The sequence below is a fragment of the Streptomyces sp. B5E4 genome (assembly GCF_039871555.1).
Taxonomy (GTDB): domain Bacteria; phylum Actinomycetota; class Actinomycetes; order Streptomycetales; family Streptomycetaceae; genus Streptomyces.
In genome coordinates this window covers 1-115,343 of the sequence record NZ_JBDPMI010000022.1, presented here as the reverse complement: position 1 = coordinate 115,343, position 115,343 = coordinate 1, and the positions used below count along the sequence as shown (strand labels likewise).

Below are 115,343 nucleotides of genomic sequence, written 5' to 3'. Positions count from 1 at the left end.
AGATAGTCCGGGAGATGCAGTCGGTGCTCTACGACACCGGGTACATGAACGTGCTGGCGTACCCGAACTCCGTGGAGGCCTACCGCACCGACCACATCGAGTCGATCACCGCGATGCCCGCCGGCAACGGCAACATCTGGGGCCAGGACGGCTCCTGGAGCTGGGCCACCGCGGTGCCCGCCGCCCAGGCGTCGGACGACGACGGCTCGGCGATGGGCGTCGTGCTCGGCGGCGGTGCGGCGGTCGTCGTGGTGGTCGCGGCGGGCGTGTTCTTCACGCTGCGCCGCCGGGCCACCGCGGAGGACCGCGAGTAGCCCGTACGCACCCTCGCCCCCGGGGTGTCCGGCGCCGCGCCGGACACCCCGCCCGGCCGACCCCACCGCCCGGGACGCAACTCCCCCGCCCCAGCAGCACTCCCACCCGCGCGCGACGCACGCGCGCCACGCACCCCGGACGGCACCCCAGCAAAGCGAGGGCCATGTCTACGGCAGACGCATCCGTCACCCCCGCCGCCGCGAAAACGGCGCCCGACGCCCGCGGCTCCGCGGGCAGCTCCCGCCGCGCCTATCTCAGCTATGTGGCGGGCAAGCTCGCCGGCGCCGCGGTCTCCCTCTTCGCCATCCTCGTCACCAGCTTCTTCCTCTTCCGGATCATCCCCGGCGACCCGGTCAAGACGATGACGCACGGCCGCAAGGTCGACGCCGAGCAACTCGCCGCGCTGCGCCGGCAGTACGGCCTCGACCTGCCGATGTGGGAGCAGTTCACGCACTACGTCGGTGACGCGCTGACCGGCGACCTCGGCGACTCGTACCAGTTCAACAAGCCGGTCCTCGACCTCATCTGGGAGCGGGTGCCGGCCACCCTGCTGCTCACCGGCACGGCCGTGGTGCTCTACAGCGCGCTCGGGCTCTGGCTGGGCACGCGCGCGGCCTGGCGGCACGGCGGCCTCGGCGACAAGGTCAACACGAGCATCGCCCTCACCCTGTGGTCGGTGCCGCACTTCTGGCTCGGGATGCTGCTCATCATCGTCTTCTCCGTGGGCGTCGGCCCCGTCCCCGGGCTCTTCCCCACCGGCGGCATGGAGTCGGGCGACGAACACGGCCTCGCGTACGTCGTGGACGTGATCCACCACATGTTCCTGCCGGTGCTCACCCTCGTGGCCGCGTGTTACGCGCAGACGCTGCTGGTCATGCGCTCCTCGCTGCTCGACGAGATGGGCAGCGACTATCTGACGGCCGCCCGCGCCAAAGGGCTGCGCGACGACCTCGTACGCCGCCGGCACGCCGTGCCGAACGCGATGCTGCCGACGATCACGCTCGTCTTCGTCAACCTCGGCTTCATCGCGGCCGGCTCCATCCTGGTGGAGACGGTCTTCTCCTGGCCGGGCCTGGGCGGACTGTTCTACCAGGCGCTGAGCATCCCCGACCTGCCGCTGATCCAGGGCCTGTTCATCGTCTACGCGGGCTCGATGATCCTGGCGAGCGTGGTCGCCGACCTGATCTATCCGCTGTTCGATCCCCGGGTGGGCCGATGAGTACGGAAGCACTGGGCAAGGAGCCGGGCTTCGAGCCCAAAGTCCCGCCCGCCGCAGAACCCCCCGCCACCGACCCGCGGGCGCTGGCCCGCGCGCGCCGGCGCCGCTCCGCGGCCCGCTTCTGGCGCGCCTACCGGAAGCAGCGCGCGGGGCTCGTGGGCCTCGTCGCGCTCGTCGTCATCGCCTTCGTGGCGCTGGCCGCACCGCTGCTCGTCGGCTCCGACGCCGACAGCGTCACCGACGCGCCCGGCACCGCGCTGGAAGACCCCAGCACCGAGTTCCCGCTGGGCACCGACCAGTTCGGCCGCTCGGTGCTCGACCTCCTCGTCCACGGGGCACGCATCTCGCTCACCGTCGGGCTGCTGGCCGCCGCGCTGACCGTCGGCATCGGCACCCTCGTCGGCATGCTCGCCGGCCACTACGGCGGCTGGCTGTCCGGCGTGATCATGCGCGTCACCGACTTCTTCCTCGTCATGCCGACGCTGGTGCTGGCGATCGTGCTGGCCACGGTGATGTCCCGGTCGGTCACCACCGTCATCATCGCCATCGGCGTGGCCGCCTGGCCCAAGACCGCGCGGCTGGTGCGGGCGCAGACGCTGGCCATCGAGGCCCGCCCGTACGTCGAACGCGCCCGGGCGCTCGGCGGCGGGCACACGCACATCATGCTGCGGCACGTGCTGCCGAACGTGATGCCGCTGGTCCTCGCCCAGACCACCCTGGTCATCTCCGAGGCCATCCTCACCGAGGCCACGCTCGCGTTCCTCGGCCTCGGCGACCCGCAGGTCATCTCCTGGGGCGGCATGCTCCAGGACGCCCGCGAGGCGGGCGCGATCAGCTCCGGGCACTGGTCGTTCCTGGTGCCGCCGGGCATCGCCATCGCGGTGGTCGCGCTCTGCTTCACGCTGTCGGGACGGGCGCTGGAGTCCGTGCTCAACCCGAAGCTGGGGGTGGCGAAGTGACGCTCCTCGACGTGCGCGACCTGCACGTGACGTACGGTACGGGCGCGGCCGCCGTCCCCGCGGTACGCGGTGTGGACCTCAGCCTGGCCGCCGGGCAGAAGCTCGGCCTGGCGGGCGAGTCGGGCTGCGGCAAGTCGACCCTGGCGCTGGCGCTGCTGCGGCTGCTGCCGCCCTCGGCGCGGCTGAGCGGGGAGATCCTGCTCGACGGCCAGGACGTGCTCACCATGTCGTGGGGGCGGCTGCGCGCGGTGCGCTGGGCGGGCGCGTCGATCGTCTTCCAGGGCGCGATGCACTCGCTCAACGCCGTCCACCGCATCCGCGACCAGATCGCCGAGCCGATCCTGCTGCACCGGCTGGAGACCTCCCCGAGCACGGCCCGGAAACGGGCGGAGGGGCTGCTGGAGCAGGTCGGGCTGCCGGCCGCCCGCGGCGGCGCGTACCCGCACGAGCTGTCCGGCGGCCAGCGGCAGCGGGTGATGATCGCGATGGCGCTGGCGTGCGATCCGCGGCTGATCGTCGCAGACGAGCCGACGACGGCGCTGGACGTGATGATCCAGGCCCAGATCCTGCGGCTCATCGAGCGGCTGGTCGCCGACCAGGGCATCAGCCTGCTGATGATCAGCCACGACCTGGCGGTGCTCTCCGACACCTGCGACCGGCTGGCCGTCATGTATGCGGGCCGGATCGTCGAGGAGGGCCCGGCGCGGACGGTGTTCACGGCGGCCGAGCACCCCTACAGCGGCGCGCTGGCGGCGGCGTTCCCGACCGTCGGCCGTGCCGCCGACCGCCGCGCCCCGCACGGTCTCCCCGGCGATCCGCCGGACCCGGCCCGGCTGCCGCCGGGCTGCGCGTTCCATCCGCGCTGCCCGGTGGCTCTGGAGACCTGCGCGACGGCGGACCCGCGCCTGCGGGAGGCGGGCCCGCAGCGCCGGGCGGCGTGCGTACACGTGGACAGTGTCAAGGAGGCACGGTGAGCGGGGAGTCGGCGGAGAAGGAGAAGGACGCGGGCACGCGGGGCGACGGGCCGGCGGAGCGGGGAGCGGACGGGGAGGTACGAGCCGAGCCAGACGCGGGCGACGGCGAACGACCCGGCCTCGGCGAGGGGGAGCCCGCGATCGCGGGGGGCCGGCCGGCGAACGGGACCGCGGCGGACGGCGGACGCCCCGGGCTGCGCAAGGCCGAACCGGCGGCCGGGCCCGTACGCGGAGAAGACGCCCGCGACGGCACCGCCGCCGGGCCGCTGCTCGTCGCCGACGGGCTGCGGGTCGTCTTCCCCGGGCGGCACGGCGCGCCCGCCGCGCGGGCCGTCGACGGCGTGAACCTGGCCATCGGCGCCGGCGAGATCGTCGCCCTCGTCGGCGAGTCGGGCTGCGGCAAGACCACTCTGGCCCGCGCGCTCCTCGGCCTGGTCCGACCCGCCGCGGGCACGGTCGCCTTCCGCGGCTCCCCGCTCGCGTACGGCAGCCGCGCGCTCAAGGCGTACCGGCGGCGGGTGCAGCTCGTGCTGCAGGATCCCAGCGGGTCGCTCAACCCGCGGCACACCGTCTACGACGCCGTCGCCGAGGGCCTGCGCATCCACGGCCACCGCGGCGACGAACGCGCCGTCGTGGCCTCCGCGCTCGCCCGCGCCGGGCTGCGGCCGCCGGAGCGGTTCTTCCTGCGCTACCCGCACGAGTTGTCCGGTGGGCAGCGGCAGCGCGTCGTCATCGCCGGCGCCCTGGTGCTCGACCCGGAACTGATCGTCGCCGACGAGCCGGTGGCCTCGCTCGACGCCTCGGTGCGCGGCGAGATCCTGGCGCTGCTGCTGCGGCTCCGCGACCAACTGGGGCTCTCCGCGCTGGTCGTCACGCACGACCTGGGGCTGGCGTGGAACATCGCGGACCGGGTGGCGGTGATGTACCTGGGCCGGATCGTGGAGGCGGGCCCGGTGGAGGAGGTGCTGACCGCACCGCGGCACCCGTACACCAAGGCCCTGCTGTCGGTGCTGCCGGAGTCGGGGACGGCGCCGGTGGTGCTCACGGGCGAGCCGCCGGACCCGGCGCGGATCCCGGGCGGCTGCCGGTTCCACGCCCGCTGCCAGCACCTCGCCTCCGGCGAGGCGGCGTCGGCGGGCGTCGCCGACGCCTGCCGCGGCACGGACCTGCCGGTGCTGGACGGGACCCGGCCGGGGGTGGCGTGCCACCTGACCGGGACGACGGCGGCGGCCCCGGCGCCGTAGCACCGCGGGCCGGACGGCGGCGCCGGCCCGGGTGGCCCCGGGCGGGCGCCGTCAGCGTCCCGCGGTCAGCTCGCGGCAGGCGTCGACGTCGCGGCGCATCTGGGTCTTGAGGTCCTCGACCGTGTCGAAGCGCTCCTGGCCGCGGACGAAGGCGAGGAAGTCGACGGCCACGTGCAGCCCGTACAGGTCGAGGTCGTCGCGGTCGAGCGCGTACGCCTCCACCGTCCGCTCCGTGCCGTCGAACTGCGGGTTCGTGCCGACCGAGACGGCCGCCGGCAGCCGCTCGCCCGCGGCCTCCAGCCAGCCCGCGTACACCCCGTCGGCGGGGACCGCGGTGTGCGGCAGGGTCTCCAGGTTGGCGGTCGGGAAGCCCAGTTCGCGGCCGCGCTGCGCGCCCCGTACGACGACGCCCTCGACGCGGTGCGGCCTGCCCAGCACCTCCGCCGCCCCCGCGACGTCGCCCTCGGCGATCAGCCGCCGGGCGAGCGTGGAGGAGAACGGCTCGCCGCCGCCCGCGTTCCCGCTGACCTGGAGGTCGACGACGTCCACCGTGTAGTCGTACGTCTCGCCGAGCGAGGCGAGGAACGCGACGTCGCCGGCGGCCCTGTGGCCGAAGCGGAAGTTCGGGCCCTCCACCACCACGCGCGCGTGCAGCCTGTCGACCAGCACCTTCACCACGAAGTCCGCGGGTGCCAGCTTGGAGAACTCCGCCGTGAACGGCAGGATCAGCAGCGCGTCCACGCCGAGGTCCGCCATCAGCTCCGCCCGCCGGTGGTGCGCGGCCAGCAGCGGGGGGTGGCTGCCGGGGCGCACGACCTCCATGGGGTGCGGGTCGAAGGTCACCACGACGGACTGCACGCCCAGCTCCCGGGCGCGCGTCACCGTCCGGCCGATGATGAGCTGGTGGCCGCGGTGCACGCCGTCGAACGAGCCGATGGTGACGACGCTGCGCCCCCACTCCTCGGGGATGTCCTCCAAGCCACGCCAGCGCTGCACTCTGCCCGCTCCTCGGTCCGCCGTTGTCGTGCCTGCCCCGTACAGGACTGTGGAACACAAGACTGCCATGCTCGCGGTCCGGTGCAGGACCCGGGCGCCGGTCGGGCCGACGGGACGGCCGCTATTCCCGCGGCGGTACGGCCGGTCCGTACCGGCTCCGCCGGCTCCGGGACGCGCGCCCGCGCGCTCAGGACGCGCGTCGCGGGTGCGACGTGCCCACGGCGAGCTGCGCGCTCGGCCCCAGCAGCGCCGCCCAGGCGTCCCGGTCCACGGCCAGCCAGCCGCGCAGGTGCGCCGCGAACGCGGGCAGCTCGGCGGCGAGCGCCACCAGCCGCCGGTCGAAGACCGCCGCTCCCTCCGGCGTACGGGACAGCAGCAGCCCGATGCGCTGGACGAGGTCCCGCGTGCCGCACTCCGCACGCCGGCCGTCGGCGCGGCCGACGGCCGCGAGCAGGGCGTCGAGCACGGCGGGTTCGCGCTCGCGGTCCAGGAGCACGGCGAGCAGTTCGCGGCGCAGGGCGCAGGAGGTGCGGGTCCCGGGGTCCGCGACGACGGGCGCGAGCGCGCGGCGTACCACCGGCGAGTGCGCGGTCAGCAGCTCGACGGCGAGCGGGAAGAGCACGGCGCGGTCGCTCTGCCCGTGCTCCAGGCGGCGGTCCACGAAGTCGGCGGCGGCCGCGGCGCCTTCGGGGTGCCGGTCGACGTACTCGCGGACGAGGTCCGCGGCGCTCCGCGCCGGCGCGGGGGCGAAGGCGCGTACCCGGGCGAGGGTGCGCAGCACGTCGGCGGCGGCGCCGCCGGGGCGGTGGAGGAGGTCGCGGAAGGCGTCGAGCACGGGTTCGTGGTGGGTGGCGAGGGCGGGGGCGAAGTCGGCGGGGGTGAGGTGCGGGTCGTCGGCGGCGAGGAGGGCCAGGGCACGGTCGAGGTGCGCGGCGCGGGTGTCGGGATCGCGGAGGAGCACGGCGAGGGCGGGGCCGTGGAGGGTGTCGTCGTCGGCGTGCGCGAGCAGGGCCTGCGCGGCGTGGCGGAGCAGCGCGCGGTCGGCGGCGCCGCGCGTGTGCCGGGCGGTCTGCTGCGCGTACACCGCGGCGGCCGCCCGCCGCTCCGGGCGGGGGTCGCGCGCCCAGCGGTCCACGGCGCGGCAGAGGGCGGACGGCTCGTCCTCGGCGAGCGCGGCGAGGAGTTCACCGGCGCGCGGGTGGGCGGTGGCGACGAGGGCGTCGGCGAGGTCGTCCACGGCGCCGGCCCGGTGGGTGTGCAGGAGCGCCTGGGCGGCGTCGGCGACGGTGGCGCCCTCCGCGGGCAGCGCGCGTTCGTCGTCGAACCAGGTGACGAGGAGCGGCTGCGCGGCGGTCGGCTCGGCGTGCAGCAGCTCCCCCGCGGCGGTCAGGTACGCGGACGGGCGGCGGGTGTCGGCGGGCACGAGGAGACGCAGCAGGTCGAGGCGGTCGGCGAGCGGAAGGGGCAGCCGGGTGAAGAACGACGGGCCGAAGGGGGCGAGCACGGCGGGGAGCCGGGCGGTGCCGCCGAAGCGGGCGGCGTGACCGGCGAGGCAGGCGGCGAGGCGCCGGAGGACCTGCCGGTACGGGCGGGCGTCGGGTACCCGCAGCAGGGTCTCGCCGAGCAGATGGGCGGCCCACCAGCCGCCGTCGGCCCCGGGGGGCGTCGCGGCCCCGGGCTCCGGGAACGACGAGCGGCGGCTGACCGCGGCGTCGGCGGCGGCCAGCAGATCCGTCAGCCGGTGCCCCAGCTCCGTACGCCCGTGCCGCCGCTCCAGCAGCAGCAGCGCCTCGACGCACGCCCCGATCCGGTGCGGCGGCACGGGCAGCGCGTGCCGCCCGGCGCCGCCGTCCGCGGAGGAGGGCAGGTCACCGGGGCGCCAGCGCTCGGAGGTCCGGTGGACGAGCACGGCGAGGGCGGCGTCGACGTCGAGGTGCGCGCCCTGCAGCCAGTCGGCGAACTCCTCGTGCGCGAACCGGTACCCGGCACCCGCGGGCACCAGCAGTCCCTCGGCGAGCACCGCGGAGGCCCACCCGGTGAGCCCGGCGAGAGGATCGGGCACCCGCCAGGGGAACAGCTCCTCGAACGCCGCCCGCTCCAACTCCCCCTGCCCGGGCCCCAGACACCGCCGCGCCGCCTCGTGCGCCTGCCCGGCCACATACGCGGCCAGCCGCCCCACGGCGGCCCCCCGCGGACCGGCGGGGCCGGCGACGCGAGCGAGCCGAGAGGCGATACGCAGAGAAACGAGCGCAAGGTACGACTCGAAGACCTCCCACCGCCGCACCCCCGCGCCGTCCGGCGCGACTGCGGAGCCGCCCGGCGCCGCGGCAGCGGGAGCCGCACTCGTGACCGGTGCAAGGCCCGCCCCCGCGTCGGACGGCGAACTCGCCGCCGCCCCGGCCCCGCCCGGTACGCAGACACCCTCACCCAGGTCCGGACCCGCACCGGACGGCCCCGCCCGGCCCGGCGACGGCGCCGCGGACACCGGAGCGGCGCCCGCACCCGAGGACGCCACCACGGCCGGCGGCGGAGCCGCTGGCCCGGCCCCGCCCGGCACGGAGGCGCGGTCCGCGGACGCCGCCGTACTCCCGCACGCCTCCCGCGTCCCGTCCCGGTACGCCCCCGTGCCCCCGCCGCCCGGCGGCAGCGCCGCGCGGACCTCCCCCAGCAGGCGCAGCGTCAGCGGGTGGCGGGCGTCCGACGGGTGGAGGGCGGTGGCGGGGATGCCGTGAAGAGTGCGGGCCTGCGCCGCCTCCGCCGGGGTGAAGTCCCCCAGCGGGACGCACGGCGGCAGCGTGTCAGGACGGAACCGCCCCGCGTGCAGCGTCTCCGCGGGAAACAGCGCGCCGGCCCGCTCCCAGTACTCCGGCCGGCACGCCAGCGCGAGCCGTACGCCGTGCTCGCCCAGCCACCGCGCCGTGTGCGCCGTCCAGTCCTCCAGCGCCGCCGCCAGCACCGGCGGCATCTCCTCCGGACCGTCGAGCAGGACGAGCAACGGCCGCCCCGCGACGTGCGCTTGCGCGGCGACCGCCTCCGGGGTAGCCGCCGCCGGGTCGCCCGCGCAGCCGGCGGCACCCGCCGCCGCGGCCACCACCCGCGCGGCGTCGCGCAACGCCCGGGCCAGGGCATCCCGTAGGCCCGCGTCCGCGACCTTCAGATCCGCGCCACGCAGCCACACCGACGGCGCGGCGTCCGCGGCGCGACGGGCCGCGAGCCCGGCGAGTTCGGTGGACCGCCCGCTCCCGGGCCCGCCGACGAGCGCGAGCACGTGCGCGCCACCGTCGAAGAACCGCCCGAACTCCGCCCGCACCCCCCGCCGCTCCACCCACCCCGGCGCACCGGAGCCTCCAAGTCCCCCCGGAGCCACGGCAACCGGAGCGCCCCGGCCCCCCGCGACTCCCAGCTCCACCGCCCCCGCCCGGTTCAGGTCCCGGCCGTACGCCGCCACCTGCGCCCCGCCCCGGTCCAGCGCCGCGCCCAGCGTCCCCACCGCGTCGTCCGCCGCCCCGCGCAGCGGCACCGCGTGGGCCACGCCGCTGCGGTCCGCGTGCAGCGCGGTGCCGACCACACCGACCACCGCCCCGCTCGCGGCGTCCAGCACCGGGGCGCCGCTCGCCTCGCCGCCCGCGTGCAGCGACTCGTGCGGGGCCAGGGCGAGTTGCAGCACCCCCTCGACCAGGTGGTAGCGGTCGGTCGCGGTGTACGTGGCCGTGGCGGCGGCCACCACCCGCCCCGGCACCCGCGCCCCGGGCAGTGCGACCGCCACCTCCGTGGCGTCGTCGGGCACCGCGGCGGCGAGCGCGAAGGCCCGGGCGCCGGCCAGCCCCCGGGCCCGTACGACCGCCAGGTCCGCACCCGGCAGCGAGGTGACGTCCGCGGACTCGATCAGCCAGGTGTGCGCGGCGCCGGGTGCGTGCAGCACCAGCCGGGCGAGCCCGTCCACGGCCTCGTGGCTGGTGAGTACCGTGCCCTCGGCGTCCACGACGAATCCGGTGCCCCGCGGGCGGCCGGCCAGGTCGCGGATGCGTACGACGGTGCCGGGCGCGCGCGGCGGCGGCGATGAATGCGGCAACGACCAGCCTCCCCGGGTGAGCCCCAGGGCATGGCTTGCCACCGGCTGATCACGGGAAACGGCGAATGGCGCGATGCGCCCCCCGGGGGCACCCGTTCGGCGGAATCCCGGCGGCCTCGGGCGGCCGGAGCGGCGGTCACGTACCCCGACGCGACGGCCCCGCGGCCCGGCGGACTACGCGAACACCGCCAGCGCCTTCGCCCGCCCCCCGGCGGGCTCCACCAGCGCCAGGAACCGCCCGTCGGGACCGAACACCGCGTTCGGGCCCTCGGCCAGCCCGTCCGGCACCGCCACCCGCACCCCGTGCGACAGCAGCCGCGCCTGCTCGGCGTCCACGTCCCAGCGCGGGAAGGCCGCAGCCGCGGCGTCGCCGATCGGCAGCACGTCGAGCCGCTCCTCCAGTTGCTCCAGCGTCCGCGCCCCGTCCAGCCCGTACGGGCCGACACGGGTGCGGCGCAGCGCGGTGAGGTGGCCGCCGACGCCCAGTCCGGCGCCGAGGTCGCGGGCCAGGGCGCGGATGTAGGTACCCGAGGAGCACTCGACCGTGACGTCCAGGTCCGTCACCCGGGTGCCGTCCGCGGCCGTCGCCGCCCGCACGTCGTGCAGCACGAACGTGCTGACGGTCACCGGCCGCGCCGGCAACTCGACGGCCTCACCGTCCAGCACCCGCTTGTACGACCGCTTGCCGTCCACCTTGATCGCGCTGACGGCCGACGGCACCTGCATGATGTCGCCGGTCAGCCCGGCGATGCCGGCGTCGACCGCGCCGGGCGGCAGGTCACCGGCGTCGGCGGCGGCGGTGACGTCGCCCTCGGCGTCGTCGGTCACCGTCGTCTGGCCGAGCCGGATCGTGGCCCGGTACTCCTTGTCGGTGAGCGCGAGATGGCCCAGCAGCCGGGTCGCCTTCTCCACGCCGACGACGAGCACGCCCGTCGCCATCGGGTCCAGCGTCCCGGCGTGGCCCACGCGCCGGGTACGGGCCAGCCGGCGCAGCCGGCCGACGACGTCGTGCGAGGTCAGCCCGGCCGGCTTGTCGACGAGGACAAGGCCGTCCGGGCCGGTCGGCTTCCCCCTCATGCCCCCGCCGGGCCCCCGTCCGTATCACCGCGCGCCGCGCCGGAGCCCGGCTCGCCCGGGTCCGCCTCGTCGTCGCCCTCGTCCTCGTCGCGGTCCTTCTTGTACGGGTCCGCCCCCGCCGCGTACTCCGCGCCCGCGGCGGCGCTGCGCACCTGCTCGTCCTGGAGCCGGGCGCGCTCCAGGACGTCGTCGATGTTCTTGGCGTTCTCGGGCAGTGCGTCCGGCATGAACGCGAGCGTGGGCGTGAACTTCACCCCGGCGGCGGCGCCGACCGCCGAGCGCAGCACGCCCTTGGCGCTCTCCAGCCCCTTCGCGGCCTGCTCCCGCTCCTCGTCGTCGCCGTACACCGTGTAGAAGACGGTCGCCTCCCGGAGGTCCCCGGTGACGCGCGTGTCGGTGATGGTCACCCGGGAGCCGAGCCGCGGGTCCTTGATCCCCCGCTGCAGCTTCTCGGCCACGACCTCACGGATGAGGTCCGCCAAGCGCTTCGCCCGTGCGTTGTCGGCCACTGGTCCGTCTCCTTGCCCACTTGTCTACTCGTCGTCTTCGTGGTGGATCCGCCGCCGTACGGACAGCAGCTCCACCTCCGGCCGGGCGGCGAGCATCCGCTCGCACCGGTCCAGCACGTCGGTGAGGTGCCCGGCGTCCCCGGAGACCGTCGCCAGACCGATCACGGTCCGGCGGTGCAGATCCTGGTGCCCTACCTCCGCGGCGGTCACCGCGTACTTGCGGATCAGCTCCGCGACGATCGGGCGGACGACGGAGCGCTTCTCCTTCAGCGACCGTACGTCGCCGAGGAGGAAGTCGCAGGAAAGCGTCCCTACGTACACGTGTGTCCGGATCACCCGCCGGTACGGGATATACGGGATGGAAGGCGGCGCGGGGGCGGCCCTTCGCGAAGGGCCGCCCCCGGCCGGCGGTGCTGCTGATCAGGCGCGCGGCTTCTCGCGCATCTCGTACGTCGCGATGACGTCGTCCACCTTGATGTCGTTGTAGTTTCCGAGGTTGATACCGCCCTCGAAGCCTTCGCGGATCTCGGTGACGTCGTCCTTGAAGCGGCGCAGGCCCTCGATGTTGAGGTTCTCCGCGACCACCTTGCCGTCGCGGATGACCCGGGCCTTCGTGTTGCGCTTGACCTCGCCGGAGCGGATGAGCACACCGGCGATGTTGCCCAGCTTGGAGGAGCGGAAGACCTCGCGGATCTCGGCGGTGCCGAGCTCCACCTCCTCGTACTCCGGCTTGAGCATGCCCTTCAGCGCGGCCTCGATCTCCTCGATGACCTGGTAGATCACCGAGTAGTACCGGACGTCGACGCCCTCGCGCTCGGCCATCTGCGTCGCCCGGCCCTCGGCGCGGACGTTGAAGCCGATCACGATCGCGTCCGAGCCCGTGGCCAGGTCGATGTCGGTCTCGGTGACCGCACCGACGCCGCGGTGCAGCACGCGCAGGTCGACCTCTTCACCGACGTCCAGCTGCATGAGCGAGGACTCCAGCGCCTCGACGGAACCCGCCGCGTCGCCCTTGATGATGAGGTTGAGCTGCTGCACCTCGCCGGCCTTGAGCACCTTGTCCAGGTCCTCCAGCGACACCCGGCGGGTGCGCTTGGCGAAGGCGGCGTTGCGCTCGCGCGCGGCGCGCTTCTCGGCGATCTGGCGGGCCGTACGGTCCTCCTCGACCACCAGGAAGTTGTCCCCGGCGCCGGGGACGCTGGTCAGACCGAGCACCTGGGCGGGGGTCGACGGACCGACCTCGTCCAGGGGGTTGCCCAGGTCGTCGAGCATGGCGCGCACGCGGCCGTAGGCGTCGCCGACGACCATCGTGTCGCCGACCCGCAGCGTGCCGCGCTGGACCAGCACGGTCGCCAGCGCGCCGCGGCCGCGGTCGAGGTGGGCCTCGATCGCGATGCCCTCGGCGTCCTGCTTCGGGTTCGCGCGCAGGTCCAGGCTGGCGTCCGCGGTGAGGACGACGGCCTCCAGCAGGTCCTCGATGTGCAGGCCCTGCTTGGCGGAGATGTCGACGAACATCGTCTCGCCGCCGTACTCCTCTGCCACCAGCCCGTACTCGGTGAGCTGACCGCGCACCTTCGACGGGTCCGCGCCCTCGACGTCGATCTTGTTGACCGCGACGACGATCGGCACGTCGGCCGCCTTGGCGTGGTTCAGCGCCTCGACCGTCTGCGGCATCACGCCGTCGTTGGCCGCGACCACGAGGATCGCGATGTCGGTCGCCTTCGCACCGCGGGCACGCATGGCGGTGAACGCCTCGTGACCCGGGGTGTCGATGAAGGTGATCCGGCGCTCGTCGCCGTTGACGTCGGTCGCCACCTGGTACGCGCCGATGTGCTGGGTGATGCCGCCGGCCTCGCCCTCCAGGACGTTGGTCTTGCGGATCGCGTCCAGCAGGCGCGTCTTGCCGTGGTCGACGTGACCCATGACGGTGACCACCGGGGGCCGCGCCACGAGCGCTTCCTCGCCGCCCTCGTCCTCGCCGAACTCGATGTCGAACGAGTCGAGCAGCTCGCGGTCCTCCTCCTCCGGGCTGACGACCTGGACGGTGTAGTTCATCTCCTCGCCCAGGAGGTGCAGCGTCTCGTCGGAGACGGACTGCGTCGCGGTGACCATCTCGCCCAGGTTGAACATCACCTGGACCAGGGACGCCGGGTTGGCGTTGATCTTCTCCGCGAAGTCGGTGAGCGACGCGCCACGGGAGAGACGGACCGTCTCGCCCTTGCCGCGCGGAAGCATCACGCCGCCGATCGACGGCGCCTGCATCTGCTCGTACTCCTGGCGGCGCTGCCGCTTCGACTTGCGACCGCGGCGCGCGGGCCCGCCCGGACGCCCGAAGGCGCCCTGCGTGCCGCCGCGGCCACCGGGACCGCCGGGACGGCCGGCGAAGCCGGGACGGCCACCGCCGCCACCGCCGCCGGGACGGCCGCCGAAGCCGCCGCCACCGCCGCCACCGCCGCCGGGACGACCGCCGAAGCCGCCGCCACCGCCGGGACGGCCGCCGCCACCGCCGCCGCCACCGGGACGACCGCCGGGACCGCCGCCGCCACCCGGACGGCCACCGCCGCCGGGACGACCGCCGGCCGGAGCGCCGGGGCGCCCGCTGGGAGCGGGACGCTGCGGCATCATGCCGGGGTTCGGGCGCGGGCCGCCGGGACGCGGGCCGCCGCCCTGGCCGCCCTGCGGCCGGGGCATACCGCCCGGGCTGGGCCGGGAGCCGCCCGGCGCCTGCGGGCGCGGGCCACCGCCCTGCGCGCCGCCCTGGCCGCCGCCGGGGCGGGGGGCCTGCGGGCGCGGGGCCTGCGGGCGGGCCATGCCGGTGGAGCCGCTGGACGTGAACGGGTTGTTGCCCGGGCGCGGGCCCGCGGGCCTGCCGCCGGGACGCGGTCCGGGCGCACCGGAGCGCCCGCCGCCGGGACGGCCGCCGCCACCGGGCTGGCCACCGCCCTGACCGCCGCCGCCGCCGCGCGCGGGGGCGGGCGGGCGCGGACCCGGCTTCACACCGGGCTTGGGGGCACCGCCGCGCTCCGCGGCGGGCGGTGCGGTGAACTCCGGCGCCTCGGGCGCCGGGGCCGGAGCCTTCTGCGCCGGCGGGGTCGGGCCCGGAGCCGGACGGGGCGCCGGGCTGGGCGCGGGCCTGCCGGCGTCGGCGCCGGGGCGCGGCGCGGGCTTGTGCTCCGCGGCCTGCTCGGGCCGGACGGGGGCGGGCTTCGCCGCGGGTGCGCCGGGGACGCCGGGCTTGGCGGCGGCCTTCTTCGGCGCTGCGGGCTTGCCGGCGGGCTTGGCCGCAGCCGAGCCGTTGCCGGACTGGAATGCGTCAGTCAGTTTGCGTACGACCGGCGCCTCGATGGTCGAGGACGCCGAACGGACGAATTCGCCAAGTTCTTGGAGCTTGGCCATGACGACCTTGCTCTCGACTCCGAACTCCTTGGCGAGTTCGTATACCCGGACCTTAGCCACTTCGCTCCTTCTGGTCCGGGGGTGTCCGCCGGACCGTCGCTACTTCTGCATGGGCGTACTCATCGCGTACTCATCGAGTGCTCATCGCAATCTCGACCCACTTCCGACTCGCGAGGTACCTGGCCGTGCGGGGTTCCGCGCGGCGCTCGTGTTCTTCGTGCTCATGTCTGCCTCCACGGCCTGCTGCTCCACGAAACGGTCCACGTCAGCGGTGCCGAGCGGACCCCGGGCCCGCAGGGCCCGGACGAACGCCCGGCGGCGGACCGCCAGGTCGAGGCATGCCTTGACGGGGTGCAGATAAGCGCCCCGGCCGGGCAGCGTACCGCGGGGATCAGGGACGCACGCGCCCTCGACCTCCACCACACGCAGCAGATCGCCTTTGGTCGCACGCACCCGGCACCCCACGCAGGTGCGCTCGGGGCAGGCCCGGGCGCGCGTCCGGCCAGACACGCTCAAGTCTACCTCCACGGCCGACGGGCACCGCCTCGGGGTACCGATCGAACGACTGTTTTCGCCCAGGGCGACACACAGCCCACGGCGGGCCCGACGATACGTGACCTACGCCCGGCCGTGCGACCCGGTTTTCCCGGGCCGGCCGCCGGCCCGGGGGCGGGCGGTGGGCCGTCCGGCCCGGACCGCGGACGCCCCGGCGGGCGGCCCGGCGGACCGCCCGACCGGCCGGGGCGTCAGTCCGCCGGCTGCTCGGTGTCCGGGCGGATGTCGATGCGCCAGCCCGTGAGCCTGGCCGCCAGGCGGGCGTTCTGGCCCTCCTTGCCGATGGCCAGCGAGAGCTGGTAGTCCGGCACCGTCACCCGCGCCGAGCGGGCCGCCAGGTCCACGACGTCGACCTTGGTCACCCGCGCCGGCGACAGGGCGTTGGCGACCAGGTCGGCCGGCTCGTCGGACCAGTCGACGATGTCGATCTTCTCGCCGCCCAGCTCCGCCATCACGTTGCGTACCCGGCCGCCCATCGGCCCGATGCAGGCGCCCTTCGCGTTCAGCCCGGAGCGCGTGGACCGTACCGCGATCTTCGTGCGGTGCCCGGCCTCGCGGGCGATGGCCGCGATCTCCACCGAGCCGTCGGCGATCTCCGGCACCTCCAGCGCGAAGAGCTTCTTCACCAGGTTCGGATGTGTGCGCGACAGGGTCACGGACGGGCCCCGCACGCCCTTGGTCACCCGCACCACATACGAACGCAGCCGGGTGCCGTGCTTGTACTCCTCGCCCGGCACCTGCTCCTGCACCGGCAGGATGGCCTCCAGCCGGCCGATGTCGACCAGCACGTTGTTCGGGTCCTTGCCCTGCTGTACGACGCCCGTGACGATGTCGCCCTCGCGGCCCGCGTACTCACCGAAGGTGATCTCCTCCTCGGCGTCCCGCAGCCGCTGCAGGATGACCTGCTTCGCGGTGGTGGCGGCGATCCGGCCGAAACCCGACGGGGTGTCGTCGAACTCGCGGGCCTCCCCGCCCTCCGGCACGTCGTCCGGATCCTCCTTGGCCCACACCGTGACGTGCCCGGTCTCCCGGTTCAGCTCCACGCGGGCCTGCTGGCGGCTGCCCTCGGTGCGGTGGTACGCGATGAGGAGGGCCGACTCGATGGCCTCGACCAGCAGGTCGAAGGAGATCTCCTTCTCCCGCACCAAGCCGCGCAGCGCGCTCATGTCGATGTCCACTGCTACGAACCCTCCTCGTCCTTCGTCACCTTGCGGTTGAACTCGATCTCGACGCGGGCCGCGGCGATCTCGCCGAACTCCAGCCGCCGGGCGCCGGGCTTACGACCCTTCACCCCCGGCACCTCCAGGTCCAGTCCCGCGTCGTCCACCGCGGTGATCCGTCCCACGACCTCGCCACCCTCCCGTAGCTGCACCTTGACCAAACGGTCCGCGGCACGACGGTAGTGGCGCGGCAGGGTCAGCGGGCGGTCCGTACCCGGAGACGTGACTTCCAGGACGTACGGGCGGTCGCCCATGGCGTCGGAGGCGTCCAGCTCCTCGGCGATGCGCCGGCTCACCTCCGCGCAGGTGTCCAGGCCCACGCCGCCGTCGGCGTCGACCACGACCCGCAGGACACGCCGCCTGCCCGCCGGGGTGAGCGCGATCTCCTCCAGATCGAGGTCGCGTTCCTTGACGAGCGGCTCCAGCAGATCCCGCAGCCTCTCGTTCTGGGTGGTGCTCATCCGGGTGACTCCTCGGCCGCGTGTGCTGTTGTGTGACGTCACGTGTCCGGTCAAAGCGTATCCGCTCCACGACCTGTGCGTTGCCCACCGGTACGCTCGGCTCGTGCGGATCAAGGGACTCCCGGCGAGAAGGACCGTGCTGGCCGGTGCCGCCCTGCTGGCGGCGACAGGCACCACCGCAGGCTGTTCCGGAGACGACGGCGACGACGGGGACGCCGACCCCGCGCGTACCGAACGGCTCCGGCGCCGCGCCGCGGAGGAATCGCGCGTGCTGCTGCGGCGCTACGACGCGACCACGACGGCGCACCCCGGCCTGGCCGACGCGCTCGGCCCGCTGCGCGCGGAGGTGGCGCAGCACGTGGCCGCGCTGGCCCGCGGCCTGCCCGCGGACACCCGCGCCGCGTCCCCGGGACCGGGGGCGGAAGGACCGGGCGACCGCGCGGACGCCGCTCCCCCGCCGCCCTCGAAGAAGCGCGGCGGCGAGCCGGTGGCGGAGGAACCGGCGCGGGCGGTCGCCGAGTTGGCCGCCGCCGAGAAGCGCACCGCCGACGCCCACACCGCCGCCCTGGCCACGGCCCCGGGCGAGTTCGCGGGCCTGCTGGCCTCGGTCGCCGCGGCGGGCGCGGCCCACGTCTATCTCCTCGGGGCGATGGCGTGAGTGCGACGGGGCACGGCCCCCGGCGCCGCGGCGTGAGCCGCACGCGGCGCGGCGGCCGGCCGGCGGGCCGCCCCCGACCCGTACCCCAGGAGGCATCGTGAGCGAACCGTCCGACGAGGCCCGCGCCGCGGCCCAGCGCGCGCTGGCCGCCGAGCACGCCGCCGTCTACGGCTACGGCGTCGTCGGCGCCCACGCCGGCGGCCTGGCCGGCCAGGCGCGCGCCGGCTACGACGCGCACCGCGCCCGCCGCGACGCCCTCAGCCGCGTCGTCAGCGACCTCGGCGACCGGCCGCAGCCCGCCGCCGCCGCGTACGCGCTGCCGTTCGCGGTGCCGGACGAGGCCGCCGCGGTACGGCTGGCGACCGAGCTGGAGGACCGGATCGCGGGCAGTTACGCCGACCTCGTCCGCGCCGCTGAGGGCGATCTGCGCCGCGACGCGGCGGCCGCACTGCGCGAGGCGGCGGTCCGGGCGGCACGCTGGCGCGGCGGCAGCGTAGCCTTCCCTGGGCTGGCCGAACGCACGCCCGACACCGCACCCGCGGGCCGGCAGGAAGGCGCCGGCCGCACGGACTGACCGGGCCGCCCCGGCCCGACCCCGCTGGAGGACACCGCCCGCATGGCAACCGCACCGCAGTACCGGCCCGAGCCGCCGGAGCGCCTGGTGCGCCACGTCTCCGCCCACGGCGACCCGGGCCGCACCTGGCTCGCGGGGCTGTCCGGGCTGGTGGACGGCCTGCTGCGGCGCTGGGGGCTGACCGCGGAGCGGGTGCACGCGCCGGGCGGCCGGACCAGCATCCTCGTCCTCGTACGGCAGGAGGACGGCACTCCGGCGGCGCTCAAGGTCGCGTACGAGCCGGAGCGCATCGCGGCCGAGCAGTACGCGCTGGAGCACTGGAACGGCGTCGGCGCCGTCCGGCTGCTGCGCGCCGACGCGGCTTCGGGGGCACTGCTGCTGGAACGGCTGCAGGCGGACGTCAGCCTCCGCTCGCTGGCGGAGGCGAGGGCGCAGCTGGAGTCGGCGGCGACACTGCAGCGGCTGTGGACCGCGCCGCCGGCGGGCCATCGGCTGCCGACCGTGGCCGAGCACACCGGGCGGCTCGCGGAGCGGCTGCGCGAGCTGCGGGCCGAGCCGTACGCGGAGCTGGTCGACGCGGCGCTGGAGCGGCGCGAGGAGCTGCTCGGCGACCGGGCGGCGGCGGGGCCCGACGTGCTGCTGCACGGCGACTACCACCAGGGCCACGTGCTGGCCGCCCAGCGGATGCCGTGGCTCGCGGTGGGGCCCCGGCCGCTGGTGGGCGAGCGGGCCTACGACCTGGCCTGGCCGGCGCGGGACCGCGTCGACACCCTCGTGGCCGCGCCGGGCGCGGCGGCGGCGACCCGGCGGCGGCTGACGAAGCTGGCGGACTCCCTGGACGTCGACCGCGACCGGCTGCGGGACTGGACGCTGTTCCGCTGCGTGGCGACGGGCGTGACGGCCCTGGCGCGAGGCGACCTCAACGGCGGCGAACTCCACCTGGAGTACGCGGGCTGGCTCTGACCGCTCCGGAACCGCCTGCGGCCCGCCGACCGCCGTCCGCGGACGGCCTGTTGGGGACTCCGGGCGGCGGGGACGACGCCCTAGGATGCCCGCATGGATCTGGCTCCGCCCTCGCGCATACGGTCCCATCGGGCCCTGGTCGCCGGGGCCGTCGTGGTCGCGGCCGGAGTGCTGGCCGGGAGCATCGCGTACGTGAGGGGCGGCGACGACGACGCCGCCGACGCGCAGGAGGAGGTGCGGGCGTACGTGGCCGCCTGGGCGCGCGGCGCTCACGAGGAGGCCGCGAGCCACACCGACCGGCCCCGGGCCGCCGCCGACCTGCTGGACTCCGTACACCGCGGGCTGAACCCGAAGGACATGCTCGTCTCCCTCGACGACGCCGAGAAGGGCGCGGGCGGCACGTACACCGTGCCGTTCTCCGTCCGGCTGCGGCTGCCCGGCTTCGGCACCTGGGAGTACGAGACCCGCGCGGTGGCCCTGCCACCGGGAGCCGGCGGGGAGGACGGGAACGGCGGGACCGGCAAGGCCGGCGACGGCGACGACGGCGCGGACGAGGGCTGGCGGGTGCGCTGGGAGCCCCGCCTCGTGCACCCGGCGCTGCGGCGCCACCAGACCCTCGTCACGACCACCCGGCGCGCCGAGCGCGCCCCGATACTCGCCGCCGACGGCTCCGAACTGGCCGGCGACGCCACGGTGTGGGCCGTCTCCATCTGGCCCGCGAAGCTGTCCGACCCCGACCGGGCGTACGCCGCCCTCGCCGACCCCGCGCTCGGCGCGGACCTCGACGTCCCGCGGCTGAAGAAGCGCGTGGCCGCCGCGGAACCCGACGAGTCCGTGCCGGTGGTGACGTTGCGGGACGAGGTCTACCGGCAGCACCGCGAACGGCTGCTGGCCGTTCCCGGACTGCAGTTCGTCGACTCCAGGCAGCCCGTCGCGCACCTGGCCCGCTCGCTGGTCGGCGCCGTCTCACCGGACACCGGCAAGGGCTCCTCGGCGCTGCAGGCGCGCTACGACAAGCGGCTGTACGCGCCGCCGGGCGCCGAGGTCGTGATCGCCGACCGGGCCACGGGCGCCCCGGTGCGCACCCTGGCCCGCAAGAAGCCGGGCACGGGCGAGCCGGTGCGCACGACGATCGACCCCGGTGTGCAGCGGGCCGCCGAGGAGGCGGTCGGCGGGCTCGGCAAGAGCGCCTCGATCGTCGCGATCGACCCCGGTACGGGCCGGGTGCTGGCCGTCGCCGACAGCCCCGACTCGGGCGAGAGCCACGCGCTGACCGGCCGCTTCCCGCCCGGCTCCACGTTCAAGACGGTCACCGCCGCCGCGCTCCTCGACGGCGGCCTGGCCGCCGGGGACCGGGTGGGCTGCCCGGCGGCCGCGCATGTGGCCGGGCAACGCTTCGAGAACCAGGACGAGTTCGGCCTCCCGCCCGGCACCACCTTCGCGGAGGCGTTCGCGCGGTCCTGCAACACCGCCTTCGTCGGCCTGCGCGACGAACTGGACGAGCGGACCCTGACGCGTACGGCCCGCGCCTTCGGCATCGGCGGCACCTGGCAGGTCGGCGCGGCCACCTTCGACGGCAGCGTGCCGACGGCCGGGAGCGACAACGACAAGGCGGCGGCGATGATCGGGCAGGGCCGGGTGGAGGCGAGCCCGCTGGTGATGGCGTCGGTGGCGGCGACGGTGAAGGACGGCCGGTTCCGGCAGCCGGTGCTGGTGCCGGACGCGGTGGACGAGCCGTACCGGGCGCCGGAGACGCTCGACGCACGCACCTACGACCAGGTACGCGCGCTGATGCGCGGTGTCGTCACCGACGGCTCGGGCTCGGCGCTCGACGGGCTCCCGGGCCGGCCGCACGCCAAGACGGGCACCGCCGAGTTCGGCACAAAGAGCCCGCCGCGCACCCACGCCTGGATGATCGGCTATCTGGAGGGCGCCGACCTCGCGTTCAGCGTGCTCGTCGAGGACGGCGGCTCCGGCGGCAAGGACGCGGGCCCGGTGGCGGCCGACTTCCTCCGCGCCGCCACCGTGGACTAGCGGGCCTGCGGGGCCGCCGCGCTCACGCCGTCGTCGTCAGCCGCGCCAGCGCCTCGTCCACGGGCAATTCCTCGCGCTCGCCGGTGCGGCGGTCCTTCAGCTCCACCACGCCGTCGCCCGCGCGCCGCCCCGCGACCAGGATCTGCGGCACCCCGATCAGCTCGGCGTCGGTGAACTTCACGCCGGGCGACACCGAGGCCCGGTCGTCCACCAGCACCCGCACGCCCGCCGCGCCCAGCTTCTCCGCCAGCTCCAGCGCCAGCTCCGTCTGCTTGGCCTTGCCCGCCGCGACGATGTGCACGTCCGCCGGGGCCACTTCCCGGGGCCAGCAGAGCCCCAGCTCGTCGTGCGTCTGCTCGGCGAGCGCGGCGACGGCCCGGGAGACCCCGATCCCGTACGAACCCATGGTCACCCGGACCGGCTTGCCGTTCTGGCCGAGGACGTCCAGCTCGAAGGCGTCGGCGTACTTGCGGCCGAGCTGGAAGATGTGGCCGATCTCGATGGCCCGGTCCAGCTCGATGCCGGAGCCGCAGCGCGGGCAGGGGTCGCCGGGCTCGACGACGACCACGTCGAGGTACCGGTCGACCTCGAAGTCACGGCCGCACACCACGTTGCGCGCGTGCGAGTCGGGCTTGTTGGAGCCGGTCACCCACGAGGTGCCCGGGGCGACACGGGGGTCCGCCAGGTAGCGGAACGCCTTGCCGGCCATGCCCTGCGGGCCGACGTACCCCCGGACCAGGTCGGGGCGGTCGGCGAAGTCCTCGGCGGTGACGACCTCGACCTCGGCCGGGGCCAGGTGCTCGGCGAGCTTGCCGAGGTCCACCTCGCGGTCGCCGGGCACGCCGACCGCGGTGATCTCGCCGTCGACCTTCACCAGCAGGTTCTTCAGCGTCGCGGAGGCGGGGACGCCCAGGTGCGCGGCGAGGGTCTCGATCGTCGGGGTGTCCGGGGTGTCCAGTTCCTCGACCGGCGGGTGCCCGTCGAGGGGGGCGGGCGCGACCGTCGTCGTCAGCGCCTCGGTGTTCGCGGCGAAGCCGCAGGAGGGGCACTGCACATACGTGTCCTCGCCCGCCGCGGCAGGGGCGAGGAACTCCTCGCTGGCCGAGCCGCCCATGGCGCCGGAGACGGCGGAGACGATCCGGTAGTCGAAGCCGAGCCGCTCGAAGATCCGCTGGTACGCCTCGCGGTGCAGCCCGTACGCGGCGGCGAGGCCGTCGTCCGAGGTGTCGAAGGAATACGAGTCCTTCATGTGGAACTCGCGGCCGCGCAGCACGCCGGAGCGCGGCCGGGCCTCGTCCCGGTACTTGATCTGGATCTGGTAGAGGATCACGGGCATGTCCTTGTAGGACGAGCACTGATCCTTGACGACCTGGGCGAACAGCTCCTCGTGCGTGGGACCCAGCACGTAGTCGACGCCCTTGCGGTCCTTGAGGGAGAAGAGCAGGTCGCCGTACTCCTCGGCGCGGCCCGTCGTCTCGTACAGCTCGCGGGGCAGGAGTGCCGGCAGCAGCACTTCCTGGCCGCCGATCGCGTCCATCTCCTCGCGGACGACCCTCGCCACGTTCTCCAGGACGCGCTTGCCGAGCGGCAGCCACGTCCACACCCCGGCGGACGAGCGGCGGACATAGCCCGCGCGGACGAGCAGCTTGTGGCTCGCGGTCTCGGCGTCGGCGGGGTCGTCGCGCAGCGTCTTGAGCATCATCCGGGACATGCGCTGAACGTGGCTGTGCTGGCTCATGCCCCGGACTCTAGCGCCGGACGCGGGCCCGCCGGAAATTCGTCCGCCGAAGCTGTGGACAACTCGCCGGTTGGGGACAACTCAGCGCAGCAGCGGCAGCTCGGCACCCATCACCACGTACGGGCTGGGGGCGCCGGGGAAGACCACGCGGCGGGCGAGGTCGCGGTAGCCGAGCTGCCGGTACAGGTGGCGCGCGGGGCTCTCCACGTCGATCGCCGAGAGCAGGCTCTTGGGCTCCGCGGCGGTGTCGGTGATCCGCGTGATCAGCTCGCGGCCGATGCCGCGCTGCTGGAAGGCGGGGTGGACGTGGAGTTCGGTGATGACGAAGGCGTCGTCGAGCCAGCGGTCCTCGCCGACGGCGCGCAGATACGGCTGGACGACGGTGGACCACCAGTACACGCGGTTGTTCGGCATGCCGTAGACGAACCCGGCGAGCCGCCCGGTGGCGGTGGTGGCGCCCAGCGCGCGGGCGCCCGCGTTGGTCAGGTGCCGCAGCACGACATGGCGGCGGACGGCGATCTCGTCGTCGGTGAGCCCGAAGGCGACGGCCTGAACGGCAAGCGCATCGTCCACGCGGGCGGCGAGGTCGAGAGGGCCGACGACGACGTCATCCATGGCTGCGCACCCTACCGTGCGCTCGCGGGCCGCCGGCCGACCCCCGTGCCCACACCCCCGCCGCCGCGCCGGAACGCCGCGGACACGACGCCCGTACGAGCCGCGCAGGACCCCCGGCGCCCGCGGACCCGGCTCTCAGAACAGCACGCTCATGAACGCCCCGACCTCGCGGAAGCCCACCCGGCGATACGCCGCGCGGGCCACCGTGTTGAAGTCGTTCACGTACAGGCTGACCACCGGCGCCACCTCGCGCAGGGCGTACCGCAGGACCGCCGCGAGGCCCGTCTCCGACAGCCCGCGCCCGCGGTGCTCGGGCGCCACCCACACGCCCTGGATCTGGCACGCGTGCGCCGTCGCCGCGCCGATCTCCGCCTTGAAGACGACCTCGCCGTCCTCCACGCGCGCGAAGGACCGGCCGCCGCCCACCAGTTCCGCGACCCGCGCCTGGTACAGCAGCCCGCCGTCGCCGGCGAGCGGCGAGATGCCGACCTCCTCGGTGAACATGGCCACGCACGCCGGCATGATCAGGTCCATCTCGTCCTTGCGGATGCGGCGGACCAGCGGATCGGGCTCGACCTCCGCGGGCATCGAGGTGGTGACCATCAGCGGCTGCCGCGCGCGCACCTCGCGCGCCGGCCCCCAGGCGGGCTCCAGCAGGGACCACAGCTCCGCGGTGGGCTCGGCCGGGCCGACGATCGAGGAGCAGCGCCGCCCGGCGCGCCGGGCGCGCTCGGCGAAGCCGCGTACGGCCTCGGGGGTGGCGCAGACGGGCACGAGGTTGGCGCCGGCGTAGCAGAGGGACTCCAGCCGCCCGCCCGCGTACCAGCCCCACAACTCACCGCCGAGCCGCCAGGGGTCGAGCCCCGCGACGGCGACCCGGGAGGCGACGAAGGCGTTGGCGACCGGTTCGCGGTCGAGCACGGCGCGGGCGGCTTCGAGCTCCGCGGGCTCCAGCAGCCGTGTGGTGGTGGTCGTCAACACAGCGGCACTGTACCTGTGCGCGCGTCCGCCCGCTTCCTGCGGGTACGCGCCGTGCCCGGCGGTCAGCCGACGGTGACCTCGGGCTCACCGGCGGCGGCGCCGTCGGCCTCCATCCGGTCGGCGATCTTCATCGCCTCCTCGATCAGCGTCTCGACGATCTTCGACTCGGGGACGGTCTTGATGACCTCTCCCTTGACGAAGATCTGGCCCTTGCCGTTGCCGGAGGCGACGCCGAGGTCGGCCTCGCGGGCCTCGCCCGGGCCGTTGACGACGCAGCCCATGACGGCGACGCGCAGCGGCACCTCCATGCCGTCCAGACCGGCGGTGACCTCGTCGGCGAGCTTGTAGACGTCGACCTGGGCGCGGCCGCAGGACGGGCAGGAGACGATCTCCAGCCGGCGCTCGCGCAGCCCGAGGGACTCCAGGATCTGGATGCCGACCTTGACCTCCTCCACCGGCGGGGCGGAGAGGGAGACGCGGATGGTGTCGCCGATGCCCTCGCCGAGCAGCGAACCGAAGGCGACGGCGGACTTGATGGTGCCCTGGAAGGCGGGTCCGGCCTCGGTGACGCCGAGGTGCAGCGGGTAGTCGCACTGGGCGGCGAGCTGCCGGTAGGCGTTGACCATGACGACCGGGTCGTTGTGCTTCACCGAGATCTTGATGTCCCTGAAGCCGTGCTCCTCGAAGAGCGAGCACTCCCACAGCGCGGACTCGACCAGCGCCTCCGGGGTGGCCCTGCCGTACTTGGCGAGCAGCCGCCGGTCGAGCGAGCCGGCGTTCACCCCGATACGGATGGGGGTGCCGGCGGCGGAGGCGGCCCGGGCGATCTGCTTGACCTGGTCGTCGAACTTCTTGATGTTGCCGGGGTTCACCCGGACCGCGGCGCAGCCGGCGTCGATCGCGGCGTAGACGTACTTCGGCTGGAAGTGGATGTCCGCGATCACGGGGATCTGCGACTTCCTGGCGATCACGGGCAGCGCGTCGGCGTCGTCCTGCGTGGGGCAGGCCACCCGGACGATCTGGCAGCCGGAGGCGGTCAGCTCGGCGATCTGCTGGAGGGTGGCACCGATGTCGGAGGTGCGGGTGGTGGTCATCGACTGGACGGAGACCGGTGCCTCGCCGCCGACGGCGACGGACCCGACCTGCAGCGTACGACTCGCCCTGCGCTCGGCCATCTTCAGCGGAACGGACGGCATTCCCAGCGAAACGGCAGTCATCTGGCGGCAACCCCTGTTGTACGGATCATGGCCCCCGCCGGATGAGGGCCCGGCTACCGAGATTACGGCACCCGTGCGCCCCGCCGCGGCCGGTGCCGGGGTGGTCACCGGAAGTGTCGATAAACCGGCACCGTACGTTTGCCGCGTGGTGGCGCGGGTCGCGACCTGCGCGCGCCGCCCGGGTCAGCCCGTGAGCTTCACCGGGTTCACCACGTCCGCGACGAGCACCAGCAGCGTGAAGCAGATGAAGACCCCGGCGACCACGTACGCCACCGGCATCAGCTTCGCGACGTCGAAGGGACCCGGGTCGGGTCGCCGGAAGACCCGCGCGAACGCGCGCCGCACCGACTCCCACAGCGCCCCCGCGATGTGCCCTCCGTCCAGCGGCAGCAGGGGCAGCATGTTGAACAGGAACAGCGACAGGTTGAAGCCCGCCACCAGCAGCAGCATCGACGCCACCCGCTGCTCCGGCGGGATGTCGAGGTTCAGCACCTCGCCGCCGACCCGGGCCGCACCGACGACGCCGACCGGCGAGTCCTCCTGGCGCTCCTCGCCCTGGAACGCCGCACTCCACAGGTCGGGGACCTTCGACGGCAGCGCGATGAGCGCGTCGAAGCCGTTGACCACCATGTCGCCCATGCGGTCCACGGACTGGCCGAAGTCCTGCTTGACCACGCCGGTGGCGGGCGTGAAGCCGAGGAAGCCCGCCTTCACGTACTCGCCGTCGACGTAGCCGCCGTCGCCGTCGCTCTTGCTGACCGTGTTCTCCGTGAGCGTGGGGTGCAGGTCGACGCGCTTGCCGTCGCGCTCGACGGTCACGGTGGCCGGGCCGATGGTCTCGCGGATGCTGTTCTGCAGGGTCTCCCAGTCGTCGACCGGGCGGCCGTTGAACGCCACGATCTGGTCGCCGCGCTCCAGCCCCGCCTTCTTCGCGGGCGCGGCGGGGTCGGCGTCGCTGCACTTGCGGTCCGGGTTCTCGGCGACCGACTCGGCCTTGATCACGCAGTCCGACACCGAGCCGACCGTCGTGGTCTGGGTGGCGATGCCGAACGTCATCATCACGCCGACGAACACCACGACGGCCAGCACCAGGTTCATGAACGGCCCGGCGAACATCACGATGACCCGCTTCCACGGGGCCCGCGTGTAGAACAGCCGGCTCTCGTCGCCGGGCTTCAGCTCCTCGTACGCCGCCTGCCGGGCGTCCTCGATCATCCCGCGGAACGGCGAGGTGGAGCGCTGCTGCACCCGCCCGTCATCGCCGGGCGGGAACATCCCGATCATGCGGATGTAGCCGCCGAGGGGGATCCACTTGATGCCGTACTCGGTCTCCCCCTTCTTGCGGGACCACATCGTGGGGCCGAAGCCGACCATGTACTGCGGGACGCGGATGCCGAACAACTTGGCCGTGCTGAGGTGGCCGAGCTCGTGCCAGGCGATGGAGACGAGGAGCCCGAAGGCGAAGACGACGATGCCGAGAATCGTCATGAGGGTCGTCATGGGCGCACCTTCGTCGTCAGTTGTCGATCGTCACTTGTCGTGCTGGTCGGCCGGCAGCCCGGCCAGCTCCCTGGCCCGGGCGCGCGCCCAGGTCTCGGCTTCGAGGACGTCCGCGACCGTCAGCCGGGTTCCCGGATCGTCCGTGCCGTGTTCCGCGACGACCTGGCTGACCGTGTCCATGATGCCAAGGAACGGGAGCTTGCCGGTGAGGAAGGCGTCGACACACTCCTCGTTCGCCGCGTTGAAGACCGCCGGGGCGGTACCGCCGAGGGCGCCGACGTGGCACGCGAGCGGCACGGACGGGAACGCCTTCTCGTCGAGCGGGAAGAACTCCCAGGTACCGGCGGCCGACCAGTCGAAGGCGGGCGCGGCGTCCGGCACCCGGTCCGGCCAGCCCAGCGCCAGCGCGATCGGCATCCGCATGTCGGGCGGGCTGGCCTGGGCCAGGGTGGAGCCGTCGGTGAACTCGACCATGGAGTGCACGTAGGACTGCGGGTGGACGACGACCTCGATGCGGTCGAAGGGCACGTCGTAGAGCAGGTGCGCCTCGATGACCTCCAGGCCCTTGTTGACCAGGGTGGAGGAGTTGATGGTGACGACCGGGCCCATGTCCCAGGTGGGGTGGGCGAGCGCCTGCTCGGGGGTGACGTCCGACAGCTCCTCGCGCGTCCGGCCGCGGAACGGGCCGCCGGAGGCGGTGACGAGCAGCTTGCGCACCTCGCCGCGGGTGCCGCCGAGCAGGGCCTGGTAGAGGGCCGAGTGCTCGGAGTCCACCGGCACGATCTGGCCGTGCCTGGCCACGTCCTTGACCAGTGGTCCGCCGACGATCAGCGACTCCTTGTTGGCCAGCGCCAGCATCCGGCCGGCCTTGAGGGCGGCGAGGGTGGGCGCGAGGCCGATGGAGCCGGTGATGCCGTTGAGCACGGTGTGGCACTCGTCGGCGGCGACCTCGGTGGCGGCGTCCGGACCCGCCAGTACCTCGGGCAGCGGCTCCCCTGCCCCGTACCGCGCGGAAAGCGCCTCGCGCAGCTCGCCGGCCTTGTCGGCACGGGCGACCGCGACGCGGCGTACCCGCAGCTTGTGCGCCTGCTCGGCCAGAAGCTCCACCCGGCCGCCCGCCGCGGACAGGGCGGTGGCCCGGAACCGGTCGGGGTTGCGCAGCACGATGTCGATGGCCTGAGTGCCGATGGAGCCTGTCGAGCCGAGGATGACGATCTCGCGGGGGCCGTCGTCGGCGGTCGCGGGACGCAGGTGCGGATCGGCGAGCGGAGCAGCAGAGGTCTCGGTCATCGCCCCATTGTGACCGCTCAGACTTGGCGCCGAGCAGATGCCCTCTCGATGCCGTCTCCTGTCGGCTTGCCGGTCGATTCGCCGTCGGTTGCCGGAATGCCGGCGGGGACGACCGCGGGCCGCGGGCGGCGGGGGCGGCTGCTGATCACCGCGTACGCGGCGAGCACGGCGCAGGCGGGGACGATGACGGTCTCCGGCACGTGCACCAGGGACAGCCCGGTGGCGAGGAGGATGATCGCCAGCACCCAGCGCAGCACCGCACCGGGGGCGCGGGTGGAGAGCACGGCGCCGACGAGTACGCCGGGGATGGCGCCGAGGAGCAGCACGGCGGCCAGTCCCAGGCTCGCGTCGCCGACGATGAAGTGGCCGACCGCGGCGGCGGCGACGATCGGGATGGCCTGGACGAGGTCGGTGCCGACGAGGTGGTTGGCCTTGAGCCGGGGGTGCACGAGCATCAGCATCACGATGATCAGCGAGCCCGAGCCGACGGACGTCATGCCGACGACGAGGCCGCCGACGAGCCCGATGACCAGCGTGGCCACGGGGCGTACGGGCACGTGCGCGTCCTCGGTCTCCCCGCCGTCCTGCGCGGCGCGCCGCCGGTCCAGCCACATCCGGGCGAGCATGCCGGTGACGGCGAGCAGCAGCGCCGCGCCGATGACGATCTTCACCCGGCTCTGCAGGTCCTCGCCCTCGCCGAGGAACTGCAGCAGAAAGGCGCCGCAGAACGCGGCCGGCACCCCGGTGGGCAGCAGCCAGCGCACCACGTCCCAGCGGACGGTGCCCGCCTTCTGGTGCACGGCGGCGCCGAAGGGCTTCATGAACACCGAGGTCGCCAGGTCGCTGCCGATGGCCTGGGTGGGGTTGACACCGAAGACCGTCACCATGATGGGGGTCATGAGGGCGCCGCCGCCCATGCCCGTCAGGCCGACCATGCAGCCCACGAGGGCTCCGGCCACGACCATCGACCACGAAAAGTCCATAGACATCGATACTAGGGATTTCCTATCGGGATGCTAGGGATAGCCTTCTGCCATTTTGGCCCGCCCCACGTGAGCTCCGCCACTCGGCGGCCCCGCCTTGACAGGCAACCATTTGGTTGCCAATCTGACCCACCGAGGTGGTGACCATGGACGACGTCTTCCGGGCGCTCGCCGACGGCAGCCGCAGAGAGCTGCTGGGCCGCCTCAACGAGCGGAACGGCCAGACCCTGCGGGAGTTGTGCACGGGACTGGAGATGAGCAGGCAGGCGGTGAGCAAGCACCTGGCGGTGCTGGAGTCCGCCGGCCTGGTCGCCGCCGTGCGCCACGGCCGGGAGAAGCTGCACTACCTCAACCCCGTGCCGATCCACGAGCTGGCCGACCGCTGGATCGGCCGGTACGAGCGCGGGCGCCTCACGGCCCTGTCCGCGCTCAAGCAAGCGCTGGAAGGAAATCCCTTGAAGAAGCCCGCGTTCGTCTACACGATCTACATCGAGACCACGGCCGAGAAGCTCTACGAGGCGCTGACGACGCCCGAGTTCCTCAAGCAGTACCACGGCGGCTGGGCGCCCCGTTCCGACTGGCGGGCCGGCTCCACCGTCTACTGGCCGCTGGAGGAGAACGGCGAGCCCCAGGACCTGGGCCAGCGCGTGCTGGTCGCCGAGCCGGGCAAGCGGCTGGTGTACACCTGGCACACGCTGCAGCCGATGCACCAGGAGATGCTGGGCATGCCGGACGCGGAGTTCGCGGAGGCGAGCAAGGAGCGCTCGCAGGTCGCCTTCGACATCGAGCCGGCCGAGATCCCGAAGTTGGGCGTGAAGCTGACCATCACCCACGGTCACTTCGACAGCGCGGAGAGCAAGATGCTGCAGAGCGTCAGCGGCGGCTGGGTCATGCTCGCCTCGCAGCTCAAGTCGATCCTGGAGCGGCAGCCGGCCTGACGGCCGCGCGGACGCTAGCGGATCGGCCGGTGCAGGTTCGGCTTCTTCGCCGGGCCCGGCTCGGCCTCGGCGATCCACGGACCGTCACCGGACGCGTCGACGATGCCCTCCTCCAGCCAGGTGTACGCATCGTCCAGTACCTGCCGTACCACCCTGCGGTCGAGGTCGTCGGTGTTCGTCCACAGCCGTCCGAACAGCTCCTCGACCCGGATACGGGCCTGCCGGCAGAAGGCGTCGGCCAGCTCGTACGCCTCCTTGCCGTGCCCGCCCCGGCCGGGAGCGGCGCGCAGCATCTCGGCCCGTACGCACGCGGCGCTCATCGCGAACAGCTCCGCGCCGATGTCCACCACCCGGCCGAGGAAGCCCTGCTTGGTCTCCATCCGCCCCTGCCAGCGGGACATCCCGTAGAACGTGGAGCGCGCCAGCCGGCGGGCGCTGCGCTCGACGAAGCGCAGGTGGGTGGAGAGATCGCGGTGCCCGGGCGGGTGGAACTCGCCGTACGTGCGCGGCACCTGCCCCTTGCCCGCGACCAGCTTCGGCAGCCAGCGGGCGTAGAAGCCGCCGGCCCGGGCGCCCGCGCGCGCCTTCTCGGAGAGGTTCTTCTGCGGGTCGATGAGGTCGCCGGCGACCTTGAGGTGGGCGTCGACCGCCTCGCGGGCGATGAGCAGGTGCATGATCTCGGTCGAGCCCTCGAAGATCCGGTTGATCCGCAGGTCCCGGACGATCTGCTCGGCCGGGATCGCCTTCTCGCCGCGGGCGGCGAGCGACTCGGCGGTCTCGTAGCCGCGGCCGCCGCGGATCTGGATCAGCTCGTCGGCCATGAGGCTGGCCATCTCCGAGCCGTAGAGCTTGGCGAGGGCGGCCTCGATGCGGATGTCGTTGCGGTCCTCGTCGGCCATCTGCGACGACAGGTCGAGCACCGCCTCCAGCGCGAAGGTCGTCGCCGCGATGAAGGAGATCTTCGCGCCGACGGCCTCGTGCTTGGCGACCGGCCGGCCCCACTGCTCGCGGGCGCCGCCCCAGCCGCGGGCGATCTTCAGGCACCACTTGCCGGCGCCCACGCACAGCGCGGGCAGCGAGAGCCGCCCGGTGTTGAGCGTGGTCAGCGCGATCTTCAGGCCCGCGCCCTCGGGGCCGATGCGGTTGGCGGCGGGGACGCGCACCTGGTGGAAGCGGGTGACGCCGTTCTCGATGCCGCGCAGGCCCATGAACTGGTTGCGGTTCTCCACCGTGACGCCCTCGGAGGCGGCCTCGACGACGAACGCCGTGATGCCGCCCCGGTGCCCCTCCGACTTCGGCACCCGCGCCATGACCACGAGCAGATCGGCGACGACGCCGTTGGTGGTCCAGAGCTTGACGCCGTCGAGCAGGTAGTCGGCGTCGGGTCCTTCGCCGTCGGGGACGGCGGTGGTCGCCAGCCGGGCCGGGTCCGAGCCGACGTCGGGCTCGGTGAGCAGGAAGGCGGAGATGTCGGTACGGGCGCACCGGGGCAGGAACTCCTCCTTCTGCTCCTCGGTGCCGAAGATCTTCAGCGGCTGCGGCACGCCGATCGACTGGTGCGCCGAGAGCAGCGCGCCGACGGCGGGGCTCGCGGTGCCGACGAGGGCGAGGGACTTGTTGTAGTAGACCTGCGTGAGGCCGAGACCGCCGTACTTCCGGTCGATCTTCATACCGAGGGCGCCGATCTCCTTCAGCCCGCGGACGGTCTCGTCGGGAATCTGCGCGTCGCGCTCGATCACGGCCCCGTCGATCTGCGTCTCGCAGAAATCGCGCAGCCGGGCGAGGAACTCCTCGCCGCGCGCCACGTCCGCGGAGGCCGGCTCGGGGTGGGGGTGGATGAGGTCGAGGCGGAAGCGGCCGAGGAACAGCTCCTTGGCGAAGCTGGGTTTGCGCCAGTCCTGCTCGCGTGCGGCCTCGGCGACCTCCCTGGCTTCCTTCTCGGTGACGGACGGCCGTGTGGATGGTGCGGTCATGAGGGGACTCACCTCGCCGCTGCGTAGGGGTTACCAGCCGGTGCTACTTGTGCGTATGTACCCGATTCGGCCGGGCGACACCACCCCGCGCGCGCCAATCGGGTGCCCCGCCCCCCGCCGCGCGCCCCCACGCCCCCGCGTCCCCCGGGCTCTCCGCGCACTCTTTCCGGGCTCTCCGCGCACTCTTCCCAGGCTCGTCCCGCACGCCCGCCCAAGGGTAGGCCGCCCGACCGACAAGATCACCCGGGCGGCGGCCGGGCCCGGCTCCCGAGCCCCGCGTCCAGCGCCGCGGCGGCCCCGGCCCCGTACCCTCGGTCCCCGCGGCCCGTGCGCTACCGGCGGGCCGCGGGCCCGCAGCCCCGGCGCCGCACCCCCGCGCCGCCCCACCCTTCCGTCGCGTAGCGCCGCACCCGCCGAGTGCTACGCGCCGGACAACGCACCCTGCCCCGCCGAGCGCCTACGGTGGGCAGCAGAGGTACTTGCACTCTCCGGAGGGACTCTGCCGTGACTTCCACACAAGCGTTCTGGCTCGCCGGCCGGCAGGCGACCGGCGAGGACACCCTAGACGTCACCTCGCCCTGGGACGGCCGCACGGTCGGCACGGTGAGCATCCCCACCGACGCCCAGATCGAGGAGGCCGTCGCCGCCGCGCATGCGGTGAAGGACGAGCTGGCCGCCACCCCCGCGCACGTGCGCGCCGCGGCGCTCGACCACGTGACCAAGCAGATCGCCGCCCGGGCCGAGGAGATCGCCGGGCTGATCTCCGCCGAGAACGGCAAGCCGCTGAAGTGGGCCCGCGGCGAGGTCGGCCGCGCCGTGTCCACGTTCCGCTTCGCCACCGAGGAAGCCCGCAGGTGGGGCAGCGGCGACGGCCAGCGGCTCGACACCGACCCGGGCGGGGCCGGGCGGCTGGCCTTCACCCGCCGCTTCCCGTACGGCCCGGTCCTCGGCATCGCGCCGTTCAACTTCCCGCTGAACCTGTGCGCCCACAAGGTCGCCCCGGCCCTGGCCGTCGGCGCCCCGATCATCCTCAAGCCCGCCCCCGCGACCCCGCTGTCCGGTCTGCTGCTCGGCGAGCTGCTGGCGGAGACCGACCTGCCGGCCGGGAGCTGGAGCGTGCTGCCGGTGCCGAACGACCGGATGCCCGCCCTCACCCAGGACGAGCGGCTGCCGATCATCTCCTTCACCGGCTCGGACAAGGTCGGCTACGACATCCTCAACTCCGTCCCCGGCAAGCGCGTCACCCTGGAGCTGGGCGGCAACGGCGCCGCCGTCGTCCTGGGCGACTACTCCTCGGAGGCCGACCTCGACCACGCCGCGCAGCGGATCGGCACGTTCGCCAACTACCAGGCGGGCCAGTCGTGCATCTCCGTACAGCGCGTGATCGCCGACGCCTCGGTCTACGACCGCCTGGTGCCCAAGGTCGTCGCGGCCGTCGAGTCGCAGGTGACCGGCGACCCGGCGGACGAGTCCACCGACGTCGGCCCGATGGTCAGCGAGGCCGCGGCCCAGCGGCTGGAGTCGTGGGTCGACGAGGCCGTGGGCGCCGGTGCCCGGCTGCTGACGGGCGGCAAGCGGGACGGTGCGTCGTACACGCCGACGGTGCTCACAGACGTGCCGGGCGGTGTGCGGATCTCCCACGAGGAGGCGTTCGGGCCGGTCGTGACGGTGCAGCGGGCGGACGACGAGGACGCCGCGTTCGCGGCGGTCAACAACTCGAAGTACGGCCTGCAGGCGGGCGTGTTCACGCACGACGTGCAGAGCGCCTTCCGGGCGCAGCGGAAGCTGGAGGTCGGCGGCGTGATCGTCGGCGACGTCCCGTCGTACCGTGCGGACCAGATGCCGTACGGGGGCGTGAAGCGCTCCGGCGTGGGGCGCGAGGGCGTGCGGTACGCGATGGAGGACTACACGTACGAGAAGGTCATGGTCTTCACGGGGCTCGACGCGCTCTGACGACGGCCGGCCGGCGCCAGGACCCCCGGGACGACCCCGGGGGTCCTGGCATGTCCGCCGGAGACGAACGGAACGGCCGTGAATGGTCCGTGACAGGCCCCTGACAATCACGGGGCAGCCCTCTAAGGTGCTCGGCGACCCGCCGATTCCCAGGCACCCAGGGGGATTCACCACATGAGACGCATACGCGCCTGGCGGCCCGCGGGCGTGGCCGCCGTCCTGCTCTCGCTCACCGCGACGCTCGTCTCCGGCGCCACCGCCGCCGAGCCGGAGCCCGCGCCCGCGCCGCCCGCCGCCGCCCGGACGGCGGCCGCGGAACCGGCCGCCGCAGTCGCGAAGCCCGTCGTCAACGGACCCGTCTTCAACGACCCGCTCGGCTCCGCCGCCCAGCGCGGCGCCGTCTTCACCCAGCTCATCGCGCTCATAGACGCCACCCCCGCCGGCCAGACCATCCGGGCCTCGGTGTTCGAGCTGGAGGACTCGGCCGTCGCCGACGCGCTCATAGCCGCCCAGCGCCGCGGCGTCGCCGTCAAACTGATCGTCGACGACAACACCCGCGACAAGGGCAGCGCCGCCTGGACCTCGCTGCGCACCGCACTGGGCACGGACGACACGAAGACGTCGTGGATCGTCGTCTGCGACGACCGGTTCGAGGACCCCGGCAAGGACAACGTGCAGCGCGGCTGCCTCCCGACCCCGCCGCCGGGGCCCGCGTACAACCACAACAAGTTCTTCGTCTTCACCAGGGTCGGCCCCTTCGACGACGGGACCGGCTACGACAAGGTCGTCTTCCAGTCGTCCTCCAACCTCAACGACTGGTACCGGAACGAGTCGTACAACGACGCCGTGACCTTCGTCGACGCCACCGTCCACGACGGCTACGCGAAGTTCCACGAGGACCAACGCCGCCTGCGCCACTCGGCGACCGGCGACAACACGTACTACTGGTCCACGCCCACCGGCTCCCCCTACCGCGCGTTCTTCTTCCCGCGCGGCGACGCGAACTACGGCAACCCCGCCACCGACACCATCGTCAACACCCTCGACGAGGTGGCGTGCGCGTACACCGGCACGGACGGCAAGCGGCACCAGACCGACATCCGCGTCGCCATGTTCCAGTTCCTCGGCTCCCGCAAGCAGGTGGCCCAGAAGCTGGCGCAGAAGCGCGCGCAGGGCTGCTGGGTCGACGTCGTCTACAGCGAGGGCGACGCGACGGTCGAGGGCATCCTCGACGCCGCGGGCATCCAGCGCCAGTACTGCAACTTCCCCAACGGCCCGGGCATCGACGTGCGCACCCACACGAAGTTCTGGCTGCTGGACGGCGACTACAACGGCAGCATCACGCCGCGCGTGTACACCGGCAGCCACAACTGGACCGGATCCGGGCTTCGTTCCGCGGACGAGGCGATGGTACGGATCACGAGCGCGGACTACCACGCGAAGTACCTGTCGTACTTCTACAAGATCCGCGACACCTGCAAGGCCCGCACGCCGTGACTCCCCCGCCGCTCCGCCGGCCGGCAGCCGGCGGGGCGGCGGCTCCGGCTACGCCTTGAGGGCCAGCCACAGCTCCATCCGCGTGTCCGGGTCGTCCAGGGAGCGCCCGAGGATCTCCTCGACCCGCCGCATCCGGTAGCGCAGCGTGTGCCGGTGCACCCCGAGGTCGGCCGCCGCCGCGTCCCACTGCCCGTGCCGCGACAGCCACGCCCGCAGCGAGGCGACGAGGTCGCCGCGGCCCCGCTCGTCGTGCTCGCGCAGCGCCCGCAGCGTGCCGTCCGCGAACGCCTGCACCGCGTCGTCCGCCAGCAGGTCCACCACCGAGCCCGCCGTGACGTCCTCGTGCTCCACCAGCACCCGCCCGCGCCGCCGCGCCACCGACAGCGCCTGCTCGGCCTGCTTGTACGCCACCGTCACCACCGCCGGACCCGCCGGCGCCGACACCCCCGCGACCAGCGGCAGCGTCCCCTGCCCCGCGCCGGACCCGCGGGCCTGCCCCACCGCGCCCGGGTGCGCGGCCTCGACGCGCGCCGCGTGCTGCGCCGCCGCCTCCGCGACCGCACCGCCGTCCGTGGCCAGGACCACCAGCCGCCCGGCGTCGGGCACCGCGAGGAACGCCTCGCCCGACCCGGCCGCCGCGGCGTCCAGCGTGTCGGCCAGCTCCCCCAGCGCCTCCGGCAGCGGCTCGGGCTCGCCCTCCCCCACCGGCGCCACCGGGGCGGCGGCCTCGGCGACCAGGAGGCGTACGGGCGCGTCCAGCAGCCCTCCGTACAGCGGCCCGGCGACGGCCCGCGCGTGGTCGGGCTGGCCGGCGAGCAGCAGCCGCAGCACGGCGGTGCCCAGGCGCTGCTCGGCGGCGGAGAAGGCGCTGGAGCGCTCGGTGACGAGGGTGAGGAGGGAGACGGCGGCGTGCACGGCGTAGCGCTCGGCGGGGGCGAGCCTGCCGCCGGTCCCGACGGCGAGGACGCCGCAGCAGCGGCGGCCGGAGCCGAGTGACTGCAGCTCGACCCGGTCCTCGGCCGGGTCGGCGGCGGCCCGCGGGGAGCGGCCGGGAGCGCCGTCGCCCGAATCCTCCGGCGCCGCGCCGCCCGCCTCGTCCGCCCCGCCCGCCGATGCTCCTTCCGCCACGGTCCCGCCGGTGGCCGCGTCCTCCGCCCCGGCCGGCTCCTCCGCGGCCGCCGCCTCCTCGGCCCGTACGCCCGCCACCACCGCGCTCGCCGGCGCCGGCCGCCGGCGCAGCCGCGCCACGTCGCCCTTCAGCGCCTCGGCCCGCGCCGCCGCCCCCGCCGGGGACACCGCGAGCACCTCCCCCGCCGTGTCGTACAGCGCCGCCCACCCGTGTACGTGCGCCGCCAGCCGGCCGACGACCGTCGCCGGTCCCTCCGCGCCCAGCGCCGCCCGGGTCAGGTCCCGCTGCGCCTCGAAACCGCGGGTCAGCGACCGGTACTGGTCGGCGGCGATGGCCGCCGAGACCACCTTGGAGATGGCGATGAACGGTGTCGTCCGCGGCACCTCCAGCAGCGCGACCCGCGCCTCGCGGGCCGCCGCGAGCATCGCCTCCGGCACCGTCTCGACGTTCACGCCGACGCCGAAGCCCACCCCGACCACGCCCGCGTCCGCGAGCCGGCGCATGTAGCGGCGCATGGCGTCGGCGTCCTCGACGTCGAGCTTGAGCGCGGTGGTCAGGATCAGCTCGCCGCCTTCGAGGTACGGCACGGGGTCTATCAACTCGCTGGTCTGCGCCCAGCGCACGGCCACGTCGAGCTCGTCCGCGCCGGTGAGGACGGAGAGCTTGAGGGCGGGATGGCGGACGAGCGAGGCGAGCGTGGGCATGGCACCTTCTGGCTGCTGCGGCGGCCGGGGCCGCCGTGCTGTTCGTGACTGTCTGCGCAACCGCCCCGGCAGGACCGGTCGTCGTACGCGACCGGCCCTGACCGTCCCCGTCCGGCCCCGGCGGGCTGGCTGCCCCTCCGGGGTCCGGCGATCCGCACCGTCCTCCGACCGTCGCGGAGGTCTCCGACCGCTTTCAGACTGTCGCTCTGTCTTACGCCGCTCCGTATGAACGGCTCCGGCCATTGTGCCTCAGTGGTGCAAGTCGACGAGCACCGGAGGCGTCCGCTCGCCGTCCACGGTCGTCACGGAGAGCACCGCGTGCCCGGGGGGCAGCGTGTTCGCCAGCTCCGAGGCCGACCAGCGCTCCCGCTCCACGGTGCGCACCGTCACCGAGCGGCTCATGGCTTTCGTACCCGTGAAGACCTGCCGTACCCACCTCAGCAGCTTCCGGATCAGCCCGCCGGAGACATCCGGGACATGGGTGACGTCCTCCGCCTCCACCCACTCCGCACCCCACGCCTCCGCGAAGTGCCGGCCGTCCCAGGTGCTGACGCCGGTCAGCGCCATCCGGCAGCCGACCGCGGCCAGCAGCGGCCCGCGCACCGGCTCCGCGACGTCGTCGAGACCGCGCAGCCCGAGCACCACGCCGGCGTGCGCGGCGCGCAGCCGGCCGATGGCCCGTACGGACTCGGGGCTGGCGGTGCGGGCGGCGTCGTCGAGGACGAGGGCGGCGAAGAGGGAGCGGTCGGAGCGGGCCGGGGCGGCGGCGGTGAACTGGGCGAGCAGCAGCCGGGCCAGCACGCGGGACGCCTCGGCGTGCGTACGCTCCGGCAGCACGATCCGTACCCGCATCGGGTGCTCCAGCGCCCGCATGGAGAACTGGCGGCCGCGGCCGCGGGTGTCGAAGAACCGGGCGAAGACGGGGCGGTCCAGCACGGCGAGCCGGCCGGCGAGGAGGGCGCCGACGTCGCCGGGGCGGGAGAGCTGGCGCTCGCGGGCGTCCAGCTCGCGGAGGGCGGCGGCGGCGCGGTCGGCGGCGAAGGGGGCGGCGCCGTCTTCGGAGGTGCCCTCGGCCACGGCGGTGCAGTCGCGCCGCAGGGCGGCGAGGGCGGCGCGGTCGCCGTCGAGGAGGCCGCGCAGCTCGGCGACGCCGGGGAAGGCGCCGTACGCCGACTGGTAGGCGCCGATGAGCTGGCCGAGGGCGGTGACGGCCGGCCGTGCGTGCGCCCAGTCGGTCTCGTCGCCGCCGAGGAGGGCCTCGGCGAGCAGGGCGGCGGCCTCGTCGGGGTCGGCGGTGCCGCCGTAGAGGTCGAGGTCGTGGGGGGAGGAGGGATCGGCGATGCGGATGACGACGTCGTAGGCGTCGTCGTCGCCGAGCGGGGCGCCGGCCGCCCCGACGACGACGACGGCGGCCTGCCCGGCGAGCGCCTGCAGGCAGAGCAGCTCGGCGACGGGTCCGGTGACGCGGTCGCTGACCACGTTGCCGGCGGGGCCGACGGCGAGTAATCCGGTGCCGAGAAGCGCGGCTTCGAGGGCGATGGCGCCGCCGCGGTAGGCGTAGGGGTTGCGTTTGTCGTCGGGGGCGGCGCCGATGCGGACCTGGCCGGTGACGAGGTCGTGCCGGTAGCCGCGCCGGCCGAGGTCGCGGAGCCCCGAGGGGTGCGGGCAGGCGGCGGGCCCGTCGCGCCGTACGGAGTCGGCGAACGCCCGGAGCCGCTCGGGCCTCGCCCGTACGGACTCCCAGGCCCGCGCTATCCGCGCCAGATCGACGTCGTTCATCCCCCCACCCCGCGCGGCCCCCCCGAGCACCTCGGCCTCCCCCACCAACCCGGCAGCCCGCAACTCGGGCCACGCCACAGGATCTTCGGCTTCGGGGTCCTCCTGGTTCCGGTCCGGCTGCGGGGCGCTGAGCACGGGCTCCAGGAAGCGGGTCCACACCTCGCGCCACCGCCCCATGCGGCCGAAGACGTACACGAGCAGCAGGATGAACAGGCCGTAGTAGAGGTACCCGGCGGCGACCATCACGCCTGTGTCCCGCCAGGCGTCCAGGGTGATCCAGTCGAGTGGCCACAGCCATATGGTGATGACGCCGTTCCAGCAGAGCGACCACACGATCAACCCGCTGAGCAGCGCGAGCGCGGCGCCGCCGAGCAGTTGGCGGTCGGAGAGCCGGTCCGCCTCGTCGGACGGCCTCGGGACGTGGCCGAACCGCCAGATCCCGGGCCCTGCCGCCGGTCGCGGCGTGCGCATCCAGCGGACGAACGGGGGCTCCCACGCCTCGGCCCCGCCCTCCCCCGCTCCGGCCTCCGCACCCGGCGTCTCTCCCCGGGACTGCGGCGGCACCGCGGGGCCGATGGGCGGCTGCGTGGGCCACACGGGACGGCGGGGCCGATCCCCGTGCTCCGGTCCCGACTTCCGCGGCCCGCGTCGGCCGTCCTCGCCCATGTTCCGCTCTTTCCTTTCCGGGGCCCGGCCCTCGTTCCGGGGCCGGCCCTGACCTTGCGGCTCTGCGCCCCGCCCGCCGCCGACCGGCGACTCGGCGCCATCGCGCCCAACTTAGCGCGTGCCGCCCACCGACCCGGTGCCCGTCCGCGGCACGCGCCAACCGCTCCCGTGCGCTCACGTGCATCCCCGGAGTCACATATCCGCGCTCCGCATCGTCCTGAAGACATGAGAAACACCACCTCCGGGGGACCACGCCCATCGACCGCCCAGGCACATGCGCAAGGGAGGCGGTGAGCGTGGCGCACGACGACGCTCTCGCCCGGGACTTCGAGAACGAGCGGCCCCGGCTGCTACGGGTCGCCTACTCCACCACCGGCTCCCTCGCCGAGGCCGAGGACTGTGTGCAGGAGGCCTGGCTGCGGCTGCGCCGCGTGCCCGATCCCGGTGCGATACGCGACCTGCGCGGCTGGCTCACCACCGTCGTCGGCCGGCTCGCGCTCGACGCGCTCGGCAGCGCCCGCTCCCGGCGCGAGCGGTACGTGGGCACCTGGCTGCCCGAGCCGCTGGTGGAGCCGGCGGGGGTGGTCCCGGCCGACCCGGCGGAGCAGGTGACGCTCGACGAGTCGGTGAGCATGGCCCTGCTCGTCGTGCTGGACGAGCTGTCGCCCGCGCAGCGCACCGCCTTCCTCCTCCACGACGTCTTCGGCCTGCCCTTCGACCAGGTCGCCGAGGTGGTCGGCCGCACCCCGGCCGCCGTGCGCCAACTGGCCTCCCGCGCCCGGCGGCACGTCGAGCGGAACCGCCCGCACGAGCCCGCGCCCCGCGCGGAGCAGTGGCGGCTGGTGCACGCGTTCGCCGCCGCCTGCCGGGAGGGCGACCTGGAGGGGCTGGTGCGGCTGCTCGATCCGGAGGTGACGTGGCGCGGGGACGGCGGCGGGCTGGTCACGTCGCTGCCGGGGGTGGTGCGGGGTGCGGAGCAGGTGGCGTACGGGCTCGTCGCGTTCGGCCGCGCGCCGCTGCCGCCCGGCATGATGCGGGTGGTCACCGTCAACGGGGCCGCGGGGCTGGTGTGGTACGGGCCGGAGGGGGAGGTGTCGGTGGTGGCGTTCACGGTGGACGGGGGGCGGATCACGGCGATCGACGTGCAGCGCAATCCGGAGAAGCTGACGTCGGTCCGGTTCCCTGAGCCGTAGCCCGTACGCGGCGCGGTCCGCGAGGCGGTCCGCGGGGCAGGGCGTGGGCACGTACGCGGTGCGCGGGCGCCCTGGCCCGTGCGCGGGGCGCCCCCGGCCCGTACGCCGTACGCCCGCCCCCTCCCCTCCGCGCACCCCCGCGTTTCCGCAGCTCACCCGCCCCCTGTCCATCGTGGACAAAGCGACACGGCAGACCGCTCCCCCGCGTAGCATGCCCGCACCCGGCACCCGGCCCTAGCCTGCGGGGGAGAGCATCGTCGTCCGGACCCGGAGGAGATCCCCCATGACCAGCGCTTCCGCCACCGCAGGCGCCGCGCTCCCCCAGGAGCGGCGGCTTGTCACCCCGATCCCGGGGCCGAAGTCCCAGGAGCTGATGGCGCGCAAGAACGGCGCCGTGGCACAGGGCGTGGGCACCGTGATGCCCGTCTTCGCCGCCCGCGCCGCCGGCGGCGTCGTCGAGGACGTCGACGGCAACCGGCTCATCGACTTCGGCGCCGGCATCGCCGTCACGTCCGTCGGCAACAGCGCCGAGGCCGTCGTCCGCCGCGCGTCCGCGCAGCTCGCCGACTTCACGCACACCTGCATGATGGTCACCCCGTACGAGGGCTACGTGGAGGTCTGCGAGCAGCTCGCCGAGCTGACCCCCGGGGACCACGCCAAGAAGTCGGCGCTCTTCAACTCCGGCGCCGAGGCCGTGGAGAACGCCGTCAAGATCGCCCGTTCGTACACCGGCCGCCAGGCCGTCGTCGTCTTCGACCACGGCTACCACGGGCGGACGAACCTCACCATGGCGCTCACCGCCAAGGACATGCCGTACAAGCACGGCTTCGGCCCCTTCGCGCCGGAGATCTACCGCGTGCCCGTCGCCTACCCCTACCGCTGGCTGACCGGCCCCGAGAACTGCGCCGAGGAGGCCGCGGCGCAGGCCATGGACCTGATCAGCAAGCAGGTCGGCGCGGAGAACGTGGCGGCGATCGTCATCGAGCCGATCCTGGGCGAGGGCGGCTTCATCGTGCCGGCGCCCGGCTTCCTGCCGCGGATCGCGCAGTTCGCGAAGGACAACGGCATCGTCTTCGTCGCGGACGAGATCCAGTCCGGCTTCTGCCGTACGGGTCAGTGGTTCGCCTCCGAGGCGGAGGGTGTCGTCCCCGACCTCATCACCACGGCCAAGGGCATCGCCGGCGGGCTGCCGCTGGCCGCGGTCACCGGCCGCGCGGAGATCATGGACGCCCCGCACGTCGGCGGCCTCGGCGGCACGTACGGCGGCAACCCGGTGGCGTGCGCCGCCGCGCTCGGCGCCATCGAGACGATGCGCGAGCTGGACCTGAACGCACGGGCCCGGCGCATCGAGGAGATCATGAAGGGCCGGCTGACGGCGCTCAAGGAGAAGCACGACGCCATCGGCGAGGTGCGCGGCCGGGGTGCGATGCTGGCCATCGAGCTGGTCAAGCCGGGGACGAAGGACCCGGACCCGCAGCTCACGGCGGCGCTGGCCAAGGCGTGCCATGCGGAGGGGCTGCTGGTGCTGACCACCGGGACGTACGGGAACGTGATGCGCTTCCTGCCGCCGCTGGTGATCGGCGAGGACCTGCTGGCCGAAGGGCTGGACATTCTGGAAGGGGCGCTCTCGCGGAACGCGTGAGGCAGGCGGTACGGGCACGGCGCACCCCGCGCCGCTCGGCGGCGCGGGGTGCGGAACGGGCACGGCAGCCGGCACCGGGCCGCGAGCAGGGGCAGGAGCCGGCACCCGCGCCGCGGCGGTGGACCGCCGCGGCGTGGGCCGTTCTCGGCTGCGCCGTGCTGTACGGGCTGCTGGCCTGGCAGGTCGCGGTGGACGGGCCGGTGCGCGAGCTGGACGAGCGCACCGGCCCCGCGCTGTCGCGGCACGCCCCGCCGGGCGCGGAGCTGCTGGCCGACCTGGGCGGGGTGTGGGTGGCGCTGCCGGTGCTGGCGGCGGCGATGCTGTACGCGGTGTGGCGTACGCCGGTGCGCGCCCAGGCGGCGCCCGGGGGCGGGGAACGTACCGCGCACGCCCCCGCGGGCCGCGGCCCCCTCGGCACCCTTCGCCTCCTCGGTCTCCTGCACCCCCTCCTGCGCCGCGTCCCGGCCGCCGTGCGGGTCCCGCTGTTCGCCGGCGCCGCCGCCTTCACCGTGCTGCCCGCCGTCGTCCTGCCGCTGAAGTCCGCGCAGGCCCGGCCCGGTCCCAAGGGCCCGCTCGCCGACGACTACGCCGGTTTCTTCCCCTCCGGCCACTCCACCACCGCCGCCGTCGCGTACGGCGCCGTCGTGCTGCTCCTGCTGCCGCTGCTGCGCTCCCCCGCCGCCCGGCGGCTGCTGGTCGCCGCGGCGGGGACGGTGGTGCTCGGCGTGGGGGCGGGGCTGGTGTGGCGGGAGTACCACTGGCCGCTGGACGTGCTGGCGGGGTGGTCTCTGGCCGGGGTGCTGCTCGCCGGCTGCCGCTACGGAGCCGCCCGGCTCACGGCGTACGCCACGGCTCGCGTCATTCCCCACGGACCGGACCGTCTCCGCCGGCCGCGCCGCCCGTAGCATCCGGCGCGTCCGGCGCGTCCGGCGCGTCCGGCGCGTCCGCGAGGTGCGCGGCCGCCTCGTGCATCGCCAGCTCCAGCAGCACCGGATCCGTGAGCCGCCCGCTGCCGTCCGGCGGCACCAGCCACCGCACCGCACCGGTGGACCGCCCCGGGTAGGGCACCACGATCCACGTCCCTCGCCCCGCGCTGCGCACCCCCGTGCCGACCCACCGCGCGGCAGTCCCCGGCGGCACGAAGAACCCCAGCCGCGCGTCCGTCAGGTCCGCGAGCACCGGGCCCGGCCGGCCGGTGATCCGGGCGATCACGTCGAGCGTGGCCCGCCCCAGCTCACCCGGCAGGATCAGCACGTCCCACACGCGGCCGGCGGGCAGCAGCGACACCCCCAGCGGATTGCGCTCCCACTCCCACCGGCAGGTCTCGGGTTCTGAGGCCGCCGACACCAGCCACTCGACCGCGGATTCCGACCCCGCACCAGTCATCACGCTTCATTCCTCGTCTCCCCTCGCACCGGTCCTGCCAGACCGGTTGTCAGTGGGGAGAGGGGGCAGGGCCTCAGCTCTTATGCGGCTTGACGAAAATGGCCACGGTGGGGTGGATCAGCACGCTCAGCAGGGGCGTACGCCGGAGCGCACGGCGCGCGTGGCGGGTCTCAGGCGGGCCGCTCGCCGGTGCGGCCGTCGAGGTCCTTCCACCAGTACGCGTACTCGTAGGGCCCGCCCGGCGAGACCTCGAACTCGACCTCGCCCGTCCCGTCGTCGAGCACGAAGCGGTACATGGCGACCGCGACGCGGTCGTCGCCCAGGGTCAGCGGCAGCCCGTGGCCGCTCTCCTGCTCCAGGTTCCCGCCGTCGGAGCCGATGGGGTACGCGCTGACCTCGCTGTTCGCCAGGGTCGCCAGCTCGCCGGTGCGGTTCTCGACCCGGACCCACACGTCAAGGTGGCCGGCCCGGGCCCGTTCCGCGTGGAGGGTCACCTCCAGGCCGTCGTCGTACGAGATGGTCTCGCCGGCCTCGACCGCGCTGTCCGTCTCGGGCGAGACGGGGGCGAAGAAGTCGACCGCGAGGACGACGAGCAGGATGCTCATGCCGATACCGACGACCGCCGCGACACTGCCGAGCCAGATGCCCGACAGTCCGGACCCCCTGTTGCGCGCCTCGCCGCGCCGCACCCGGCGGAGGGTGACGATGCCGAAGCCGACGGCGAGGCCGCCGAGGATGACGGCGAGGGGGCTGAGGAGGAGCGTGGAGGAGAGCACGGCGCCGATGACCCCGAGGATCACCGCCGCGATCCCCGAGCCGTTGCGCGGCCCGGCGGGCGGCACCCAGGCGTAGGGGCCGGGGAGGTAGGGCTTCGGGCCGTACGGGCCGGGGTCGGCCCCCGGCTGCGGCCGCTGCCAGCCGGGCGCGAGGGGGACGGGCGGGCCGCCGTCGGGCGAGGGCGGAAGGGCGGTGCCGGGGGTGGCCGTGGGGTCCGTCCCCCCGCCCGCCGCGTGCTCCGCGGGGCCGGAAACCGGACCGTCCGCCACCCCCGCGCGCTCGTCCGCACCCGTACCGTCACCGGCGGGCACCTCGCCGCCCGCCTCCGCCCCGGCGGAATCCCCGGCGGGATCCCCCGTCTCCCGGCCCTCCTCCACGCGAAGCGCACCTTGCTCCGCCGCGTCGTCCCGCCGGTCGGTGTCCATGGGCTCAACTGTACGAGCCGCCCGTATCCCGTCGGACCGGCTCACCCCGCGCCGCCAGGCCACGGCAGCGTCCCCGACCGGTCCGCCATGACCTGCACGCTCGGCCCCTCCCGGCGGTCCGCGGGCTTCTCCTCCTCGTCGTCCCCGGAGAAGATCACGCCCGTCAGCGTCAGCACGATGACCACCGCCGCGACCGCGAACGCCACCGCGCCCGTCGCGATGCCGACGACCGCGTTGCGCCCGGCGGGGACCCCGTCGCGCCGGGCGCGGCTGCGCGCGGCCAGGCCGAGCACCAGCGCCGCGGGGCCGAGCAGCACCGAGAGGACGATGCCGTAGACCGTGGGCAGGAGCGTGACGCCGACGATGCCGCAGACCATCGCCTTCGTGCCCAGACCGGCCGGTCCCTGCCGCGCCCCGGCCGCGGCCGGCGCCGGTGGACTGCTCGCCGCCATGTCCGCTCCCTCCGCTGCCCGCGCGCCCCGCGCGCACGCGCGTTCGCACATGCTACGGAGCCGGGGCGGCGGCGTCAGTCCGTTGGCCTACGATGATGCGATGGCCGATCTCGACTCCTTCATCGCCGGTCTGCCCAAGGCCGAGCTCCATGTCCACCACGTGGGCTCCGCGTCGCCCCGCATCGTCGCCGAACTCGCCGCGCGGCACCCGGACTCCGCGGTGCCCGCGGACGCGGCCGCGCTCGCCGAGTTCTTCTCCTTCCGCGACTTCGCCCACTTCATCGAGATCTACCTGTCCGTCGTGGACCTCGTCCGCGACCCCGAAGACGTGCACCTGCTGACGTACGAGATCGCCCGCGACATGGCCCGGCAGCAGATCCGGTACGCGGAGCTGACCGTCACGCCGTACAGCTCCACGAGCCGCGGCATCCCGGACCGCGCCTTCCTCGACGCCCTGGAGGACGCCCGGCGCAGGGCCGAGGCCGAGCTGGGCGTCGTGCTGCGCTGGTGCTTCGACATCCCCGGCGAGGCGGGGCTCGCGGCGGCCGAGGAGACCGCGCGGATCGCGGTCGACATCGGCTGCGAAGGGCTCGTGGCCTTCGGCCTCGGCGGTCCCGAGATCGGCGTGCCGCGCGGGCAGTTCAAGCCGTATTTCGACCGGGCCATAGCGGCCGGGCTGCGCAGCGTCCCGCACGCGGGCGAGACGACCGGGCCGCAGACGGTCTGGGACGCGGTCACCGAGCTGCGCGCCGAGCGCATCGGGCACGGCACGAGCGCGGCGCAGGACCCGAAGCTGCTGGCGCACCTCGCGGAGGCGGGGATCGCGCTGGAGGTCTGCCCGACGTCCAACATCGCGACGAAGGCGGTCCCTTCGCTGGACGAGCACCCGCTGCGGCAGATCGTCGACGCGGGCGTCCTGGTGGCGCTGGGCAGCGACGACCCGCCGATGTTCGGTACGGACCTGAACACGGAGTACGGGGTCGCCGCCCGCCTCCTCGGCCTGGACGAGGCGGGGATAGCGGCGCTGGCGAAGAACTCGGTCACCGCGTCGTTCATGGAGCCGGCCGCGAAGGCGGCGCTGACGGCGGAGATCGACGCGTACCTCGCCGCCCGGCCCGCCACCCAGCCCGCCACGTGACGAGGGCCGCGCCCGCCGTGCTGGCCGTCGCCCACCGCGGCGATCCGTACGTCGTCCGCGAGAACACCCTCGGCTCGCTGCGCTCGGCGGTGGCCGCGGGCGCGGACGCGGTGGAGTTCGACGTCCGGCTGACCTGGGACGGCGTGCCGGTGCTGCTGCACGACCGCACGCTGCAGCGGCTGTGGGGGCAGGAGGTGAACCTGGCGTCGCTGACGTACGCCGAGGTCCAGGAGCGCTCCGAGGGCGGCATCCCGACGCTGCGCGAGGCGCTGAAGGTCATGGCGGACAGCCCGGGCGTCCGCTCGTTCATCGACCTGCCGGACCCGGCGGCGGCCGAACACGTCGTCGCCGAGGTGCTGGAGTGCGAGGCGGCGGCCCGTACGTACTACTGCGGCGGCACCGCGGCCCTGCTCACCATCCGCGCCGCGGACCCCGACGCCGAGATAGCGCTGACGTGCTCCTCGCCCGTCCCGTACCGTGCGGGCCTGCTGCGGCGCCTGCGCCCGCAGTGGCTCAACTACCGCTTCGGCCTCCTCGACGAGGCGACTGTCCGGGAGGACCACGAGGCGGGCTACAAGGTGTCGTGCTGGACGGTCGACTGGCCCCGCAACTGGCGCCGGCTGACGGCCATGGGCGTCGACGCCATCACCAGCAACCGCATCGCGGGCCTGCGCCGCCACCTCGGCTCCTGAGAAGCACCTCGACGGCGGGTGCCGCGTGGCAGGGGCTCGACTCCCCCGCCACGCGGCTCTCTTCCGCTCCCGTGCGCCGGCTGTCCAGGGCGGCGTACGGGCCTCAGCGGCCGGCTTCCGCCGGTACCGGGGTCTCGTCCCGCGCGGGCGGGATCTCGGGTGCGGCTTCCGGCTCCGGCTGCGGGGTGCCCGAGGCGGGGACGCGGCGGAGCAGCGTTGCCGACAGGACCCCCGCCGCGACCGCCAGGCCCGCCGCGACCGCCGCCGCCACGTTGAGGCCGCTGGCGAACGCCTCCTTCGCCGGCGTCAGTACCGCCTCGCCCAGCGCCGCCGGCAGGTTCTCCGCCGCGCTCAGCGCGCCCGGCAGGGTGTCGCGGGCGGCGGCGTCCGCGCCCTCGGGGACGTCGGCGGGAACCGCGTCCGCCATGTCGCCGCGGTAGACGGCGGTGCCGACGCTGCCCAGCAGGGCGATGCCCAGGGCCACGCCGAGGTCGCTGGCCGTGCTGTTGACCGCGGACGCGGCACCCGCCTTCTCCGGCGGGGCGGAGCCGATGACGAGGTTGGTGGCCAGGGCCATCACCGGCGCGATGCCCGGGTAGAGCAGGTAGAAGCCGGTGATCAGCAGCGGCAGCCCGCCCACGCTGTCGACCTGGGTGAGCACCACGTACCCCGCCGCGGACAGCAGGCTGCCCGCCGCCACGACGTACCCCGGGCGCACCCTGCGGGCGATCACCGGCGACAGCATCGAGACGATCACCAGCAGCACCGCCGCCGGGAGGATCCACAGCCCCGCCTCCAGCGGCGTCAGCTCCTCGACGAGCTGCAGGTACTGCGTGAAGAGCAGGTAGACGCCGCCGAGCGCGACCGCGCTGAGGAGGAAGACGGCCAGCGAGCCGCTGAAGGTACGGTCGCGGAACAGCCGCATGTCGAGCAGGGGGTCGGTCAGCCGGAGCTGCCGCCGTACGAACACGGTGGAGAGCACGACGCCGAGTACGAGGGCGACGATCGCGGTGGCGTTCACGCCGTGCGCCGCCATCTCCTTCACCCCGTAGACGATCGGCAGGATGGTGACCACCGACAGCGCCACGCTCGGCAGGTCGAGCCGCCCCGGCTGCGGTGCCCGGTACTCGGGCACCAGGAACGGCGCCGCGAGCAGCACCAGACCCATCACCGGCGCGCCCGCCAGCAGGGCGGCGCCCCACCAGAAGTTCTCCAGCAGCAGCCCGCCGACCAGCGGGCCGACGGCCACTCCGACGGACACGGACGCCGCCCACAGACCGATGGCGGTGGCGCGCTGCTTGGCCTCCTGGAACATGTTGCTGATCAGCGACAGCGTCGACGGCATCACCGCCGCCGCGCCCAGGCCCATCACGGCGCGCGCCGCGATGAGCATCTCCGCACTGGGCGCGAACGCGGCCAGCGCGGACGCCACGCCGAACGCCACGGCGCCGAAGAGGAGGATGCGGCGGCGGCCGATGCGGTCGCCGAGGGTGCCCATGGCGACGAGCAGGCCGGCCATCATGAAGCCGTAGATGTCGTTGATCCACAGCAGTTGGCCGCTGCTGGGTTCGAGGTCGGCGGCGATGTCGGGGGTGGCGAGGAACAGCACGGTCATCGTGACGAACAGCAGGATCGTCGGCGCGAGCAGCACCGCGAGGCCGAGCCACTGCCTGGGGCCGGCGCGCAGCACGGGGGCCTCCGGGGCGATTGCGGACATGATTCTTCTCGTTTCGGGGTTCGGGGACGGCGGGGATCAGAAGGGGTACGGGGTGTGGGCGCGAGCGGTACGCAAGGCGCGGGCCCACCAGATGAGTTCGTCGAGCGCGTGGTCGGGACAGTCGGTCTCGTGGACGGTCAGCGCGTGCGCCTCGGCGAGGTCGGCCCGCAGGGTGCGCAGAGCGCGTGCGGTCTCCTCTCCGGCGCGTACGTGCAGCGCCACCGGCCGCGCCTTGAACGCCTCGGCGCACCACACCAGCGCGCGCTGCAGCGGCCCGGCGGAGTGCTGCCCTGCGGGGTACGGTCCGGCGGGGTGCGGCCCGGCGGGGGCCGGGGCCACGACGACGAACCCGTCGGCCGCGTCCAGCCACGGCCGCAGTTCCCGTACGGCGGGCGGCTCCGGCGCGTGACCGGGCAGCACGCCGGGGCACGGCTCGGGCAGGCAGGCCGCCGCGAGGTCGATGAGGTCGACCTCCAGCCGGGCCCGCCGGCCCGCGAGACCGGCGAGCCGCCGGGCCTCGGCACCGGCCGCCCGGCCGGGCCCGAGACCGCCGAGGACGGTCAGCCGCAGCGTGACGTCCGTACTCATCCGGGGCCTCCTCCCACTCGCGGCGACGACGTGGACCACGGTGCGGCAGGGCGCTCCAGGTCTCCTTCGGATCCGCTTCAGATCCGCTGCGGATACGGTCCTGACCTGCGGCGACAAGGGCTGTCAGTGGGCTGGGTTACGGTGAACGCATGCGCTTCGGGGTGCTCGGTCCGCTGGCGGTGTGGACGGCCGGCGGCCAGGCGGTCCGCGTACCGGAGGTGAAGGTCCGCAGCCTCCTGGCCGACCTGCTGATCCACGCCGGCCGCGCCGTGCCCGCCGACCGGCTCGTGGACGACCTGTGGGGCGACACCCCGCCGGCGAACCCCGTCGGAGCGCTGCAGACCCGCGTCTCCCAGCTGCGCCGCGCACTGGAGGACGCCGAGCCCGGCGCCCGGGCGCTCGTCGTCTCCCGCCCGCCCGGCTACCTGCTGGACGTCGGCCCCGAGGCCACCGACACCGGCCGCTTCGCGGCCCTGACCGCCGCCGCCCGCCGCGCCGAAGGCCCCCGGGCACGCGCGGCGCTGCTCGCGGACGCGCTCGCGCTGTGGCGGGGCGAGGTGCTGGCGGACTTCGCCGACGAGGAGTTCGCGCGCGCCGAGATCGCCCGGCTCGACGAGCTGCGGCTGACGGCCCTCGAAGAGCAGGCCGAGGCCCGGCTCGAACTCGGCGAGCACGCGCTCCTCGCCGACGAGCTGGGCGACCTCGTCGCCCGCCACCCGCTGCGCGAACGGCTGCGCGCCGCCCAGTTGCGCGCGCTGTACCGCGCGGGGCGGCAGAGCGAGGCGCTGGCGAGCTACGGCCGGCTGCGCACGCAACTCGCGGAGGACCTGGGCCTGGATCCGGGCCCGGAGCTGGTCGCGCTGCACCAGTCGATCCTGGAGCAGGACGCGGCGCTCGGCCCGCCGGAGCGGGAAGAGACGGCGGTACGGGGGAACCTGCCGGCGCCGCACGGTGAGCTGATCGGCCGGGAGGAGTCGGTGGCGGCGGTCCGGGGGCTGCTGGCCACGGGCCGGCTGGTGACGCTGACGGGGCCGGGCGGGGTGGGCAAGACCCGGCTGGCACTGGAGACGGCCCGGGGGCTGCCGGGGGCGTTCCCCGACGGGGTGTGGCTGGTGGAGCTGTCGACGCTGGCGCCGCCCCGGCCCGCGGCGGCGCCGGAGGACGTCGCCCCCGACGCCGAGGAGGCGGCGGAGGTGGTGGCCGCGGCCCTGGGCGTACGGGACGAGACCGCCGGCGGCGGGCTGCTGACCGGCGCGGGCGGCGCGGCGCCGGCGGAGCGGCTGGCCGAGGCGCTGCGGACGAAGCGGACGCTGCTGGTCCTCGACAACTGCGAGCACGTCGTGGACGCGGTCGCCGCGCTCTGCGCCCGGCTCCTGGCCGCGGCACCGGGTGTGCACGTACTGGCGACGGGCCAGGAGCCGCTGGGCGTCGGCGGCGAACACCTGTGGCCGGTGGCCCCGTTGGACGTCCCGCCGCCGGTGGCGAGCGCGACCCCGGGGGAGGCGAACGCAGCTCCCACCGCGGCCATCGCGAGCGGCACCACACACCCGGCGCCCGTCCTCGCCCCGGGCCGGACCCCCGCGCCCGACCTCGCCGCCCTGCGCGCCTCCGGGGCCGTGCGGCTCTTCGTCGAGCGGGCGGCCGCGGTCGCCCCCGGCTTCGCCGTCGACGCGGGCAACGCCGCGGCCGTCGCGGCCGTCTGCCGCCGGCTCGACGGCATCCCCCTGGCCCTGGAGCTGGCCGCCACCCGCGTACGGGCCCTCGGGGTGCACGAGTTGGCAGCCCGGCTGGACGACCGGTTCCGGCTGCTGTCCGCCGGCCCCCGCGACGCGCCCGCCCGGCAGCGCACCCTGCGCGCGATGCTCGACTGGAGCTGGGAGCTGCTGACCGCCCCCGAGCAGGCGGTTCTCCGCCGCCTCTCCCTCCACGCGGACGGCTGCACGCTGCGCGCCGCCGAGGCGGTCTGCGCGGGCGACGGCATCGCCGAGGACGACGTGCTCGACCTCCTCGCCCGTCTCGTCGACCGCTCCCTGGTCATGACCACCCCGGGCGACGGCGTCGCCCCCGCGCGCTATCACCTGCTGGAGTCCGTCGCCGCCTACGGCCACGAACAGCTCTGCGAGGCCGGCGAGTTCCTTGCGGTACGCCGCCGCCACACCGCGTACTACGCCTCCCTCGCCGCCGAGGCCGAGCCCCAGTTGCGCGGCCCCGCCCAGCGCCAGTGGCTGCTGCGCCTCGACGCCGAGGCCGCCAACATGCGCGCGGCGCTGGAGGACGCGGTACGTACCGGCGCCGCGGTCACGGCGCTCGGCCTGGCCTGCGACCTGGCGTGGTACTGGGTGCTACGCGGCCGCCTCGGCGAGGGCCGCCGCTTCCTCACCACGGCCCTGACGACGCCGCCGGCGGCCGGCCCCGAGGCAGAGTCCGCGGCCCGCACCGCCGCCCTCACCTGGCGCGCCGCCATGACCCTCCGCCTTGGCGAGACCCTCACCCCCGACGCGCTGCCCGCCGTCCGCCCGCCGCAGCCCGGCACCCTCCCCGAACTGGCCGCCGGCGCCCGCGCGGACGCCTTCCTCGCCCTCACCCGGCTCGGCCTCGGCCCGCTGCCCGGCGGCGATGACCCGCTGACCCGCGCCGAGGAGGTCTTCCGCGCGCTCGGCGACCAGTGGGGCACCGCCGCGGTGTCCAGCACCATCGCCCGGCAGGCGGTGCTCCGCGGCGACCTGCCGGCGCTCGCGGAGTACGGGGAGCGCAGCATGGTGCTCTTCGCCGGACTCGGCGACCGCTGGGGCCAGTTGCACGCGACGTACGCGCTCGGTACGTACGCGGAGATCACCGGCGACTACGCGCAGGCCGCCCGGCTGCACCGCGAGGGCCTGCGGATGGCCGAGGACCTGGGACTGTGGTCGGAGGTGTCGGACAAGCTGTCGATGCTGGGCCGCGTCGCACTGCTCACGGGGGACCTCGTGCAGGCCGACGACCTCCACGGCCGGGCCGCGCGGCTGGCCGCCGAGCAGGGGTACGTGGTGGGCGAGGAGTTCGCGGGCATCGGCCTGGCGATGGGCGCCCGCCGGCAGGGCCGGCTGGCGGAGGCGGAGGCGCATCTGCGGCGCTGGCTGGACTGGGACCGGAAGATCGAGTCGGACGTGGGCACGGCCCTGATCCTCGCCGAGCTGGGCTTCGTCGCGGAGCTGGCCGGCGATCCGGAGCAGGCCCGCGCCCACCACCGCGAGAGCCTGGCCTCCGCCCGCCCCACCGGCGACCCCCGCGCCCTCGCCCTGGCCCTGGAGGGCCTGGCCGGCGCGGAGTCCCTGGCCGGCAACGCCGCCGGGGCCGCCCGCCTCCTCGGCAAGGCCGGAGCCCTCCGCATCTCCGCGGGCGCCCCCCTCCCCGAAGCCGAACGCACCGACACCGACCGCATCACCGCCCGCCTGCGCACGGAGCTGAGTCCGGCGGACCTGGCGACGGAGCTGACGAAGGGCGAGACGGCGGCCTGGGAAGACCTGCCGACCGGCGGGGCGTGAGCCGCGGCCGGGCTGCCGCGCGGCCGGGTCACGGGCCTGTGGCGCCCCGGGTCAGCCGCCGTCGCGGAGGGACCAGGGGGAGCCGTAGGCCGTCAGGAGGCCGAGAAAGGGTTTCGGCGGGAGGGCTTCCGGGCCGAGGACGCCCGTGGCCGTCCACTGGCCGGTGGCCAGGAGTTCCAGGGCTACCACCGGGTTGATGCCGGTCTGCCAGACGACCGCCTGGACGCCGTCGAGGGCCATCGTCTCCTCGTTGTCCGCCACGTGGTAGAGGTACGCCTCCCGCGGCCCGCCGTCCTTCGTGCCGCGGACCCACGTCCCCGCGCACGTCCTGCCGCGCATCCGGTCGCCGAGTGCCGCCGGGTCCGGGAGGCACGCGGCGACCACGTCCCGCGGCGAGACCTTCGCGTCGCCGACCGCGACCGGCGCGGTGCGGTCCAGGCCCAGCTTGTGCAGGGTCTTGAGGACGTCGATGAACTCCTCCCCCAGCCCGTACTTGAAGGTGACCCGCTTCGCGTCGATCCAGCGCGGCACGAGCAGCACCTCCTCGTGCTCGACGTTGACGCACTCCACCGGCCCGATGCCCGCGGGGAAGTCGAAGACCTCCGGTTCGCTGAAGGGCTCGGTGGTGTGCCAGCCGCGGTCGGCGTCCCAGATCACCGGAGGGTTGAGGCACTCCTCGATCGTCGTCCAGATGGAGAACGACGGCGCGAAGTCGTAGCCGTCCACGGTGAGGTTCGCGCCGTCGCGAACGCCGATCTCCTCGACGGTGTCGAAGAGTTCGTCGGCGGCGTAGCGGGCGAAGACGTCGGAGAGGCCGGGTTCGACGCCCATGCCGACGAGGGCGAGCCGGCCGGAGGTGGCCCAGCGGTCGGCGGCGGCGAACTGCTGGTCGCCGAGTTTCACACCGCACTCCTCGTACGGGCGGACGGGGTGCGGGCGGGACAGGGACATCGCCATGTCGACATAGGTGGCGGCGGTGTCGTACGCGGCCTCGAAGAGCGGCATGACGAAGCGGGGATCGGTGGCGTTCAGAAGCACGTCGCAGCGGTGGGTACGCAGCAGGGCGGCCACCGCCCTGCGGTCGCCGGCGTCCACCCGGGCCGCGGTGAACCGGGCGCCGGACGGCCCCGGGTGGGCGGCCCGTACGTGGGCGACCGCGGCTTCCGCGCGGCCGGCGTCGTAGTCCGCGACGACCATCGCCTCGAAGAAGTCGCGGCGCGCCGCGATCCGGGTGATCGCCGTGCCGACGCCGCCCGCGCCCACCAGCAAGATGCGCATCCGCCCACTCCCTGCTTCCGTCAACTGTCGAAGCCCATGCCCATGCGGTCCAGCGCCCTGAGCCACAGGTTCCGCCGCCCGCCGCCGGCGTCCGCCCGCGCCAGCGACCACCGGGTCAGCCCGATGCCCGCCCACGCCAGCGGCTCCGGCGGGAACGGCAGCGGCTTGCCGCGCACCATCCGCAGCTCCGTACGCTCCGTGTGCTCGCCCGCGAGCAGGTCGAGCATCACCTCGGCGCCGAAGCGGCTGGCGCCGACGCCGAGGCCGGTGTAGCCGGCGGCGTACGCGACGCGGCCGCCGTGCGCCGTGCCGAAGAAGGCGGCGAAGCGGGAGCAGGTGTCGATGGCGCCGCCCCAGCGGTGGGTGAAGCGGACGTCGGCGAGCTGCGGGAAGCAGCGGTGGAAGTGGCGGGCGAGCTTCAGATGGGTCTCGGGGCGCTGGTCGTACTCGGCGCGCACCGCGCCGCCGAAGTGGTGGACGGCGTCGTAGCCGCCCCACAGGATGCGGTGGTCGGCGGTGATGCGGAAGTAGTGGAACTGGTTGGCGCTGTCGGCGAGCCCCTGGCGGTGGTGCCAGCGCACGGCGTCGCGCTGTGCGGCGGTCAGCGGCTCGGTCATGAGCGCGTAGTCGTAGACGGGGGTGAGGTAGGGGCGGACCCGGCGGACCAGGTTCGGGAAGGCGTTGGTACCGAGCGCGACGTGCGGCGCGCGCACCCGCCCGTACGGGGTGCGCACCTCCATCGCGCCGCCGCCGCGCCCCCGCGCGCCCGGGGCGCCCGTGGGGCGGAGCGCCCCGCCCCCGCCGCCTCCTCCGCCGGCGGGGGCGAGGGCGAGACCCGGGGTGTGTTCGTAGATCCGTACGCCCGCCTCCAGGCACGCCCGCCTGAGGCCCCAGGCCAGCCGCGCCGGGTGGACCATGGCGACGCCGTCGCGGTCCCAGAGCCCGCCGAGGAAGGTCGGCGAGTCGACCTCCGCGCGTACCGCGTCCCGGTCCATCAGCAGCAGCCCCGCGCCGAGACCGCGGCGCGTCGCCTCCTCGGCGAACTCGCTCAGCTCGTCGAGCTGGTACGGCTCGGTGGCCACCGTGATCTCGCCGGTGCGCCGGAAGTCGCAGTCGATGCCGTACCGGTCGACCGCCGCGCCGATCGCGTCCAGGTTCTCCGCGCCCAGCCGCTCCAGCGTGCCGATCTCCCCGGGCCAGCGCTCCAGCCCGTTGCCGAGGCCGTGGGTGAGCGACGCGGCGCAGAAGCCGCCGTTGCGGCCGGAGGCGGCCCAGCCGCACTCGGCGGCCTCGATGAGGACGACGTCGCGGCCGGGGCCGCGCTCCTTGGCGAGCAGCGCCGTCCACAGACCGCTGTAGCCGCCGCCGACGACGAGCAGGTCGGCCTCCTCGGCGCCGGTGAGCGCGGGCAGCGCCGCGGGCCGGTCGGGGTCGTCGAGCCAGTACGGCCGCGGGGCGGCCGACGCCAGGGCGCGTGCGGGGTCCGTCACGCCCGTGACCTCCGCCGCGCCCCGACGACCTGCCCGGCCACCACCAGCGCCAGCGCGGCCACGAACATCGCCGTGCCGATGACGTTGACCTGCACCGGGATGCCGCGCTGCGACGCGCCCCAGACGTACATCGGGAACGTGACCGTGGAGGGTCCCGCGTTGAACTGCGTGATGATGAAGTCGTCCAGCGAGATCGCGAAGCTCAGCATCGCCCCGGCGGCGATCCCCGGCGCCGCCAGCGGCAGCGTGACGCGGAGGAACGTCTGCAGCGGCCCCGCGTACAGGTCCCGGGCCGCCTCCTCCAGCTTCGGGTCCATGCTCGCCACCCGCGCCTTGACCGCGACGACGACGAAGCTGAGGCAGAACATGATGTGCGCGATGAGGATGGTCGTCACGCCGAACTCGACGCGCATGTTGAGGAACAGGGTGCCCAGCGAGGCGGCCATGACCACCTCGGGCATCGCCATCGGCAGGAAGATCAGCGAGTTGCCCGCGGCCCGGCCGCGGAAGCGGTGCCGGGCGAGCGCGAAGGCCGCGAGGGTGCCGATGACGGTGGCGGCGACGGTCGCGGCGAGCGCGATCCGCAGGCTGAGGCCGACGGAGTCGCACATGCCGGCGACGCCGCAGGGATCGGTCCAGGCGTCGGTGGAGAACGACTGCCAGGTGTAGTTGTAGCGGCCCGCGGGGTCGTTGAAGGAGAAGACCAGCACGACGACGTTGGGCAGCAGCAGGTAGACCAGCGCGAGCGTGCCGGCGATGACGACGAGGTGGCGGCGGATCCAGCGCATCACACCAGCTCCTCGGTGCCGGCCCGGCGGATGTACACGGTGACCGTGATCAGGATGGCGGCCATCAGCAGGAACGACATCGCCGCGGCGGTGGGGTAGTCGAGCACGTTGAGGAACTGCTTCTGGATGGCGTTGCCGACCATCTGCTCCTTCGGCGAGCCGAGGAGCTGGGCGTTGATGTAGTCGCCGGAGGCGGGGATGAAGGTCAGCAGCGTGCCGGCGACGACGCCGGGCATCGACAGCGGGAAGGTGACCCGGCGGAAGACGGTCGGCGGGCGGGCGTAGAGGTCCTGCGCGGCCTCGTGCAGTCCCGGATCGATGCGCTCCAGCGAGGCGTAGAGCGGCAGGATCATGAACGGCAGGAAGTTGTACGTCAGTCCGCACACGACCGCGAGCGGGGTGGCGAGCAGCCGGTCGTCGGTGGTCAGGCCGAGGGTCGCGGTGACGTCGAGGACGTGCAGGGCGTCCAGGGCGCCGACGAGCGGGCCGTTGTCGGACAGGATCGTCTTCCACGCCAGCGTGCGGATGAGGAAGCTGGTGAAGAACGGGGCGATGACGAGGACGAGGAGAACCCCCCGCCAGCGCCCGGCGCGGAAGGCGATCATGTACGCGAGCGGGTAGCCGATGGCGAGACACAGGACGGTGGCCACGGCGGCGTAGCCGAAGGAGCGGGCGAAGTGCTCGGCGTACTGATCGAGCGCCTCGGTGTAGTTGGCCCACCGCCAGGTGACCTCGAAGCCCTCCTCGAAGGAGCCGGACTGCACGGAGGTCGAGGCCTGGTAGACCAGCGGGGCGGCGAAGAAGACCAGCAGCCACAGCGCGGCCGGCAGCAGCAGCCAGTATGGGGTGAGCCGGCGGCGCAGGGGCGGCGGTTCGGGCGCGTCGGGCTTCGCCTCCGGCGGGGCGGCGAGCGCGGTCACAGGGCCTCCTCGCCCGTACCCGCGTCAATATCCTGGTCGCCGTCCAGACCGAAGGTGTGCGCCGGGTTCCAGTGCAGGACCACCTCCGCGCCCCGTACGAGCCCGGGGTCGCGGTCGACGTTCTGCACGAACACCGACAGCTCGGGGCAGACGGGGCTGTCGACGACGTACTGCGTGGCGGCGCCCGTGAAGGAGGCGTCGACGACGGTGCCGGGTATCCGGTTGCGGCCGTCGGCGACGGCGCCGTTGACGGCGGCGTCGCGGTGGCTGAGGGAGATCTTCTCCGGCCGCATCCCGGCGAGTACCCGGGCTCCCACGGCGGTGGACCGGGCACGGCAGCGGGCCGCGGGCAGGACCAGCTTGACGTCACCGGCGGCGGACAGCAGCAGGTCCGCGCCGGCGGTGCCGGTTATCTCGGCGGCGATCAGGTTGGACTGGCCGAGGAAGTTGGCGACGAAGGAGCTGGCGGGATCCTCGTACAGCTCGACGGGCGCGCCGAGCTGCTCCACCCGGCCGGCGTTCATCACGGCGATGGTGTCGGCCATGGTCATGGCCTCCTCCTGGTCGTGCGTGACGTGCACGAACGTGATGCCGACCTCCGTCTGGATGCGCTTAAGCTCCAACTGCATCTGCCGGCGCAGCTTCAGGTCGAGGGCGCCCAGCGGCTCGTCGAGCAGCAGCACCTCGGGCCGGTTGACGACCGCGCGGGCCAGCGCCACCCGCTGCTGCTGGCCGCCGGAGAGCTGGTGCGGCTTGCGGCGCGCGAGAGGGCCCAGCTCGACCAGCTCCAGGGTCTGCTGGACGTCCTTGGCCACCGACCGGATGCCGCGGCGGCGCAGCCCGAAGGCGACGTTGTCGCGGACGTCGAGGTGGGGGAAGAGGGCGTAGCTCTGGAAGACGGTGTTGACCTTGCGCCGGTGCGGCGGCAGGGCGGTCACGTCCTCGTCGCCGAGGCGCACGGAGCCGGTGGTGGGCTGCTCCAGGCCGGCGATCATCCGCAGGGTGGTGGTCTTGCCGCAGCCCGAGGCGCCCAGGAGCGCGAAGAACGAGCCCCGGGGGACGGTGAGGTCCAGGGGGTGTACGGCGGTGACGTCGCCGAACTTCTTGCTGATCCCGGTGAGCGTGACGCCCGCCCGCTGCTCCGCCACCGCGCTCACGCCCCGATCACCTTGGACCACTTGTCCTGATACGCGGTCTCCTTGTCGTCGTTCATCGACATGAAGACCTGGCCTTTGTCGATCATCTGCCGGTCGGGGAAGATCAGCGGGTAGTCGGCGAGCGAGGCGTCGATCTTCTTCATCTCGGCGCGGGCGCCGACGACGGGGCAGATGTAGTTGACCCAGGCCGCCAGCTCGGCGGCGACGTCGGGCCGGTAGTAGTAGTCGATCAGCTTCTCGGCGTTGGTCTTGTGCCGGGCCCGGGCGGGGACGAGCAGGTCGTCGGTGGCGTAGAGATAGCCCTTGCCGGGGATCACGAACTCGATGTCGTCGGTGTCGAGCTGGAGCTGGACGATGTCGCCGGCCCAGGCCAGGCACGCGGCGATGTCGCCCTTGACCAGCTCCTCGGTGTAGTCGTTGCCGGTGAAGCGGCGGAGCTGGTCGTCGTCCACGGCCTTCTGGACCCGGGCGAGGGCGGCGTCGAAGTCGTCGTCGGTGAACTTCGTCGGCGACTTGCCCATGTCGATGAGCGTCATGCCGATGGTGTCCTGCATCTCGGTGAGCAGCGACACCTTGCCCTTGAGCGAGTCGTCCTCCAGCAACTGCGCGACGGAGGAGACCTCGCGGCCCCCGGTGGCCTTCTTGTTGTACGCCACGACCGTGGCCAGCCCCGCCCACGGCATCGTGAACTGCCGCCCGGGGTCGTGCGCGGCGTTGCGGAAGCGCGGTTCGAGGTTGACGTTGGCGTGCGGCAGGTTGCGCGGGTCCAGGCGCTGCGCCCAGCCGTGCCGGATGAGCCGGCCGGCCATGAAGTCCGACAGGCACACCAGGTCGCGGCCGGTGTCCTGGCCGGCGGCGAGCTGCGGCTTGATACGGCCGAAGAACTCGACGTTGTCGTTGACGTCCTCGGTGTACGTCACGCGGATGCCGCTGCGCTCCTGGAAGCGCTCCAGGGTGGGGCGGACGTTCTCGTTCTCGTCGTCGACGTCGATGTACAGCGGCCAGTTGGAGAAGGCGAGTTCCTTCTCCTGCTTCGAGTAGTCCCTGGCCGCGGCGGCTTCGCCGTCCGGGCCGCCGCTGTCGGCGGCCGGGATGCCGCACGCGCCGAGCGCCGGCAGCGCGGCGGCCCCGGCCAGCGCGCCGCCCGCGGCGAGCAGCCGGCGCCGGGACATCGCGGCCCGGCCGCTGGTCAGGCTGCGCTCCCAGGCCCTCGCTACGGGTTCGGGGAGTGAGGCGAACGGATCCATGGGGGTCGGCCTTCCTCGGGGACGGGCCAGTGGGCTGCGGGCGCGTGGTGCGGGTGCGGTGCCGGGCCGCACGAGCGGTGGGCGGCGGGCGTACGCGGGCGCCGGGCGGCTCAGGGGGTGAACACGGTGCGGTGCCACTCCTTGCGCGCGGTCCCGGTGATGTCCTGCATCACGTGCTTGATCTGGGTGTACTCCTCGAAGGAGTACGCGGACATGTCCTTGCCGAACCCGGAGGCCTTGTAACCCCCGTGCGGCATCTCGCTGACGATCGGGATGTGGTCGTTGAGCCACACGCAGCCGGCCCGGATCTCCCGGGCGGCACGCGCGGTGCGGTAGACGTCGCGGCTCCACGCGGAGGCGGCGAGGCCGTAGGGGGTGTCGTTGGCGAGTGCGATGCCCTCGTCGTCGGCGTCGAAGGGCAGCACGGTGAGCACGGGCCCGAAGACCTCGCTCTGCACGATCTCGCTGTCCTGCGCGGCACCGGTGACAAGGGTGGGTGCGTAGTACGCGCCCTTCAGGTCCGGTGCCCGGCCGCCGGTGACGACGCGGGCGCCGGCGGCGCGGGCCCGGTCGACGAAGGCGGCGACGCGGTCGCGCTGGGCGTACGAGACGAGGGGGCCGAGGTCGGTCGCGGGGTCGAAGGGGTCGCCGAGCCGGACCCGGGCCATGAGCGCGGCGACGCCGTCGACGAAGGCGTCGTACAGCGGGCGCTGGACGTAGGCGCGGGTGGCGGCGGTGCAGTCCTGGCCGGTGTTGATGAGGGCGCCGGCGACGGCGCCGTGCACGGCGGCCTCTCGGTCGGCGTCGTCGAAGACGACGAAGGGGGCCTTGCCGCCCAGCTCCAGATGCAGCCGCTTGACGCCGGCGCCCGCCGCGGCGGCGAGGGCCGCGACGCGGCGGCCGACGGCGGTGGAGCCGGTGAACGAGGTCATCGCCACGTCGGGGTGCGCGACGAGGTGTTCGCCGGCGTCGGCCCCGGCGCCGCAGACGACGTTGACCACCCCGGCCGGGATCCCCGCATCGACGGTGGCCTGGGCGAACATCAGCGAGGTCAGCGGCGTCAGCTCGCTGGGCTTCAGCACGATGGCGTTCCCGGCGGCGACGGCCGGCAGCACCTTCCAGGCGGCCATCTGCAGCGGGTAGTTCCACGGCGCGACGGAGCCGACGACGCCGACGGGCTCGCGGCGGATCGCCGAGGTGTGGTCGGCGCTGTACTCCGCGGCGGCCCTGCCCTCCGGCAGCCGGGCGGCGCCCGCGAAGAACGCGGCGTTGTCGACGGTGCCGGGGACGTCGAACTCCGTGCTGAGCCGGATCGGCTTGCCGCACTGCAGCGACTCGGCGTACGCGAACTCCTCCGCCCGCTCCGCGAGCAGCCCCGCGAGCCGGTGCAGCGCGTCGGAGCGCTCTCCGGGGGTCGCGGCGCCCCAGCCGGGCTGAGCCGCGACGGCCGCGGCGACGGCGGCGTCGACGTCGGCCGGGCCGGCGAGTTCGTACCGCAGGACCTCATCGCCGGTGGCCGGGTCCGTGACGCTCTGCGCGCGTCCGGACGTGCCGGCGACCAGGCGGCCGGCGACGAACTGCGCGCCGGGGGCGAAGCGTGCCGCCGCTTCGAGGCGAGGGGCCATCGAACCACTCCGGATGTCGTTTCGGCCGGGGTTGATGGCTGATCATGACAGGAGGTGCTATATCCGGCAAGGGATTCCGTCGTCTTCATTTGGAGAAGCGACGGAATCAGTCTTCCCAGGTGTCCTCGGTCACCATCGTCCAGTCCAGACAGCGGCGCTGGAAGTCCGCCTCCTCCCCGAGCCGCACCAGTTGATCCATCCCGTACGCGCGCACCGGCCGCGCCATCCGCACCGGCCGCTCCGCCGCCCCGGCCTGCGCCCGGGCGCCGCCGCCCCGGTGCCGTACGGCGAGGACGCCCTGGCGCAGCAGTGCGCGGAAGACGGCGGGCAGCGCGTCAGGCGGCAGCCGCTCGTCGGCGCAGACCTCGGCGGCGTCCGGGAGGCGAAACGTTCCTGGAAAAACGCTGCAGCGGGCCCACAGCAACTGCTCGGCGGGCGTGAGCAGGCGGTGCGTCCAGCGCAGCGAGGCCCGCAGCGAGCGCTGTCTGGCCGGCCACCGGGGGCCCTCGACGGCCAGGTCGAGGCAGCCGGCGGGGCGGGAGATGCGCTCCAGCAGCCGGTCGGGGCAGTGCCGGGCGAGCTGGGAGGCGGCGATCCTGGCCGCCAGCGGCAGGCCCTCCAGCAGGGCGCAGGTGGCGCGCAGTGCCTCGCGGTCGGCGTCGTCGTCGAGCATCGCGTGCGGCGCCAGACTCTCCAGCAGCGCTACGGAATCGGCGGGCGCCAGCGGCTCCAGCCGCAGGGTCGCCCCGCGCGGCCAGGTGTGCCGCCGCGCAACGCCGCCGACGGCCCCTGCTCCGGCTCCGGCCCCGGTGGCCGCGGCACCCGCGGCTCCGGCTCCGGTCGCGCACGCCGCCCCCGCGGCGCCGCCCAGCGGCACCCGGCTCGTGGCCACCACCCGCAGCCCCGTCCGCTGTCGCAGCAGCACCTCCAGACCGTCCACCACCGCCCCGGCGACGTGCTCGCAGGTGTCCACGAGCAGCACCGCCGCCCGCCGCCCGCTGTCCGGCAGCCGCCGCGCCGCCTCCGCCAGCCTTCGGTGCACGGCCGCCGCCTCGCGCACCGGCGCCATGTCGACGCGCAGCACCTCGGGTGCGGAACGCCCGCGGCCGAGGCGGCCGATCGCCTCGGCCGCGAGCGCGCTCTTGCCGACCCCGCCGGGTCCGGTCACCGTCACCAGCCGCGTATCACGTAAGAGTTCCCCGAGGCGTGCGGTGTCCGCCCGGCGCCCGATCAGCGTCATGTGGCCGTGCCCATCGTCGTCCAGGCTGGTCTTCAGCGTCTGTGCGGAGATCAGCCTGCCCCGCGAAACGGCCGCGGACATCGGTAGCCCGCGCGGATCGGTATACGTATCCGCGCGGGCCGGGGCCGCGGTCTACCTAGGTAGGTGTGCGGGAGGCGCGCTCAGAGCGCGGTCATCACGTGCTTGATCCGGGTGTAGTCGTCGAAGCCGTACGACGAGAGGTCCTTGCCGTAGCCGGACTTCTTGAACCCGCCGTGCGGCATCTCGGCGACCAGCGGAATGTGGGTGTTGATCCACACGCAGCCGAAGTCCAGCGCCTTCGACAGCCGCATCGCGCGGCCGTGGTCCTTGGTCCACACCGAGGAGGCCAGCGCGTACTGCACGCCGTTGGCGAAGGCGAGGGCCTGGTCCTCGTCGGTGAAGGACTGCACGGTGATGACGGGGCCGAAGACCTCGTTCTGGATGATCTCGTCGTCCTGCCGGAGCCCGGAGACGACGGTCGCGGCGTAGTAGTAGCCCTTGTCGCCGATCCGCCGGCCGCCGGCCTCGACGCGCGCGTGCGCCGGGAGCCGGTCGACGAAGCCGGCGACGCGCTCCAGTTGCGCGGCGTTGTTCAGCGGCCCGTAGAGCGCGTCCGCCTCGCCGGGGCCGGTCTTGGTCTCCGCGGCGGCCTTCGCGAGGGCCGAGACGAACTCGTCGTGGACGGACTCGTGGACGAGCACCCGGGTGGCGGCGGTGCAGTCCTGGCCGGCGTTGAAGTAGCCCGCCACGGCGATGTCCTCGACGGCCTTGGCGAGGTCGGCGTCGTCGAAGACGATGACCGGCGCCTTGCCGCCCAGCTCCAGGTGCACCCGCTTGAGGTCCTTGGCCGCGCTGCCGGCGACCTCCATGCCGGCCCGGACCGAGCCGGTGATGGAGGCCATGGCGGGAGTGGAGTGCTCGACCATCAGCCGGCCGGTGTCCCGGTCGCCGCAGACGACGTTGAAGACGCCCCTGGGCAGGACGCCGCCCATGATCTCGGCGAGCAGCACGGTGGCGGCGGGGGTGGTGTCGGAGGGCTTGAGGACCACCGTGTTGCCCGCGGCCAGCGCGGGGGCGAACTTCCAGATCGCCATCATCACGGGGTAGTTCCAGGGCGTGACCTGGGCGCAGACGCCGATCGGCTCACGCCGTACGTACGAGGTGAGCCCGTCCATGTACTCGCCGGCGGACCTGCCCTCCAGCATGCGGGCCGCGCCGGCGAAGAACCGGATCTGGTCCAGCATCGCCGGCAGCTCCTCCTCGCGGGTGAGCTCCAGGGGCTTGCCGGTGTCCTTGCACTCGGTCTCCAGCAGCTCGTCCGCCCGCGCCTCCAGGGCGTCGGCGATCTTCAGCAGCGCCAGCTGCCTGGCCCCGGGGGTGGCGTCGCGCCAGCCGGGGAACGCGGCAGCCGCGGCCTGCATGGCCGCGTCGACGTCGGCGGCGCCGGACAGGGGCGCGGTCGCGTAGACCTCCTCGGTGGCCGGGTCGACGACGTCCATGGTCCGGCCATCGGCGGCGTCCCGGAATTCTCCGTTGATGTAGTTGCGCAGACGGCGCGGTTCGCTGGTCACTGCGACCCTCCAGTAGTCGGTCCGCTGATGCGCCCCACCCTAACGGCGGGAGATTTGCCCGTCACGGGGCGCCTGAACAGGAAGACTTTCGTCGCCGCCCGCGGCCTCGCCGGCGCGGCCACATTCCCGTCCTCGTACGAGATTGACAGCTCAAGCATCACGGAACAAGCGAATCCATCGCTTGTACGCCATTCATCCACGGATTCAGTTTCCGAGCCCCTTGCGGCGGGCTCCGGCGCTCGGGCAGAGTGACAGCGTGGCCACACATGACAAGAAGCAGGCGGGCTCGGCACTGGACGAGGTCTCGCTGAAGATCGTCGAGCAGTTGCAGCAGGACGGCCGCCGCTCGTACGCCGCGATAGGAAAGGCCGTCGGCCTGTCCGAGGCGGCCGTGCGCCAGCGGGTGCAGAAGCTGCTGGAGCAGGGCGTCATGCAGATCGTCGCCGTCACCGACCCGCTGACGGTCGGCTTCATGAGACAGGCGATGATCGGCGTCACCGTCGACGGCGACGTCGAGCCGGTCGCGGACGCGCTGGCCGGCCTCGACGAGGTCGACTACGTGGTGGTGACCGCCGGCTCCTTCGACCTGCTCGCCGAAGTCGTCTGCCACGACGACGCCCACCTGCTGGAGCTCATCAACAAGCGGATCCGGGCGCTGCCCGGCGTCCGCGCCACCGAGAGCTTCGTGTACCTGAAGCTGCGCAAGCAGACCTACTCGTGGGGAACCTGATAACCGTGAGCAAGGACAGCACCGCCGCATCCGGCGCCACCCCCTCGGCCACCTCCAAGGCCGCGTACGACCACCTGTGGATGCACTTCACCAGGATGTCGTCGTACGAGAACGCCCCCGTGCCCACCATCGTCCGCGGCGACGGCGCCTACATCTACGACGAGACGGGCAAGCGCTACCTCGACGGCCTCGCCGGCCTGTTCGTGGTGCAGGCGGGACACGGCCGCACCGAGCTGGCCGAGGCCGCCGCCAAGCAGGCCGCGGAGCTGGCGTACTTCCCGATCTGGTCCTACGCCCACCCCAAGGCCGTCGAACTCGCCGAGCGGCTCGCGACCGCCGCCCCCGGCGACCTGAACAAGGTGTTCTTCTCCACCGGCGGCGGCGAGGCGGTCGAGACCGCCTGGAAGCTGGCCAAGCAGTACTTCAAGCTCACCGGCCGGCCCGGCAAGTACAAGGTGATCTCCCGCGCCGTCGCCTACCACGGCACCCCGCAGGGCGCCCTGTCCATCACCGGCCTGCCGGGGCTCAAGGCCCCTTTCGAGCCGCTGGTCCCCGGCGCGCACAAGGTCGCGAACACCAACATCTACCGCGCGCCCGTGCACGGGGACGACCCGGAGGCGTTCGGCCGCTGGGCCGCCGACCAGATCGAGCAGCAGATCCTCTTCGAGGGCCCCGAGACGGTCGCCGCGGTCTTCCTGGAGCCGGTGCAGAACGCCGGCGGCTGCTTCCCGCCGCCGCCCGGGTACTTCGCGCGGGTGCGGGAGATCTGCGACACGTACGACGTGCTGCTCGTCTCCGACGAGGTCATCTGCGCCTTCGGCCGGCTGGGCCACATGTTCGGCTGCGAGAAGTTCGGCTACGTGCCGGACCTCATCACCTGCGCCAAGGGCCTGACCTCCGGCTACTCGCCGCTCGCCGCCTGCCTGGTCTCCGACCGCGTCGCCGAGCCCTTCTACGCCGGCGGCAACACCTTCCCGCACGGCTACACCTTCGGCGGCCACCCCGTCTCCTGCGCGGTCGCGCTCGCCAACCTCGACATCTTCGAGCGCGAGGACCTCAACGGCCACGTACGCGCCAACGAGGAGGCCTTCCACGCCACCCTGCGCCGGCTGCTCGACCTGCCGATCGTCGGCGACGTGCGCGGCAGCGGCTTCTTCTACGGCATCGAGCTGGTGAAGGACAAGGCCACCAAGGAGACCTTCACCGCCGAGGAGACCGAGCGGGTGCTCTACGGCTTCCTCTCCAAGGCGCTCTTCGAGAACGGTCTGTACTGCCGCGCCGACGACCGCGGCGACCCGGTGGTGCAGCTCGCCCCGCCGCTCGTCGCCGACCAGGCGGTCTTCGACGAGGCGGAGCAGATCCTGCGGGGGGTCCTCACCGACGCCTGGGCGCAGCTCTGACACTGCCCGTCCCGGTGCCCGCGCCGGGCGGTCCGTCCGTACGAGCGGACCCCCCGGCGCGCCGCCCGCCGCCTCACCTGCGGTTCCGCCGCCCCTTCCTAGGGTGCGAGTGACCGGAGCCCCGCCGTCCTCGTTCCACCACCGTGGGGACGCAAGGGGACCCAGGGAAAGAGGTGTGCGATGACCGCGACGACCACTCGGACCGCCCCACCCGACAACGACGTGCTGTGGGCCCGCTCCTTGCACTACGCCCACGGCGGCACCCCGGCGCTCGCCGGGGTCTCCCTGGGCGTCGCACCGGGCGAGATCCTCGCCGTCACCGGGCCGCGCGGCAGCGGCAAGACGACCCTGCTGAAGTGCCTGTCCGGGCAACTGCTGCCCCAGCAGGGCGAGGTGTGGTTCAACAGCGGCCCCGTACACACCCTGTCCACCGGCGCGCGCGAGCGGCTGCGCCGGGACCGCTTCGGCTGGATCGGCACCCGCCCCGAGCTGGTCCCGGAGCTGACCTGCTGGGAGAACGCGGCGCTGCCGCTGCTGCTGGCCGGCGAGACGCACCGCGCGGCCCGGCGCACGGCGATGGAGTGGCTGGAGCGCCTCGACGCGGGCGACATCGCGCGCTGCCGGCCCGCACTGCTGCCGCAGGAGCAGCGCCAGCGCATCGCCATCGCCCGCGCGCTGGTCGCCGGGCCCGACGTGGTCTTCGCCGACGAGCCCACCGCGCCGCTGCGGCGGGCGGAGGGGGCGCAGGCGCTGCGCACGCTCGTCGCGGCGGCGCGCTCGCACGGGATGAGCGTCGTGCTCACCGGGCCCGAGGGCGACGCCGCTGTCACGGGGTCGGCGGACCGGACGTTCCCTTTGGTCGACGGGCGCCGGGCGAGCGGATCGCGTACGGCTGCGGCGGAGGTCGCGGGATACCGGGACGGGGGTACGGACGCGAGGGCGGCGGGTCCCGCGGGGGGTCCGGCGGGGGCGACGGAGAACTCGGAGGACTCGTGCTCAGTCTCCGCCTAGCCCGCGGCTCCCACCCGCTGGTCCTGCTGCGCCGGCTGCTCGTGGCGTGCGCCTCGGCCGGCGTCGGCTTCCTGCTGCTGACCGCCCTGGGCACCGCCTCACCCGAGCAACTGCTGTGGTGCGCGGCGCCGCTGGCGGCCACCGTCCAGTTCGCGGTGGCCGTGGCCCGCACCGACCCCCACGCCAAGCCGTCGCAGGCGTTGTCCTCGGCGGGCTTCGGCCCGGCCGCGGCGCCGGCGGTCGCCGCGGTGACGACGGCGGTGTCGTGCCTGCTGGGCAGCGCACTGGCGCTGCTGTTCTTCCTGCACCTGCGCGGCGAGCTGTCGGGCTTGCCGTTCGACGGCGCCGCCGCCGCGCTCCTCGGCGCCGGCGGCCCCCTGCCCGTCGTCGGATCGCTCACGCTGCTCGCCTGCGTGCCGGCGCTGGCCGCGGCGGCGAGCGCGCTGAGTCTGCGGCCGCGGCGTACGGCGGCCCAGGGCTCCGCCGCGGCGGCGGCCCGGCTGCGGGCCCGGCGCGAGGCGGCGGACGCGACCGGCATGGCGTGGACCGCGCCGCGGCACGGCGGCGACGACCCGCCGGTCCCCGCGGACCTGCCGTGGGGCACCGCCCTGGCGACGACGGGCCTGGCCCTCGGCGCGTACGCGGGCAGCTTCGCGAGCGCCGGCGACGACGCGGCGCTGAAGCTGCCGCTGCCCGGCGGCTCCGGCGACGCGGCGCCCGCGGTCGTCGCGAGCTGGGCGCTGATCGCGGCCGGCCTGATCCTCGCGGGCCCCGGCATCGTGCACCTGTGCGGCCGGCTGCTGTGCGCGCTGCGCCCGGGTGCGCTGCGGCTGCTCGCCGGGCGGGTGCTCCAGCAGGAGGCCCGCCGGGTGGGCCGCCCGCTGGGCGCGCTGTGCGCGGTGGCGACGGGCGGGGTGCTGTGCACGCTGGTGTGGCCGGACGGCGACGACGCCCGGTCGCTGGGCCCGTTGACGGTGCTGGGCGCGGCTCTGGTGGTGGGCTGCGCGCTGGCGACGGTGTGCATGGCGGCACTGGAGTCCACACGCGCACGCGCCCACACCACGACGGCCCTCCTGCGCCTGGGCGCCTCTCCCCGGCTCCTGCGCCGCGCGGCCCTGCTCCGCACGACGATCGTCCTGACGGTCTTCGCCCCCCTGGCCGTGGCTCTGGGCGAACTGGCGTCGCTGCCGCTGCGCTGAAGCCTGCCCCGTCACTCGTGGCGTGTGCGTGTGGGGCTGAACGCGGAGGTGGTCACCGACCGCAGCAGGCAGAGCAGGCCCGGCAGTTCAAGGCTTGAGGAGTTGCTGGAAATCGGTGACGTGCGTCCCATGACGCACGTTCGATCCCTCCAGGACAGCCGCCTTCAGGATCTCCAGGTCTACCTCCTCCCTGCGACGGGGGGAGGCTACCCCGGGCGTGTGCTCGTAGTTCCACGCGATGACGTCGAGGAACACCGGGGCCTTCAGTTTCCAGCCGCTGGACAGCAGCGCCTGCGAAAGGGCGGGATAGGGGGTGTGCTGCGGATTGCCGAGCCAGTCGCGCAGATCGGACTCCGCGACACTGAAGTCCACGCCGATGCCTCCCAGCACATGAAGGGTCTCCGCAGGAGACATCTCGGCCGGCGCCGGTGTGGCCGGCGGCAACGGACGTCCGTCCGGCGGCGTGTGCGGGTTGTAGCCGTTGGTGCGGAAGATACAGAAGATCCGCGGCTCACCCGCCCGATAGGGGCCGAGGCGCTGGACGTGGACCTCGCCCGTTGTATCGGTGATGTCGAACTTGAGGTGCAGGTCGTCTTCGCGCGGGTAGTTGTTGTCGTAGACCCACAGCTTGACCTCCTGACCACTCTGCTCGTAGGCGTAGGCGAGCACCTGGTGGTTCTCGCCGATGTCGAGCGAGTCCGTCTGGATCAGCCCGATCGGGGAGAGCCTTCCCGCATCGATGTCGTCCCGGATACGGGGCCACTCGTCCCGGTAGGTCACCCAGGAGCGCCCACGGGCCAGACCCGCGACTTGAATAACGCCCTCATCGCCGTTGGGATAGTGCGGCGATGAGTAGCCCAGCCACCGGTGCCCGGAGCCGGTGATATCGAAGCTGTCGAGCAGCCGGTCTCTGATGAACTGGAAAAGAGGGTCGGCTTCGGAATCGGGCGACGTGGTCGTGGCAGGCGGCAGCTTGCCGGCGGCGAAGTAGTCCATGGCACCGAACGTCATGCCGCCGCACATTCCGGCGCGGGCCTCCGTGATCGGGAGCCAGTTGTCATCGACACGGGCGATTTCCAGCAGCTCGGCGGCGTCCCCGCCGAGCTGGTCGAGCAGTCGATTCCAGAGGAAGCCCACGGTCATCGCGGGGAGACCGGCATTCCAGCGGTTGGAGAACTGGAAGCCGTTGACCGACGGGGTGAAGTGGGGAACCCGACGGCGCGCGGTCTCCCGGAATCGAATGGTGAGCCGCGCCTCGTGACCCTGGCCGCCACTGTACGCCACTTCGAACCCCGGCGGCGCCCATACGTGAAACGTATTGCCGTACTGCGACTCGATGAGAGGGCTGTTGAAGTGGACGTACAACTGCCGTGCCGGGTCACCGTCCACGTGGTAATACACTCTGCCCTCGGTACCGCTTGTCGGTTCGAGGAACAAGTCTCCTTCGGCTCGCCATTCCGCGACGGCACCGGGGGCGATGGGGTTGGCCCGAGAGGGCTGCCACGGATCGGTCCACTCGCCTGATTCCAACTCGTCCTTGGCCCAGACGAGGGGAACAGACGAATCATTGCGGATCTCCACCGCCATGCGTATGCGTGACACCGTGATCACCTCTCTTCAGGGTCATCCGGACGCGGATGCCTCATGCGCCCGCCATACGTCCGTATTGCCATGACCCGATTGCTCCGCCGACGCTTCCGGCCTCGCGATTCGATCTCTTCCGTGCCGATGAGCGCGGCCGGTCAGCGGCGCTCGCCCCCACCTGCCTGCCATAGGCGTCTTCCCGTGCGGAGCCATGTCACTTACAGATTCCGACGACGGTTGCGGCGGTGCAACTCGGGGCCGCGGCGATGGCGCCGCGTGCGGAAACCGCCGGTGCCGTCGTCCCGTTGAGCCCTCGTCCGGATCCTGCCGGCCCGGAAGGCCCGGGCGGCCATCCACGGCGGCGGCCGCATCCCCTGATCGCCCATCGTGACGGCGCGTGTCGGGAGTCGGCCCCGGGATCCAGCCCGCGGCAGATGCTCTCACCCGGTTGCCGCACTCCGGTGGCGCCCGATCACACCCTGCCGTGTTCTGACATATACCAGCGACATAGTCACTGCGCCGTGATTTCGTCCTGAATCCCGCGTCCTGAGGTTCGCACATTCCCATTCGATATGCCAATGGCATATTTCTATGCAGGAAAGGCACACACGCATGGTTGAGCGCCCAGACCCGGAGAACTCGGAGCCGTCGGCCAAGGGCGAGGAGCCCGCTCCGCCCCCCGGAGACAAGCCGAGCACACCGGATCAGACGGACACGCCCGAACCGGCGTCGCCGTCGGCGGAGCACCAGCCCGGCATGCTCGTCCCGCCGCCAGGGGTCACCCTCGACAAACCGCTGGCCGTCGCGCCCGCGGGTCAGGCGATCAGGTACCCGCAACTGGGCCCCGCGGACTTGCCGGCTGCCACGCCGTTGCCGGCGATGGTGCCCGACCCCTTCGACCCCTCGGCGACCATCGACCTGACGGCGGCGCCGCCCCCCAACTTCAATCTGGTGGACGGCACGGTCGCCATCGCGACCGACCCGCAGATGCCCTTCGTCCTCTTCAAGGGCCACAACCCGAACACCTGGTTCTACGCGCCGCGCTGGGGGCGGATCGCCAAGAACCCGAACGGCGAGCCGGCCTTCCTCGTGACGAAGAAGGTCAGGAACAACCCCGACGGCAGCAAGACCACCCTGGGCGGCATCCTCAGCTTCATGGTCGAGCTGGTCGTGGAACTGCCCGGCGAGGGCCAGCGCCAGCAGTGGACCAACCTGATCAAGACGCTCTACAACATCAACCCCACCGGAGGCGCCTTCACCTTCCAGCCGCTGCGGCTCAGCCCGGGGAAGATGGACGTCTTCGGCCTGGACATGTACGCCAAACCGGGGCAGCAGCTCAAAGGAGTGGAAGTCGGCTCCTCCTCCTCGATCGGCTTCGCGATCGAGTTGACTCCGGACGGGGCCGATCACTTCGCGGCGATGCTCGGGGCCAGTCCCGCTCCGTACCCGCCGCAGGTGGCCATCATGTTCACCTACCGCTACCAGTACTTGATCCCGCAGTGCCAGATCAAGGCCACCGGCTTCAAGAAGAAGGCGTACGACTACTTCTCGTGGAACGCCAAGGCGCGGGCCAGCTACTTCGGCCTGGTCAACGGGTCCTTCGACTACCAGAGGGTGCGCGCCGACCTCCGCCAGCAGCATGCACTCGACGTCAGCGTCATCGGTCAGCCGCCCACCGGCGTCGATCTGACGAAGCTGCTCGACGCCATCTTCGACCAGTACGTGAAGCTTGAGGTGGGCCAGTGGATCCAGCCGGACCCGAAGCCCGTCGAGGCGTCGGCACCCGGCGGCTTCTTCGGCGGCGTCTCGGTGGCCATGAAGAGTGTCTCCCTCTCCGACACCGCGCAGTTCGACCAGACACTCACCTTCACGGGCATCGGCGAGAACATCCACCAGGTTTCCTTCAACTTCGAGCAGCAGCTGGGCGCGTTCGACCCCCGCAAGCACCTGTTCGTCGAAGAGGACGACATCAAGCTCCCCTTCAAGGTGCTCCTCTCCAACAGCTCCATGGTCAAGCGGATGGTTCCCTCCGCCAGCTACACGACGCCGACCGGGCCGAGGATGGTGCACTGCCCCGCCGTCAGCGGTGAGGAGGGCGGCGAGACCTCGGGCATCATCCAGTACACGCCTCCGCACGCGCCCACGTCGGCGCAACTCGAAGTGCTGGTCGACTTCAAGCCGCCGCACGTCGGCTACAAGTACAGGGAGACCTTGCCGATCTCCGACACGGGCGCCGGCTTCGCGTTCTACCCCGAGGTATGGGTCCAGCGCACACAGTTGATCTTCACGGACGCCGCCTACGTCGCCGACCCGAACTCCAAGGCGCTGTTCAAGTGGGAGTGGACACCGCCGACCCGTCCGAACGAACCGCCGCGTCCCAAGATGGCGGGGCACACCCTGGTGTCGGTCGACGCCGGCGGCAACGTCAGCAACCTGCCGACACACGACATCCTCTTCCCGTTCCATCCCAATGACTGGACCGGCGAGAGCACCCCGAAGGTCCAGTACAAGCTGCAAGGGCTGACCGGCGACTGGCGCGGCAAGAACGCCTCCGGCACGATCTCGCTCTTCGAGACGGCCATGTCCGTGGGATTCGACGGCACCGTGGCCTTGGGTGAGCCGGCTATTCCGGCCGGGCTGCTGGAGGCGACCCTCCGTGACCCCGCCTATCGCCAGCGGCTGACGGCCACCTACGGCACGCCTCCGCATCCCACCGCGCCCACTCCGGCGCAGGGCAGCGGGGCGGGGACGGCGCCGGGCAGCGGCTTCGTCCTTCCCAGCCAGCCGGGCCAGCCCGGGCAGCCCCCGGCGCCCGGACAGTCCGCCGCCGGCCCGGCGACGCGCGCACCGTACCCGCTCGGCTTCACGCCCGACCTGCAGCACGGCGAACTCAGCCTGTGGGGGCGCGAGCTGAAGGCACAAGCCAGCTACACCCACGCCCAGAGCGCCAACCTGGCCATGGGGGCGCCGACCGCCGTGGCCGGCAACTTCGACTTCCGCAACATCAACGGGTACAACTACATCTCCCCCGTGAAAGCCCAGGGCAACTGCGGTAGCTGCGTTTCCTTCGGGGCGACCGCCGCCGTCGAGGGCGCGCTGAAGCGGTACCATCCGGACCGGAACCCCGACTTCTCCGAGGCTCACCTGTTCTTCTGCCACGCGCGTGCCGAGGGCCGGACCTGCGGCAACTACGGTGAGTCGAACGGCGGCTGGTGGCCGGAACGAGCTCTCGCGTGGTGGCGCGACGTCGGCGTGGTGGACGAGGGCTGCTTCCCCTACGTGGGCCCGGCGACGACGTCGCACCCCACCCCCGGCTGCACGAAATGCGGGGATGCGGCCGGCCGCCTCACACGGATCGACAACTACTATGCGCTCAACAACGCCCAGCAGATGAAGTCCTGGCTTTCGGTGGGGCAGTACTCCCCCCTGGTCACGGGATTCACCGTCTACCAGGACTTCTTCGACTTCTTCGCGGCCAACACCCAGCCGTCGGCCGTCTACCGGGTCAGCAGTTCCCCGGGCACGAACTGGGGCGGCCACTGCGTCTGCGTGATCGGCTACAGCGATGACGAGCGGGCATGGATCTGCAAGAACAGTTGGGGCCCCCACTGGGGAGCCTCCGGGTTCTTCAAGATCGGCTATGGACAGGCGGGCATCGATTACCAGATGTTCGGCGTCGGGGTCCACTGACCCCACACCCCCTCCACCTCCCAAGGGACGAAGACGTGCCTGACGTAAAGGTCGACCACACGGACGACGGAAAGACGATCACCCTCCACTTCGATGACGTGCTCGTCGTCACGCTGCCCGTCAACATGCTCACCGGTCTGAAGTGGAAAGTCGCCTCGTACGACCAGAAGAACCTCGGCTGCCCCGAGGTGGTCGTGAGGCCGCCGAAGTCCGGCGGAGGTATGGGGGCAGGCGGCACCGTGGCCGTCTTCCGGTTCCCGGTCAGGGCCCAGGCCCCGGCGTCGTCGAGGCTCGTCCTCGAACTGCGCCAGGGCCACGGCCAGGGACCGGTACAACAGACGTTCGCGATCGGCCTGCGCATCAAGGAGTGAGGAACGTGATGATCACCGCCTCATCGGGAGCAGGTGTTCTTCGGGGCAACCGCAGGTTCGACCTGGAGGCGGGGATCGAAGCCACCGGCATGGGACGGGCCGACGTCTGGTGGCGGCAGGCGGCAGGCGGTCGCCGCGAACTCATGCCCCTCCTCGGCGCCCGCGTGTGTGCGCTGGGCGCCGTGGCGTACGAGCCGCTCGGCTACCAGCAACTCGCGGCGCTCACCTACCACGACGAGGGCATCCCCGGAGGCCCTCAGGGCACGAACACGCTCGTGCCGGGAAGCGTGGTCGCGGTCCGCACCCGTTCCGGGAAGCTGGTGAAGGTGCAGGTCCAGTCCTACGGTCAGGACCTGCACCTCCGCTGGCAGGGCTGCCCTCCGCCGACCCGGTTCAAAACGCTGAAAGTCGTGGTCGGCAGCGCGCCCGAGTGGCTCGTTTCGCGGTACGTGGTCGACTGCGTCTACGAGAGCCCCGACTCCTCGATGCATCCGTGCGGCACGGGTGCATTCGGCGCCGGCGGCGGTGTCGTGGAAGACCGGATCTCGGACGAGTGGGGCGGTTTCCCCGCCGCCGCGCGCGTCACCGTCTCGGTCGACTTCCAGCCCGGCACCGGGCTCCACGGTGCCGTGACCCGCCTCGAACCCGAGGTCGGCCCCTCCGGGGTGTCGCTCCTGTACGAGCCCGAGCAGGAGATCAAGAAGATCAAGCTCGTGTTCGACCTCACGCCGCGGGCCAAGTCCCAGGACTATCTGCTGCTCCGCTGGCTGTACCGCTCGGGCAGCTCCGCCGGTTCGGGGAGCCAGCGCACCCTGACCGGTGCGGACCTCCGGGAGAACGTCGCGCAGCACGAGCTGGCGTTTCCGCCGGACGGGTCATCGACCGCTGCCGTCGACCTGACCGTCGACGGCGTGTACCAGGGGGCAGAACTCGTCCAGTTCAAGCAGCGCGTCTCGCTGCCCGCTTCGGCGCTCGCCTTCCGGTTCAGAAAGCAGGGCGCCGGTCCCCGGTATCGCCTCGAAGCCTTCTGAACGGATAGTCACGCATGCGTGTCGAGCCACTGGCGGTACTGCGCCCGGGACTTCGCCGGAACCCCCGACGGCCACGGCCAGTCCAGCGCCTCACCACGACGGAACGCGAAGGTGGCAGGGGCCGCACCGACGCTCAACAGGTCACAGACCACTGGGGCGAACTCGCGTCCGACGCGGCAGAACTCCACCCTGCCCTCGTAGATCCCGGCGAGCAGGCGGTAGCGCTCCCGCAACCGCCTGCAGGACCAGCAGCTCGAAGAGTCCGCGAACCAGATGCTCAACCGGTCCATCTGGATGGTCCCGTAGAACGTCTCCGCGTCCGACACGTCGTAAAGGCCCGCGGCCCGCTGCTCTGTCGTGCTCATGTTTCCATCCTCGCCGCAACCAGCCGGACACGCATGTCCGGTCGTCCGACACCGAAGGAGCACCCGTGAACCCCTGTGACGACTACGCGGCGGTCCAGACGGCCGCCGGCACCGCCTGGCTGCCCGTCTGCTCGGGCACGGACACCTCCTGTGAACTGCGCAGGGGACACAAGAGCCCCGGGGTCCTCGCCCTGCAGGTGAGCCTCAACCAGTGCTACGGCCAGGACCTTGCGGAGGACGGTGACTTCGGCACCGTGACGGAAGCGGCGCTCAAGCGCGTGCAGGCGCGGGTGGGCACCACCGTCGACGGTCTCTACGGACCGTTCACCCGGGACGCGATGCTGCATGCGGGCACCTGGGGAGACGAGAGGATCCGCTACGACGGCCCCGGCGGATCCTGACACCGCGGCGGGCCCTCCCCCGCGCGGGGGAGGGCCCGTCCCCCCTGCGAGCGCCCGCGGTTGGCTCGGGCGCGTGACGACCCGGGGACCGTGCGCTGCCTAGCCTCCCCGCATGACGACGTACGCAGACTCCCCCGCCCGGCGCATCCTCGCCGCCCTGCTCGGGCTGCTGGTGCTCGCGACGCAGGTCGCGTGCGGGGCGGACCGTGACCGGGACCGCGACGTGCGGGACGACGGCGCCACCGGGATGCGCACGCACGGGCGCGCCGACGACCCCGCCGCCCCCGCCGTGGAGAAGTACCTCGACGAGGTGTGGCCGAAGGACGCCCCCGGCACCGTCGTCGCCGCCCGCGGCGGCACGTCCGTGACCTGTTCCGGCCGCGGGCCCGCCGATCCCGGGACCGGCGGGCGCGCCCGCTGCGACACCGTGTACGACATCGCGTCGATGACCAAGCAGTTCACCGCCGCCGCCATCGTCAAGCTCCAGACCGAGGGCAGGCTGCGCGTCGCCGACCCCCTCTCCCGCCACCTCGACGGCGTACCCGCCGACAAGCGCGGCATCACCCTGCACCACCTCCTCACCCACACCGCCGGACTGCCCGAGTCCCTCGGCGACGACTACGACCCCGTCTCCCGCACCGCGTTGGTCTTTGCCGCCTTCGCCACCCCGCTCCGGTCGCCGCCCGGCGAGCGCCACGCGTACTCCAACACCGGCTACAGCCTCCTCGCCGCCGTCGTGGAGGAGGCGTCCGGCACCGACTACGAGTCGTACCTCGCCGGCCACCTCTTCCGCCCCGCCGGCATGACCGACACCGGCTACGTCCTCCCCGGCTGGGACCCGGACCGCATCGCCGTCGAGTACGACCGCAAGGGCCGCCCGCAGGGCAAGCCGATGGACCACCCCTGGGCCGACGACGGCCCGTACTGGCACCTCCGCGGCAACGGCGGCATGCTCTCCACCGCCCGCGACATGCTCCGCTGGCACCGCGCCCTCCTCGGCGACCGCGTCCTTCCCGAGCAGGCGAAGAAGCTGCTGTTCACGCGGTACGTCCCCGAAGGCGGCGGCGCCGGGTCCTTCTACGGCTACGGCTGGAGCCTGCTCGACCTCGACGGCGCCCCCCTCGCCACCCACGACGGCGGCAACGACTGGACCTCGGGACGCGTCGCCCGCTTCCTGGACGACGGCACGCTGGTGTTCTGGATCAGCAACGCCGCCACCCGCGCGGGCGGGTGGGATCTCCCGGCCCTGGACCGGGAGTTGACGACCGGAATCGCCGAACGGGTGCGCGAGCGCGCCTAGGGTGGGGCGCATGCCGCACTCCCCCTTCGAGATCGAGTCACTCGCCGAGTTCGACGCCGCCGTCGCCTCCGGCTCCATCAGCGGGTTCCGCGTGCAGTCCGTCGATCTGACGGACCGCACGCGGCTGCTGCTCACCGCCGACGTGCACGGCGCGGTGTTCCTCGGCTGCCCGATGGCCGAGGAGGCGGCGCACCGCGTGCAGCGCGACGGCGCGCTGGTCTTCCCCGTCGTGCCGGATCTGCCCTTCGATCCGTACCGGGGCGCGCTCTACACCCCGGACGAGCTGTTCGCGGGCCTGGCGCGCGGCTACGAACGGACGCCGGACGCCCGCTCGTACGCCTGGTTCCAGCGCACCCGCGCCGAGCACGACATATTCGCCGCCGTCATCCGCGGCATGCACGACGAGTCGATGTCCAACGCGCTGGACGAGCGGCTGCGCGCCGGCCGTCCCGTCGTCGGCGTCATGGGCGGGCACGCGCTGGAGCGCGGCGGCGAGGACTACGCGGGCGCGGCGCGGCTGGGCCGGGCGCTGGTGCGCGCCGGGTTCGACGTGGCCACCGGCGGCGGTCCCGGCGCGATGGAGGCGGCCAACCTGGGCGCGTACGCGGCGGAGTTCGGCGACGCGATGCTGGAGGAGGCGGTGCGGATGCTGGGCAAGGCGCCGTCGTTCACGCCCTCGGTGGCCCAGTGGGCGGAGGCGGCGTTCGCGGTACGGGAGCGGTGGCCGGGCGGCGGCGACTCGATCGGCATCCCCACCTGGTTCTACGGCCACGAGCCGCCGAACGCCTTCGCGGGGCACATCGCGAAGTACTTCGCGAACGCGCTGCGCGAGGACGGGCTGCTGGCCCGCAGCACCGCGGGCGTGGTGTTCCTGCCGGGCGCGGCGGGCACGGTGCAGGAGATCTTCGACGCGGCGACGCCCAACTACTACGAGTCGCGCGGCGAGCCCCGGCCGATGGTGCTGGTGGGCCGCGACCACTGGTCGGCACGGCTGCCGGCGTGGCAGTTGCTGTCGGCGCTGGCGTCGGGCAGGCCGATGGCGCCGCGGATCGCGCTGGTCGACACGGTGGCCGAGGCCCCGGAGGCGCTGCTGCGACTCGGGGCGGCGGAGTAGGCCCGGGGAGTAGGCCCGGGGTGCGGCCCCCCGCCGGGCGGAGCGCAGCGCGGAGGAGATCGAGGGCGTAGCCGAGCGGGCCCGGGACGCAGCCCAGGGAGGACCCGGGGACACAGGCCCGCGGAATTCCGGGGCCCAGCCCAGGGCTCAGCCCCGAGGCGCAGCCCCGGGGATCCGGAGCACGACCGCGAGCGGTGCCGGCCCAGGGGGTCCGGGGCGCAGCCCCGGTTCGGGGAGGGGCGGGGTGGGGGACGCCCGCCCGCGAGCAGCGGCACGGCCAGGGCAGCCCACCGGGCGCCGCGGCGGTACCGTACACTGAAAAACCTGGACAGATGTCCAGCTAGTTTTCCCGGGATAGGGAAGGGCGGACGATGACCTACGTGCTGCTGATCGGTGCCATCCTCAGCGAGGTGACCGCGACCGTCTCGCTACGGCTCTCGGAGGGCTTCTCGAAGATCCTCCCGTCGATCGTCGTCGTCCTCGGGTACCTCACCGCCTTCACCCTCCTCAGCCTGGTGCTCAAGCGCGGCATGTCCATCGGCATCGCCTACGGCATCTGGGCCGCCGCCGGCGTCGCGCTGGTGGCGCTGATCGGCGCGGCGTTCCTCGGCGACGGGCTCACGGGGGTGCAGATCGGCGGGCTGGTGCTGGTGGCCGCGGGCGTCGTCGCGCTGGAGGCCGGCGGTGCGCACTGAGCCCGGCGCCGTGGACGGGCGCGTACAGCGCGGGCAGGAGCGGCGGCGGCTGCTGCTCGCGGCCACGGTCCGCGTCATCGGCCGCGGCGGCGTCGCCGCCGTGACGCACCGGGCCGTCGCCGCCGAGGCGGGCGTGCCCAAGTCGGTGGCCACGTACCACTTCCCGGCCGTCGCCGACCTGCTGGCCGCCGCGCTCAGTGACAGCGTCGACGCCTACGCGACCGCGCTGGCCGGCGCGCTGCCCGAGTCGTACGGCACCGCCGATCTGGGGCGGTACCTGGCGGCGTATCTGGACGAGCACGGCGCGCGCTGCGCCGCGGAGTTCGACCTGTACCTCTACGCCGCCCGCCACCCCGAACTGCGCCCCGTCCTGGGCCGCTGGCACGACCTGCTGGCCGAGATCGCCGGCCGGTTCACCGCCGATCCGGTCGCCATCGCCGCGTTCTCGGCCGCGCTCGACGGGCTCAGCCTGCAGTCGCTGCTGCGCGACGAGCCGCTGACCGCAGCCGAGATCCAGCGGGTCGTCGACCACGTACTGCACCGCCGCTGAGCCGCGGCGGTGCGGCCGGGCTCACCTGCCCCCGGCCTCCCGCCACTCCTGGCCGAGCAGCGCCCAGACCTCCAGGTCGTGCCGCTCGCCGGCCATCTCGAACAGGCTGCGCAGCGTGCCCTCGTGGCTCATGCCCAGACGCTTGGCGACCGCGATGCTGGCCTTGTTCGCCGGGTCGACCAGCCACTCCACGCGGGACAGGCCGCGCACGTCCACCGCCCACTCGATCATCCGGCGGGAGGCCTCGGTGACCAGCCCCCGGCCCTGCGCCTCGGGCGCCAGCCAGGCGCCCAGCTCGCAGGAGCCCTGCTCGGGGCTGAAGAGCCGGTAGATCATGCCGCCGACCAGCTCGCCGTCCAGCCGGATGGCGAACATCCGGCCGGTGTCGCGGGCCTGCTTGTCGGCGTACGCCTGGAGGAAGCGGCGGGCGGTCTCCTCGTCGGTGACGTCGTGCGCCCAGGGCAGCCACGGCTCCAGGTGCGCCCGGTTGCGGTCGGTGAACGCGGCGAGCTCCGCGGCCTGCCACGGCTCCAGCGTGGTCAGTTCCGCGCCTTCGGCCAGGGGTGTGCTCAGCATCGGTGCGGCTCTTTTCTCGGTCACGGGGTGGGTGGCAGCGGCAGCGGAAGCCCGGGCAGCCCGTCGATGCTGGCCGCGATGTGCTCCTTCTTGCGGAAGTACGCGTCCAGCCCGGCGTCGTCCTCCCGTGCGAAGCGCCGGCCGTGCAGGTCGCGGTCGGCTTCGTAGGTCATGAAAGGCACAGCGTAGCCGCAGGTGTCGCGGATCAGTTCGGCGGTCACGACGACGACCGCCCGCAGTCCGTGCCGGGACGGGTCGACGGCGGGGAAGTGCCCGAGCAGGGCGGGGAAGCGGGGGTCGTCGCGGAAGACGGCCTCACCGCTGCCGTGCACCCGCACGATGTTCGGCGGGCCCTCGAAGGCGCACCACATCAGCGTGATCCTGCCGTTCTCCCGCAGGTGCGCGACGGTCTCGGCGTTGCTGCCGGCGAAGTCGAGGTACGCCACGGTGCGCTCGTCGAGGACGGCGAACGAGCCCGTCAGCCCCTTCGGCGAGAGGTTCACGGTGCCGTCCGCCGCCAGCGGCGCGGTCGCCGTGAAGAACATGTGCTGCGCCTCGATGAAGGCGCGCAGCCGGCCGTCGATGCGTTCGTAGGTTTTCCCCATGCGCCGAGTGTGGGGCGCGGTACGGCCGCGGCGCGCGGAGTTTCGCAGTGCGAGACCGCGTACCGCGTCCCGCGGCGTCACCGTGCCACGGCGCCGCGCGTCGTCACAGCCGTGTGATCACCGTACGGGTGAACTCCTCGGTGCTCGCCGAGCCCCCCAGGTCCGGGGTGCGGACGTCGGTGCCGGCGAGCGTCGCGGCGATGGCGCCGACCACCTCCGCACCGGCCCGCTCGTGGCCGAGGTGGTCGAGCATCAGCGCCGCCGACCAGATGGCGCCGATCGGATCGGCGATCCCGCGCCCCGCGATGTCCGGCGCGGAGCCGTGCACCGGCTCGAACATCGAGGGGTAGGTGCCCTCGGGGTTGAGGTTCGCCGACGGGGCGATGCCGATGGAGCCGGCGACGGCGGCGGTGAGGTCGCTGAGGATGTCGCCGAAGAGATTGGAGGCGACGATCACGTCGAACCGCCCGGGGTCGAGGACGACCTTGGCGCACAGCGCGTCGATGTGCTCCTGGTCCCACGCCACCTTCGGGTGCTCCGCGGCCCGTTCGCGCACCATCTCGTCCCAGAACGGCATGGTGTGCACGATGCCGTTGGACTTGGTCGCCGAGGTGAGCCGGCCGGTGCGGCGGCCGGCGAGGCCGAAGGCGTAGTCCAGGACGCGGGTGACACCGGCCCGGGTGAAGACCGCCTCCTGCACGGCCATCTCCTCCGGGAAGCCGCGGTGCAGCCGGCCGCCGATCTCGCTGTACTCGCCCTCGGTGTTCTCGCGCACCACGACCAGGTCGACGTCGCCGGGCCGGGCGCCGCGCAGCGGGCTCTCCATGCCCTCGAAGACCCGCACGGGCCGGAGGTTCACATACTGCCGGAAGGCCCGGCGGATGGGGATGAGCAGTCCCCACAGGGAGATGTGGTCCGGCACGTCCGGCGCGCCCACGGCGCCCAGGAACACCGCGTCGTACGCGCGCAGCCGCTCGATGCCGTCCTCCGGCATCATCGCGCCTTCGCGCTGGTAGCGGGCGCAGGACCAGTCGAGGCGGGTGTACGCGAACTCCACTCCGTGCCGCCGTCCGACGGCGTCCAGCACCTCCAGCGCGGCGGGCGTGACCTCCTGCCCGATGCCGTCGCCGGGGATGACCGCGATCCGATGTGTTGTCATGACCCCTTCCCCTCAGCCGAGTTGTGCCCCACCTTACGGAGCAGCCCTGAATGTAAGCCAGAGCACGGTTATCCGGAGGGGACGATGAAGTCCGACGCCACGGCGCCACGTACCAGGACCGACGTCGAGCAGGCACTGCTCGGCCATGCGACGTACCGCAGCCTCGGTGAGCAGAGACTCTCGCCGCAGGAGGAGAAGTTCGAACGGGGGCGGCGGACCACCGGGTTCTGGCTGGCCCCGCTGGTCTCCGTCATTTTTCTCGCGCTTCCGCTGGACATGGCGTCGAGCCAGCAGACGCTGGCCGGCATCCTGCTCGGCGTCATCGTGCTGTGGGTCACCGAGCCCGTGCCGATCCCGGTGGGCGGGCTCATAGGCGTCGGCGCGATCGTCGTCCTCGGCGTGGTGCCGCCGGACGACGCGCTGGCGCCCTTCGGCTCCTCCACGATCTTCACCTTCATCGGCGCGTTCATCCTCGCCCAGGCGATGCTCAAGCACGGCGTGGCCCGGCGGTTCGCGTTCTGGATCCTGGGCCTGCCAGGCGTGGGCCGCTCGACGTTCCGGCTGATCGCCGCCTTCGGTGTGATCACCTGCCTGCTGTCGGCGTTCGTCTCCAACACCGCGACGGTGGCGATGCTGCTGCCCACCGCGCTCGGGATCCTCACCGTGATCGCCAAGATGCTCCAGGACCGCGGCCTGGTGGAGCAGGACTTCGACCCCACGCGGCTGCGCATCGGGGCCGCACTGGTGCTCATGCTCGCCTACGGCGCCAGCGTCGGCGGCCTGCTCACCCCGGTCGGCAGCCCGCCGAACCTCATCGGCCGCGGCCTCATCGAGGAGGCCACCGGCGAGAAGATCTCCTTCGCCGAGTGGACGGCAACCGCGCTGCCGCTGTGCGCCTGCATGTTCGTGATCCTCGTCATCGTCCTGCTGCTGCTCAACAAACCGGAGATCCGGCGGATCGAGGGCGTGGAGGAGTACGTACGCGACCAGCGCGCCGCGCTCGGCACGTTCTCGCGGGCGGAGTGGAACACGCTGATCGCCTTCGGCATCACCGTGGCGCTGTGGATCACCCCGGGCATCGTCGCGCTCGCCGTGGGCACCGAGGCGTCCGCGTACACCACCGTCAGCGACCGGCTCGACGAGGGCATCGTGGCCGTGCTCGGCGCCGCGCTGCTGTTCATCCTGCCGACGAACTGGGCGCGCCGCGAGTCCACCCTCAACTGGAGCGACGCGGCCCGCATCGACTGGGGCACGATCCTGCTCTTCGGCACCGGCATCATCTTCGGCTCGCTGCTCGCCGACACCGGCCTGGCCGAGACCATCGGCAAGGAGTCCAACGACCTGCTCGGCTTCTCCAGCGTCTTCACCATCACGGTCTTCGCGGCGGTGCTGGCGGTGATCGTCTCGGAGACGACGAGCAACACGGCCTCCGCGGCGGTGGTGGTGCCCATCATCATCCCGATCGCGATGGCCGCCGAGGTCGATCCCTTCGTCCCGGCGCTGGCCGCGACCTTCGCCGCGTCCTTCGGCTTCATGCTGCCGGTCTCGACGCCGCAGAACGCCATCGCCTACGGCTCCGGCGTCGTGCCGATCACCACGATGATCCGCTCCGGCGCGGGCTTCGACGTCCTCGGCGTGATCCTGATCATCCTGGGGCTGCCGCTGATGGTCGCGGTCACCGGCATCGGCTAGCGGGGCTTCCCGGGCCCGTACCGCCCGGCCGGAGGCGCGGTCCTCCGGCCGGGCGACCCGCCGTACGCGCGGCGTTTTGACGAACCATACGGAGTGCTGCATACTTATTCCGGTCAGTGTATGCATCCTAAGGAGACTCCCGTGACCGAGCGCGTCGTACTCGCCTACTCGGGCGGCCTGGACACCTCCGTCGCCATCGGCTGGATCGCCGCGGAGACGGGTGCCGAGGTCATCGCCGTCGCCGTGGACGTCGGCCAGGGCGGCGAGGACCTCGACGTGATCCGCAAGCGCGCGCTGGCCTGCGGCGCCGTGGAGGCCGAGGTCGCCGACGCCAGGGACGAGTTCGCCGACGAGTACTGCCTCCCGGCGATCAAGGCCAACGCCCTGTACATGGACCGCTACCCGCTGGTCTCCGCGCTCTCCCGGCCCACCATCGTCAAGCACCTCGTCGCCGCCGCCCAGAAGCACGGCGCCGGCACCGTCGCCCACGGCTGCACCGGCAAGGGCAACGACCAGGTCCGCTTCGAGGCCGGCATCTCCTCCCTGGCCCCGGGCCTGAAGTGCATCGCCCCCGTCCGGGACTACGCCATGACCCGGGACAAGGCCATCGCCTTCTGCGAGGAGAAGGGCCTGCCCATCGCGACCACCAAGAAGTCGCCGTACTCGATCGACCAGAACGTCTTCGGCCGGGCCGTCGAGACCGGCTTCCTGGAGGACATCTGGAACGCCCCGATCGAGGACGTCTACGAGTACACCCAGAACCCCGCCGTGGCCCGCGAGGCCGATGAGGTCGTCATCACCTTCGAGCGCGGCGTGCCCGTGGCGCTCGACGGCCGCCCCGTCACCGTGCTGCAGGCCGTCCAGCAGCTCAACGAGCGCGCCGGGGCGCAGGGCGTGGGCCGGATCGACATGGTCGAGGACCGGCTCGTGGGCATCAAGTCCCGGGAGGTCTACGAGGCGCCCGGCGCCATCGCGCTGATCACCGCCCACCAGGAGCTGGAGAACGTCACCGTCGAGCGGGAGCTGGCGCGCTACAAGCGGCAGGTCGAGCAGCGGTGGGGCGAGCTGGTCTACGACGGCCTGTGGTTCTCGCCGCTCAAGCGGGCCCTGGACGGCTTTATCCAGGAGGCGAACGAGCACGTCACCGGCGAGATCCGGATGACGCTGCACGGCGGCAGGGCCGTCGTCACCGGCCGGCGCTCGCCCGCCTCGCTGTACGACTTCAACCTCGCGACGTACGACACGGGCGACACCTTCGACCAGTCGATGTCCAAGGGCTTCATCGAGATCTTCGGCCTGTCCTCGAAGATCGCGGCCGGCCGGGACCTCGCCCGGTGAGCGACGGCACCGAGGGCACGGCGCCGCAGGACGTGAAGCTCTGGGGCGGCCGGTTCGCCGACGGCCCCGCCGCGGCGCTGGAGCGGCTCTCCGCCTCCGTCCACTTCGACATGCGGCTCGCGCCGTACGACATCGCCGGCTCCCGCGCGCACGCGCGGGTGCTGGCCCGGGCCGGGCTGCTGACGGCGGACGAGCTGACGCGGATGCTCGCCGGGCTCGACCACCTGGAGACGGACGTCGCGACCGGGGTGTTCACCGCCACCATCGCCGACGAGGACGTGCACACCGCGCTCGAACGCGGCCTGCTGGAGCGGCTCGGCCCCGAGCTCGGCGGCAAGCTGCGCGCCGGCCGGTCCCGCAACGACCAGGTGGCGACCCTCTTCCGGATGTACCTGCGCGACCACGCCCGCACCCTCGGCGGCCTCCTCGCCGAGCTGCAGGAGGCCCTCGTCTCCCTCGCCGAGGCGCACCCGGACGTCGCCATGCCGGGCCGTACGCACCTGCAGCACGCGCAGCCCGTCCTCTTCGCCCACCACGTGCTCGCACACGCCCAGGCGCTCTCCCGGGACGGCGAGCGGCTGCGGCAGTGGGACGAGCGCACGGCCGTCTCGCCGTACGGGTCCGGCGCGCTCGCCGGCTCCTCGCTGGGTCTGGACCCCGAGGCCGTCGCCGCTGAGCTGGGCTTCGAGCGCGGCTCGTCGGGCAACTCCATCGACGGCACGGCCGCCCGGGACTTCGCCGCGGAGTTCGCGTTCGTCACCGCGATGATCGGCGTCGACATCTCGCGCATCGCGGAAGAGGTCATCCTGTGGGCCACGAAGGAGTTCTCCTTCGTCACCCTGCACGACTCCTTCTCGACCGGCAGTTCGATCATGCCGCAGAAGAAGAACCCGGACATCGCCGAGCTGGCGCGCGGCAAGTCGGGCCGGCTGATCGGCAACCTCACCGGGCTGATGGCGACGCTGAAGGCGCTCCCGCTCGCGTACAACCGGGATCTGCAGGAGGACAAGGAGCCGGTCTTCGACTCCGTCGACACCCTGGAGGTCCTCCTGCCCGCGTTCACCGGCATGATGGCCACGCTCACGGTCAACCGGGAGCGGCTGGAGGAACTGGCCCCGGCGGGCTTCTCGCTGGCCACCGACATCGCCGAGTGGCTGGTCAAGCAGGGCGTGCCGTTCCGCGTCGCGCACGAGAGCGCGGGGGAGTGCGTCAAGGTCTGCGAGGCCGAGGGCATCGAGCTGGACCAGCTCACGGACGAGCAGTTCGCGAAGGTCTCCCCGCATCTGACGCCCGAGGTACGGACGGTGCTCACCGTCCCCGGCGCGCTCGCCGCGCGCGACGCCCGCGGCGGCACCGCCCCGGCGGCGGTCGCGGTGCAGCTCGCGGAGGTCAAGGCGGACGTGGCGGCGCAGGTGCGGTGGGCGGCGGCGACGCGGCAGGCGGGGCCCGCGGCGTAACGCAGCGGACGCGGCGGCGGCGCGGCGCGGCACAATGCCGTGTCGGGCTGCCCGGGGCGGGGCCCGTCTTCTACGGTGGACGGGCCTGACAGCCGCACCGAGGACGCAGGGAGCCCGCGATGGCGTTCGACCGACTGACCGCAGTGACGACGCCCGCCGCCCACATCGGGTTCGGTCTCGCCGCCGTGGGCCGCCCCGCCTACCTCACCACCGGACGCGCCGGCGACCTCCCCGCCGGGCGCGGCGTCGAGGACATGCGCGCCCGCACCCACGAGCTGCTGGACGCCGCCTACGCCCAGGGCGTGCGGTACTTCGACGCCGCCCGCTCCTACGGCCGCGCGGAGGAGTTCCTCGCCGACTGGCTGAGGCAGCACCCCGACGCCCGGGACGCGGTCGTGGGCAGCAAGTGGGGCTACGCGTACGTCGGCGACTGGCGCGCGGACGCCGAGGTGCACGAGGTCAAGGACCACGGCCTCGACGCCTACGACCGGCAGCGCGAGGAGTCCGCGGAACTCCTCGGCGACCGCCTCGACCTCTACCAGATCCACTCCCTCACCCCCGACAGCCCGGCGCTGACCGACACCGACCTGCACGCGCGCCTCGCCGCCCTCGCCGCGGACGGCGTCACGGTCGGCTTCTCGACCAGCGGCCCCGAGCAGGCCGCGGCCGTACGCGCCGCGCTGGAGGTCACCGTCGACGGCGAGCGGCTGTTCGACACCGTGCAGAGCACGTACAACGTGCTGGAGCCCGCGGTCGGCGAGGCGCTGGCCGAGGCGCACGACGCCGGGCTGACGGTGATCGTCAAGGAGGGCCTGGCGAACGGCCGGCTGGCCGGCGCCGACGCGCCCGCCGAACTGCGCGCCGTCGCCGCCGAGTGCGGCGCGGAGCCCGACGCCGTCGCGCTCGCCGCCGTGCTGCGCCAGCCGTGGGCGGGCGTCGTGCTCTCCGGCGCCGCCACCGCCGCGCAACTGCACTCCAACCTCGCCGCCGCCGCCGTCGACCTCGACCCCGCGCAGGACGAACGCCTCGCCGCCCTCGCCGAGCCCGCCGCCGACTACTGGCGGCGGCGCGCCGAGACCCCCTGGTCGTAGGCCCCGCCGTCGCTCCCCGCCTGAGCCGTGACCGTCGTCGCGATCGGGCCGAAGAGGCGGCCCGAGCCGCGGACGTCCCGCCCGCCTCCTGCCTCCCGCCTCGCGATCGCGTCGCCCACCGGAGCGCCCGCCCACCCTGCCCGCGGACGACGCGGGACCGGCGACGCTCCGGGCCCGCTGCGGCCGTCCCCAGGGCCTGACCCGCGGCGGCTTTAAGGGGATTTTCGCCTCCCGGTGATGACATGCGGTAACGCAGTCGTCTGACGGAGGAGACCCCGATGTCCCGTCGTATACGCAGGCTTTCGGTCGCCGGTGCCGCCGTGTTCGCCGTGGCCGGCCTGGCCACCGGCGCGTCCGCCGCGCTCGACCGCGGCGACGAGAAGCCCGAGGTACGGCTCGTGGTCAACGAGGACCGCGAGCAGGCCGGCGCCCAGGCCGGCACGCACGAGGACTGCCCGGACAAGGGCGGTTCCGAGGCGCCCTCGGGCGCCGCCGAGAACGCGGGCGACCTGTGACCACCACCACCCCCGCGGGACCGGGGCCCGCCGCCGTGCCGGGCCCCGGGACGGCACTCCTGGAACAGGCGCTCTTCGAGGTCAAGCGGGTGATCGTCGGCCAGGACCGGATGGTCGAGCGGCTGCTGACCGCCGTGCTCGCCCGCGGGCACTGCCTGCTCCAGGGCGTGCCCGGCGTCGCCAAGACGCTGGCGGCGGCCACCCTGGCGACCGTGTCGGGCGGCACGTTCCACCGCATCCAGTTCACCCCCGACCTGGTGCCGTCCGACATCACCGGCACCCGCATCTACCGGCCCTCCAGCGAGTCCTTCAGCGTCGAACCCGGGCCGGTCGCCGCCAACTTCGTGCTCGCCGACGAGATCAACCGCGCCCCCGCCAAGGTCCAGTCCGCCCTGCTCGAAGTCATGGCCGAGCGGCAGGTCAGCATCGGCGGCCGGACCATCCCCATGCCCGAGCCGTTCCTCGTCCTGGCCACCCAGAACCCCATCGAGTCCGAGGGCGTCTACCAGTTGCCCGAGGCCCAGCGCGACCGCTTCCTGCTCAAGGTCGACGTCTCCGCGCCCACCGAGGACGAGGAGCTGGCGATCCTCTACCGGATGAGCGTGGACCCGCCCGCCGCCCGGCGGGTGCTCGCGCCGCACACCCTCGCGGCCCTCCAGCGGCGCGCCGACGAGGTGTTCGTCCACCACGCCCTCGCGCAGTACGCCGTACGCCTCGTCCTCGCCACCCGCGAACTCGCCGCCCGCGGCGACGCCGCCGGCGGCGGGCGGCTCGCGTACGGTGCGGGGCCGCGGGCCACGCTCGGCCTGGTGGCGGCGGCGCGGGCGCTGGCGCTGCTGCGCGGCCGCGAGTACGTGCTGCCCGCCGACATCGCGGCACTCGCCCACGAGGTCATCGCCCACCGGCTGGTGCTCTCCTTCGACGCCCTGGCCGACGGCATCACGCCCGAGTCGGTCGTCGACGAGGTGCTGGCCGCCGTACCGCAGCCGCGCGTCACGCCGCACCAGGCGGAGGACGCGGCGGCCGGCGCTCTCGCCGACGCCGCGAGCGCCGGGAAGCCCGGGAGGGCGGCATGAGCGCGCCGGGCAGGGCGGCAGGCGCCACGGCCCCGGGCGTACCCGGCTCTCCGTCGCTGGGCGAACTCGCCCCGGAACAGGCGCTCACGCACCTGCGGCTCCTCTTCGCCCGCCGCCCCGACGGCCTCCTCCAGGGCGACCACACCGCCCTCGTCCCCGGCCCCGGCGGCGAGCCGGACGAGAGCCGCCTGTACGCCCCGGGTGTCGACGACGTACGCCGCATGGACTGGAACGCCACCGCGCGCACCACCGTGCCGCACGTGCGGATGACCCTCGCGGACCGCGAACTGACCACCTGGATCGTCCTCGACGCCAGCGCCAGCATGGACTTCGGCACCGGCCGGATGGAGAAGCGGGACCTCGCCGTCGGCGCCGCCGCGGCCGTCGCGTTCCTCACCGAACGCGCCGGCAACCGGCTCGGCGCCCAGCTCGTTTGCCCCGACGGCATCGAGCGCATCCCCGCCCGCAGCGGGCGGCGGCACCTGATGCGGGTGCTGCGCACCGCGCTCGAACGGCCCCGCGTGCCCGCCGGGCCGCAGACCCACACCCTCGCCGGGGCGGTGGCCGCGCTGCAGCGCGCGGAGCGCCGCCGCGGACTGGTCGCCGTCGTCTCCGACTTCCTCGAACCGGGCTTGGAGCAGCCGCTGCGGGCCCTGGCCCGGCGGCACCAGGTCCTGGCCGTCGAGGTCGTCGACCCCCGGGAGCTGGAGCTGCCCCCGGTGGGGCTGCTGACCGTCGTGGACCCGGAGTCGGGGCGGCGCCGGGAGATCCCGACGTACTCCAAGCGGCTGCGGGAGCGGTACGCGGCCGCGGCGGCGGAGCAGCGCGCGGCGATCGGCCGGGCCCTGCGGGCCGCGGGCGCGGCGCGGCTGCGGCTGCGTACGGACCGCGACTGGGTCCGGGACATCGCGCGCTACGCGGCGGCGCAGCGCCGCGGGACGGGCGGTGCGGCATGACCTCCGGTCCGGCTCCCGGCAGTCCCGGTTCCGCGGTGGCCCAGGACGGCCCGTCGGGCCTGGTGCTGCGGGCCGCGGGTGCGGCCGCCGGGGCCGGGCACGGGCGGCGACCGGGTGCGGGACGTCGCGTGCTACGCGGCGCAGGGCCGGGGGAGGAGCGGTGGGGCACACCCTCCGGTCCGGCTCCCGGCCGGGCCCGGTCCGCCACGGTGCCGGGGGCGCCGTCGTCCCGGGCCGGGCGGGGCCCGTGCCCCCGTCGCCCGCCGCGCCGCGAGGACAGCCGGCACCCGGCGGGCCGGAACCGCACCGGCACGGGAACCGCCGTGCCCGCACGCCGGGTTCGCGGGCCCGGCCCTCACCCGTACGGCACACGGGGCAGGGCACCCGGTATCCGCCCGCAGCGGCACACCGGCGACCCCGCGGCCGCCGCTGCCACGCCCGGCGCCCACCTCTTCGGCGGCGGCCCCGCGTCCGGCGCGTGCGCCCTCGGCCGCACCCGCCCGCTCCGGTCCCGTACGCGCCGCTGCCTCGGAGGTCGCGCATGAGTCTCGCCTCGCCCGGGTGGCTCGCGCTGCTCGTGCCGCTCGCCGCCCTCGTCGTCGCCTACGTCGTCATGCAGGCCCGGCGCAGCCGCTACGCCGTGCGGTTCACCAACGTCGACCTGCTCGACAAGGTCATGCCCCGCCGCCCCGGCTGGCGCCGGCACGTGCCGGCCACCGCGTTCTGCGCCATGGCCGGGCTGCTCATCGTCGGCTTCGCCCGGCCCACCGCCGAGACCGAGGTGCCGCGGGAGCGGGCGACCATCGTGGTCGCGCTGGACGTGTCCGCCTCGATGCGGGCCACCGACGTGCAGCCGTCGCGGTTCACCGCCGCGCAGGACGCCGCCCAGACGTTCGTGACCGAGCTGCCCGAGCGGTTCAACGTCGGGCTCGTCACCTTCAGCGGCACCTCCGCCGTCGCACTGCCGCCGACCACCGACCGCGAGGCCATGCGCCGTGCGCTCGACCGGCTGGACACCCGGCAGGGCACGGCGATCGGCGAGGCGGTGTTCTCCTCCGCCGAGGCGATCCGCACGCTCGACGAACAGGCCGAGCGCGAACCGCCGCCCGCGCACGTGGTGCTGCTCTCCGACGGGCAGAACACCACCGGCCGCGCCACGCCCGCCGCCGCCGAGGAGGCGGCCGCGGCCGGGATCCCGGTGTCCACGATCGCGTACGGCACCGAGGGCGGCACCATCGACCTGGCCGGCGGGCAGAGCGTGCCCGTGCCGGTCGACGCGCCCGCGCTGGAGGAACTGGCCACCGCGACCGGCGGCGCGTTCCACGAGGCCGCCTCCGGCGAGGAGTTGGAGGCCGTGTACGAGGACATCGGCAGCTCCGTCGGCTACCGCACCGAGGAGCGCGAGATCTGGCAGTGGTTCGTCGCCGCCGCGCTGATCGCCGCGCTGCTGGCCGCGGCCACGTCCCTGCTGTGGTTCTCGCGCCTACCGTGAGGAGAACGACCGTGACCCACGCCCGTCCCGGCCTCGGCGAGCCCCGCGGCCCCGCGTTCACCACCGGCGACCGCTCCGGCGCCGCCGCCCCGCGGCCCGCGGGCGGGCCCCCGCCCGCCGGGCCCGTGCCGCCGGCGTCCCCGTCCCGCGTCCCCACCCCCCACCCAACCCCGACCCCGCCCCCGGCGCCCCGCCGTGCGGCGAACCGGGCCCTGGCCGTCGCCGTCGTCGCCGCAGTCCTCGCCGGCGGCGCGGCCGGGTTCGCCGCCGGCGAGATACGCGGCCCCGGGGGCGGTGAGGAGGCGGCGGCCGGCGCACCACCGGCCGCCGCCGGGCGGAACCCGGGCGGCCTCGACAGCGTGGCCGCCCGGGTGCTGCCCAGCGTGGTGTCCGTACAGGCGGGCGAACGGCAGGGCTCCGGCTTCGTCTTCGACGACCGCGGCCGGATCCTCACCAACGCCCACGTCGTCGGCGCCGCCACCGACGCCACCGTGGTGCTGCACAGCGGGCGCCGGGTCGACGCCGAGGTGCTGGGCCGCGACACCGGCCGGGACGTGGCGGTGCTGGAGGTGACGGGCGCGTACGCCCCCCGCGCGCTGCCGATGGGCCGCTCCGCCGACCTGTCGGTCGCCGACTCGGTGCTGGCCATCGGCTCGCCGCTGGGCCTGTCCGGCACCGTCACCTCCGGCATCGTCAGCGCCGTCGACCGCGAGGTCTCCCTCGGCGGCGGCGCACAGCAGCGGGCCGTGCAGACGGACGCCTCCATCAACCCCGGCAACTCCGGCGGCCCGCTGGTCGACGCCCGGGGCCGGGTCGTCGGCATCAACACCGCCATCGCCTCGCTGGGCCGGGGCAGCGGCGGCTCGATCGGCATCGGCTTCGCCGTGCCCGTGGAGGACGCGGTCCGGGCCGCGGACTCGATCATCGACGGCGATTAGGTTCGTGTCATGCGGATACTCGTGGTCGAGGACGAAGAGGACCTGGTGGGCGCGCTCCGGGTCGGGCTGGTGCGCTCCGGGTACGCGGTCGACACCGCCGCCGACGTGGACGGCGCGCTGGAGAAGCTCGGGGTCAACGAGTACGACCTGGTGCTGCTGGACCTCACCCTGCCCGACGGCGACGGCCTCGCCGTCTGCCGGGAGATACGCGCGGCCCCCGGCGGCCCGCGGATCCTGATGCTCACCGCGCGCGACCGCCTCGCCGACCGGGTGCGCGGCCTCGACGCGGGTGCGGACGACTATCTCGTCAAGCCGTTCGCGCTGCCGGAGCTGCTGGCGCGGATACGGGCCCTGCTGCGCCGCGACGAGGGCGGCACCTCCGTCGTGGAGGTCGGCGAACTGCGGCTGGACACCGCCAGGTTCGAGGCGTACCGCGGCAGCCGCCCGCTGCGGCTGACCCCCAAGGAGTTCGGCGTGCTGCACTACCTGATGACCCGGCCCGGCCGCGTCGTCTCCGCCGAGGAACTGCTGGAGCACGTCTGGGACGAGAACGCCGACCCGTTCACCAACACCGTGCGGGTCACCGTCGGCTCGCTGCGCCGCAAGGTCACCGGCCCCGACGAGCCGCTGATCGAGACCGTCATCCGGCACGGCTACCGGCTGAAGGAGGAGACGCCGTGAGGCGGCCCCGGCTGCCGCTCCCGGCGTTCGTCCACACCATCCGCTTCCGGCTCACCGTGCTGTACTCGGTGCTGGTGTTCTGCCTGACCGCGCTGGTCCTCGGCGGCGCGTACGTCGCGGTGCAGCGCAGCGGAGACGCCCGGCCGGTCAGCAAGGAGCTGGAGGCCGAGAAGCAGATCGACGGCGTGGCGGTCGGGCGGATCGACGTCGTCAAGGCCGAGGAGGTCGAGGCCGCCGTCAACTACGAGACGCTGGGCAACCTGCGCACCTTCTCGTTCGCCGTCCTGGGCGGCGTGGCCGTCGCCAGCCTCGGCACCGGCTGGGTGCTCTCCGGCCGGGCGCTGCGCCCCGTCCGCGCCATCGCCCGCACCGCCGAGGAGATCCAGGCCGGCAGCGACCTCTCCCGCCGGATCCGGCTCGACGGCCCGCGCGACGAACTGCGCATGGTCGCCGACACCGTCGACTCGATGCTCGACCGGCTCGACGGCGCGTTCGCCGCGCAGCGCCAGCTCGTCGACGACGCCTCGCACGAGCTGCGCACCCCGCTGGCCATCATCCGGGCCAACCTCGACGCGGTGCTCTCCGTCGAGGAGTCGGAGCCGGAGGAGCGCCGGCGGGCCGTCGCCGTGGTCGACCGGGCCACGACGCGGATGACGCGGCTGGTGGAGGACCTGCTCGCCACCGCGCGGCGGTCGGCCACCGCGTTCGCCGACGCGGACGTGGACCTGGCGGCGGTGGCGGACGAGGCGTGCGAGGAGTTCGCGGCGGTGGCCGCCGAACGGGGCCTGGTGATCCGGCGCCGGCTGGACGAGGGCCTGGTGCTGATCGGCGACCCGTACGCGCTGCGCCGGGCCGTCGGCAACCTGCTCTCCAACGCGGTACGCCTCGCCCCCGCCGGCACCCGCATCACGGTCGCGGCCGGCCGCGCGGAGGGCTGGCTGTGGATCGCCGTGCAGGACGCCGGCCCCGGCATCGGCGAGGGCGAGCAGGCCCGGGTCTTCGACCGGTTCTGGCGCGGCGAGGCCGGCCAGGAGGGCCGGCCCCGGGACCGGCACGCGGGGCTGGGGCTGGCGATCGTGCGGCAGATCGTGGAGTCGCACGGCGGTCGGCCGCGGCTGTTCTCGCGGGTGGGCGCGGGCAGCACGTTCGTGCTGTGGCTGCCCGACGTGGGCGCCGCGGCGGGTGCGCGCGGCGCGGGCGGGCCGCCGGACGGACTGCCCGCGGAGATGCGCGGCGCGCAGGACGACGGGCCGGGGGAGCTGCTGGTGAAGTAGGCGCCGCGGGGCGGCGGTTCGTACGGCTCAGGCCGCGGACTTCACCTTCGTGGCGTACACGTCGACGTACTCCTGCCCGGACAGCCGCATGACCTCGCTCATCACCTCGTCGGCCACCGCCCGCAGCACGTACCGGTCGCGGTCCATGCCCTCGTAGCGGGAGAAGTCCAGCGGCTCGGCGAAGCGGACGGTGAACCGGGCGATCCGCGGCCGGCCCGCGCCGCCCGGCTGGATCTTCTCCGTGCCGACCATCGCGAACGGCACCACCGGCGCGCCGGTCATCAGCGTCAGCCGCGCCACGCCCGTACGCGCCCGGTACAGCCGGCCGTCGGGAGAGCGGGTGCCCTCGGGGTAGATGGCGAAGACCCGGCCCTCCTCCAGGATCCGGCGCCCGGTCATCAGCGCCGCGACGCCGCCGCGGCCACCGTCCCGGTCCACCGGGATCATCCCGACCGAGGTGAAGAACCACGCCATCAGCCGGCCCTTGAGGCCCTTGCCCGTGACGTACTCGTCCTTGCCGATGAAGAACACCGGCCGCTTGACGACCAGGCCGAGGAACATCGAGTCCACGAACGTGAGGTGGTTGCCGGCGAGGACGACCGGGCCCGTGCCGGGAATGTGCTCGTGGCCCTCCACCCGGGGGCGGTACAGGACACGCATGAGCAAGCCGAGGAACGCCTTGATCAGAATGCGGAACAACGAAGGATCCTCCGGTCGGGACGGTGACGCCTGCGACCATACTCGCCTGTCCGCGCGGTTCCCACCCCGGCTTCCACCGGCCGGGACGCACTGTTGCCGCCGATTTCACGAGCACGCCGCCGCAGGTCTCCCGCGCCCCTGCCGGTGCCCCCTAACATCGGGCCGTCTTTTGTCGAGGCGCCGGCACGGCGCGGGTACGACGGAGAGGTAGCTGACATGAGCGACGGCGGTACGGAGCGGCAGCAGCCCGGCAGACGGGCGGTGCTCGGCGCGGCGGCGCTGGGCGGTGCGGTGGCCGCGGTGGGCCTGCCGGGTACGGCGCGGGCCGCGGGCGGGCCCGGCGGCAACGGCGGTTCCGGAGCGGGCGGGAGGCTGCCGAACCCGGCGGTGATCGCGCACCGCGGGGCCAGCGGCTACCGGCCCGAGCACACCCTCGGCGCGTACCAGTTCGCCCTCGACATGGGCGCCGACGTGATCGAGCAGGACCTCGTGCCGACCAAGGACGGCCACCTCGTCTGCCGGCACGAGAACGAGATCGGCGGCACCACCGACGTCGCGGACCACCCCGAGTTCGCCGACCGTGAGACCACCAAGACGGTCGACGGCGCGCAGATCACCGGCTGGTTCACCGAGGACTTCACCCTCGCCGAGCTGAAGACGCTGCGGGCCACCGAGCGCATCCCGGCCGTACGGCAGCGCAACACGCTCTACGACGGCCGCTGGGAGGTGCCCACCTTCGAAGAGGTGCTGCAGTGGGCGGAGCGGCAGCGGCGCGGCACCGGCCGGCCGGTGTGGCTGCACGTCGAGACCAAGCACCCCACGTACTTCCGCTCCCTCGGCCTGGAGCTGGAGAAGCCGCTGGCGCGGCTGGTGCGCCGCTACGGCCGGGACAAGCGCAACTCGCCGATCTTCCTCCAGTCGTTCGAGCCCACCAGCGTCGAGCGGCTCGCCGGGCTCGTCGACTCGCCGGGCGTCGTGCTCCTCGGCGGGGCGTCCTCGCGGCCGTGGGACTTCGTCGAGGCGGGCGACCCGCGCACCGTCGCCGACCTGGTCACGCCCGGGGGCCTGGAGTGGATCGCGGGCTTCGCCGAGGGCCTCGGCCCGACGCTCGACCTGATCATCCCGAAGGACTCCACCGGCAGGCTCAAGGAGCCCACCACGCTCGTCCGCGACGCGCACGCCGCCGGGCTGGTGCTGCACCCGTACACGATGCGCAACGAGAACACCTTCCTGCCGGCGGACTTCCGCAAGGGCACGGACACGACGCACTACGGCGACGCCTTCGGCGCGTTCCAGGTCTACTTCGAGACGGGCATCGACGGCATCTTCACCGACAACCCCGACACCGGGCTGCTCGCCCGGGACGCCTTCCTCGCGCAGGGCTGACCCGCGGGGGCCGCCGGCAACCGGCGGCCCTCGTCCGCCCGTTGCCCCCGGGCGCGGTCCCCGCGGCGGCGCCCGGCGGGCGCGGCGGCGTCGCGTACCCGGACATCCCAGGCGAGTTGGCAATATCACAGGGATGGCTCGCCCTCGTCCGTAGCCACGGCACGACCGCGCCGCGCAGAATGCTCACGGCGGAGGTTGCGACGGGTGAAGTGCGGGGAAACACGCGGTAGGCCGCAGGTTCGTGCGGCCTGTCTACTGGGTGCACAGAGGAGGCGGGCGCGGCATGGGCAAGAGTGTGACGATTACGCCGGCGACGAACGACGACGCCGAGCAAGTCCTGAAACTCCAGTACCTCTGCTACCAGGCCGAGGCCGCGCTGTACGGGGACTACCGCATACCCCCGCTCACCGAGACCCTCGACGAGCTGCGCGCGGAGTTCGACCGCGGCGCCGCCGTCGTCGCCCGCCTCGGTGACGAGGTCGTCGGCGCCGTCCGCGGCACGGTCGAGGTGAACGGCACCGCCGTCATCGGCCGGCTCATCGTGCACCCCCGGATGCAGGGCCACGGCCTGGGTGCCCGGCTGCTGCTCGCCATGGAGATCCGGCTCGCCGAGGGCGGCGAGCCCGTCCAGCGATTCCAGCTCTTCACCGGGCACCGCAGCGAGGCGAACCTGCGGCTGTACCGGCGGCTGGGCTACGAGCCGGTGGGCACCGAGAAGGTCAGCCCGCGGCTGAGCCTGGTCACTCTGGAGAAGGCTCCGCAGGGCGCGCCTGCGACGACTGTCTCCTCAGCCACCACAGCCCGATGACCGGCAGGATCACGGGCAGGAAGAGGTAGCCGCGGCCGTAGTCGGACCACACGGTCTGGTCCGGGAACTCGGAGGGCTGGACCTCCGTCCAGGTGCCGATCGCCAGCACGCCGATCAGTTCGGCGGTGATGCACACCAGCGCGAGCCGCCGCGCCGTCTCGCCCCCGCGCGCGAGCGCGACGGTGATGAAGACGTAGACGACGGCGGCCAGTGCGGAGAGTACGTACGCGAGCGGTGCCTCGTCGAACTGCGTGCTGAGCTGGTAGACCGCCCGCGACGTGGCGCCGACCGCGAAGACCCCGTACAGCGTGAGGATCAGCCGTCCGGGCCCGCTGGACAGGCCGGCGTGCCCGCGCTCGCACGGCTCCCCGGCCGGGGTCTGCCGCTCAGCCACCGGTGCCCGCCCAGATGTCGTGCAGCCGCACCTGGAGGACGGCCAGGACGAAAGCCCCGACGGCCACCGTCGCCGAGCCCCAGCGGCTGCGCTCCGACAGCGACAGCACGCCGGTGGCGGGTACGGCGAACGCCGCGGCGAGCAGATAGGAGACGAAGACCGCCGTGCCCTCGTCCGCCTTCTCGCCGCGGCCGAGCTGCACCAGGCCGACGACGACCTGGGCCAGCGCGAGGACGGTCACCACGGCCATGCCGGCGAAGTGCCAGTCCTTCGTGGGCTGATCCTTGACGGCGGCGTACCCGCACCAGGCCGCGAGGGCGAGCGCGGCCACCGCGACCGCGATCGTCAAGGGGAGGAACATGACTCGACCCTACTGCGTCGTCCGGCGCCCCCTGATCCGGGTCCCGGCAGGGTGCGTACGCTTCCGGCCTCGCCCCCGCGACCGTGGCGTTGACCACAGCGCCCACCCCTCCCTGGCCCCTCGGACACCCCGCCCGTCGCCGTATCCGCGCAGGTCACAGCGGTGTACGTGGACAGTGCGGGTGGTCCGTCCACGGCTGTCCGCAATGCGGACAACTGTCCCGGCCCGCGGCGGCCATCTGTTTTACTGGCCCGCATGACCACGACGAGCAGCCGCACCTGTGCGACCGAGGCGAGCAACATGACGCCCGGTGCTCGTTGTATGTGTCGAATGCACCGCTGAGGGCCCCCGCCACGAGACTCGCGCCCCGAAGCGAGTCCGCGGGACCGCTCCGCCGCCGTGCCCCGCACGGCCGTGCCCGGAGCCGAGCCCGCGTGGCCCGAGGCCGCGCCGCGCCCCCGTGCGCGCCGCCGCCCGGAGCCACCCCCGACACCCGAGCAGCGCGCCCCGCCGTGGGCGCGCCGTGCCCGCCCGCGCCCGCGGCCGGGCACCCGAGAGCGATGGAACCCACGTGATCACAGTCAAGGACCTGAGGAAGGTCTACCGCTCCCGCGGCCGCGAGACCGCCGCGCTCGACGGCGTCGACCTGCGCGTCCGCGAGGGCGAGGTCTTCGGCGTCGTCGGCCGCAGCGGCGCCGGCAAGTCGACCCTCATCCGCTGCATCAACCTCCTGGAGCGCCCCGACTCCGGCACCGTCACGGTCGCGGGCCAGGACCTCACGGCCCTCACCGGCCGCGAGCTGCGCGCCGCCCGTACCCGTATCGGCATGATCTTCCAGCACTTCAACCTGCTGAGCGCCCGCACCGTGCAGGACAACGTCGAACTGCCGCTGGAGATCCTGGGCCTGTCCGGCCAGGAGCGCGCCCGCAAGGCGCTCGAACTCCTCGACCTCGTCGGCCTCGCCGACCGCGCCAGGGCCTACCCCGCGCAGTTGTCCGGCGGCCAGAAGCAGCGCGTCGGCATCGCCCGCGCGCTCGCCGGCGATCCGAAGGTGCTCCTCTCCGACGAGGCCACCTCCGCGCTCGACCCCGAGACCACCCGCTCCGTCCTGGAGCTGCTGCGCGAACTCAACCGCGAACTCGGCCTGACCGTCCTGCTCATCACCCACGAGATGGACGTCGTCAAGGCCGTCTGCGACTCCGCCGCCCTGATGCGCGCCGGCCGCATCACCGAGTCCGGGACCCTCGACGAGCTGCTGGCCACCCCGGGCTCCGAGATCGCCGCCCAGCTCTTCCCCGTCGGCGGCGAGGCGTACGGCACCAAGAGCACCATCGTCGACATCACCTTCCACGGCGACACCGCGAGCCGCCCGGTGATCTCCCACCTGTCCCGCACCTACAACCTCGACGTGTCGATCCTCGGCGCCGCCATGGACACCGTCGGCGGCCGGCAGGTGGGCCGGATGCGCATCGAGCTGCCGGGCCCGTACGAGGAGAACGTCGTCCCCCTGGGCTTCCTGCGCGAGCAGGGCCTGCAGATCGACCCGGTCGGCGTCGACGCCGCCGACCTGCCCGCCCTGGAGAGTGCCAAGTGAGCTGGACCGAGATACGCCCCGAGCTGCTGACCGGCCTCTGGGAGACGCTGGCCATGGTCGGCTGGGCGGCGCTCGTCGCCGTCGTCGTCGGCACCCCGCTGGGCGTGCTGCTGGTCCTCACCGACCGCGGCCGGCCGCTGCAGAACGTCCTCGTCAACCGGGTCATCGGACTCGTCGTGAACGTCGGCCGCTCGCTGCCGTTCATCATCCTGCTGCTGGCGCTGACCGCGTTCACCCGCGCCCTGGTCGGCACGTCCATCGGCCTCAAGGGCGCCATCGTGCCCCTGGCGATCAGCGCCGTCCCGTTCTTCGCCCGGCTGGTCGAGACCGCGGTCCGGGAGGTCGACGCCGGTCTCGCCGAGGCCGTGCAGTCGATGGGCGGCAGCACCTGGACCGTGGTCGTCAAGGCGCTCCTGCCGCAGGCGCTGCCGTCCCTGGTCGCGGGCCTGACCACCACCGTCATCGCCCTCGTCGGCTACTCCGCCATGGCCGGCGCCGTCGGCGGCGGCGGCCTCGGCGACGTCGCCATCCGCTACGGCTACCAGCGCTACGAGGGCGACGTCATGCTCGTCACCGTCGTGCTGCTCGTCGTCCTCGTCAACGTCGTCCAGCTCATCGGCGACTTCTTCGTCCGCAGCCTCAGCGACCGCAGCACCCGCAGCGCCGCCTACCTGCGCATCTCCCGGCCCGCGCGGGCCGGGGTCACCGCGGTCGCCGGCGTCGCGCTCGTCGGCTCGCTCACCGTGGGCACCGTCAACCTCACCTCCGAAGGCGGCGACGGCGGCGCGAACACCGTCACCGTGGCCGCGACGCCCGCGCCGCACGGCGAGATCCTGACCTTCGTCAAGGACAACCTCGCCGCGGACGCCGGGATCGACCTGCGCATCCGCGAGTTCACCGACTACGTCAAGCCCAACGAGGCCGTCGCCAACGGCGAGGTCGACGCCAACTTCTTCCAGCACACCCCGTTCCTGGACGACTACAATGACAAGAACGGCACCGACATCGTCCCGACCGTCGGCGTGCTGGTCGAACCGCTCGGCCTCTACTCCGACGAGGCCGACGACGTCTCGGGCCTCGGCAGCGGCGACACCGTCGCCGTACCGAACGACACCACCAACATGGGCCGCGCCCTCCATCTCCTCGACGCCGAAGGTCTCGTCGAGCTGAAGGACGGCACCGGTCTCAACGCCACCCTCGGCGACATCGCCGACGACCGCGGCCTGGACATCCGGGAGCTCGAAGCGGCCCAGACCCCGCGGGCGCTCCAGGACGTCGACGCCGCCGTCATCAACGGCAACTACGCCATCGACTCCGGCCTCGACCCGCGCTCCGACGCCATCGCGCTGGAGCAGGCCGAGGGCAACCCGTACGTCAACATCCTCGCCGTCCAGGCGGACGACGCGGACGACCCGGAGATCGAGAAGCTCGGCGAGCTGCTCAACTCCCCGGAGACCAAGGCGTTCATGGAGAAGGAGTTCCCCTCCTCCGTGCCGGTGTTCGGTCCCGTGGGCTGAGCCGTGGCACATCCGCCGCCGGATGCTGCATGCTGTCCGAGTCAGCTCGTCATCGGTCCACGCACTCGGAGAAGCGCATGTCATCCACCTTCCCGGACGTCTCCCTCAGCACGGACCGGCTGGTGCTCCGCCCGTTCGACGAGGAGGACGTGCCGGCGCTGACGGAGATGATGAACGACGAGGCCGTCACCGCGTGGACGCAGGCGCCGCACCCGTACACCAGGGACGACGCCTACGACTGGGTGACGCGCGTAGCCCCGGCCGAGCGCACCGGCGGCCGGGGCATCGTCTTCGCGGTCTCGGAGTTCCTCACCCAGCGGCTCGTCGGCGTGGTCCATCTCAGACGGACCGACTGGCGCACGCTGGCCGCGGAGGTCTCGTACGTCGTCGCGCCCTGGGCGCGCGGCGAGGGGTACGCCGCGGAGTCGGTGCTCGTCGTCGCGCGCTGGCTCTTCGACGTGCAGAAATTCGAGCGCATGGAGCTGCGCACGGCCGCGGACAACACCGCCGCGCAGCAGGTCGCGCAGAAGCTCGGCGGCATCAGCGAGGGCGTCCTGCGCAACGCCTGGATAGCGCGCACCCGCACCGAGGACGGCGGCTGGACGGACATCCGCACCGACCTGATCGTCTGGAGCCTGCTGCCGGAGGACCTGGACGCGGACGGCGGGAGTAGTGTGCTCTGACGCTCCCTTACCTCCGGCGCGCCCTCGCACGCGGGGCACGTACGCTACACGCGTGCCCGCCGCAGGGCGGAGCGGGCGCCGGCGGGCCGGCGCACCCCGCAGTCGACGACCAGGAGAAGAGTGAGCGATGGCGGACCGGGTCACCGTGATCGGGTGGGACGGTTCACCGCTGACCGAGGCGGCGCGCGGCGCGCTCGGCGCGGCCAGTCTCGTGGCCGGGGCGGCACACCACCTCGCCCTGCGCGAAGTGCCGCCGGGCGCCGAGCGGATCCGGCTGGGCAGCGTGGGCCTCGCGGCCCGCAGGATCGCCCGGCACCGGGGCACGGCGGTGGTCATCGCCGACGGCGACCCGGGCTTCTTCGGTGTCGTACGCACCCTGCGCGCCCCTGAACACGGCCTGGAGGTCGAGGTGCTGCCGGCGGTCTCGTCCGTCGCCGCCGCCTTCGCCCGCGCCGGGATGCCGTGGGACGACGCGCAGGTCGTCGTCGCGCACGAGCGCAATCTGCGCCGGGCCGTGAACGTCTGCCGGGCGCACCCCAAGGTCGCCGTCCTCACCTCGCCGGGCGCCGGCCCCGCCGAACTCGCCCTGCTGCTGCGGGACGTCCACCGGACGTTCGTCATCTGCGAGGAGCTGGGCGGGGGACAGGAGCGTGTGACGGTGCTCACGTCCGACAAGGTGGCCGAGTACGTGTGGCGGGACCCGAACGTCACGCTGGTGATCGGCGGGGGCATCGGGGCGGGCGCCGGGGCCACGGGGCCGGGGGGCACCGCCGCGCCCGCGGCCGGCGGCTGGCTCGCCGGCCACGACGCGGGCTACCCGCCCGCGGTGCGCGGCTGGAGCCTGCCCGCCGCGGAGTACGGCGCCGCACCCGACGAGGGCGAGGCGCCGCAGCTCCGCGCCGTCCAACTCGCCCGGCTCGGGCCCCGGCAGGGCGACCTGGTGTGGGACATCGGCGCCGGCAGCGGCGCGGCGGCGGTCGAGGCCGCCCGCTTCGGTGCCGCGGTCATCGCCGTCGACCGCGACCCCGACGCCTGCGCCCGCGCCGCCGCCGCGGCCCGCCGCTTCGGGGTGCTGCTGCAGACCGTCCACGGCACCGCCCCCGGCGTCCTCAACGACCTGCCGGAGCCGGACGTCGTCCGGGTCGGGGGAGGGGGCGCGGCGGTCGTCGCGGAGTGCGCGGCCCGGCGGCCGGAGCGGATCGTCGCCCACGCCCGTACCCGGGACGGCGCGGAGGAGGTCGTACGGGCCCTCACGGACGCCGGATACGCCGTGGAGTGCTCGCTGCTGCAGTCCGTCGAACTCGACCCGCAGGCCCCCGCGGACGCGGATTCCGGCGCCGGGTGGCGGGAGCGGGAGCGCACGGTGGTGTTCCTGATCGCGGGGAGCCGCGCGGGCTGAGCCGCGGAGTGCGCCACGGGGTGCGCGCGGTGCGTACGTCGCGCTCCGGGCGCGCGGGAGGCGTGCGCCGGGTGCTCCCCGCGGTGCACCGGATGGCACCGGCGGGGCGCGACCCCAGCCGGACTCGCGTGCGGATTACGGGTAGGCTGGCCGACTGTTGTGCCGTGACCACGGGGGTACCTCCCACGCCCTCAGGGCGTAGGGGGAGTTCGGGCAGCGTGGCCGAATGCCGGTAATGTCCGGGGGTCTTGTCGTAGTTGTCGGGAACGTAAACCCTGCGGGTGGTCGTGCCGCCGGACGGGGTGTGCTCGTTCTAGCCATGGGCGGCCGGTCTGTCCCGCGGGGGGCTGCTGCCGGACGAACGGTCGGAGAAGGAGCTGGAACGATGGGCGAGGGGTACGGACGCATGACTGACACCGGCAAGCTCCCGGAAGGGCACCAGCCGGGGCCGGACGACGCCGCCGGAGGCCACCACCCCGCCCCCGCCGCGACTGCCGAGGCCGCTCCGGCGGCCGGGGGCGCGGCGGACGACGACGACTTCCTGTTCCTGCCGGGCGCGCAGGGCGCCTGGACGGACCCCAGGGTCCCGGCCCCCGCCGGTGCGCACAGCACGCCCACGGCGGGCGGCACGGAGCCGGCCACGGGCGCGCAGCGGCGTCCGCTGCACATGGGCCCGCCGGTGCCGGAGCCGGCCGGGGGAGTGGTGCGTTCACTCGCGGACCGGGGTCCGGCGAGCGGTTCCGTGGACACCCGCGAGGCGGTGGCCGCCGCGGACGCGGCGAACGCGGCGGGTAACGCGGGCGGTACGGGCGCCGGTTCACCGGCGCAGGGCGCGGGCGAGACGCCGCCGCCGGAGGGTGCCGCGGCGGCGGACGCCGGGCAGGCCGCACCCGCGGCCGCCGACTCCGCGCAGACCGAACAGACCGCAGCCGCGGGCTCCGGGCAGGGTGCGCCTGCCGGAACCGCAGAGGCATCGGGTGCCGTGACGGACCAGGGGGCTTCGGCGTCCGGCGGCGCGGGCCGGGAGACGGCCGCGGGTGGGGAGCCGGCCGTCGGCCCGGCGGCCGAGTCCGGCCGGAGCGCGCCGGGCGGGCTCGCCCCCGACCGGGGTGCGGCCACGCCGGGGCAGTCGGTGCCGGCCGCGGCGGGCTCCGTACCGCCGCAGGCGGCGGGGGCCGGCGGGCAGGCTCCGCAGCCACCGGTGCGTACGCCGGGGCCGCCGACGGTCGGCCCGGAGTACCTGGACGTCACCCAGGTCGGCCCAACTCACCTGCCGGGGCCGCAACTCGGCGAGATCCCGCCCGCCCCTGCGGGCTGGACGGCGGTGTCGCACCCGGCGAACGGTGAGACGGTCGCCCAGGCTCAGCCGCGGGAGGTCGCCGGGGACGCCCCGGCCGCCGGCTCGGCGGCGGCCCCCGCCCAGGACGGCGCCACGGTGGCGGCCCCGGTCGGCGCGACGCCCGCGCAGCCCGCGCCGGCTGCGAACGGCGAACAGGCCGCGGCGGCGCAGACCGCACAGGCACCCGCACCGGCTCCGGTGGACGCGGCGCAGGCCGCCGTCCGCAGGGCGGCGGCCTCGGCGGGCGCGTCGCTGGGGCGCGGAATCTCCACCAACGGCGCTGTCGCGGCGCCCTCCGACGGCCGGAACGCCGCCGGAGAGCCGCAGCCCGCGGACGCGACCCACGTGCAGCAGTCCGTCGACGGCACGGCGGCGCAGCCCGCGGCTGCGGCTGCCGCCGCTGCGCAGGCGAACCAGGTGGCCCCGGGCGGACAGCCCGGTTCGGCGACGGCCGGGGGCGACCCGCAGACCGAAAGCGGTGGGCCCGCGGACGGCGCCGCCCCGAACGCCGCCCAGACGCCGGGCGGTCACACCGCGGAGGTGTCCGCACCGCACGCCACCCCCGCGGGGGCGAGCGAGCCGGAGGGCACCGCCGGAGAGAACGGCCGACCGGCCGCCGCCGTGTCGAGCGCTCCGGAAGGAGCAGCCGCGGCCCAGGCACCGGACGGTCACTCCGCGAACCGGTCCGCGCCGCACGCTGTGCCCGACAGCCGCCCCGCCGTTGCCGTATCGGGCGGTCCTGAGAACTTCGACGCGGGCCAGGCGCAGGGTGCCCAACCCGCGAACGGGACCGTGCCGCACGCCGTCCCCGCCGGCCGGTCCACCAGCGGTGCCGCGACGCAGCCCGTCGCTGCCGTAACGGGCGGGCCCGAAGGGGCCGTCGAGGGCCGTACGCCGGCTCAGCACCCCGTGAACGGGACCGCGCAGCAGGCCGACGGCAACTCCCCGGCCCCGACCGGCGGTCAGGACGACTCCGCCGCCGGGGACCGGCCCGCCGACGGGGTGGCTCTCCACGCCGCGCCCGGCAGCGACACCGCGGCCCAGGCCGCGGAGAGCGGCGCGGTCCGTACCGCCGAGCAGGCGACCGAGGACCGGACGGCCGCCGCCGCGCAGGCGAACGGGCAGACCGCAGGCAACTCCGCTGCCCGGCACGGCCGTCAGGGGGACGCCGCGCAGCAAGCGGACGGGGCCGTGCGCCATGCCGTGACCAACGGGCAGCCCGTCAACGGTGCCAAGACACGGGCGGCGAACGGCCAGGCGGTGTCCGGTGGACAGCCCGCCGTACCCGCCGCGCGGGCGGCGAGCGACGAAGCCGCTCCCGCCGGCGCCGTGCACGCCGCTGCCGGTGGGCGGCGCGGCGTTTCGCTGGGTGTCCAGAACGGCGCCCAGGCCACCGCCTCCGGCACCGCGGGGGAAGCCGCGGCCGACTCGTCGCCCGAGGCCCGGCCCGCGGGTGACGGCGCGCAGCGCGCCGGTGCCCCCGTGACGCAGATCCGCGGCCGGCGGCGGCGCGGCACCGCCGTGAGCGCACCGGTCGCCGCCGCCACTCCCGCCGGCGACGCGCAGGAAGCCCCGGACCCCGCGACGGCGCCCGGCGCCTCCGTACCGGCGCAGGCCGCCCCGCCCTCCGCCCTCGTAGACGACGCGCCGGCCACCCCGGCTTCCGCCGCCGGCGAGTCCGTACCCGAGTCCGGCGCCCCCGCGACGGGCGGCCACGCGGCCGCCGCACCGGTCCCCGCCGCCGCACCGGTCCCCGCCGACGCACCGGTCCCCGCCGCCGCGCCGGGCGACACCCCGGCGCCGGACGCCCCCGCCGCTGCCGCCTCCGCACCCGCGGCCGACGCGCCCGCCCCTCCCGCGGACGGGCCCGCCGCCCCCGGCTTCGCCGACGCCGAGCGGGCCGCCGTGCACCGCGTCATGCGCGAACGCCGCGACATCCGCAACGGCTTCCGCTCCGACCCCGTCCCCCACGAGGTGCTGCTCCGCGTCCTGGAGGCCGCCCACACCGCCCCCAGCGTCGGCCACTCCCAGCCCTGGGACTTCGTCGTCATCCGCTCCGAGGAGACCCGGCACCGGATGCACGAGCTGGCCGCCCGCCAGCGCGAGGCGTACGCGAAGAGCCTGCCCAAGGGCCGCGCGAAGCAGTTCAAGGAGCTGAAGGTCGAGGCGATCCGGGACACCCCGGTGAACATCGTCGTCACCGCCGACCCCACCCGCGGCGGCCGGCACACCCTCGGCCGGCACACCCAGCCGCAGATGGCCCCGTACTCCTCCGCGCTCGCCGTCGAGAACCTCTGGCTCGCCGCCCGCGCCGAGGGCCTCGGCGTCGGCTGGGTCAGCTTCTTCGACGAGCGTGAGCTGGTCCGCGAGCTGGACCTGCCGGAGCACCTGGACGTCGTCGCGTACCTCTGCATCGGCTACGTCGACGAGTTCCCCGACGAGCCGGAGCTGGTGCAGGCCGGCTGGTCCAAGCGCCGCCCGCTGTCCTGGGTCGTCCACGAGGAGAGCTACGGCCGCCGCGCGCTGCCCGGCGCGGACCCGCACGACCTGCTCGCCGAGACGCTGGAGGGCATCCGCCCGCTGGACGCCAAGGCGCTCGGCGAGGCGTGGGAGCGGCAGAAGCGGATGACGAAGCCGGCCGGTTCGCTCGGCATGCTGGAGATCATCTCGGCGCAGCTCTGCGGCCTGTCCCGGAAGTGCCCGCCGCCGGTGCCGGAGCCCGCGGCCGTCGCGGTCTTCGCCGGCGACCACGGCGTGCACGCGCAGGGCGTCACGCCCTGGCCGCAGGAGGTCACCGGCCAGATGGTCGCCAACTTCCTCGGCGGCGGCGCCGTCTGCAACGCCTTCGCCGCCCAGGTCGGCGCCGAGGTGTGCGTCGTGGACGCCGGGGTGGCGGCGGAACTGCCCGCCACATCGGGCCTCGTGCCGCGGAAGGTGCGCAAGGGGACCGCGGACATGACCGTGGGCCCCGCGATGACCCGCGAGGAGGCGCTGCGGGCCGTCGAGGTCGGCATCGAGACCGCCCGCGACCTGGTGGCGGCGGGCAACAAGGCGCTGCTGACCGGCGAGATGGGCATCGCGAACACGACCGCGTCCGCCGCGATCATCGCCGTCTTCACCGACTCCGAGCCCGCCGAGGTGACCGGCCGCGGCACCGGCATCGACGACGAGACGTACGACCGCAAGGTCGAGGCCGTCCGCCGCGCCATCGAGGTCAACCGCCCCGACCCGTCCGACCCGATCGGCGTGCTGGCCGCGGTCGGCGGGCTGGAGCACGCCGCGCTCGTCGGCTACATCCTCGCCGGCTCCTCGCTGCGCACCCCCGTCGTCCTGGACGGGGTGAGCGCGGGCGCAGCGGCCCTGGTCGCCCGCGCGGTGGCGCCGGAGGCGCTGGCGGCGTGCATCGCGGGCCACCGCAGCCCGGAGCCGGGGCACGCGGCGGCGCTGACGAAGCTGGGGCTGCGCCCGCTGATCGACCTCGACCTGCGTCTCGGCGAGGGCACCGGCGCGCTGCTGGCGCTGCCGCTGGTGCAGAGCGCGGCGCGGGCGATGCACGAGGTGGCGACGTTCGACGCGGCGGGTGTGACGGAGAAGGGCTGAGTCCGGCGCGGCGGGGCGTCCGCGCAGGCCATAGGCTTGGCTTCGCGGGCCCGCCCGCCGCGTCCGCCCCGACCGCAGTCCGCGACGAACCGCCGCTCCAGCGCCGCAGCGGCCGGCACACCGTACGAGGAGCCGCTCCGCCATGTCCCGTCCCCCCGCCCACCGCGCCCCCGGTTCCGACGCCTACCCCGTCGGGCTCCGTCTCGCGGGCCGGCGCGTCGTCGTCCTCGGCGGCGGCCAGGTCGCCCAGCGCCGGCTGCCGGCGCTGCTCGCCGCCGGCGCCCTGGTCACGCTCGTCTCGCCGTCCGCCACCCCTTCCGTGGAGGCGATGGCCGACGCCGGGGAACTGACGTGGGAGCGGCGGCGGTACGCGGACGGGGATCTGGCGGGCGCCTGGTACGCGGTCGTGGCCACCCGCGACCCCGAGGCCAACGCCGCCGCCTCCGCCGAGGCCGAGCGCCGCCGCGTCTGGTGCGTACGCAGCGACGACGCCTCCGCCGCCACCGCCTGGACCCCGGCCACCGGCCGCAGCGAGGGCGTCACCGTCGCCGTGCTCACCGGTAGCGACCCGCGCCGCTCCGCCGCCGTCCGCGACGCCGTCGTGGAGGGCCTGCGCGACGGCACCCTCAGCGCCCCGCACCACCGCACCCGGGCCCCCGGCGTCGCGCTCGTCGGCGGCGGCCCCGGCGACCCCGACCTCATCACCGTCCGCGGCCGCCGGCTGCTCGCCGAGGCCGACGTCGTCATCGCCGACCGCCTCGGCCCCCGCGACCTCCTCGACGAACTGCCGCCGCACGTCCAGGTGATCGACGCCGCCAAGATCCCCTACGGCCGGGCCATGGCCCAGCAGGCCATCAACGACGCGCTGATCAGGTACGCGATGGCCGGCAAGGCCGTCGTCCGGCTCAAGGGCGGCGACCCGTTCGTCTTCGGCCGCGGCATGGAGGAGGCGGAGGCGCTGGCGCAGGCGGGCGTGGCGTGCACGGTGGTGCCGGGCGTCACCAGCGCGATCAGCGTCCCCGCGGCGGCCGGCATCCCGGTCACGCACCGCGGGGTGGCGCACGAGTTCACCGTCGTCAGCGGCCACGTCGCGCCCGACGACGAGCGTTCGCTCGTGGACTGGCCGGCGCTCGCCCGGCTGCGCGGCACGCTGGTGCTGCTGATGGCCGTGGAGCGGATCGGCGCCATCGCACAGACGCTGGTACGCGAGGGGCGCGATCCGGCGACGCCGGTGGCGATCGTGCAGGAGGGCACGACGGCGGCGCAGCGGCGGGTGGACGCCACGCTCGCCACGGCCGCGGCGGCGGTGGAGCGCGAAGGAGTGCGGCCGCCGGCGGTGATCGTCGTCGGCGAGGTGGCGGCCAGGTCGCTCGGCTGACGGGGGCGGGCGGCGCGGGGCGACGCACGTCACGTACCCCGGCGTCGGAATCCGGCCCGCGGCACGGCAGGATCGTCGTGTGGCAGAACTCCTCACCGTCGACGACCCCGCCGACCCGCGCCTGTCCGACTACGCCGGCCTCACCGACGTCGAGCTGCGCCGCCGCCGCGAGCCGGCGGAGGGGCTGTTCATCGCCGAGGGCGAGAAGGTCGTCAGGCGCGCCATCGAGACCGGCTACGAGACGCGCTCCATGATGCTCTCCGCCAAGTGGGTCGACGCGATGCGGGACGTCATCGACGCGCTGCCCGCCCCGGTGTACGTCGTCGATCCCGAGCTGGCCGAGCAGGTCACCGGCTACCACGTGCACCGCGGGGCGCTCGCCGCCATGCGCCGCAAGCCGCTGCCCGGCGCCGCCGCGCTGCTGGCGCGCGCCCGCCGCGTCGCGGTGCTGGAGACCGTCAACGACCACACCAACGTCGGCGCCGTCTTCCGCAGCGCCGCCGCCCTCGGCATGGACGCCGTGCTGCTCTCGCCGGACTGCGCGGACCCGCTGTACCGGCGGTCGGTGAAGGTCTCCATGGGCGCCGTCTTCCACGTCCCGTACGCGCGGCTGACCACCTGGCCGCACGACCTGGAGACAGTCCGCGAGGCGGGCTTCACCCTCGTCGCCCTCACCCCGGACCCGCGGGCGGTGCCGATCACCGAGGCGGCGCCGCAGCGGCTGCCGCGGGTCGCGCTGATGCTGGGCACGGAGGGCGCGGGGCTGTCGGCGCGGGCCCTGCGGACGGCGGATCAGCGGGTGCGCATCCCGATGTCGAACGGCGTCGACTCGCTCAACGTCGGCGCCGCCGCGGCGGTCGCGTTCTACGCCGTGGCGACGGCCCCGGCCGAGGACTGAACCCGGCCCGGGCCCGGTCCGTAAGGCGTGGCCGAAAACCGCCGCAGCGCCGCCGCGGGCGCGGCGGACCACCACGAAGCGGCGCGCCCCGAGTGATCCGCCGGTTGTACTAGAGCGGGCCCTGGCAGCCCTGAGCCGCCGCGATGCCGAGCGCGACCAGCAGGGTCACCGTCACGAAGACGATCAGCCGCTGCCGCATCAGACGCGCCCGGTCAGGCACGGGCCGGCGCTGCGGCGCGGGCTTGCGCGGCGCCGACGCGGCGCCCTCGCGCGGACCGTTCCGCGCCCCCTGCGTACGCTGCTCCGCCGGCCGCCCGCGCTCCGCGCCCTGCCGGTGCCGCTCCGGCGCCGGTGCCTGCTTGCGCGGCGCACCGCCGCCGCCCGTGCGCTGTCCCCCCCGCTGCGCGGGTCCCGGCCGCTGCGGCGCACCCGGCCGCCCCGCGCCGTGCGGCCCCGGGCGCTGCGCGGCGCCCGTCCCGGGACCAGGCCGGCCCGCGCCCGTCGCCCGCGGCGCCGGCGGCCGGTGCGCGGCCGTCGGGCCCGGAGCCGCACGCTCCGCGGCGGTCCTGCGCGGCGGGGCGGCCTCCGGGCCCGCGCCGTGCGCCTCGCGGGCCGCGATCTCCTTCAGCCGCAGCGACAACTGCAGCGTCGACGGCCGGTCGTCCGGCGTCTTGGCCAGACACGTGCGCAGCAGTGGCGCCAGCGCGTCCGGTACCCCGTCGAGCAGCGGTTCCTCGTGCACCACGCGGTAGAGCATCACCTCGGAACTGCCCTGCCCGAACGGCGAGTCGCCCGCTGCCGCGTACGCGAGCGTGGCGCCCAGCGAGAACACGTCGCTCGCCGGCATCACCGGCTGCCCCCGCACCTGCTCGGGCGCCAGGAACCCGGGCGAGCCGACCGCCGTGCCGACGTGCGTCAGCGTGGAGGCGCCGGTCGCCCAGGCGATGCCGAAGTCGATGATCCGCGGGCCCTTGGGGGAGAGCAGGATGTTCGACGGCTTCAGGTCGCGGTGCACCACGCCCGCCTCGTGCACGGCGACCAGGCCCTCCGCGAGCGCCGCGCCGATCGCCGCGACCCGCGCGGCCACGAGCGGCCCCTCGTCGCCGACCTTGTCGTGCAGGGAGGGCCCCGGTACGTACTGCGTGGCGAACCACGGCCGGTCCGCGTCCAGATCGGCCGCCACCAGCCGCGCCGTACAGCCGCCGCGGATCCGCCGGGCGGCGGAGACCTCGCGGGCGAACCGCGAGCGGAACTCCTGATCCTCCGCCAGATCCGGCCGGATCACCTTGAGCGCGACCCGCTGGCCGCGCCGGTCAGAGCCCAGGTAGACGACGCCCATGCCGCCCGCGCCGAGCCGCCGGTGGATCCGGAACGAGCCGACGACACGCGGATCCTCACGCCGGAGCCGCATCATCGCCATGCCGTAACCATCCCCGCTGCCCGGTCTGTCTGCCGTGCACAGCTTACGGACTTGACCGCCGCTCGCGCGGGCAGGGCGCCGTGCGGCGGGCCGAATTGTCAGTCCCAGGTGGGATCCTGGAGGTATGGCCGGGCCCAAGTGCGGCCCCGAGGAAGGGGGATGCGGGACAGGTGAAAGGCGATCGAGTGGAGATAGTCGTGGACGCGGGGGACACGACGCGGGCATACCAGGTGGTGGCCTCGCGCGCCGGCCGGAGGGTCGAGACGTCGGTGCGCCGGGGCGTGGTCGAGGTGAGCGAGGTGACGCGCAGCGGCTCGGTGGTGCGCACGGCGCGGTTCATGGCCACCAGGGTGCTCGCCCTGGTGGAGCATCCCGTGCCGCGCACGGACGGCGAGGCCCCTCTCGGGGAAGACCCTGGCACGTAGTACGCGGTCTCCACCCATGGGAGTAGCGACTTCGCGCCGCAGTCATCCTCCGGGAGGCCAGGCAATCGATACGCGGGCATGACGACCCGTGCCGATCATTTCCCTAATGTTGTCGTCAAGCGGCGGGCGCAGCACTCGTCCCCCGAGGTCGGACGCCCGCCGCCCCAACACAGGAGTGGAAGCCATGGAGAGAACAGCGGAGCACACCGCACGGCCCAAGGCCGTCGCCGGGGCGCTCGCCGCGTTCGGCGCACAGCCGTCGGAGCGCAGGCACCCGCTGGTCGCCCTCGCGATGGTGCTGCCCCTGGCGATCGTGCTCACCGTCGTCTTCGGCGGGTGGGAAGCGGTCATCACACATGCGTCGTCCGTGGCCGGAATGATGGGGCACTAGCCCCGTCAGGCCCGGGAGAGCGGCCCGGGCCGGGGACAGCCGGCTCAGCCCCGTGGGGACGGGGGTGCGGCGGACGGACGTGTACGCCCGGGCGTCTGGGGAGACGCCCGGGCTACGCGTTTTCCGGGCCGGGTTCCGTCACGTTCTCGCAGGCCGTGGCGGTACGGGCCTAGGATGAACCCGTGCGCGCAGGCCTGGTCGACCGGCTGGCGGAGCTGAGCCGGGGGGCCGGCGAGCCCGCGGTGATCGTCGACCGCCCGGACGTCACCGTCGTACGCAGCGGCGGCACCGTACTCAAGGCCCACGCCCCGCGGCTGGACCCCGCCGCCCTCGCCACCCGGCTGCGGGTGGCCGCGCACCCGCTGCTCGCGGGCATCCTGCTGGCGCCGCTCGGCGAGCTGAGCCCCGTCGAGGGCCGGCACGTGAGCCGCTGGCCGTACGGGGCCCCGGTGGCGCCGGACGCCCCCGAGGCGGCGCCGTGGCGGGAGGCGGGGCACCTGACGGCCCGGCTGCACGCGGTGCCGGTGGACCGGCTGCCGGGCCCGCTGCCGCCGATGGCGGGTCCGGCGAACGCGGCCCGTGCCGTGGCGGCCCTGCGCGCGACCCTCACCGCCCCCGCCCCGCGTATCCCCGCGGACCCCGTCCCGGCGCCGGGACGTGCCCGCGCGAGCGCCCCGGCCGCGCCGGCGCCGCCCCACGCTCCCACGCCCGCACCGCAGCGCCTCACCGCACCCGAGCGCGTCCCCGCACCGAACGGCACCCTCGCACCGGACCCTGCTTCCGCCGGCCCCGGCCCCGCGGCGGACCGTACCGCCGCCGCGCTCGTCCTGCGGGCCTGGGAGCGGCTGCCCGCCTGGGCCCGGGACGACGAGCCCCGCGCGCAGCCCCGCTCGCTCCTCTGCCACGGCGACCTCCACCTCGGCCAACTCGTGCGCCATCCCGCCCTCGACGGCCCCTGGCACCTCATCGACGTCGACGACCTCGGCCTCGGCGAGCCCGCCTGGGACCTCGCCCGCCCCGCCGCCGGCTACGCCACCGGCCTCATCCCCGCCGCCGACTGGGCCGCCTTCCTCGGCGGCTACCGCGCCGGCCGCGGCCCCGCCGTGGCCCCCGGCGACGACCTCTGGCCGCCCGAGGTCGACGTGCCGGCCCGTACCCTCACCGTCCAGCTCGCCGCCCGCGCCCTCGTCGACGCCGCGACGGGCGTACGGCCCCTGGACGACACCGACCACGACCTGCTCGCCGCCTGCGCGCGTATCGCCGCGATGGGAGACGGGACGGGGCCGGGCGGCGCACCGTAGGCTGTGCAGCCATGGCCGCCGTCCGTCATCCGTGGCGGCGGGAGAGTTGAGGAGTTGAGGGCGACCATGCAGTGTCCCAAGTGCCGTGCGCCGATGCAGACGTACAACCGCAACGGCGTGCAGATCGAGCAGTGCAGCGGGTGCCGGGGGATCTTTCTGGACTACGGCGAGCTGGAGACCCTGAGCCGACTCGAGTCCCAGTGGGCACAGCAGGCCCCGCCGCCCCCGCCGCCGCCCGCCCAGGGCGGCTACCCGCAGCAGGCCCCGGGCTGGGGCGGTGGCCACCACGGCGGCGGCCACGGTCACTACGGCCACCGCAAGGGCGGCTTCTCCCGCATGCTGTTCTCGTCCTGACCCACGGTCGGACAGCGGTCGTGGGGGGGGGGGGCGGGGGGGGGG

95 protein-coding genes and 2 pseudogenes (1 of these 97 running past the window's edge) are annotated in these 115,343 nt (G+C 74.2%); 55 read left to right on the top strand and 42 right to left on the bottom strand.

Annotation, left to right across the window (positions count from 1 at the left end; all coding sequences use genetic code 11):
• The 5 genes from ABGA99_RS25365 to ABGA99_RS25345 all read left to right on the top strand — a co-directional run.
• Window positions 1-314, top strand: the final stretch of a protein-coding gene (locus ABGA99_RS25365; RefSeq protein WP_347580237.1) for an ABC transporter substrate-binding protein. Its footprint begins 1,573 nt before the window's first position; only the last 314 of its 1,887 coding nucleotides appear in the window; the start codon falls outside the window, past its left edge; it ends in the stop codon at window positions 312-314.
• 164 nt (window positions 315-478) lie between these two features.
• Window positions 479-1,534 (top strand): ABC transporter permease, encoded by a 1,056-nt coding sequence (locus ABGA99_RS25360; RefSeq protein WP_347580238.1) that lies wholly within the window; start codon window positions 479-481, stop codon window positions 1,532-1,534.
• Window positions 1,531-2,493, top strand: coding sequence for an ABC transporter permease (locus ABGA99_RS25355; RefSeq protein ID WP_347580239.1), 963 nt, complete (start codon window positions 1,531-1,533; stop codon window positions 2,491-2,493). The genes ABGA99_RS25360 and ABGA99_RS25355 overlap by 4 nt, the downstream gene beginning before the upstream one ends.
• The gene (locus tag ABGA99_RS25350; RefSeq protein WP_347580240.1) at window positions 2,490-3,467 is read left to right on the top strand and encodes an ABC transporter ATP-binding protein; all 978 of its coding nucleotides are present in this window, start codon (window positions 2,490-2,492) and stop codon (window positions 3,465-3,467) included. Before ABGA99_RS25355 ends, ABGA99_RS25350 begins: the two co-directional genes overlap by 4 nt.
• 194 nt (window positions 3,468-3,661) lie before the next feature.
• Window positions 3,662-4,711 (top strand): ABC transporter ATP-binding protein, encoded by a 1,050-nt coding sequence (locus ABGA99_RS25345; protein ID WP_347580306.1) that lies wholly within the window; start codon window positions 3,662-3,664, stop codon window positions 4,709-4,711.
• Between the two features lie 51 nt (window positions 4,712-4,762).
• Here the strand turns inward: ABGA99_RS25345 and ABGA99_RS25340 are convergent, their stop codons facing one another.
• The 9 genes and pseudogenes from ABGA99_RS25340 to rimP all read right to left on the bottom strand — a co-directional run bounded on the left by ABGA99_RS25340 (window position 4,763) and on the right by rimP (window position 16,997).
• Window positions 4,763-5,707 (bottom strand): bifunctional riboflavin kinase/FAD synthetase, encoded by a 945-nt coding sequence (locus tag ABGA99_RS25340; protein WP_347583491.1) that lies wholly within the window; start codon window positions 5,705-5,707, stop codon window positions 4,763-4,765.
• A 187-nt stretch (window positions 5,708-5,894) separates the two neighbouring features.
• A complete protein-coding gene (locus ABGA99_RS25335; protein ID WP_347583490.1) occupies window positions 5,895-9,779 on the bottom strand; it encodes a trypsin-like peptidase domain-containing protein in 3,885 nt (1,294 codons plus the stop codon).
• A 174-nt stretch (window positions 9,780-9,953) separates the two neighbouring features.
• The gene (gene truB, locus ABGA99_RS25330) at window positions 9,954-10,856 is read right to left on the bottom strand and encodes a tRNA pseudouridine(55) synthase TruB (protein ID WP_347580242.1); all 903 of its coding nucleotides are present in this window, start codon (window positions 10,854-10,856) and stop codon (window positions 9,954-9,956) included.
• Window positions 10,853-11,365 carry a 30S ribosome-binding factor RbfA gene (gene rbfA, locus ABGA99_RS25325; RefSeq protein WP_347580243.1) on the bottom strand — a complete coding sequence of 171 codons (513 nt, stop codon included), beginning with the start codon at window positions 11,363-11,365 and terminating at the stop codon, window positions 10,853-10,855. Before rbfA ends, truB begins: the two co-directional genes overlap by 4 nt.
• A 24-nt stretch (window positions 11,366-11,389) precedes the next feature.
• Window positions 11,390-11,686, bottom strand: a complete 297-nt coding sequence (locus ABGA99_RS25320) for a DUF503 domain-containing protein (RefSeq protein WP_347580244.1) — start codon at window positions 11,684-11,686, stop codon at window positions 11,390-11,392.
• 99 nt (window positions 11,687-11,785) lie between these two features.
• A complete protein-coding gene (infB, locus tag ABGA99_RS25315) occupies window positions 11,786-14,821 on the bottom strand; it encodes a translation initiation factor IF-2 (protein ID WP_347583489.1) in 3,036 nt (1,011 codons plus the stop codon).
• Between the two features lie 183 nt (window positions 14,822-15,004).
• Window positions 15,005-15,271: pseudogene (locus ABGA99_RS25310) on the bottom strand (YlxR family protein); the annotation flags it as partial.
• Window positions 15,272-15,507: 236 nt separating this feature from the next.
• Window positions 15,508-16,494 (bottom strand): transcription termination factor NusA, encoded by a 987-nt coding sequence (gene nusA / locus ABGA99_RS25305; RefSeq protein ID WP_347580246.1) that lies wholly within the window; start codon window positions 16,492-16,494, stop codon window positions 15,508-15,510.
• 2 nt (window positions 16,495-16,496) lie between these two features.
• The gene (rimP, locus tag ABGA99_RS25300; protein WP_347580247.1) at window positions 16,497-16,997 is read right to left on the bottom strand and encodes a ribosome maturation factor RimP; all 501 of its coding nucleotides are present in this window, start codon (window positions 16,995-16,997) and stop codon (window positions 16,497-16,499) included.
• Window positions 16,998-17,100: 103 nt separating this feature from the next.
• On the opposite strand from rimP, the gene ABGA99_RS25295 reads away from it, so the two are divergent.
• From ABGA99_RS25295 to ABGA99_RS25280, 4 genes are all read left to right on the top strand, one after another.
• Window positions 17,101-17,655, top strand: a complete 555-nt coding sequence (locus ABGA99_RS25295; protein WP_347580248.1) for a hypothetical protein — start codon at window positions 17,101-17,103, stop codon at window positions 17,653-17,655.
• Window positions 17,656-17,752: 97 nt separating this feature from the next.
• Window positions 17,753-18,229, top strand: coding sequence for a DUF4439 domain-containing protein (locus ABGA99_RS25290; protein WP_347583488.1), 477 nt, complete (start codon window positions 17,753-17,755; stop codon window positions 18,227-18,229).
• Window positions 18,230-18,271: 42 nt separating this feature from the next.
• The gene (locus tag ABGA99_RS25285; RefSeq protein ID WP_347583487.1) at window positions 18,272-19,192 is read left to right on the top strand and encodes an aminoglycoside phosphotransferase family protein; all 921 of its coding nucleotides are present in this window, start codon (window positions 18,272-18,274) and stop codon (window positions 19,190-19,192) included.
• Window positions 19,193-19,285: 93 nt separating this feature from the next.
• Complete coding sequence (locus ABGA99_RS25280; RefSeq protein WP_347583486.1) at window positions 19,286-21,226, top strand: penicillin-binding transpeptidase domain-containing protein; 1,941 nt, start codon at window positions 19,286-19,288, stop codon at window positions 21,224-21,226.
• Between the two features lie 22 nt (window positions 21,227-21,248).
• Here ABGA99_RS25280 and ABGA99_RS25275 read toward each other — a convergent pair whose 3' ends face one another.
• From ABGA99_RS25275 to ABGA99_RS25245, 7 genes are all read right to left on the bottom strand, one after another.
• Window positions 21,249-22,964 carry a proline--tRNA ligase gene (locus tag ABGA99_RS25275; protein WP_347583485.1) on the bottom strand — a complete coding sequence of 572 codons (1,716 nt, stop codon included), beginning with the start codon at window positions 22,962-22,964 and terminating at the stop codon, window positions 21,249-21,251.
• 81 nt (window positions 22,965-23,045) lie between these two features.
• Window positions 23,046-23,579 carry a GNAT family N-acetyltransferase gene (locus ABGA99_RS25270; protein WP_347580253.1) on the bottom strand — a complete coding sequence of 178 codons (534 nt, stop codon included), beginning with the start codon at window positions 23,577-23,579 and terminating at the stop codon, window positions 23,046-23,048.
• Between the two features lie 135 nt (window positions 23,580-23,714).
• Window positions 23,715-24,560: a GNAT family N-acetyltransferase gene (locus ABGA99_RS25265; protein ID WP_347580254.1), complete on the bottom strand. Its 846-nt coding sequence runs from the start codon at window positions 24,558-24,560 to the stop codon at window positions 23,715-23,717.
• Window positions 24,561-24,622: 62 nt separating this feature from the next.
• The gene (ispG, locus tag ABGA99_RS25260) at window positions 24,623-25,777 is read right to left on the bottom strand and encodes a flavodoxin-dependent (E)-4-hydroxy-3-methylbut-2-enyl-diphosphate synthase (protein WP_347583484.1); all 1,155 of its coding nucleotides are present in this window, start codon (window positions 25,775-25,777) and stop codon (window positions 24,623-24,625) included.
• A gap of 183 nt (window positions 25,778-25,960) precedes the next feature.
• Complete coding sequence (locus tag ABGA99_RS25255; protein WP_347583483.1) at window positions 25,961-27,277, bottom strand: site-2 protease family protein; 1,317 nt, start codon at window positions 27,275-27,277, stop codon at window positions 25,961-25,963.
• A 30-nt stretch (window positions 27,278-27,307) separates the two neighbouring features.
• Entirely contained in the window at window positions 27,308-28,567 is a 1,260-nt protein-coding gene (dxr, locus tag ABGA99_RS25250; RefSeq protein ID WP_347580257.1) for a 1-deoxy-D-xylulose-5-phosphate reductoisomerase, read from the bottom strand.
• Between the two features lie 17 nt (window positions 28,568-28,584).
• Window positions 28,585-29,550: a sulfite exporter TauE/SafE family protein gene (locus ABGA99_RS25245; protein WP_347580258.1), complete on the bottom strand. Its 966-nt coding sequence runs from the start codon at window positions 29,548-29,550 to the stop codon at window positions 28,585-28,587.
• Window positions 29,551-29,696: 146 nt separating this feature from the next.
• On the opposite strand from ABGA99_RS25245, the gene ABGA99_RS25240 reads away from it, so the two are divergent.
• Window positions 29,697-30,488 (top strand): metalloregulator ArsR/SmtB family transcription factor, encoded by a 792-nt coding sequence (locus ABGA99_RS25240; RefSeq protein WP_347583482.1) that lies wholly within the window; start codon window positions 29,697-29,699, stop codon window positions 30,486-30,488.
• 14 nt (window positions 30,489-30,502) lie between these two features.
• On the opposite strand, the gene ABGA99_RS25235 is transcribed toward ABGA99_RS25240, so the two are convergent.
• Window positions 30,503-32,461 carry an acyl-CoA dehydrogenase family protein gene (locus tag ABGA99_RS25235; RefSeq protein ID WP_347580260.1) on the bottom strand — a complete coding sequence of 653 codons (1,959 nt, stop codon included), beginning with the start codon at window positions 32,459-32,461 and terminating at the stop codon, window positions 30,503-30,505.
• A 504-nt stretch (window positions 32,462-32,965) separates the two neighbouring features.
• On the opposite strand from ABGA99_RS25235, the gene ABGA99_RS25230 reads away from it, so the two are divergent.
• Together ABGA99_RS25230 and ABGA99_RS25225 are read left to right on the top strand one after the other, a co-directional pair.
• Window positions 32,966-34,414 (top strand): aldehyde dehydrogenase family protein, encoded by a 1,449-nt coding sequence (locus ABGA99_RS25230; protein ID WP_347580261.1) that lies wholly within the window; start codon window positions 32,966-32,968, stop codon window positions 34,412-34,414.
• Between the two features lie 174 nt (window positions 34,415-34,588).
• Window positions 34,589-35,911 carry a phospholipase D-like domain-containing protein gene (locus ABGA99_RS25225; protein ID WP_347583481.1) on the top strand — a complete coding sequence of 441 codons (1,323 nt, stop codon included), beginning with the start codon at window positions 34,589-34,591 and terminating at the stop codon, window positions 35,909-35,911.
• A gap of 48 nt (window positions 35,912-35,959) precedes the next feature.
• Here ABGA99_RS25225 and ABGA99_RS25220 read toward each other — a convergent pair whose 3' ends face one another.
• Both ABGA99_RS25220 and ABGA99_RS25215 read right to left on the bottom strand, forming a co-directional pair.
• A complete protein-coding gene (locus ABGA99_RS25220; protein WP_347583480.1) occupies window positions 35,960-37,744 on the bottom strand; it encodes a PucR family transcriptional regulator in 1,785 nt (594 codons plus the stop codon).
• Between the two features lie 249 nt (window positions 37,745-37,993).
• The gene (locus ABGA99_RS25215) at window positions 37,994-39,994 is read right to left on the bottom strand and encodes a hypothetical protein (RefSeq protein WP_347583479.1); all 2,001 of its coding nucleotides are present in this window, start codon (window positions 39,992-39,994) and stop codon (window positions 37,994-37,996) included.
• 491 nt (window positions 39,995-40,485) lie between these two features.
• Between ABGA99_RS25215 and sigJ the strand changes: the two genes are divergently transcribed.
• The 3 genes from sigJ to ABGA99_RS25200 all read left to right on the top strand — a co-directional run bounded on the left by sigJ (window position 40,486) and on the right by ABGA99_RS25200 (window position 43,929).
• Window positions 40,486-41,382 (top strand): RNA polymerase sigma factor SigJ, encoded by an 897-nt coding sequence (gene sigJ / locus ABGA99_RS25210; protein WP_347583478.1) that lies wholly within the window; start codon window positions 40,486-40,488, stop codon window positions 41,380-41,382.
• A 283-nt stretch (window positions 41,383-41,665) separates the two neighbouring features.
• Window positions 41,666-43,024: a 4-aminobutyrate--2-oxoglutarate transaminase gene (gene gabT, locus ABGA99_RS25205; RefSeq protein ID WP_347580266.1), complete on the top strand. Its 1,359-nt coding sequence runs from the start codon at window positions 41,666-41,668 to the stop codon at window positions 43,022-43,024.
• Complete coding sequence (locus ABGA99_RS25200; RefSeq protein WP_347580267.1) at window positions 43,021-43,929, top strand: phosphatase PAP2 family protein; 909 nt, start codon at window positions 43,021-43,023, stop codon at window positions 43,927-43,929. The genes gabT and ABGA99_RS25200 overlap by 4 nt, the downstream gene beginning before the upstream one ends.
• Here the strand turns inward: ABGA99_RS25200 and ABGA99_RS25195 are convergent.
• From ABGA99_RS25195 to ABGA99_RS25185, 3 genes are all read right to left on the bottom strand, one after another.
• Entirely contained in the window at window positions 43,883-44,410 is a 528-nt protein-coding gene (locus ABGA99_RS25195) for a hypothetical protein (protein ID WP_347583477.1), read from the bottom strand. The genes ABGA99_RS25200 and ABGA99_RS25195 overlap by 47 nt on opposite strands.
• A gap of 170 nt (window positions 44,411-44,580) precedes the next feature.
• Window positions 44,581-45,612, bottom strand: a complete 1,032-nt coding sequence (locus ABGA99_RS25190) for a DUF4190 domain-containing protein (protein WP_347583476.1) — start codon at window positions 45,610-45,612, stop codon at window positions 44,581-44,583.
• A gap of 41 nt (window positions 45,613-45,653) precedes the next feature.
• A complete protein-coding gene (locus tag ABGA99_RS25185) occupies window positions 45,654-46,064 on the bottom strand; it encodes a DUF4190 domain-containing protein (protein ID WP_347580270.1) in 411 nt (136 codons plus the stop codon).
• A 100-nt stretch (window positions 46,065-46,164) separates the two neighbouring features.
• Here ABGA99_RS25185 and ABGA99_RS25180 point away from each other — a divergent pair, with 100 nt between their 5' ends.
• Together ABGA99_RS25180 and ABGA99_RS25175 are read left to right on the top strand one after the other, a co-directional pair.
• A complete protein-coding gene (locus ABGA99_RS25180) occupies window positions 46,165-47,202 on the top strand; it encodes an adenosine deaminase (protein WP_347583475.1) in 1,038 nt (345 codons plus the stop codon).
• Entirely contained in the window at window positions 47,199-47,894 is a 696-nt protein-coding gene (locus tag ABGA99_RS25175; protein WP_347583474.1) for a glycerophosphodiester phosphodiesterase, read from the top strand. The genes ABGA99_RS25180 and ABGA99_RS25175 overlap by 4 nt, the downstream gene beginning before the upstream one ends.
• A gap of 103 nt (window positions 47,895-47,997) precedes the next feature.
• On the opposite strand, the gene ABGA99_RS25170 is transcribed toward ABGA99_RS25175, so the two are convergent.
• Together ABGA99_RS25170 and ABGA99_RS25165 are read right to left on the bottom strand one after the other, a co-directional pair.
• Entirely contained in the window at window positions 47,998-49,611 is a 1,614-nt protein-coding gene (locus ABGA99_RS25170; RefSeq protein ID WP_347580273.1) for an MFS transporter, read from the bottom strand.
• A 36-nt stretch (window positions 49,612-49,647) separates the two neighbouring features.
• The gene (locus tag ABGA99_RS25165; protein WP_347583473.1) at window positions 49,648-50,199 is read right to left on the bottom strand and encodes an NAD(P)H-dependent oxidoreductase; all 552 of its coding nucleotides are present in this window, start codon (window positions 50,197-50,199) and stop codon (window positions 49,648-49,650) included.
• A 149-nt stretch (window positions 50,200-50,348) separates the two neighbouring features.
• On the opposite strand from ABGA99_RS25165, the gene ABGA99_RS25160 reads away from it, so the two are divergent.
• Window positions 50,349-53,723 carry a BTAD domain-containing putative transcriptional regulator gene (locus tag ABGA99_RS25160; protein WP_347583472.1) on the top strand — a complete coding sequence of 1,125 codons (3,375 nt, stop codon included), beginning with the start codon at window positions 50,349-50,351 and terminating at the stop codon, window positions 53,721-53,723.
• Between the two features lie 51 nt (window positions 53,724-53,774).
• On the opposite strand, the gene ABGA99_RS25155 is transcribed toward ABGA99_RS25160, so the two are convergent.
• The 9 genes from ABGA99_RS25155 to ABGA99_RS25115 form a co-directional block, all read right to left on the bottom strand.
• Entirely contained in the window at window positions 53,775-55,001 is a 1,227-nt protein-coding gene (locus tag ABGA99_RS25155; protein ID WP_347580276.1) for a saccharopine dehydrogenase C-terminal domain-containing protein, read from the bottom strand.
• A gap of 20 nt (window positions 55,002-55,021) precedes the next feature.
• The gene (locus ABGA99_RS25150) at window positions 55,022-56,491 is read right to left on the bottom strand and encodes an FAD-dependent oxidoreductase (RefSeq protein ID WP_347583471.1); all 1,470 of its coding nucleotides are present in this window, start codon (window positions 56,489-56,491) and stop codon (window positions 55,022-55,024) included.
• Window positions 56,488-57,279 carry an ABC transporter permease gene (locus ABGA99_RS25145; protein ID WP_047018367.1) on the bottom strand — a complete coding sequence of 264 codons (792 nt, stop codon included), beginning with the start codon at window positions 57,277-57,279 and terminating at the stop codon, window positions 56,488-56,490. The genes ABGA99_RS25150 and ABGA99_RS25145 overlap by 4 nt, the downstream gene beginning before the upstream one ends.
• Window positions 57,279-58,199 carry an ABC transporter permease gene (locus ABGA99_RS25140; protein WP_347583470.1) on the bottom strand — a complete coding sequence of 307 codons (921 nt, stop codon included), beginning with the start codon at window positions 58,197-58,199 and terminating at the stop codon, window positions 57,279-57,281. The genes ABGA99_RS25145 and ABGA99_RS25140 overlap by 1 nt, the downstream gene beginning before the upstream one ends.
• Window positions 58,196-59,356, bottom strand: coding sequence for an ABC transporter ATP-binding protein (locus ABGA99_RS25135; protein WP_347583469.1), 1,161 nt, complete (start codon window positions 59,354-59,356; stop codon window positions 58,196-58,198). The genes ABGA99_RS25140 and ABGA99_RS25135 overlap by 4 nt, the downstream gene beginning before the upstream one ends.
• Window positions 59,353-60,603 carry a spermidine/putrescine ABC transporter substrate-binding protein gene (locus ABGA99_RS25130; RefSeq protein WP_347580281.1) on the bottom strand — a complete coding sequence of 417 codons (1,251 nt, stop codon included), beginning with the start codon at window positions 60,601-60,603 and terminating at the stop codon, window positions 59,353-59,355. Before ABGA99_RS25130 ends, ABGA99_RS25135 begins: the two co-directional genes overlap by 4 nt.
• A 110-nt stretch (window positions 60,604-60,713) precedes the next feature.
• Window positions 60,714-62,228, bottom strand: a complete 1,515-nt coding sequence (locus ABGA99_RS25125) for a gamma-aminobutyraldehyde dehydrogenase (protein WP_347583468.1) — start codon at window positions 62,226-62,228, stop codon at window positions 60,714-60,716.
• A gap of 106 nt (window positions 62,229-62,334) precedes the next feature.
• Entirely contained in the window at window positions 62,335-63,549 is a 1,215-nt protein-coding gene (locus ABGA99_RS25120; RefSeq protein ID WP_347583467.1) for a hypothetical protein, read from the bottom strand.
• A gap of 80 nt (window positions 63,550-63,629) precedes the next feature.
• On the bottom strand, window positions 63,630-65,060 hold the full coding sequence (locus ABGA99_RS25115; protein WP_347580284.1) for a gamma-aminobutyraldehyde dehydrogenase: 1,431 nt from the start codon (window positions 65,058-65,060) through the stop codon (window positions 63,630-63,632).
• A 256-nt stretch (window positions 65,061-65,316) separates the two neighbouring features.
• On the opposite strand from ABGA99_RS25115, the gene ABGA99_RS25110 reads away from it, so the two are divergent.
• From ABGA99_RS25110 to ABGA99_RS25095, 4 genes are all read left to right on the top strand, one after another.
• Window positions 65,317-65,790: an Lrp/AsnC family transcriptional regulator gene (locus ABGA99_RS25110; RefSeq protein WP_347580285.1), complete on the top strand. Its 474-nt coding sequence runs from the start codon at window positions 65,317-65,319 to the stop codon at window positions 65,788-65,790.
• 5 nt (window positions 65,791-65,795) lie between these two features.
• On the top strand, window positions 65,796-67,190 hold the full coding sequence (locus ABGA99_RS25105) for an aspartate aminotransferase family protein (protein WP_347580286.1): 1,395 nt from the start codon (window positions 65,796-65,798) through the stop codon (window positions 67,188-67,190).
• Between the two features lie 180 nt (window positions 67,191-67,370).
• Window positions 67,371-68,201: an ATP-binding cassette domain-containing protein gene (locus ABGA99_RS25100; RefSeq protein WP_347580287.1), complete on the top strand. Its 831-nt coding sequence runs from the start codon at window positions 67,371-67,373 to the stop codon at window positions 68,199-68,201.
• The gene (locus ABGA99_RS25095; protein ID WP_347580288.1) at window positions 68,183-69,400 is read left to right on the top strand and encodes a hypothetical protein; all 1,218 of its coding nucleotides are present in this window, start codon (window positions 68,183-68,185) and stop codon (window positions 69,398-69,400) included. The genes ABGA99_RS25100 and ABGA99_RS25095 overlap by 19 nt, the downstream gene beginning before the upstream one ends.
• A gap of 87 nt (window positions 69,401-69,487) precedes the next feature.
• Here the strand turns inward: ABGA99_RS25095 and ABGA99_RS25090 are convergent, their stop codons facing one another.
• Window positions 69,488-70,987: a hypothetical protein gene (locus tag ABGA99_RS25090; protein WP_347580289.1), complete on the bottom strand. Its 1,500-nt coding sequence runs from the start codon at window positions 70,985-70,987 to the stop codon at window positions 69,488-69,490.
• Window positions 70,988-71,596: 609 nt separating this feature from the next.
• Here ABGA99_RS25090 and ABGA99_RS25085 point away from each other — a divergent pair.
• The 3 genes from ABGA99_RS25085 to ABGA99_RS25075 are packed head-to-tail and all read left to right on the top strand — an operon-like array spanning window position 71,597 to window position 76,076.
• Window positions 71,597-74,674: a C1 family peptidase gene (locus tag ABGA99_RS25085; protein WP_347583466.1), complete on the top strand. Its 3,078-nt coding sequence runs from the start codon at window positions 71,597-71,599 to the stop codon at window positions 74,672-74,674.
• 35 nt (window positions 74,675-74,709) lie between these two features.
• The gene (locus tag ABGA99_RS25080; protein WP_347583465.1) at window positions 74,710-75,045 is read left to right on the top strand and encodes a protease inhibitor I42 family protein; all 336 of its coding nucleotides are present in this window, start codon (window positions 74,710-74,712) and stop codon (window positions 75,043-75,045) included.
• An 8-nt stretch (window positions 75,046-75,053) separates the two neighbouring features.
• Entirely contained in the window at window positions 75,054-76,076 is a 1,023-nt protein-coding gene (locus tag ABGA99_RS25075) for a hypothetical protein (RefSeq protein ID WP_347583464.1), read from the top strand.
• 8 nt (window positions 76,077-76,084) lie between these two features.
• Here ABGA99_RS25075 and ABGA99_RS25070 read toward each other — a convergent pair whose 3' ends face one another.
• Complete coding sequence (locus ABGA99_RS25070) at window positions 76,085-76,441, bottom strand: hypothetical protein (RefSeq protein ID WP_347580293.1); 357 nt, start codon at window positions 76,439-76,441, stop codon at window positions 76,085-76,087.
• Window positions 76,442-76,506: 65 nt separating this feature from the next.
• On the opposite strand from ABGA99_RS25070, the gene ABGA99_RS25065 reads away from it, so the two are divergent.
• From ABGA99_RS25065 to ABGA99_RS25045, 5 genes are all read left to right on the top strand, one after another.
• Window positions 76,507-76,842 (top strand): peptidoglycan-binding domain-containing protein, encoded by a 336-nt coding sequence (locus ABGA99_RS25065; RefSeq protein ID WP_347580294.1) that lies wholly within the window; start codon window positions 76,507-76,509, stop codon window positions 76,840-76,842.
• 112 nt (window positions 76,843-76,954) lie between these two features.
• Entirely contained in the window at window positions 76,955-78,142 is a 1,188-nt protein-coding gene (locus ABGA99_RS25060; protein ID WP_347580295.1) for a serine hydrolase domain-containing protein, read from the top strand.
• Window positions 78,143-78,152: 10 nt separating this feature from the next.
• The gene (locus tag ABGA99_RS25055; protein ID WP_347580296.1) at window positions 78,153-79,256 is read left to right on the top strand and encodes a Rossmann fold nucleotide-binding protein; all 1,104 of its coding nucleotides are present in this window, start codon (window positions 78,153-78,155) and stop codon (window positions 79,254-79,256) included.
• 371 nt (window positions 79,257-79,627) lie between these two features.
• Entirely contained in the window at window positions 79,628-79,951 is a 324-nt protein-coding gene (locus ABGA99_RS25050) for an SMR family transporter (RefSeq protein ID WP_347580821.1), read from the top strand.
• Entirely contained in the window at window positions 79,941-80,501 is a 561-nt protein-coding gene (locus ABGA99_RS25045; protein ID WP_347580820.1) for a TetR family transcriptional regulator, read from the top strand. The genes ABGA99_RS25050 and ABGA99_RS25045 overlap by 11 nt, the downstream gene beginning before the upstream one ends.
• A 21-nt stretch (window positions 80,502-80,522) precedes the next feature.
• On the opposite strand, the gene ABGA99_RS25040 is transcribed toward ABGA99_RS25045, so the two are convergent.
• The 3 genes from ABGA99_RS25040 to ABGA99_RS25030 form a co-directional block, all read right to left on the bottom strand.
• Complete coding sequence (locus ABGA99_RS25040; RefSeq protein WP_347580819.1) at window positions 80,523-81,077, bottom strand: GNAT family protein; 555 nt, start codon at window positions 81,075-81,077, stop codon at window positions 80,523-80,525.
• Between the two features lie 20 nt (window positions 81,078-81,097).
• Window positions 81,098-81,682, bottom strand: coding sequence for a pyridoxamine 5'-phosphate oxidase family protein (locus ABGA99_RS25035; RefSeq protein WP_347580818.1), 585 nt, complete (start codon window positions 81,680-81,682; stop codon window positions 81,098-81,100).
• 103 nt (window positions 81,683-81,785) lie between these two features.
• Window positions 81,786-82,841: a tartrate dehydrogenase gene (locus ABGA99_RS25030; RefSeq protein ID WP_347580817.1), complete on the bottom strand. Its 1,056-nt coding sequence runs from the start codon at window positions 82,839-82,841 to the stop codon at window positions 81,786-81,788.
• A gap of 84 nt (window positions 82,842-82,925) precedes the next feature.
• On the opposite strand from ABGA99_RS25030, the gene ABGA99_RS25025 reads away from it, so the two are divergent.
• The 11 genes from ABGA99_RS25025 to ABGA99_RS24975 all read left to right on the top strand — a co-directional run bounded on the left by ABGA99_RS25025 (window position 82,926) and on the right by ABGA99_RS24975 (window position 95,351).
• Window positions 82,926-84,533: a DASS family sodium-coupled anion symporter gene (locus ABGA99_RS25025; RefSeq protein ID WP_347580816.1), complete on the top strand. Its 1,608-nt coding sequence runs from the start codon at window positions 82,926-82,928 to the stop codon at window positions 84,531-84,533.
• Window positions 84,534-84,674: 141 nt separating this feature from the next.
• The gene (locus ABGA99_RS25020; protein WP_347580815.1) at window positions 84,675-85,871 is read left to right on the top strand and encodes an argininosuccinate synthase; all 1,197 of its coding nucleotides are present in this window, start codon (window positions 84,675-84,677) and stop codon (window positions 85,869-85,871) included.
• Window positions 85,868-87,328 carry an argininosuccinate lyase gene (gene argH / locus ABGA99_RS25015; protein WP_347580814.1) on the top strand — a complete coding sequence of 487 codons (1,461 nt, stop codon included), beginning with the start codon at window positions 85,868-85,870 and terminating at the stop codon, window positions 87,326-87,328. Before ABGA99_RS25020 ends, argH begins: the two co-directional genes overlap by 4 nt.
• Before the next feature lie 119 nt (window positions 87,329-87,447).
• The gene (locus ABGA99_RS25010) at window positions 87,448-88,419 is read left to right on the top strand and encodes an aldo/keto reductase (protein ID WP_347580813.1); all 972 of its coding nucleotides are present in this window, start codon (window positions 87,448-87,450) and stop codon (window positions 88,417-88,419) included.
• Window positions 88,420-88,697: 278 nt separating this feature from the next.
• Complete coding sequence (locus ABGA99_RS25005) at window positions 88,698-88,934, top strand: hypothetical protein (RefSeq protein ID WP_347580812.1); 237 nt, start codon at window positions 88,698-88,700, stop codon at window positions 88,932-88,934.
• Window positions 88,931-90,010, top strand: coding sequence for an AAA family ATPase (locus ABGA99_RS25000; RefSeq protein ID WP_347580811.1), 1,080 nt, complete (start codon window positions 88,931-88,933; stop codon window positions 90,008-90,010). The genes ABGA99_RS25005 and ABGA99_RS25000 overlap by 4 nt, the downstream gene beginning before the upstream one ends.
• Window positions 90,007-90,966: a DUF58 domain-containing protein gene (locus ABGA99_RS24995; RefSeq protein ID WP_347580810.1), complete on the top strand. Its 960-nt coding sequence runs from the start codon at window positions 90,007-90,009 to the stop codon at window positions 90,964-90,966. The genes ABGA99_RS25000 and ABGA99_RS24995 overlap by 4 nt, the downstream gene beginning before the upstream one ends.
• 541 nt (window positions 90,967-91,507) lie before the next feature.
• Complete coding sequence (locus ABGA99_RS24990) at window positions 91,508-92,458, top strand: VWA domain-containing protein (RefSeq protein WP_347583463.1); 951 nt, start codon at window positions 91,508-91,510, stop codon at window positions 92,456-92,458.
• 11 nt (window positions 92,459-92,469) lie between these two features.
• Entirely contained in the window at window positions 92,470-93,396 is a 927-nt protein-coding gene (locus ABGA99_RS24985; protein ID WP_347583462.1) for a trypsin-like peptidase domain-containing protein, read from the top strand.
• 9 nt (window positions 93,397-93,405) lie between these two features.
• Window positions 93,406-94,077, top strand: a complete 672-nt coding sequence (locus ABGA99_RS24980) for a response regulator transcription factor (RefSeq protein ID WP_347575748.1) — start codon at window positions 93,406-93,408, stop codon at window positions 94,075-94,077.
• Window positions 94,074-95,351 (top strand): HAMP domain-containing sensor histidine kinase, encoded by a 1,278-nt coding sequence (locus ABGA99_RS24975; protein WP_347583461.1) that lies wholly within the window; start codon window positions 94,074-94,076, stop codon window positions 95,349-95,351. Before ABGA99_RS24980 ends, ABGA99_RS24975 begins: the two co-directional genes overlap by 4 nt.
• Window positions 95,352-95,378: 27 nt before the next feature.
• Here ABGA99_RS24975 and ABGA99_RS24970 read toward each other — a convergent pair whose 3' ends face one another.
• Complete coding sequence (locus ABGA99_RS24970; protein ID WP_347583460.1) at window positions 95,379-96,050, bottom strand: lysophospholipid acyltransferase family protein; 672 nt, start codon at window positions 96,048-96,050, stop codon at window positions 95,379-95,381.
• Window positions 96,051-96,266: 216 nt separating this feature from the next.
• Between ABGA99_RS24970 and ABGA99_RS24965 the strand changes: the two genes are divergently transcribed.
• Together ABGA99_RS24965 and ABGA99_RS24960 are read left to right on the top strand one after the other, a co-directional pair.
• Complete coding sequence (locus ABGA99_RS24965) at window positions 96,267-97,436, top strand: glycerophosphodiester phosphodiesterase (protein WP_347583459.1); 1,170 nt, start codon at window positions 96,267-96,269, stop codon at window positions 97,434-97,436.
• Between the two features lie 283 nt (window positions 97,437-97,719).
• Complete coding sequence (locus ABGA99_RS24960; RefSeq protein WP_347575751.1) at window positions 97,720-98,244, top strand: GNAT family N-acetyltransferase; 525 nt, start codon at window positions 97,720-97,722, stop codon at window positions 98,242-98,244.
• On the opposite strand, the gene ABGA99_RS24955 is transcribed toward ABGA99_RS24960, so the two are convergent.
• Entirely contained in the window at window positions 98,177-98,638 is a 462-nt protein-coding gene (locus ABGA99_RS24955; RefSeq protein WP_347575752.1) for a hypothetical protein, read from the bottom strand. The two genes, ABGA99_RS24960 and ABGA99_RS24955, sit on opposite strands and share 68 nt — an antisense overlap.
• Entirely contained in the window at window positions 98,631-98,999 is a 369-nt protein-coding gene (locus ABGA99_RS24950; protein WP_347575753.1) for a hypothetical protein, read from the bottom strand. The genes ABGA99_RS24955 and ABGA99_RS24950 overlap by 8 nt, the downstream gene beginning before the upstream one ends.
• A 571-nt stretch (window positions 99,000-99,570) precedes the next feature.
• Here ABGA99_RS24950 and ABGA99_RS24945 point away from each other — a divergent pair.
• The 8 genes and pseudogenes from ABGA99_RS24945 to ABGA99_RS24910 all read left to right on the top strand — a co-directional run bounded on the left by ABGA99_RS24945 (window position 99,571) and on the right by ABGA99_RS24910 (window position 111,407).
• Window positions 99,571-100,593 (top strand): ATP-binding cassette domain-containing protein, encoded by a 1,023-nt coding sequence (locus ABGA99_RS24945; RefSeq protein WP_347575754.1) that lies wholly within the window; start codon window positions 99,571-99,573, stop codon window positions 100,591-100,593.
• Window positions 100,590-101,234, top strand: a pseudogene (locus tag ABGA99_RS24940) (methionine ABC transporter permease); the annotation flags it as partial. The gene ABGA99_RS24945 and the pseudogene ABGA99_RS24940, both read left to right, overlap by 4 nt.
• 102 nt (window positions 101,235-101,336) lie before the next feature.
• Window positions 101,337-102,110: a MetQ/NlpA family ABC transporter substrate-binding protein gene (locus ABGA99_RS24935; RefSeq protein WP_347583496.1), complete on the top strand. Its 774-nt coding sequence runs from the start codon at window positions 101,337-101,339 to the stop codon at window positions 102,108-102,110.
• Between the two features lie 77 nt (window positions 102,111-102,187).
• On the top strand, window positions 102,188-102,793 hold the full coding sequence (locus ABGA99_RS24930) for a GNAT family N-acetyltransferase (protein ID WP_347575755.1): 606 nt from the start codon (window positions 102,188-102,190) through the stop codon (window positions 102,791-102,793).
• Window positions 102,794-102,920: 127 nt separating this feature from the next.
• Window positions 102,921-104,192, top strand: a complete 1,272-nt coding sequence (gene cbiE, locus ABGA99_RS24925; protein WP_347575756.1) for a precorrin-6y C5,15-methyltransferase (decarboxylating) subunit CbiE — start codon at window positions 102,921-102,923, stop codon at window positions 104,190-104,192.
• Window positions 104,193-104,598: 406 nt separating this feature from the next.
• Entirely contained in the window at window positions 104,599-109,131 is a 4,533-nt protein-coding gene (cobT, locus tag ABGA99_RS24920; protein ID WP_347583458.1) for a nicotinate-nucleotide--dimethylbenzimidazole phosphoribosyltransferase, read from the top strand.
• A gap of 142 nt (window positions 109,132-109,273) precedes the next feature.
• Entirely contained in the window at window positions 109,274-110,509 is a 1,236-nt protein-coding gene (gene cobA, locus ABGA99_RS24915; protein ID WP_347575758.1) for a uroporphyrinogen-III C-methyltransferase, read from the top strand.
• Between the two features lie 79 nt (window positions 110,510-110,588).
• Complete coding sequence (locus ABGA99_RS24910) at window positions 110,589-111,407, top strand: RNA methyltransferase (protein ID WP_347575759.1); 819 nt, start codon at window positions 110,589-110,591, stop codon at window positions 111,405-111,407.
• Between the two features lie 109 nt (window positions 111,408-111,516).
• Here ABGA99_RS24910 and ABGA99_RS24905 read toward each other — a convergent pair whose 3' ends face one another.
• A complete protein-coding gene (locus ABGA99_RS24905; protein ID WP_347583457.1) occupies window positions 111,517-112,827 on the bottom strand; it encodes a protein kinase in 1,311 nt (436 codons plus the stop codon).
• Between the two features lie 170 nt (window positions 112,828-112,997).
• Between ABGA99_RS24905 and ABGA99_RS24900 the strand changes: the two genes are divergently transcribed.
• The 4 genes from ABGA99_RS24900 to ABGA99_RS24885 all read left to right on the top strand — a co-directional run bounded on the left by ABGA99_RS24900 (window position 112,998) and on the right by ABGA99_RS24885 (window position 115,298).
• On the top strand, window positions 112,998-113,252 hold the full coding sequence (locus tag ABGA99_RS24900) for a hypothetical protein (RefSeq protein ID WP_347583456.1): 255 nt from the start codon (window positions 112,998-113,000) through the stop codon (window positions 113,250-113,252).
• Window positions 113,253-113,436: 184 nt separating this feature from the next.
• Window positions 113,437-113,643: a hypothetical protein gene (locus tag ABGA99_RS24895; protein WP_347575762.1), complete on the top strand. Its 207-nt coding sequence runs from the start codon at window positions 113,437-113,439 to the stop codon at window positions 113,641-113,643.
• A gap of 182 nt (window positions 113,644-113,825) precedes the next feature.
• A complete protein-coding gene (locus ABGA99_RS24890; protein ID WP_347583455.1) occupies window positions 113,826-114,944 on the top strand; it encodes a hypothetical protein in 1,119 nt (372 codons plus the stop codon).
• Window positions 114,945-115,010: 66 nt separating this feature from the next.
• Window positions 115,011-115,298 (top strand): zf-TFIIB domain-containing protein, encoded by a 288-nt coding sequence (locus ABGA99_RS24885; protein ID WP_347575764.1) that lies wholly within the window; start codon window positions 115,011-115,013, stop codon window positions 115,296-115,298.
• The last annotated feature ends 45 nt before the right edge of the window (window positions 115,299-115,343 follow it).

Excerpts from the sequence above, each read along its gene's own strand:
- ABGA99_RS25070 (WP_347580293.1), bottom strand. The coding sequence starts at position 76,441 with ATGAGCACGACAGAGCAGCGGGCCGCGGGCCTTTACGACGTGTCGGAC.
- ABGA99_RS25075 (WP_347583464.1), top strand. The coding sequence starts at position 75,054 with ATGATCACCGCCTCATCGGGAGCAGGTGTTCTTCGGGGCAACCGCAGG.
- ABGA99_RS25160 (WP_347583472.1), top strand. The coding sequence starts at position 50,349 with ATGCGCTTCGGGGTGCTCGGTCCGCTGGCGGTGTGGACGGCCGGCGGC.
- ABGA99_RS25165 (WP_347583473.1), bottom strand. The coding sequence starts at position 50,199 with ATGAGTACGGACGTCACGCTGCGGCTGACCGTCCTCGGCGGTCTCGGG.
- ABGA99_RS25275 (WP_347583485.1), bottom strand. The coding sequence starts at position 22,964 with ATGAGCCAGCACAGCCACGTTCAGCGCATGTCCCGGATGATGCTCAAG.
- dxr (WP_347580257.1), bottom strand. The coding sequence starts at position 28,567 with ATGACCGAGACCTCTGCTGCTCCGCTCGCCGATCCGCACCTGCGTCCC.
- ABGA99_RS25355 (WP_347580239.1), top strand. The coding sequence starts at position 1,531 with ATGAGTACGGAAGCACTGGGCAAGGAGCCGGGCTTCGAGCCCAAAGTC.
- cbiE (WP_347575756.1), top strand. The coding sequence starts at position 102,921 with ATGGCGGACCGGGTCACCGTGATCGGGTGGGACGGTTCACCGCTGACC.
- ABGA99_RS25025 (WP_347580816.1), top strand. The coding sequence starts at position 82,926 with ATGAAGTCCGACGCCACGGCGCCACGTACCAGGACCGACGTCGAGCAG.
- ABGA99_RS24905 (WP_347583457.1), bottom strand. The coding sequence starts at position 112,827 with ATGGCGATGATGCGGCTCCGGCGTGAGGATCCGCGTGTCGTCGGCTCG.
- ABGA99_RS25185 (WP_347580270.1), bottom strand. The coding sequence starts at position 46,064 with ATGGCGGCGAGCAGTCCACCGGCGCCGGCCGCGGCCGGGGCGCGGCAG.
- ABGA99_RS25050 (WP_347580821.1), top strand. The coding sequence starts at position 79,628 with ATGACCTACGTGCTGCTGATCGGTGCCATCCTCAGCGAGGTGACCGCG.
- ABGA99_RS25005 (WP_347580812.1), top strand. The coding sequence starts at position 88,698 with ATGTCCCGTCGTATACGCAGGCTTTCGGTCGCCGGTGCCGCCGTGTTC.
- ABGA99_RS25180 (WP_347583475.1), top strand. The coding sequence starts at position 46,165 with ATGGCCGATCTCGACTCCTTCATCGCCGGTCTGCCCAAGGCCGAGCTC.
- ABGA99_RS24960 (WP_347575751.1), top strand. The coding sequence starts at position 97,720 with ATGGGCAAGAGTGTGACGATTACGCCGGCGACGAACGACGACGCCGAG.
- ABGA99_RS25195 (WP_347583477.1), bottom strand. The coding sequence starts at position 44,410 with ATGACTGGTGCGGGGTCGGAATCCGCGGTCGAGTGGCTGGTGTCGGCG.
- ABGA99_RS25090 (WP_347580289.1), bottom strand. The coding sequence starts at position 70,987 with ATGGCGGTGGAGATCCGCAATGATTCGTCTGTTCCCCTCGTCTGGGCC.
- ABGA99_RS24965 (WP_347583459.1), top strand. The coding sequence starts at position 96,267 with ATGAGCGACGGCGGTACGGAGCGGCAGCAGCCCGGCAGACGGGCGGTG.
- ABGA99_RS25030 (WP_347580817.1), bottom strand. The coding sequence starts at position 82,841 with ATGACAACACATCGGATCGCGGTCATCCCCGGCGACGGCATCGGGCAG.
- ABGA99_RS25285 (WP_347583487.1), top strand. The coding sequence starts at position 18,272 with ATGGCAACCGCACCGCAGTACCGGCCCGAGCCGCCGGAGCGCCTGGTG.
- ABGA99_RS25255 (WP_347583483.1), bottom strand. The coding sequence starts at position 27,277 with ATGACGACCCTCATGACGATTCTCGGCATCGTCGTCTTCGCCTTCGGG.
- cobA (WP_347575758.1), top strand. The coding sequence starts at position 109,274 with ATGTCCCGTCCCCCCGCCCACCGCGCCCCCGGTTCCGACGCCTACCCC.
- ABGA99_RS24995 (WP_347580810.1), top strand. The coding sequence starts at position 90,007 with ATGAGCGCGCCGGGCAGGGCGGCAGGCGCCACGGCCCCGGGCGTACCC.
- ABGA99_RS25170 (WP_347580273.1), bottom strand. The coding sequence starts at position 49,611 with ATGTCCGCAATCGCCCCGGAGGCCCCCGTGCTGCGCGCCGGCCCCAGG.
- ABGA99_RS24950 (WP_347575753.1), bottom strand. The coding sequence starts at position 98,999 with ATGTTCCTCCCCTTGACGATCGCGGTCGCGGTGGCCGCGCTCGCCCTC.
- ABGA99_RS25215 (WP_347583479.1), bottom strand. The coding sequence starts at position 39,994 with ATGCGCACGCCGCGACCGGCGGCAGGGCCCGGGATCTGGCGGTTCGGC.
- ABGA99_RS25225 (WP_347583481.1), top strand. The coding sequence starts at position 34,589 with ATGAGACGCATACGCGCCTGGCGGCCCGCGGGCGTGGCCGCCGTCCTG.
- ABGA99_RS25125 (WP_347583468.1), bottom strand. The coding sequence starts at position 62,228 with ATGGCCCCTCGCCTCGAAGCGGCGGCACGCTTCGCCCCCGGCGCGCAG.
- ABGA99_RS24990 (WP_347583463.1), top strand. The coding sequence starts at position 91,508 with ATGAGTCTCGCCTCGCCCGGGTGGCTCGCGCTGCTCGTGCCGCTCGCC.
- ABGA99_RS25040 (WP_347580819.1), bottom strand. The coding sequence starts at position 81,077 with ATGCTGAGCACACCCCTGGCCGAAGGCGCGGAACTGACCACGCTGGAG.
- ABGA99_RS25245 (WP_347580258.1), bottom strand. The coding sequence starts at position 29,550 with ATGGACTTTTCGTGGTCGATGGTCGTGGCCGGAGCCCTCGTGGGCTGC.
- ABGA99_RS24885 (WP_347575764.1), top strand. The coding sequence starts at position 115,011 with ATGCAGTGTCCCAAGTGCCGTGCGCCGATGCAGACGTACAACCGCAAC.
- ABGA99_RS25270 (WP_347580253.1), bottom strand. The coding sequence starts at position 23,579 with ATGGATGACGTCGTCGTCGGCCCTCTCGACCTCGCCGCCCGCGTGGAC.
- ABGA99_RS25145 (WP_047018367.1), bottom strand. The coding sequence starts at position 57,279 with ATGCGCTGGATCCGCCGCCACCTCGTCGTCATCGCCGGCACGCTCGCG.
- ABGA99_RS25235 (WP_347580260.1), bottom strand. The coding sequence starts at position 32,461 with ATGACCGCACCATCCACACGGCCGTCCGTCACCGAGAAGGAAGCCAGG.
- ABGA99_RS25055 (WP_347580296.1), top strand. The coding sequence starts at position 78,153 with ATGCCGCACTCCCCCTTCGAGATCGAGTCACTCGCCGAGTTCGACGCC.
- ABGA99_RS25035 (WP_347580818.1), bottom strand. The coding sequence starts at position 81,682 with ATGGGGAAAACCTACGAACGCATCGACGGCCGGCTGCGCGCCTTCATC.
- ABGA99_RS25100 (WP_347580287.1), top strand. The coding sequence starts at position 67,371 with ATGACCGCGACGACCACTCGGACCGCCCCACCCGACAACGACGTGCTG.
- ABGA99_RS25220 (WP_347583480.1), bottom strand. The coding sequence starts at position 37,744 with ATGCCCACGCTCGCCTCGCTCGTCCGCCATCCCGCCCTCAAGCTCTCC.
- gabT (WP_347580266.1), top strand. The coding sequence starts at position 41,666 with ATGACCAGCGCTTCCGCCACCGCAGGCGCCGCGCTCCCCCAGGAGCGG.
- ABGA99_RS25360 (WP_347580238.1), top strand. The coding sequence starts at position 479 with ATGTCTACGGCAGACGCATCCGTCACCCCCGCCGCCGCGAAAACGGCG.
- cobT (WP_347583458.1), top strand. The coding sequence starts at position 104,599 with ATGACTGACACCGGCAAGCTCCCGGAAGGGCACCAGCCGGGGCCGGAC.
- truB (WP_347580242.1), bottom strand. The coding sequence starts at position 10,856 with ATGAGGGGGAAGCCGACCGGCCCGGACGGCCTTGTCCTCGTCGACAAG.
- ABGA99_RS25155 (WP_347580276.1), bottom strand. The coding sequence starts at position 55,001 with ATGCGCATCTTGCTGGTGGGCGCGGGCGGCGTCGGCACGGCGATCACC.
- rimP (WP_347580247.1), bottom strand. The coding sequence starts at position 16,997 with ATGAGCACCACCCAGAACGAGAGGCTGCGGGATCTGCTGGAGCCGCTC.
- ABGA99_RS25280 (WP_347583486.1), top strand. The coding sequence starts at position 19,286 with ATGGATCTGGCTCCGCCCTCGCGCATACGGTCCCATCGGGCCCTGGTC.
- ABGA99_RS24980 (WP_347575748.1), top strand. The coding sequence starts at position 93,406 with ATGCGGATACTCGTGGTCGAGGACGAAGAGGACCTGGTGGGCGCGCTC.
- ABGA99_RS25120 (WP_347583467.1), bottom strand. The coding sequence starts at position 63,549 with ATGTCCGCGGCCGTTTCGCGGGGCAGGCTGATCTCCGCACAGACGCTG.
- ispG (WP_347583484.1), bottom strand. The coding sequence starts at position 25,777 with ATGACTGCCGTTTCGCTGGGAATGCCGTCCGTTCCGCTGAAGATGGCC.
- ABGA99_RS25085 (WP_347583466.1), top strand. The coding sequence starts at position 71,597 with ATGGTTGAGCGCCCAGACCCGGAGAACTCGGAGCCGTCGGCCAAGGGC.
- ABGA99_RS25060 (WP_347580295.1), top strand. The coding sequence starts at position 76,955 with ATGACGACGTACGCAGACTCCCCCGCCCGGCGCATCCTCGCCGCCCTG.
- ABGA99_RS24895 (WP_347575762.1), top strand. The coding sequence starts at position 113,437 with ATGGAGAGAACAGCGGAGCACACCGCACGGCCCAAGGCCGTCGCCGGG.
- ABGA99_RS25240 (WP_347583482.1), top strand. The coding sequence starts at position 29,697 with ATGGACGACGTCTTCCGGGCGCTCGCCGACGGCAGCCGCAGAGAGCTG.
- ABGA99_RS25190 (WP_347583476.1), bottom strand. The coding sequence starts at position 45,612 with ATGGACACCGACCGGCGGGACGACGCGGCGGAGCAAGGTGCGCTTCGC.
- ABGA99_RS24930 (WP_347575755.1), top strand. The coding sequence starts at position 102,188 with ATGTCATCCACCTTCCCGGACGTCTCCCTCAGCACGGACCGGCTGGTG.
- ABGA99_RS25010 (WP_347580813.1), top strand. The coding sequence starts at position 87,448 with ATGGCGTTCGACCGACTGACCGCAGTGACGACGCCCGCCGCCCACATC.
- ABGA99_RS25130 (WP_347580281.1), bottom strand. The coding sequence starts at position 60,603 with ATGGATCCGTTCGCCTCACTCCCCGAACCCGTAGCGAGGGCCTGGGAG.